The 112736-nt window shown below is 63.1% G+C and carries 101 protein-coding genes (2 of these 101 cut by a window edge); 52 read left to right on the plus strand and 49 right to left on the minus strand.

The window, feature by feature from the left end:
* Positions 1-742, plus strand: the 3' portion of a protein-coding gene (locus tag ACF8K2_RS25225) for an MFS transporter (RefSeq protein WP_392468544.1). The gene continues 458 nt to the left of window position 1, outside the view; only the last 742 of its 1200 coding nucleotides appear in the window; its start codon lies beyond the left edge, outside the window; its stop codon occupies positions 740-742.
* A 148-nt stretch (positions 743-890) separates the two neighbouring features.
* On the opposite strand, the gene ACF8K2_RS25230 is transcribed toward ACF8K2_RS25225, so the two are convergent.
* Positions 891-1715 carry a sugar phosphate isomerase/epimerase family protein gene (locus ACF8K2_RS25230; protein ID WP_392468547.1) on the minus strand — a complete coding sequence of 275 codons (825 nt, stop codon included), beginning with the start codon at positions 1713-1715 and terminating at the stop codon, positions 891-893.
* A 326-nt stretch (positions 1716-2041) separates the two neighbouring features.
* Between ACF8K2_RS25230 and ACF8K2_RS25235 the strand changes: the two genes are divergently transcribed.
* From ACF8K2_RS25235 to sodC, 6 genes are all read left to right on the plus strand, one after another.
* Positions 2042-2896, plus strand: a complete 855-nt coding sequence (locus tag ACF8K2_RS25235) for an IclR family transcriptional regulator (protein WP_392468549.1) — start codon at positions 2042-2044, stop codon at positions 2894-2896.
* A complete protein-coding gene (locus ACF8K2_RS25240; protein ID WP_392468552.1) occupies positions 2893-4596 on the plus strand; it encodes an FAD-dependent oxidoreductase in 1704 nt (567 codons plus the stop codon). Before ACF8K2_RS25235 ends, ACF8K2_RS25240 begins: the two co-directional genes overlap by 4 nt.
* Before the next feature lie 93 nt (positions 4597-4689).
* A complete protein-coding gene (locus ACF8K2_RS25245; RefSeq protein WP_368971259.1) occupies positions 4690-5205 on the plus strand; it encodes a sigma-70 family RNA polymerase sigma factor in 516 nt (171 codons plus the stop codon).
* Positions 5202-6149 carry a FecR domain-containing protein gene (locus tag ACF8K2_RS25250; protein ID WP_392468553.1) on the plus strand — a complete coding sequence of 316 codons (948 nt, stop codon included), beginning with the start codon at positions 5202-5204 and terminating at the stop codon, positions 6147-6149. The genes ACF8K2_RS25245 and ACF8K2_RS25250 overlap by 4 nt, the downstream gene beginning before the upstream one ends.
* Before the next feature lie 66 nt (positions 6150-6215).
* Positions 6216-8612 carry a TonB-dependent siderophore receptor gene (locus tag ACF8K2_RS25255; protein WP_392468555.1) on the plus strand — a complete coding sequence of 799 codons (2397 nt, stop codon included), beginning with the start codon at positions 6216-6218 and terminating at the stop codon, positions 8610-8612.
* A gap of 126 nt (positions 8613-8738) precedes the next feature.
* Entirely contained in the window at positions 8739-9254 is a 516-nt protein-coding gene (gene sodC, locus ACF8K2_RS25260) for a superoxide dismutase [Cu-Zn] SodC (RefSeq protein WP_392468557.1), read from the plus strand.
* Positions 9255-9287: 33 nt separating this feature from the next.
* Here the strand turns inward: sodC and ACF8K2_RS25265 are convergent, their stop codons facing one another.
* Together ACF8K2_RS25265 and ACF8K2_RS25270 are read right to left on the minus strand one after the other, a co-directional pair.
* The gene (locus tag ACF8K2_RS25265; RefSeq protein ID WP_392468560.1) at positions 9288-10877 is read right to left on the minus strand and encodes a rhodanese-related sulfurtransferase; all 1590 of its coding nucleotides are present in this window, start codon (positions 10875-10877) and stop codon (positions 9288-9290) included.
* Entirely contained in the window at positions 10874-11482 is a 609-nt protein-coding gene (locus ACF8K2_RS25270; RefSeq protein WP_392468562.1) for a cysteine dioxygenase, read from the minus strand. Before ACF8K2_RS25270 ends, ACF8K2_RS25265 begins: the two co-directional genes overlap by 4 nt.
* Before the next feature lie 259 nt (positions 11483-11741).
* Between ACF8K2_RS25270 and ACF8K2_RS25275 the strand changes: the two genes are divergently transcribed.
* The 6 genes from ACF8K2_RS25275 (at position 11742) to ACF8K2_RS25300 (ending at position 18277) form a co-directional block, all read left to right on the plus strand.
* Complete coding sequence (locus tag ACF8K2_RS25275; RefSeq protein WP_392468563.1) at positions 11742-12812, plus strand: LLM class flavin-dependent oxidoreductase; 1071 nt, start codon at positions 11742-11744, stop codon at positions 12810-12812.
* A gap of 81 nt (positions 12813-12893) precedes the next feature.
* Positions 12894-13850, plus strand: a complete 957-nt coding sequence (locus tag ACF8K2_RS25280) for an ABC transporter substrate-binding protein (RefSeq protein ID WP_392468565.1) — start codon at positions 12894-12896, stop codon at positions 13848-13850.
* On the plus strand, positions 13847-14314 hold the full coding sequence (locus tag ACF8K2_RS25285; protein ID WP_392468568.1) for a tripartite tricarboxylate transporter TctB family protein: 468 nt from the start codon (positions 13847-13849) through the stop codon (positions 14312-14314). The genes ACF8K2_RS25280 and ACF8K2_RS25285 overlap by 4 nt, the downstream gene beginning before the upstream one ends.
* Positions 14315-14323: 9 nt before the next feature.
* Complete coding sequence (locus tag ACF8K2_RS25290) at positions 14324-15826, plus strand: tripartite tricarboxylate transporter permease (RefSeq protein ID WP_392468571.1); 1503 nt, start codon at positions 14324-14326, stop codon at positions 15824-15826.
* 145 nt (positions 15827-15971) lie between these two features.
* Complete coding sequence (locus tag ACF8K2_RS25295) at positions 15972-16934, plus strand: Bug family tripartite tricarboxylate transporter substrate binding protein (protein WP_392468574.1); 963 nt, start codon at positions 15972-15974, stop codon at positions 16932-16934.
* 20 nt (positions 16935-16954) lie between these two features.
* Complete coding sequence (locus ACF8K2_RS25300; protein ID WP_392468576.1) at positions 16955-18277, plus strand: LLM class flavin-dependent oxidoreductase; 1323 nt, start codon at positions 16955-16957, stop codon at positions 18275-18277.
* Positions 18278-18301: 24 nt separating this feature from the next.
* Here ACF8K2_RS25300 and ACF8K2_RS25305 read toward each other — a convergent pair whose 3' ends face one another.
* Positions 18302-18895 (minus strand): DUF4157 domain-containing protein, encoded by a 594-nt coding sequence (locus ACF8K2_RS25305; protein ID WP_392468579.1) that lies wholly within the window; start codon positions 18893-18895, stop codon positions 18302-18304.
* Entirely contained in the window at positions 18882-19445 is a 564-nt protein-coding gene (locus tag ACF8K2_RS25310; RefSeq protein WP_392468584.1) for a TetR/AcrR family transcriptional regulator, read from the minus strand. The genes ACF8K2_RS25305 and ACF8K2_RS25310 overlap by 14 nt, the downstream gene beginning before the upstream one ends.
* An 89-nt stretch (positions 19446-19534) precedes the next feature.
* On the opposite strand from ACF8K2_RS25310, the gene ACF8K2_RS25315 reads away from it, so the two are divergent.
* Together ACF8K2_RS25315 and ACF8K2_RS25320 are read left to right on the plus strand one after the other, a co-directional pair.
* A complete protein-coding gene (locus ACF8K2_RS25315) occupies positions 19535-20266 on the plus strand; it encodes an SDR family oxidoreductase (RefSeq protein WP_186553469.1) in 732 nt (243 codons plus the stop codon).
* A gap of 27 nt (positions 20267-20293) precedes the next feature.
* Positions 20294-20884, plus strand: a complete 591-nt coding sequence (locus tag ACF8K2_RS25320) for a 2-hydroxychromene-2-carboxylate isomerase (RefSeq protein ID WP_392468587.1) — start codon at positions 20294-20296, stop codon at positions 20882-20884.
* 139 nt (positions 20885-21023) lie between these two features.
* Here ACF8K2_RS25320 and ACF8K2_RS25325 read toward each other — a convergent pair whose 3' ends face one another.
* From ACF8K2_RS25325 to ACF8K2_RS25350, 6 genes are all read right to left on the minus strand, one after another.
* On the minus strand, positions 21024-22256 hold the full coding sequence (locus ACF8K2_RS25325) for a DUF1835 domain-containing protein (protein ID WP_392468589.1): 1233 nt from the start codon (positions 22254-22256) through the stop codon (positions 21024-21026).
* Between the two features lie 145 nt (positions 22257-22401).
* Positions 22402-22695, minus strand: a complete 294-nt coding sequence (locus tag ACF8K2_RS25330; RefSeq protein ID WP_392468592.1) for a hypothetical protein — start codon at positions 22693-22695, stop codon at positions 22402-22404.
* 8 nt (positions 22696-22703) lie between these two features.
* The gene (locus ACF8K2_RS25335) at positions 22704-23249 is read right to left on the minus strand and encodes a cupin domain-containing protein (protein WP_186553465.1); all 546 of its coding nucleotides are present in this window, start codon (positions 23247-23249) and stop codon (positions 22704-22706) included.
* A 108-nt stretch (positions 23250-23357) separates the two neighbouring features.
* Positions 23358-24563: an MFS transporter gene (locus ACF8K2_RS25340; protein ID WP_392468594.1), complete on the minus strand. Its 1206-nt coding sequence runs from the start codon at positions 24561-24563 to the stop codon at positions 23358-23360.
* Positions 24564-24649: 86 nt separating this feature from the next.
* On the minus strand, positions 24650-25183 hold the full coding sequence (locus ACF8K2_RS25345; protein ID WP_392468597.1) for a cytochrome b: 534 nt from the start codon (positions 25181-25183) through the stop codon (positions 24650-24652).
* Positions 25180-26232, minus strand: coding sequence for a catalase family peroxidase (locus tag ACF8K2_RS25350; RefSeq protein ID WP_392468599.1), 1053 nt, complete (start codon positions 26230-26232; stop codon positions 25180-25182). The genes ACF8K2_RS25345 and ACF8K2_RS25350 overlap by 4 nt, the downstream gene beginning before the upstream one ends.
* Before the next feature lie 125 nt (positions 26233-26357).
* Between ACF8K2_RS25350 and ACF8K2_RS25355 the strand changes: the two genes are divergently transcribed.
* Both ACF8K2_RS25355 and ACF8K2_RS25360 read left to right on the plus strand, forming a co-directional pair.
* Positions 26358-26879, plus strand: coding sequence for a sigma-70 family RNA polymerase sigma factor (locus tag ACF8K2_RS25355; RefSeq protein WP_186553461.1), 522 nt, complete (start codon positions 26358-26360; stop codon positions 26877-26879).
* Positions 26876-27628, plus strand: a complete 753-nt coding sequence (locus tag ACF8K2_RS25360) for an anti-sigma factor (RefSeq protein WP_186553460.1) — start codon at positions 26876-26878, stop codon at positions 27626-27628. Before ACF8K2_RS25355 ends, ACF8K2_RS25360 begins: the two co-directional genes overlap by 4 nt.
* 1 nt (position 27629) lies before the next feature.
* Here ACF8K2_RS25360 and ACF8K2_RS25365 read toward each other — a convergent pair whose 3' ends face one another.
* Complete coding sequence (locus ACF8K2_RS25365) at positions 27630-28358, minus strand: thioredoxin family protein (RefSeq protein WP_186553459.1); 729 nt, start codon at positions 28356-28358, stop codon at positions 27630-27632.
* Positions 28359-28578: 220 nt separating this feature from the next.
* Entirely contained in the window at positions 28579-29238 is a 660-nt protein-coding gene (locus ACF8K2_RS25370; RefSeq protein ID WP_392468603.1) for an HAD family hydrolase, read from the minus strand.
* 93 nt (positions 29239-29331) lie between these two features.
* On the opposite strand from ACF8K2_RS25370, the gene lexA reads away from it, so the two are divergent.
* From lexA to ACF8K2_RS25390, 4 genes are read left to right on the plus strand one after another with little or no spacing between them, the layout of a single operon-like run.
* Positions 29332-29949 (plus strand): transcriptional repressor LexA, encoded by a 618-nt coding sequence (gene lexA, locus ACF8K2_RS25375; protein ID WP_186553457.1) that lies wholly within the window; start codon positions 29332-29334, stop codon positions 29947-29949.
* Positions 29949-30566, plus strand: a complete 618-nt coding sequence (gene imuA / locus ACF8K2_RS25380) for a translesion DNA synthesis-associated protein ImuA (RefSeq protein WP_186553456.1) — start codon at positions 29949-29951, stop codon at positions 30564-30566. Before lexA ends, imuA begins: the two co-directional genes overlap by 1 nt.
* A 9-nt stretch (positions 30567-30575) precedes the next feature.
* On the plus strand, positions 30576-31994 hold the full coding sequence (locus ACF8K2_RS25385) for a Y-family DNA polymerase (RefSeq protein ID WP_392468607.1): 1419 nt from the start codon (positions 30576-30578) through the stop codon (positions 31992-31994).
* Complete coding sequence (locus tag ACF8K2_RS25390; RefSeq protein WP_392468609.1) at positions 31991-35071, plus strand: error-prone DNA polymerase; 3081 nt, start codon at positions 31991-31993, stop codon at positions 35069-35071. The genes ACF8K2_RS25385 and ACF8K2_RS25390 overlap by 4 nt, the downstream gene beginning before the upstream one ends.
* A 93-nt stretch (positions 35072-35164) precedes the next feature.
* On the opposite strand, the gene ACF8K2_RS25395 is transcribed toward ACF8K2_RS25390, so the two are convergent.
* Positions 35165-35986, minus strand: coding sequence for an aldo/keto reductase (locus ACF8K2_RS25395; RefSeq protein WP_392468612.1), 822 nt, complete (start codon positions 35984-35986; stop codon positions 35165-35167).
* On the minus strand, positions 35974-36879 hold the full coding sequence (locus ACF8K2_RS25400) for a LysR family transcriptional regulator (RefSeq protein ID WP_186553452.1): 906 nt from the start codon (positions 36877-36879) through the stop codon (positions 35974-35976). Before ACF8K2_RS25400 ends, ACF8K2_RS25395 begins: the two co-directional genes overlap by 13 nt.
* Positions 36880-36998: 119 nt before the next feature.
* Between ACF8K2_RS25400 and ACF8K2_RS25405 the strand changes: the two genes are divergently transcribed.
* The 4 genes from ACF8K2_RS25405 (at position 36999) to ACF8K2_RS25420 (ending at position 42376) form a co-directional block, all read left to right on the plus strand.
* Positions 36999-37697 (plus strand): CoA transferase subunit A, encoded by a 699-nt coding sequence (locus ACF8K2_RS25405; RefSeq protein ID WP_312155145.1) that lies wholly within the window; start codon positions 36999-37001, stop codon positions 37695-37697.
* 34 nt (positions 37698-37731) lie between these two features.
* On the plus strand, positions 37732-38388 hold the full coding sequence (locus ACF8K2_RS25410) for a CoA transferase subunit B (protein ID WP_392468616.1): 657 nt from the start codon (positions 37732-37734) through the stop codon (positions 38386-38388).
* A 153-nt stretch (positions 38389-38541) separates the two neighbouring features.
* Complete coding sequence (locus ACF8K2_RS25415) at positions 38542-39960, plus strand: short-chain fatty acid transporter (protein WP_392468618.1); 1419 nt, start codon at positions 38542-38544, stop codon at positions 39958-39960.
* 190 nt (positions 39961-40150) lie between these two features.
* Positions 40151-42376 (plus strand): TonB-dependent siderophore receptor, encoded by a 2226-nt coding sequence (locus ACF8K2_RS25420; protein WP_392468622.1) that lies wholly within the window; start codon positions 40151-40153, stop codon positions 42374-42376.
* Positions 42377-42503: 127 nt separating this feature from the next.
* Here the strand turns inward: ACF8K2_RS25420 and ACF8K2_RS25425 are convergent, their stop codons facing one another.
* Both ACF8K2_RS25425 and ACF8K2_RS25430 read right to left on the minus strand, forming a co-directional pair.
* Positions 42504-43397 (minus strand): dihydrodipicolinate synthase family protein, encoded by an 894-nt coding sequence (locus ACF8K2_RS25425; protein WP_392468624.1) that lies wholly within the window; start codon positions 43395-43397, stop codon positions 42504-42506.
* 33 nt (positions 43398-43430) lie between these two features.
* Positions 43431-44213, minus strand: coding sequence for an aldolase (locus tag ACF8K2_RS25430; RefSeq protein ID WP_186553446.1), 783 nt, complete (start codon positions 44211-44213; stop codon positions 43431-43433).
* 154 nt (positions 44214-44367) lie between these two features.
* Between ACF8K2_RS25430 and ACF8K2_RS25435 the strand changes: the two genes are divergently transcribed.
* Both ACF8K2_RS25435 and ACF8K2_RS25440 read left to right on the plus strand, forming a co-directional pair.
* On the plus strand, positions 44368-44910 hold the full coding sequence (locus tag ACF8K2_RS25435; protein ID WP_186553445.1) for a helix-turn-helix domain-containing protein: 543 nt from the start codon (positions 44368-44370) through the stop codon (positions 44908-44910).
* A gap of 10 nt (positions 44911-44920) precedes the next feature.
* Positions 44921-45703 (plus strand): AraC family transcriptional regulator, encoded by a 783-nt coding sequence (locus ACF8K2_RS25440; protein ID WP_186553444.1) that lies wholly within the window; start codon positions 44921-44923, stop codon positions 45701-45703.
* A gap of 103 nt (positions 45704-45806) precedes the next feature.
* On the opposite strand, the gene ACF8K2_RS25445 is transcribed toward ACF8K2_RS25440, so the two are convergent.
* The gene (locus ACF8K2_RS25445) at positions 45807-46391 is read right to left on the minus strand and encodes a LysE family translocator (protein WP_392468632.1); all 585 of its coding nucleotides are present in this window, start codon (positions 46389-46391) and stop codon (positions 45807-45809) included.
* A 277-nt stretch (positions 46392-46668) separates the two neighbouring features.
* On the opposite strand from ACF8K2_RS25445, the gene ACF8K2_RS25450 reads away from it, so the two are divergent.
* Positions 46669-48240: a TerC family protein gene (locus tag ACF8K2_RS25450; protein ID WP_186553442.1), complete on the plus strand. Its 1572-nt coding sequence runs from the start codon at positions 46669-46671 to the stop codon at positions 48238-48240.
* On the opposite strand, the gene rarD is transcribed toward ACF8K2_RS25450, so the two are convergent.
* Positions 48203-49090: an EamA family transporter RarD gene (gene rarD / locus ACF8K2_RS25455; RefSeq protein WP_186553441.1), complete on the minus strand. Its 888-nt coding sequence runs from the start codon at positions 49088-49090 to the stop codon at positions 48203-48205. The genes ACF8K2_RS25450 and rarD overlap by 38 nt on opposite strands.
* A 33-nt stretch (positions 49091-49123) precedes the next feature.
* On the minus strand, positions 49124-50704 hold the full coding sequence (locus tag ACF8K2_RS25460) for an EAL domain-containing protein (RefSeq protein WP_392468635.1): 1581 nt from the start codon (positions 50702-50704) through the stop codon (positions 49124-49126).
* Between the two features lie 305 nt (positions 50705-51009).
* Here ACF8K2_RS25460 and hppD point away from each other — a divergent pair, with 305 nt between their 5' ends.
* Positions 51010-52086 carry a 4-hydroxyphenylpyruvate dioxygenase gene (gene hppD, locus ACF8K2_RS25465; RefSeq protein WP_186553439.1) on the plus strand — a complete coding sequence of 359 codons (1077 nt, stop codon included), beginning with the start codon at positions 51010-51012 and terminating at the stop codon, positions 52084-52086.
* Here hppD and ACF8K2_RS25470 read toward each other — a convergent pair.
* Both ACF8K2_RS25470 and ACF8K2_RS25475 read right to left on the minus strand, forming a co-directional pair.
* Complete coding sequence (locus tag ACF8K2_RS25470) at positions 52083-52910, minus strand: CSS-motif domain-containing protein (RefSeq protein ID WP_392468639.1); 828 nt, start codon at positions 52908-52910, stop codon at positions 52083-52085. The two genes, hppD and ACF8K2_RS25470, sit on opposite strands and share 4 nt — an antisense overlap.
* Before the next feature lie 132 nt (positions 52911-53042).
* Complete coding sequence (locus tag ACF8K2_RS25475) at positions 53043-53732, minus strand: type 1 glutamine amidotransferase domain-containing protein (RefSeq protein WP_392468642.1); 690 nt, start codon at positions 53730-53732, stop codon at positions 53043-53045.
* Positions 53733-53934: 202 nt separating this feature from the next.
* Here ACF8K2_RS25475 and ACF8K2_RS25480 point away from each other — a divergent pair, with 202 nt between their 5' ends.
* Positions 53935-56019, plus strand: coding sequence for an ATP-binding protein (locus tag ACF8K2_RS25480; protein WP_392468644.1), 2085 nt, complete (start codon positions 53935-53937; stop codon positions 56017-56019).
* 7 nt (positions 56020-56026) lie between these two features.
* Here the strand turns inward: ACF8K2_RS25480 and ACF8K2_RS25485 are convergent, their stop codons facing one another.
* Together ACF8K2_RS25485 and ACF8K2_RS25490 are read right to left on the minus strand one after the other, a co-directional pair.
* Positions 56027-57634, minus strand: coding sequence for an ATP-binding protein (locus ACF8K2_RS25485; protein ID WP_392468647.1), 1608 nt, complete (start codon positions 57632-57634; stop codon positions 56027-56029).
* A 99-nt stretch (positions 57635-57733) separates the two neighbouring features.
* Positions 57734-58789: a tetratricopeptide repeat protein gene (locus ACF8K2_RS25490; RefSeq protein ID WP_392468649.1), complete on the minus strand. Its 1056-nt coding sequence runs from the start codon at positions 58787-58789 to the stop codon at positions 57734-57736.
* A gap of 602 nt (positions 58790-59391) precedes the next feature.
* On the opposite strand from ACF8K2_RS25490, the gene ACF8K2_RS25495 reads away from it, so the two are divergent.
* Positions 59392-60780: a hypothetical protein gene (locus ACF8K2_RS25495; RefSeq protein ID WP_392468652.1), complete on the plus strand. Its 1389-nt coding sequence runs from the start codon at positions 59392-59394 to the stop codon at positions 60778-60780.
* The gene (locus ACF8K2_RS25500; RefSeq protein ID WP_392468654.1) at positions 60780-62153 is read left to right on the plus strand and encodes an aminotransferase class I/II-fold pyridoxal phosphate-dependent enzyme; all 1374 of its coding nucleotides are present in this window, start codon (positions 60780-60782) and stop codon (positions 62151-62153) included. The genes ACF8K2_RS25495 and ACF8K2_RS25500 overlap by 1 nt, the downstream gene beginning before the upstream one ends.
* A 100-nt stretch (positions 62154-62253) precedes the next feature.
* Here the strand turns inward: ACF8K2_RS25500 and ACF8K2_RS25505 are convergent, their stop codons facing one another.
* The 5 genes from ACF8K2_RS25505 to ACF8K2_RS25525 are packed head-to-tail and all read right to left on the minus strand — an operon-like array spanning position 62254 to position 68417.
* The gene (locus ACF8K2_RS25505) at positions 62254-63993 is read right to left on the minus strand and encodes an acetyl/propionyl/methylcrotonyl-CoA carboxylase subunit alpha (RefSeq protein WP_392468656.1); all 1740 of its coding nucleotides are present in this window, start codon (positions 63991-63993) and stop codon (positions 62254-62256) included.
* Positions 63990-65594: a 5-oxoprolinase/urea amidolyase family protein gene (locus tag ACF8K2_RS25510; RefSeq protein ID WP_392468658.1), complete on the minus strand. Its 1605-nt coding sequence runs from the start codon at positions 65592-65594 to the stop codon at positions 63990-63992. The genes ACF8K2_RS25505 and ACF8K2_RS25510 overlap by 4 nt, the downstream gene beginning before the upstream one ends.
* A gap of 9 nt (positions 65595-65603) precedes the next feature.
* The gene (locus ACF8K2_RS25515) at positions 65604-66398 is read right to left on the minus strand and encodes a putative hydro-lyase (RefSeq protein ID WP_392468660.1); all 795 of its coding nucleotides are present in this window, start codon (positions 66396-66398) and stop codon (positions 65604-65606) included.
* Between the two features lie 8 nt (positions 66399-66406).
* Positions 66407-67165 carry a LamB/YcsF family protein gene (locus ACF8K2_RS25520; protein ID WP_186553429.1) on the minus strand — a complete coding sequence of 253 codons (759 nt, stop codon included), beginning with the start codon at positions 67163-67165 and terminating at the stop codon, positions 66407-66409.
* A gap of 19 nt (positions 67166-67184) precedes the next feature.
* Complete coding sequence (locus ACF8K2_RS25525) at positions 67185-68417, minus strand: NRAMP family divalent metal transporter (RefSeq protein WP_264234464.1); 1233 nt, start codon at positions 68415-68417, stop codon at positions 67185-67187.
* Between the two features lie 250 nt (positions 68418-68667).
* Between ACF8K2_RS25525 and ACF8K2_RS25530 the strand changes: the two genes are divergently transcribed.
* From ACF8K2_RS25530 to pgm, 4 genes are all read left to right on the plus strand, one after another.
* Positions 68668-69333, plus strand: a complete 666-nt coding sequence (locus ACF8K2_RS25530) for a GntR family transcriptional regulator (protein WP_264234465.1) — start codon at positions 68668-68670, stop codon at positions 69331-69333.
* 193 nt (positions 69334-69526) lie between these two features.
* Positions 69527-71179: a VRR-NUC domain-containing protein gene (locus ACF8K2_RS25535; RefSeq protein WP_392468663.1), complete on the plus strand. Its 1653-nt coding sequence runs from the start codon at positions 69527-69529 to the stop codon at positions 71177-71179.
* Positions 71176-73434: an ATP-dependent DNA helicase gene (locus ACF8K2_RS25540; RefSeq protein WP_392468664.1), complete on the plus strand. Its 2259-nt coding sequence runs from the start codon at positions 71176-71178 to the stop codon at positions 73432-73434. The genes ACF8K2_RS25535 and ACF8K2_RS25540 overlap by 4 nt, the downstream gene beginning before the upstream one ends.
* Positions 73435-73523: 89 nt before the next feature.
* A complete protein-coding gene (gene pgm, locus ACF8K2_RS25545; protein WP_392468666.1) occupies positions 73524-75161 on the plus strand; it encodes a phosphoglucomutase (alpha-D-glucose-1,6-bisphosphate-dependent) in 1638 nt (545 codons plus the stop codon).
* Positions 75162-75227: 66 nt separating this feature from the next.
* Here the strand turns inward: pgm and ACF8K2_RS25550 are convergent, their stop codons facing one another.
* Both ACF8K2_RS25550 and ACF8K2_RS25555 read right to left on the minus strand, forming a co-directional pair.
* Positions 75228-76997 carry an acyl-CoA dehydrogenase C-terminal domain-containing protein gene (locus ACF8K2_RS25550; protein ID WP_392468668.1) on the minus strand — a complete coding sequence of 590 codons (1770 nt, stop codon included), beginning with the start codon at positions 76995-76997 and terminating at the stop codon, positions 75228-75230.
* Positions 76998-77013: 16 nt separating this feature from the next.
* Entirely contained in the window at positions 77014-78636 is a 1623-nt protein-coding gene (locus ACF8K2_RS25555; RefSeq protein WP_392468670.1) for an acyl-CoA synthetase, read from the minus strand.
* Positions 78637-78829: 193 nt separating this feature from the next.
* Here ACF8K2_RS25555 and ACF8K2_RS25560 point away from each other — a divergent pair, with 193 nt between their 5' ends.
* The 6 genes from ACF8K2_RS25560 to ACF8K2_RS25585 all read left to right on the plus strand — a co-directional run bounded on the left by ACF8K2_RS25560 (position 78830) and on the right by ACF8K2_RS25585 (position 85025).
* Positions 78830-80236: a sensor histidine kinase gene (locus ACF8K2_RS25560; RefSeq protein ID WP_392468673.1), complete on the plus strand. Its 1407-nt coding sequence runs from the start codon at positions 78830-78832 to the stop codon at positions 80234-80236.
* 14 nt (positions 80237-80250) lie between these two features.
* Positions 80251-80889, plus strand: coding sequence for a response regulator transcription factor (locus tag ACF8K2_RS25565; protein WP_392468675.1), 639 nt, complete (start codon positions 80251-80253; stop codon positions 80887-80889).
* Positions 80890-80990: 101 nt separating this feature from the next.
* Positions 80991-81464 carry a MarR family winged helix-turn-helix transcriptional regulator gene (locus tag ACF8K2_RS25570; protein ID WP_392468677.1) on the plus strand — a complete coding sequence of 158 codons (474 nt, stop codon included), beginning with the start codon at positions 80991-80993 and terminating at the stop codon, positions 81462-81464.
* A 30-nt stretch (positions 81465-81494) separates the two neighbouring features.
* The gene (locus ACF8K2_RS25575; protein ID WP_392468679.1) at positions 81495-82688 is read left to right on the plus strand and encodes an HlyD family efflux transporter periplasmic adaptor subunit; all 1194 of its coding nucleotides are present in this window, start codon (positions 81495-81497) and stop codon (positions 82686-82688) included.
* The gene (locus tag ACF8K2_RS25580) at positions 82685-84220 is read left to right on the plus strand and encodes a DHA2 family efflux MFS transporter permease subunit (RefSeq protein WP_392468682.1); all 1536 of its coding nucleotides are present in this window, start codon (positions 82685-82687) and stop codon (positions 84218-84220) included. Before ACF8K2_RS25575 ends, ACF8K2_RS25580 begins: the two co-directional genes overlap by 4 nt.
* Before the next feature lie 58 nt (positions 84221-84278).
* Positions 84279-85025 carry an SDR family oxidoreductase gene (locus ACF8K2_RS25585; RefSeq protein ID WP_186553417.1) on the plus strand — a complete coding sequence of 249 codons (747 nt, stop codon included), beginning with the start codon at positions 84279-84281 and terminating at the stop codon, positions 85023-85025.
* Positions 85026-85037: 12 nt separating this feature from the next.
* Here the strand turns inward: ACF8K2_RS25585 and ACF8K2_RS25590 are convergent, their stop codons facing one another.
* From ACF8K2_RS25590 to ACF8K2_RS25610, 5 genes are all read right to left on the minus strand, one after another.
* Entirely contained in the window at positions 85038-86750 is a 1713-nt protein-coding gene (locus ACF8K2_RS25590; protein WP_392468684.1) for an ATP-binding protein, read from the minus strand.
* Positions 86751-86793: 43 nt separating this feature from the next.
* A complete protein-coding gene (locus ACF8K2_RS25595; protein WP_392468687.1) occupies positions 86794-88857 on the minus strand; it encodes a PAS domain-containing protein in 2064 nt (687 codons plus the stop codon).
* Between the two features lie 57 nt (positions 88858-88914).
* Positions 88915-90324, minus strand: coding sequence for a GntR family transcriptional regulator MpaR (gene mapR / locus ACF8K2_RS25600; RefSeq protein WP_392468689.1), 1410 nt, complete (start codon positions 90322-90324; stop codon positions 88915-88917).
* Positions 90325-90363: 39 nt separating this feature from the next.
* Positions 90364-91773, minus strand: coding sequence for a cytochrome c oxidase accessory protein CcoG (gene ccoG / locus ACF8K2_RS25605; protein WP_392468690.1), 1410 nt, complete (start codon positions 91771-91773; stop codon positions 90364-90366).
* Between the two features lie 120 nt (positions 91774-91893).
* Positions 91894-92133, minus strand: coding sequence for a DUF3203 family protein (locus ACF8K2_RS25610; protein WP_264234481.1), 240 nt, complete (start codon positions 92131-92133; stop codon positions 91894-91896).
* A 141-nt stretch (positions 92134-92274) separates the two neighbouring features.
* Between ACF8K2_RS25610 and ACF8K2_RS25615 the strand changes: the two genes are divergently transcribed.
* Positions 92275-92805 (plus strand): MgtC/SapB family protein, encoded by a 531-nt coding sequence (locus tag ACF8K2_RS25615; protein WP_186553411.1) that lies wholly within the window; start codon positions 92275-92277, stop codon positions 92803-92805.
* Positions 92806-93339: 534 nt separating this feature from the next.
* Here the strand turns inward: ACF8K2_RS25615 and ACF8K2_RS25620 are convergent.
* The 3 genes from ACF8K2_RS25620 to ACF8K2_RS25630 form a co-directional block, all read right to left on the minus strand.
* Positions 93340-94239, minus strand: a complete 900-nt coding sequence (locus ACF8K2_RS25620) for a hydroxymethylglutaryl-CoA lyase (RefSeq protein ID WP_312154882.1) — start codon at positions 94237-94239, stop codon at positions 93340-93342.
* A 20-nt stretch (positions 94240-94259) separates the two neighbouring features.
* The gene (locus ACF8K2_RS25625; protein ID WP_392468693.1) at positions 94260-94664 is read right to left on the minus strand and encodes a MerR family DNA-binding transcriptional regulator; all 405 of its coding nucleotides are present in this window, start codon (positions 94662-94664) and stop codon (positions 94260-94262) included.
* A gap of 69 nt (positions 94665-94733) precedes the next feature.
* On the minus strand, positions 94734-95612 hold the full coding sequence (locus tag ACF8K2_RS25630; protein ID WP_392468694.1) for a helix-turn-helix domain-containing protein: 879 nt from the start codon (positions 95610-95612) through the stop codon (positions 94734-94736).
* A gap of 169 nt (positions 95613-95781) precedes the next feature.
* Between ACF8K2_RS25630 and pobA the strand changes: the two genes are divergently transcribed.
* Positions 95782-96969 carry a 4-hydroxybenzoate 3-monooxygenase gene (gene pobA, locus ACF8K2_RS25635; RefSeq protein WP_392468698.1) on the plus strand — a complete coding sequence of 396 codons (1188 nt, stop codon included), beginning with the start codon at positions 95782-95784 and terminating at the stop codon, positions 96967-96969.
* Positions 96970-97074: 105 nt separating this feature from the next.
* Here pobA and ACF8K2_RS25640 read toward each other — a convergent pair whose 3' ends face one another.
* Positions 97075-97725, minus strand: a complete 651-nt coding sequence (locus tag ACF8K2_RS25640; RefSeq protein ID WP_392468700.1) for an ankyrin repeat domain-containing protein — start codon at positions 97723-97725, stop codon at positions 97075-97077.
* A gap of 170 nt (positions 97726-97895) precedes the next feature.
* On the opposite strand from ACF8K2_RS25640, the gene ACF8K2_RS25645 reads away from it, so the two are divergent.
* The 4 genes from ACF8K2_RS25645 to ACF8K2_RS25660 all read left to right on the plus strand — a co-directional run bounded on the left by ACF8K2_RS25645 (position 97896) and on the right by ACF8K2_RS25660 (position 101150).
* Positions 97896-98777, plus strand: a complete 882-nt coding sequence (locus tag ACF8K2_RS25645) for a LysR substrate-binding domain-containing protein (protein ID WP_392468703.1) — start codon at positions 97896-97898, stop codon at positions 98775-98777.
* Between the two features lie 102 nt (positions 98778-98879).
* Entirely contained in the window at positions 98880-99767 is an 888-nt protein-coding gene (locus tag ACF8K2_RS25650; RefSeq protein WP_392468704.1) for a pirin family protein, read from the plus strand.
* A gap of 101 nt (positions 99768-99868) precedes the next feature.
* Complete coding sequence (locus tag ACF8K2_RS25655) at positions 99869-100708, plus strand: DNA-3-methyladenine glycosylase family protein (protein ID WP_392468756.1); 840 nt, start codon at positions 99869-99871, stop codon at positions 100706-100708.
* Positions 100709-100883: 175 nt separating this feature from the next.
* Positions 100884-101150: a DUF1652 domain-containing protein gene (locus ACF8K2_RS25660; RefSeq protein ID WP_186557041.1), complete on the plus strand. Its 267-nt coding sequence runs from the start codon at positions 100884-100886 to the stop codon at positions 101148-101150.
* Between the two features lie 19 nt (positions 101151-101169).
* On the opposite strand, the gene ACF8K2_RS25665 is transcribed toward ACF8K2_RS25660, so the two are convergent.
* The 6 genes from ACF8K2_RS25665 to ACF8K2_RS25690 form a co-directional block, all read right to left on the minus strand.
* Positions 101170-101784, minus strand: a complete 615-nt coding sequence (locus tag ACF8K2_RS25665; RefSeq protein ID WP_392468706.1) for a Yip1 family protein — start codon at positions 101782-101784, stop codon at positions 101170-101172.
* 102 nt (positions 101785-101886) lie between these two features.
* Entirely contained in the window at positions 101887-102174 is a 288-nt protein-coding gene (locus tag ACF8K2_RS25670; RefSeq protein ID WP_264232541.1) for a hypothetical protein, read from the minus strand.
* 126 nt (positions 102175-102300) lie between these two features.
* On the minus strand, positions 102301-102903 hold the full coding sequence (locus ACF8K2_RS25675; protein WP_392468708.1) for an START domain-containing protein: 603 nt from the start codon (positions 102901-102903) through the stop codon (positions 102301-102303).
* A gap of 106 nt (positions 102904-103009) precedes the next feature.
* Positions 103010-103846 carry a bifunctional allantoicase/(S)-ureidoglycine aminohydrolase gene (locus tag ACF8K2_RS25680; protein ID WP_186557047.1) on the minus strand — a complete coding sequence of 279 codons (837 nt, stop codon included), beginning with the start codon at positions 103844-103846 and terminating at the stop codon, positions 103010-103012.
* A 133-nt stretch (positions 103847-103979) separates the two neighbouring features.
* Positions 103980-105344: an LLM class flavin-dependent oxidoreductase gene (locus ACF8K2_RS25685; RefSeq protein ID WP_392468711.1), complete on the minus strand. Its 1365-nt coding sequence runs from the start codon at positions 105342-105344 to the stop codon at positions 103980-103982.
* Between the two features lie 16 nt (positions 105345-105360).
* A complete protein-coding gene (locus ACF8K2_RS25690) occupies positions 105361-106341 on the minus strand; it encodes an aliphatic sulfonate ABC transporter substrate-binding protein (protein WP_186557051.1) in 981 nt (326 codons plus the stop codon).
* Positions 106342-106615: 274 nt separating this feature from the next.
* Between ACF8K2_RS25690 and ACF8K2_RS25695 the strand changes: the two genes are divergently transcribed.
* Positions 106616-107521, plus strand: coding sequence for a hypothetical protein (locus tag ACF8K2_RS25695; protein ID WP_392468715.1), 906 nt, complete (start codon positions 106616-106618; stop codon positions 107519-107521).
* Positions 107522-107523: 2 nt separating this feature from the next.
* Here ACF8K2_RS25695 and ACF8K2_RS25700 read toward each other — a convergent pair whose 3' ends face one another.
* Positions 107524-108195 (minus strand): class I SAM-dependent methyltransferase, encoded by a 672-nt coding sequence (locus ACF8K2_RS25700; protein ID WP_392468716.1) that lies wholly within the window; start codon positions 108193-108195, stop codon positions 107524-107526.
* Positions 108196-108310: 115 nt separating this feature from the next.
* Here ACF8K2_RS25700 and ACF8K2_RS25705 point away from each other — a divergent pair, with 115 nt between their 5' ends.
* Entirely contained in the window at positions 108311-109525 is a 1215-nt protein-coding gene (locus ACF8K2_RS25705; RefSeq protein WP_392468717.1) for a YeeE/YedE family protein, read from the plus strand.
* A 6-nt stretch (positions 109526-109531) separates the two neighbouring features.
* On the opposite strand, the gene ACF8K2_RS25710 is transcribed toward ACF8K2_RS25705, so the two are convergent.
* On the minus strand, positions 109532-110413 hold the full coding sequence (locus tag ACF8K2_RS25710) for a DMT family transporter (protein ID WP_392468719.1): 882 nt from the start codon (positions 110411-110413) through the stop codon (positions 109532-109534).
* A gap of 212 nt (positions 110414-110625) precedes the next feature.
* Between ACF8K2_RS25710 and ACF8K2_RS25715 the strand changes: the two genes are divergently transcribed.
* The gene (locus tag ACF8K2_RS25715) at positions 110626-111600 is read left to right on the plus strand and encodes a quinone oxidoreductase family protein (RefSeq protein ID WP_392468721.1); all 975 of its coding nucleotides are present in this window, start codon (positions 110626-110628) and stop codon (positions 111598-111600) included.
* A gap of 21 nt (positions 111601-111621) precedes the next feature.
* Entirely contained in the window at positions 111622-112545 is a 924-nt protein-coding gene (locus ACF8K2_RS25720; RefSeq protein WP_264232554.1) for a LysR family transcriptional regulator, read from the plus strand.
* Between the two features lie 173 nt (positions 112546-112718).
* Here ACF8K2_RS25720 and ACF8K2_RS25725 read toward each other — a convergent pair whose 3' ends face one another.
* Positions 112719-112736, minus strand: the 3' portion of a protein-coding gene (locus tag ACF8K2_RS25725) for a hypothetical protein (protein ID WP_392468723.1). It continues 312 nt past the right edge of the window; 18 of the gene's 330 nt are visible here — the last part of the coding sequence; its start codon lies beyond the right edge, outside the window; it ends in the stop codon at positions 112719-112721.

Here is a 112736-nt window from a genome sequence, read left to right on the forward strand (position 1 = left end):
CATCGCCGGCCCGCCGTTGTCGGTCGGTTTCAGTGTGGTGCTGTTTGCCCAAGCAGGGCCGCTGGTTGCCGCCCTGTTGTTGGCCATCGGCGTGTTCGCGCTGGTAGCCCAGGTGGGTACTGAGCCAGCGCTACAGCCAAGGGCGGCGACAGCACAGCGGCAAGCCTCGGTCTTGCGTCTTGGCGGGGTGCAGCTGTTGGCGCTGTTGATGGTCGCCATGGGGGTGATCGTAGGTACTGTCGACATCGTCAGTGTGGCCTTCGCCGAGCAGCAGGGCAGACCGGCTGCGGCCAGCCTGATGTTGTCGTGTTACGCCATTGGCTCGTGCGCGGCTGGGCTGGTGTTCGGTGCACTCAAGCTGCAATCGCCATTGCCCAGAGTGCTTTTGCTCGGTGGGTTGGCCACGGCGGTGACCACCTTGCCATTGTTGTGGGCGGGGAACATCGCGGGCCTGGCCGTGGCTGTACTGGTTGCAGGGGTGTTTTTTGCACCGACCATGATCGTGGCGATGTCGCTGGTCGAACGCATCGTGCCTGACAGCCAACTGACCGAGGGTATGACCTGGTTGCTGGCAGGGCTGAATGTCGGCGTGGCGTTCGGCGCGGCGGGGGCGGGGCAGATGGTGGATCTGCAGGGTGCCAATGCCGGTTTTCAGCTGGCGTTGGTGGCTGGCGCAGCGGTTTTACTGGTGGCGCTTTTAGGCTATCGACAGATGCGAGGGCAGGTGGCGCGGTGCGCGTGACAGTGAGCGAAGGGGCGCAGTTATCTTTGGCAATGCCGGCCTAATCGCGGGCAAGCCCGCTCCTACAGGATCGTGTGCGCTACAACGGCTGTGATCGGCTCGGTAACTGTGGGAGCGGGCTTGCCTGCGAAGAAGCCAGCGCGGTGGCTCAGCGGCTTTGCAGCAGCGCGCAGGTTTTGTCGAGTGCCATCTTCGCCCGCTCGAAGGCGCTGACGCCTTGTTCGAGCAACTGCCGGGTGGGGATCTCAAGGCTCAGCGCGATGGCCTCAGGCAGGGCGCTCAACAACCCGTGCAGGTCGCAATCGCCGTCGCCGGGGAAGCGCCGTTCATTACGTGCCTGGCGCAGGATCTCATCCATGTCATCCGGGCGTGGGCCGGCCACATCGCACAACTGCGCATAGCGAAAGCGTTGCGGCTGTTGTGCTACGGCGCTTGCCAGCTGCGCCAGTGACGAGCCGGAGCGATCGAAGTGAAAGGCGTCGACCAGTACCCCGGCGTTGCTGCGCCCGGCGCATTCGACAATTCGCAAGGCCTGGGCCAGATCGCGGGCGTCGGTCCAGGGCATGAACTCCAGGTGCGGGTAAATGCCAAAGGGCTTGGCCAGATCGCACAGCGCGGCGAAGTTCTCCGTCAGCCGCTGTTCATTGGCATCGTTGCCCGCGACCAGCAGTTCGCTCGCGCCAAATTCGGCGCCGACTTCGAGCAGGGCGCGAAAATCTGCCACTTGCGTGTCTGCCTTCAAGCGCAGGATTTCCACGTCCAACACCTTCACTCCGGTGTCGCTCAGGCGCTGGTGGGTCTGGCGGCGTAAGCCGGCATCGGCCATCAACGGGAAGTGCTGCTCCTGCGCGGTTGCCGGCTCCAGGCGCAAGCCTACGTGACTGTACCCGGCGCGGGCGGCGACCTCGACCATGTCAGGTGGGGACAGCTCCAGGACGGTCAGGGCAGCCAGGGAAAATACGCGATCGCTCATGCTCGACTCTCGTTCTCGGTTCGCAGAAATGCGCTTCGCCCGGGCCCTGCCAGGAGGTGCCAGGAGCGGTTGTCTTTTTAGTTAGAACTGAGTTCCAGTTTCAAATCAAGGGAAAAATCCCGTCGCAGGGTAAACGCCGGTTTCGGCACTTTTTTGCGTTCGGTAACCGCACTCAACTGCACTTGGCGGATTGACTTGCAGCCGTTTCGCCCAGCAAAAACGGGCTAATTGACACTGCGAGTGAAACTGGAATAGTTTTCCAGTCGTATCGAAAAACCCTCTGCCAGTCAATCCGCGGCGCCCTCTGCGCCAAGCAGGAGACCGTTATGCCAAGCGCTGTGAATAACACCGAACCAACCTACGCAGGCTTGCTCGAGCGTGGCTTGGCAATCCTCGAAATGCTCGCCAGCAGCGCTCAAGGCATCGCCCTTAGCGACATCTCGGACACCCTGCATATTCCCCGCAGCGCCACCCACCGGCTGTTGAACACCCTGTGTGAAAACGGCTACGTGCGTCAGCAACAGGAGCGTGGCACCTATGTGCTGACTTGCAAGCTGCAGGTGCTGGCGTTCACTCACCTGGGCGCCGATGGCACGGTCGATGCGGTGCAGCCGGTGCTCAATCGCCTGGCCGCCGAGGTGGGCGAACTGGTGCGTCTGTCGGTGGTGGACGAGGACTGTTTGACCTGGGTGGCCCGCGCCCAAGGCGCCCGCGCCGGGCTGCGCTATGACCCTGATATGGGCATGGAGGCCAAGCTCTCCTGCTCGGCCAGTGGCTACGCGTGGCTGGCGACCCTGGATAACCAGCGCGCGTTGGCACTGGTCGAGCAGCAGGGTTTTGGTCGGGCAGAACACTACGGTCCTAACGCGCCCCAGAGCGTAGAAACGCTGCTGCCGCGAATCGAATCGGCGCGCAGCTTGGGCTATGCGCTGGCGATTCAGACTTTCGCCGATTGGATGGCGGCTATCGCCGTGCCGCTGTTGCATCCGCGCAGTGGCAAGGCGATTGGCGTGCTCAGCGTTGCCGGGCCGGTGTTTCGCCTTGGCGAAGCGCGCTTGCACCAGATCGCCCCGGCGTTGCTCGCGGCAGTCGCCGAAATCCAGCAGTTGATTCCTGGCTCGCCCGCCCTGATGAGCCCAGGGCTTGCGGCCATCAACGCCCAACAGGGGACTCAAGCGTGAAGCGTCTGGAGTGTGACTTGCTGGTGATCGGCTCGGGCGCCTCGGGCTTGGCCGCAGCGGTAACCGCTGCTCACCAGGGGCTAAAGGTCATCGTGGTGGAAAAGCACGCAACGTTCGGCGGCGCCAGCGCCTGGTCGGGTGGCTGGCTGTGGGTGCCTGGCAACCCGCTGGCCAAGCGCGCCGGCATCGATGAAGACCCGCAGCAGCCGCGCACTTACCTCAAGCATGAATTGGGCGCGCGCTACGATGCTGAGCGAATCGATGCCTTTCTCGACAATGCACCGCGCATGGTGGCGTTCTTCGAGCAGCACACCTGCGTGAAATGGCTCGATGGCAATGCCATTCCTGATATCCACGGCAACGTGCCGGGCGCAGCGCTGCAGGGCCATCAAGTGATCGCTGCGCCTTATGACGCCAGGCAGATGGGCACGCTGATCCGCCGTATGCGCAAGACCCTGCGCGAGACATCATTCCTGGGTATGCCGATCATGGCCGGTGCCGACCTGGCGGCGTTTCTGAGCATGACCCGTTCGTTCAAGGCGTTCCTGCACGTGAGCAAACGCTTGATCAGGCACCTGCGCGATCTGGTCGTGCATGGCCGCGCCATGCACCTGGTCAACGGCGTAGCGCTGGTGGGGCGCCTGGCCAAGTCAGCGGTCGACCTGGGCGTGGAACTGATCGAATCCGCGCCGGCGCGCCAACTGATTTTCGAACAAGGCCGGGTGCTGGGCGCGCTGGTCGACAGCCCGGACGGCCCACTTCACATCCATGCCAGCAAGGGTGTGGTGCTGGCGGCGGGCGGCTTTGCCAACGACAAGGCACGGCGCCAGGCCCTGTTCCCGCGCACCTTTGCAGCGAACGATCATCTTGCCTTACCGCCAGAAGAATGCTGCGGTGATGGCATCAGCCTGGGCGAGTCAGTCGGTGCGGTGCTAGAGCTCGACGTCGCCTCGCCAGCGGCGTGGGCGCCGGTTTCGCTGGTACGCCACGCCGATGGCAGCAGCGGACATTTCCCGCACATCATCGACCGGGCCAAACCCGGCCTGATCGGCGTGCTGTCCACCGGCAAGCGTTTCGTCAATGAGGCCGACGGCTACTACGACTACACCGCGGCCATGGTCGCCGCAGCACCGGCGGATGAAGAGGTGGCCTCGTGGCTGATCTGCGATCACCGCTTCCAGCGCCGCTTCGGCCTGGGCCATTCCCGCCCGTTCCCGCTGCCGGTTGGGCCGGCTGTGCGCAGCGGCTATTTGCAGCGCGCAGACAGCATCGAAGCCCTGGCCAAGGCCTGTGGCATCGATCCGCCAGGGTTGCTAGAAACCGTGCGCGACTTCAACACCCATGCGCGCAAAGGTGAAGACCCGCAATTTGGCCGCGGTTCGACGCCGTACAACCGCAAGCAGGGTGATCCGCTGGTTACCGAGGGCAACCCCTGTGTGGCGCCTATCGAGCACCCTCCGTTCTACGCGGTAAAAGTGCGGCCCGGCAGCTTTGGCACCTTCGCGGGTCTAAAAACCAACGGCCATGCGCAAGTGCTGGACCGCACCTCAGCGCCCATCGCCGGCCTCTATGCCGTGGGCACCGACATGGCCAGTGTCATGGGAGGCTTCTATCCCTCCGGCGGGATCAACCTGGGGCCGGCGATGACCTTCGGTTATATCGCCGGGCGGCATGCTGCGGGGGTGCACCACAGCCGGTAGTGGTCTCGCACGTGTGTGTAGGCTATTGGCGCTGGCGCGACAAGCAATTAGAATCACTCGCATTCATGTTTCCAGTCCCTAGTGTGCCAACGAATGCCTGACTCTGCCGCGGCACCCCAAGCGTCCCTCAGCACCCTCTATCGCGACCACCGCAGCTGGCTGGAAAGCTGGCTGCGCAGGCGCTTGGGCGACAGCTGGGAGGCTGCCGACCTGGCTCAGGACACCTTCGTCCGGGTGCTGGCCGCCCAGCACACGCAAACCCTGCCGAGTCTACGTGAGCCGCGGGCCTATCTGCTGACCGTGGGCAAGCGGCTACTGGTCAATCATTACCAGCGCCGTAGTCTTGAGCGAGCTTACCTGGAAGCGCTGGCCAACCTGCCGCAGGCGCTAGCGCCGTCGCCGGAACAGCGCTGGTTGCTGCTGGAGACCTTGCACGCGCTGGATGAACTGCTCGATGGCCTGCCACGCGCAGTGCGCCAGGCGTTTCTCTGGTCGCAACTCGAAGGTGTCGACTACAGCACCATCGGCGAGCGTCTGGGCGTCTCCGAGCGTACCGTCAAACGCTACATGGCCAAGGCCTACGAGCATTGCCTGCTGGTGGACCTGTGAGCGCCCAGGTCGATGCCCAGGCGCGCCAACTGGCTCGTGAAGCCGCGCATTGGCTGACCCTGTGCGATGCCGGCGAGCTGGACGCCGAGCGGGCTGCGGCGCTGGCGCAATGGCGTGGCCGCAGCACTGCACATGAGGCGCTTTGGCAAAAAGCCGAGGCGCTGCGCCAGCGCTTTGCCGCAGTGCCAGTGCCGCTGGCGGTGGCCTGCCTTGACCGCCCACAGCTGGATCGACGCAAATTGCTCGGCCAGGCGTTGGCCCTGGGCGCGCTGGCGCCGTTGGCCTGGCTCGGCTACCAGCAGCTGCCGATGCAGCGCTGGCGCGCCGACCTGCGCACCGCCACTGGCGAACGGCGCACCTTGCAGTTGGCCGATGGCAGTCGGCTGCAGCTCAATACCGCCAGTGCGGTCAACCTCGAGGTCGTCGAAGGGCTTGCCCGCGTGCAACTGCTGGAGGGCGAAATCGCCCTCGACAGCCTTGGCCCTGTGCAGGTGAGCCTGCCGCAAGGCTTGGCAGTGGCTACCCGCGCGAGCTTCTGTGTAAGGCTGCAAGCACACGGCTGCCTGGTTTCGGTTAGCCAGGGGCACGTCAGCTTGCAGCCGCTGCGCGGCGCGCCGGTGCAACTTCACAGCGGGCAGCAGGCGTTGTTGTCGAGCAGCGGGATAGGCCCGACGCGAGCTTTCGATGCGCTGTTGCCGGGTTGGCGCCAAGGCCTGTTGATCGTCGACAACCACCCATTAGGCGACTTTTTGCGGGAGCTGGACCGCTACCGACCCGGCCTGCTGCGGTGGGACCCGCTGCTCGAGCGCCTGGCGGTGACCGGCACCTTCCAACTGGACGACAGCGAACGCATCCTCGCCCTGCTGGCCGCCAGCCTGCCGCTCGAGGTGCATTACCGCAGCCGTTATTGGGTATCGCTGACGCCGCGCAAAAAAATTGCCTGACGCCTGTCCCCTTTTTCCGACTCGCTTGTCATCAGTGGCATCACTCCTCCAACAAGAGCGCTTCGGATGTCCCTCAAGCCCATGCTTCGCCCTTTGAACGCGCAACTGCTGCGCGCCGGTCTCGTGTTCGTCCTCGGCTTGCCTGGCGCAGGCTGGGCAGAGGATGCGCCGCGGCGTAGTTATCAGATTGCGGCGGGCAGCCTGAGCAATGCCTTGACCCGCTTTGCCGGCCAGGCCGGGGTCAGTTTGTCGGTGGACCCGGCGCTGGTAGCCGGGCGCAGCAGCGCCGGGTTGCAGGGCGAGTTTGCCGTGGAGGAGGGCTTCAATGCACTGCTGCGCGGCTCGGGCCTGATGCTGGTCGCGGCGGGTGCGGGCAGTTATACCCTGGCCCGCCAAGCGCTGCAGGATGACCCCGCGCATGTGCTGCCCAGCACCACCATCAATGGCCAGGGCCAGGGCGCTGGCGACGATGCCTACGCCGGCGGGCAGGTGTCACGGCGCGGCAAGCTGGGCATGTTGGGCGAGCGTGATTTCATGGAAACCCCGTTCAGCATGACTTCGTACACCAGCGAGGTGCTGCAGAACCAGCAGGCCAGGACCCTGGCCGACGCTGTGGCCAACGACCCCTCGGTGCGCACCACCAACCCCTCTGGCGGGCGCTTCGAGCAATTCTCGGTGCGTGGCTTCAGCCTGTACAACAGTGACGTCGCCTACGGTGGCCTGTATGGCGTGCTGCCGACCTATTCGATCGACATGGAGATGGTCGAGCGGGTCGATATTCTCAAAGGCCCCGGTGCCTTGCTCGGCGGCCTGGCGCCCAATGGCAGTGTCGGCGGTGGGGTTAACATCGAACCCAAGCGCGCCGGCGACGCGCCGCTGACCGAGTTCACTGCGCTGTACGCCTCGACTGGCCAAGGGGGCGGCCATATCGACATCGGCCGCCGCTTCGGCCCAGAGCAGCGCTTTGGCCTGCGTTTCAACGGCGTGCGCCAGTCGGGCGATACCGAGTGGGATCATCAATCCGTCGAGCGCGAGGCGTCGGTGCTCGGTTTCGATGTTCGCGGGGAGCGAGCCCGGCTGTCGCTGGATGTTGGCCATCAGCAGCGCGATGTCGACGGCACGATGGAACGCGTCAGCTTGAATGCAGGGGTGAAGGTGCCGGATGCCGAGGACGTTCACAGTAACTTCGCCCAGCCATGGACCTATTCGCGGGCCAAGGACACCTTCGGCGCCTTGCGGGGCGAGTTCGATGTCAACGACAACTTGATGCTCTACGGCGCGCTGGGTGCGCGCAAAGGCGACTATGACTTTTTGCGTCACGCTGTGCAGCTGGTCAACGATGCCGGGCGCTTTACCGTCAGCCCCAGGACCTTCCAGCGCGAAGAGGAGGTGGTCACTGGTACTGTCGGTGCGCGCAGCTGGTTCAACACGGGTGCCGTGGGCCATACCGTGAACCTCAGCCTCAATCGCTTCGACATGACCTTCGACAACAGCGGGGCTCGCTACCGCAATGGCGTGAGCAATCTGTTCGACCCGGTGACCCTGCCCGCGCCGGGCACGCCGACCCGCGCCGATAATCCGACACACACCGAGACTGTGCTTTCCAGCCTGGCCTTGGCCGATACCTTGAGCTTTGCCGATGATAGCGTGCTGCTAACCCTCGGCGCCCGCCTGCAACGGGTGGAGGTGAACAGCTCCGAGCCTGGCGAACAAGACCAGGTCTACGATGAGCGCGCCACCTCGCCGGCGCTGGGGTTGGTCTGGCGCACCAGCGAGCAACTGTCGCTGTACCTCAACTATATGGAAGGCCTGACCCAAGGCCAGCAGGCACCGGAGACGGCAGCCAACTACGGCAAGGTATTTGCGCCTTATCGCAGCAAGCAGGTCGAGCTCGGCGCCAAGTACGACCTGGGCAGCTTCGGCGCTACGCTCAGCCTGTTTCGCATCGACAAGCCGTCCTACTACACCGACAGCCAGAACAACCTGCGCGCCGACGGCGAGCAGCGCAACCAGGGCCTGGAGCTCAATGTGTTCGGTGAGCCGCTAGCCGGCGTGCGGCTGTTGGGCGGCGCGATGTTGCTCGACGCCAAACAGACCCGCACCGCTGAGGGCCGCTTCGACGGCAATCGCGCCATTGGTGCGCCCGTGGTCAATGCCAACCTGGGCGTTGAGTGGGATTTGCCCTACGTCCAAGGCCTGACCCTCAGTGCGCGGGCGATCCACACCAGCAGCCAGTACCTGGATGCGGCCAACCAGCAGAAAGCCGAGGCCTGGCAGCGCTACGACCTGGGCGCGCGCTATGCGCTCAAGTTGGGCGACAAGGATGTGACCCTGCGCGCCAGCGTCGAAAACGTGTTGGACAAGGCCTACTGGGCCTCGGCCAACGTTCCGGAGGGCACCGCCACCGGCCTGACCCTGTCCACGCCACGGACCTGGCTGGTATCGGCCACCGTTGGCTTCTGAGTCAGCCAGCGCATGGGTTAAGTGTTTCAGACTGTAGCTCGATGGAATCGCGGCACAGCGTTGCAGTCTCACTGCTAACGCTTGCGGCGATCATGCCCAACGCCATCCCAGCCATGGAGAAGACTGATGAAAACCCTGTTGATGACTGCATTGCTCGCCAGCGCAGGCCTGGCCCAGGCGGCGCAGACCGTAGAGCTCAAGCTCGCCGGAGCCGATGGCCCGGGTAAGTCGATTGGCACCGTGAGCATCGAGCAGAGCAAGTATGGCGCGGTGCTCACCCCCGACCTCAAGGACTTGCCGCCAGGCGTGCATGGCTTCCACCTGCATCAAAAGGCCTCCTGCGCGCCGGCAGAAGAAAACGGCAAGGCGGTTGCTGCAGGTGCAGCCGGTGGCCACTTGGATCCAGAGGCAACCAATGCGCACAAGGGGCCGTACGATGACAGCGGCCATCGCGGAGACCTACCGGCGCTGTATGTCGGCGCCGATGGCAAGGCCACCTACCCGGTACTGGCGCCGCGACTGAAGCTTGCCGATTTCAAGGGCCATGCGCTGATGGTGCATGCCGGCGGCGACAACCATAGCGACCATCCGGAAAAACTCGGTGGAGGGGGCGCGCGGGTTGCCTGCGGTGTCGTCGAGTAAGCGCAACGGGCCGCATTAGCGGCCCGTTCTTTTTCAGGCTTGCAGCACGCGGAAGCCGTGGGTGCCATCGCGCTCCAGTTGCGCGATCAGGCCGAACTCCCAATCCAGGTAGCCCTGCATGGCTTCACGCGGGTTATCGGTGCCTTCATAGGGGCGGCGATAGCGATCGGTGCGGGGCACGGCCAGATGGCTTTCGCCGCTTTCCAGCGCCAACCCTGCGCTGATCCAGCGGGCGGTGCCGCCTTCGAGCAGATAGACTGGCTTGCGCGTCAGTGCTTGCAGGTCGACCGCAGCGAAGCGCGCCAGCAGGCTGCTGCCGCAGGTCAGAACATAGCGCTCGGCGACCGGCAGTTGCTCCAGCGCTGCCGGCAGTTGGGCGCGGATGGCCCAATGGGCGCCGGGGATGTGCCGCTTGACGTAGTTGGCACTGGTGGTGAAGTCGAGCACCACGGTGCCTGCCTCTTCAAGCCAGCTGGCCAGCTGGTCGACGCCAATCTCGTTGACCTGGGGCAGGGCAGGCAAGGGCGCTTGCCAATCGCCGCGCTCGCTCAAATCGGCTGGGCGAAGGTCATCGAGCACGGCCACCTGCCAACCCAGCTGCGCCAGCCACGAGGCGCTCATGTTGGCGCGCACGCCGTCATCGTCGAGCAACACGATCCGCGCCCCACGCACGCTGGCGACATGATCGGTTTCCTGCACCAACTGGCCACCTGGCACCGAGCGGCTGCCGGGCAGGTGCCCCGCTGCATATTCCTCTGGGGTGCGCACGTCGAACAGGTAGGTGGTGCGCGCGGTTTCAGCCTGCCAGATGTGCAAGCCCTGCAGGTCGAGGCGCAGCACGCCCGCTTTGTCAGCCACCTGGCGCGCTCGCTGCGCTGCGTTGCGGCGGGTGCTGTCGCTCACTTCGCTGAACTGCCGCGCTTGGCCGTGGGCCAGCTGTTGCCCGGCCAGGGTCCAGCCGATGGTGCCATTGCGCAGGGCGGCTACCGGGTTGGGGATGCCAGCATTGAGCAGGGATTGGGTGCCAATGATGCTGCGTGTGCGCCCTGCGCAGTTGACGATGACCTGGGTGTTGGGATTGGGCGCCAGCTCAGCGACGCGCAACACCAGCTCTGCTCCCGGCACACTGATGCCACCAGGAATGCTCATGGTCTGGTACTCATCGAAGCGGCGGGCGTCGAGCACCACCACATCGGCCTTGGCATCGAGCAGTGCCTGGACCTGTTCGGCGGCCAGCGACGGCGTGTGCCGAACGCTCTCTAGCAGTTCGCCAAAGGCCTTGCTCGGCACGTTGACGTCACGAAACAGCTCACCACCCGCCTCGCGCCAGCCGGCCAGGCCGCCTTCGAGCAGGGCGACATCGCTGTAGCCGAGCGTCAGCAGGCGCTTTGCAGCGATGGCGGCCAGCCCTTCGCCGTCGTCGTAGAGGGTAATGGCGGTATCGCGGCGCGGCACGCGGGCGTAGATCTCCAGCTCCAGCTTCGACAGCGGGATGTTGGCGGCGAACAGCGGGTGGTGTTGGGCGAACGGATCCTCTTCGCGCACGTCGATCAGCGCCAGCTCTTCGAAGGCCAGCAACGCACGGCGGATGTCAGGGTAACTGCGGGTGGTGAGTGTGCTCATGGGGCGGAGTTCTCTTTGGACAGGTCCCAGATATTGGGCAGTTGGCTATTGCAATAGCCGGAAATGAAGGCTTTCTCGCTGCCGTCCACGGCGTACACCGCACGCTGTACCGCACCGATGTTGGCGCCGTAGACGTGGATGCTGATCGACACTTGGTCGGCGAAGGCATTGCTCACCTGGTGGATGTCGCCAATGCGCGGCGAGACCGCTTCTACCTGGCCAGGGTCCAGGCGTATCGGCGCACCCACAGCTACCAGGGGGCCCTGTTCGCTTTGGGCAAACCCCTGGGAGTACTCAGCGCCGCGCAGCATGCCGATCAGCCCCCACACCCGGTGGTCGTGGATCGGCGTGCGCTGCCCGGGGCCCCAGACGAAGCTGACTACCGAGAAGCGCTGGCGCGAATCGCAATGCAGCAAGTATTGCTGGTAACGGTCCGGGTCAGGCTGGGCCAGCGCCTCGGGCAGCCAGTCGTCGTGGGCGACCAGGCTGCGTAGCAAGGCTTGGCCCTGGTCGAGCAGGGTGGCTTCGTCGGGGTGTTGTTCGAGCAGCTCGGAGAGGGCGCCGATGAACTGACGCAGGCGCTCCAGGCGTAACGGTTGGCTCATGGTTCAGGCTCGCTCTGACGGTTGAAGGTAACCCTAGCAAACCCTCTTGATATTCTCAAAATGCAAAATGTGCATAAGCTAATATGCAAATACTGCATTTACAGCGAGGCGATTTTGTTCTGAAATCTACGCATGTCGAATGCATGAGGTTATGCCTAAAACGAATTTCACAAGGCAAGACCAAGTCGATAACTTATAAGCATTCGATTATTTAGATTTAAAAAGCATATCTCTCTTTCGCCAAGCTAAGGTCCTTCCCATGAGCGTTCAATTCATCGGCATGATTGGCCATCGGCTGTCCTCGGAGATCCTCGCCCCGCAAGGGCCGATCTTCGACAAGGCCTACATCACCCAGTCTGCGCGCATTCACGAGCAGGCCGGCTTTGACCGCATTCTGGTCGGCTACTGGTCGGATCAGCCGGACGGCTTTCTGGTCACCGCACTAGCCGGCCAGGCGACTTCGCGCATTCACTTCCTGTTGGCCCATCGCCCAGGGTTCGTCGCGCCGACCTTGGCCGCACGCAAGCTGGCGACGCTTGAGCATCTGCTCGATGGTCGCTTGGCGGTGCATGTGATCAGCGGTGGTAACGACGTCGAGCAGCGCAAGGACGGCGACTACCTGGAGCATGATCAGCGCTACGCGCGCACCGACGAGTTCCTCGATGTGGTGCGCAAGGTCTGGACCAGTGAAGCGCCGTTCGATCACGCCGGCACTCACTATCAGGCGCAAAACGCCTTCTCGGCGATCAAGCCGCTGCAACAGCCACACTTGCCGATCTACTTCGGCGGCTCGTCCCCCGCCGCCCTGGCGGTGGCCGGCAAGCACGCCGATGTGTTCGCCCTGTGGGGCGAGTCGCTGGAGCAGACCGCCGAGACCATCGCTGCGGTGCGCGAGCAGGCTGCGCAGCATGGCCGCGAGGTGCAGTTCAGCGTGTCGTTCCGGCCGATCATTGCCGCCACCGAAGAGGCCGCCTGGGCCAAGGCCGAAACCATCCTTGGCCAGGCGCGCCAGCGCATCGAGCAGGCCGGTCCGGTGATTGCCAACAAACCGCAGAGCGTCGGCGCCCAGCGCCTGCTCGAGACCGTGGCCAAGGGCGATCGGGTCGATGAGCGGCTGTGGACCGGCATCGCCGGATTGGTCGGCGGTGGGCACAACTCCACCGCGCTGGTCGGCACGCCGGAACAGGTGGCCGATGCCTTGCTCGCTTATTACGAGCTGGGCGTCAGCACCTTCCTGATCCGAGGGTTCGATCCGCTCGCCGATGCCGAGCAATACGGCCGCGAGCTGATTCCGCTGACCCGCGCCAAAGTCGCTGCACGCAACGCCTGAGCCCTTTTTCTAATCGATAGCGACGAGACCGCACGCGCGGATCGCCACCTGCTGTGTCGCAAGCGACACCTGGAGACGAACGTGCGTTACCTGAAAACCTGGGCCGCCGCTGTGCTGGCCACCACCCTGAGTGTCAGCGCCGCCGCGCAGACCCTGGTCGTCGGCGATCAGAGCTTCAATGCCCGCGCCGTGATGGAAGCGGCCGGGGTGCTCGACGACTTGCCGTATACCCTGGAATGGAAGCAGTTCACCGCAGGCTCGCCGGTGGCCGAGGCGCTCAACGTCGGCAGCCTCGATATCGGCCTGCTGGGCGATGCGCCGCCGCTGTTTCTCGGTGCTCTGGGCGCGCCGATCAAAGTGATTGCAGTGACCCGGCAGAACCTTGGCGGGGTGGCCATCCTGGCGCGCAAGGACTCCTCGATCCACAGCCTGCAAGACCTGCGCGGCAAACGTGCGGCGATCTGGAAAGGTTCATGGAGCCAGCAGCTATTGTTCAGCGCGCTGGACAAAGCCGGCGTCCCGCGTGACTCGCTGGAGCTGCGCTACCTCAGCGCGCTGGACGCCTCGCACGCGCTCGATGGCGGCTCGGTCGATGTGATTGCCACCTGGGAGCCCTATGTCACCCAGCAGGAGCGCCAGGGCGCGCGGGTGCTGGCGACCGCCGAAGGGCTGATCCCGGCGCAGAGCTTCGTGGTCGCCAATGCCAAGGCAGTCGACAGCAAGCGGGCGCAGATCAACGATTTTCTCCAACGGATGAAAAAGGCCCGTGACTGGACCTTGAAGGATCCGGCCAACACCGAAGCCTATGCCGATGCCTGGGCCAAGCGCACCCGCGCCGACCGCGATATTGCCCGGATCTGGTTCGCCCGTGCGCGTACTGAGCTAGCGCCACTTAGCCCGCAGGTGATCGTCGATGCGCAGAAGACCGTGGACTTCTTCGCAGGCCTTGGGCTGATCAAGGCCTATCCAGCGGCCGACCTGTTTGACAGCTCGTTTGCCGCCGCACTGCAACCGGCCACCGCGCAGGCCAAGCCATGAACAGCCTGCGCCTGGGGCTTGGCGACGCCCGTGAGGTGATCGCCGGTGGGCTGTTTTTGTCCTTCGCCACGCTCGGCGTGGTGCTGGCCAGCGATTATCCGCTGGGCTCGGCCATGCGCATGGGCGCAGGTTACTTTCCATTGCTGGTGTCGGCGGTCTTGGGCGTGCTGGGCGTAGCCCTGCTGCTGCGCGGGTTGACCGTGCGCGTCGAGGCGCAGGCAGGCGGCACGCTGTTCAGCTGGCGGCCGGGGCTGTTGGTCAGCGGCAGCATCCTGGCCTTTGCCTGGTTGCTGCCAAGCCTGGGCCTGGCCCTGGCAACGCTGCTGATGACCGTACTCAGCGGCCTGGCCCGACGCCAGGCGCGCGTCGGCGAGCTGGCGCTGCTGGGCCTGGCGCTGGGTGCGTTCAGCGTACTGGTGTTCGCCTACGGCCTGGGCTTGAACCTGCCCGTGCTGCCGACTTGAGAGACCGACATGGAACTGCTCAACCACCTCGGCCTGGGCTTTGAGGCCGCCTTTACCCTGAACAACCTGCTGTACTGCCTGATTGGCGTCACTCTTGGCACCCTGGTCGGTGTTCTGCCAGGCCTGGGGCCGGTGGCGACCATCGCCATGTTGCTGCCGATCACCTATGGCCTGAGCCCCGCAGCGGCGCTGATCATGCTGGCGGGGATTTATTACGGCGCCCAGTACGGCGGTTCGACCACGGCCATTCTGGTCAACCTGCCGGGCGAGTCCTCGTCGGTGGTGACCTGCCTGGACGGCCACGCGATGGCGCGCCAGGGCAGGGCGGGTGCGGCCTTGGCGATTGCCGCGATCGGCTCGTTCGTGGCCGGCAGCCTGGCGATCCTGTTGCTGGCGGCGGCGGCCACGCCGTTGGCCGCCTTCGCCTTGAAGTTCGGCCCAGCCGAGTACTTCTCGCTGATGCTACTGGGGTTGGTCGCAGCCATCGTGCTGGCCCAGGGTGATTTGCTCAAGGCCTTGGCCATGACCATCCTCGGCCTGCTGCTAGGGCTAGTGGGTAGCGACGTCAATTCGGGGATGGAGCGCTTCACCTTCGGCCTGCCGCAGTTGTCTGACGGCATCAGTTTCGTGGTGATCTCCATGGGCCTCTTCGGCATCGCCGAGATCATCGCCAACCTTGAGCGCGAACAGGCCGGCAGTAGCCAGGTAGCCCCGGTTGGCCGCCTGTTGCCGAGCCGCGACGACTATCGCCGCTCGTGGAAGCCGATCCTGCGTGGTACGGGCTTGGGCGCGCTGCTGGGGATCTTGCCTGGGGGGGGCGCCATGCTCGGCGCGTTCGCCGCCTACCTGGTGGAAAAGCGCCTGGCCAAGGATCCGTCGCGTTTCGGCCAAGGCGCCATCGAAGGCGTCGCCGCGCCAGAGTCGGCCAACAACGCCGGGGCACAGACCTCGTTCATTCCGATGCTGGTGATGGGCCTGCCCTCCAACGCGGTGATGGCGCTGATGGCGGGGGCGATGATGATCCACGGCATCGTTCCCGGCCCGCAGGTGATCGACGAGCGCCCAGAGCTGTTCTGGGGGCTGGTGGTGAGCATGTGGATCGGCAACCTGTTGCTGCTGGTACTCAACCTGCCGTTGGTGGGCATTTGGGTGCGGCTGCTGCGGGTGCCGTACCGGCTGCTGTATCCGGCGATTTTGCTGTTTTGCTGCATCGGCGTGTACAGCCTCAACAACAGCCTGTTCGACGTGGTGCTGAGCATGGCCTTTGGCCTGCTGGGGTATCTGTTCATCAAGCTGCGCTGCGAACCGGCGCCACTGTTGCTGGGCTACATCCTCGGGCCATTGCTGGAAGAGAACCTGCGCCGCGCGATGCTGCTTTCGCGCGGCGATGCGACGGTGTTTTTCACCCGCCCCTTGAGCCTGACCCTGCTGGTCATCACTGCGCTGATGGTGTTGCTGCTGCTGTCGCCGCGGCTGCGGGCCACGCGCAAGGTGGCTTTCAGTGAGGACTGAGGGGGCTGCTAGGGCGTCATCGTGGGGCAAGCCCGCTCCTACGCAAGCAGCGCGGTGTGGGCGCGGGCTTGCCCCGCGATAGCGCCAGAAGGGCTGTAACAGACCATCAAACCACATCAAAAAATGATCAAAAAATGAGCCAGCCATGAACCTAAAGAAACTCATCCTCGCCACCCTGGCCCTAAGCGCCGCCACCCTGGCCCAGGCCGACAACTGGCCCAGCCACCCACTCACCCTGATCGTGCCATTCCCCCCAGGCGGGGCCGCCGACACTGTTGGCCGCTACTACGCCGAACAGCTCTCGACTTCCCTTGGCCAACCGGTGGTAGTCGACAACAAGCCCGGCGCCGGCACCGCGATCGCCGCTGAAGCCGTCGCCAAAGCCAAGCCCGATGGCTACACCTTGTCACTGGCCACCGCTGGCCAGTTGGCGATCCTGCCCAACTTGCAGGCAGTGCGTTACGACCCGATCAAGGACTTCACCCCAGTGGCCGTGTTGGCCTCGGTGCCCAATGTGGTCGCGGTAGGGCCACAAACCAAGATCGACAGCCTGCAGGCGCTGATCGACCAGGCCAAGGCCAAGCCCGGCGCACTGAGCTATTCCTCCTGCGGCAATGGCACGCTCTGCCACCTGTCTGGCGAACTGCTGAAGAACCTGGCCGGGGTCGACCTGCTGCACGTGCCGTACAAAGGCAGTGCTCCGGCCGTGACCGGGTTGCTCGCTGGTGAGGTGGATGTCGCCGTCGACACCCTGACCGTGCTCGCCCCGCAGATCCAGGCCGGCAAGCTCAAGGGCCTGGTGCTGACGAGTGCCGAACGCTCACCGCTGCTGCCCTCGGTACCCAGTGCCAACGAAGTCGGCTTGCCTGGCTTCGTCGCTTCCGGCTGGTTCGGTATCGTCCTGCCCAAAGGCGCCGAGCCGGCACTGGTCGAACGCCTGAACAACGCCATCGAGGTGATTGCCGACAAGCCAGAAACCGCCGAGCGCTTCGGCCAGCAGGGCATCAGCGTCGAGCGCAGCAGCCCGGCCGGTTTTGCCCAGGTGATCGCCGCCGACAAGGCGCGCTGGGGCGAGGTGATCCGCACCGCCCAGGTTCATATCGAATAAGCCTCAGGAGCCGATCAGCCATGCGCAACCGACAGATCAAACTGGGCGCCCTGACCATGGGTTGTGGCGGCCCGGGCCGGCACAATCTATGGCTCGACCCTGAGCTGCCAGCCGATGCCAGCGTCAACATCGACTGGTACATCGACATTGCCCGTCAGGCCGAAGCGGCCTTGTTCGACCTGATGTTCATCGTCGACAGCCAGTACATCACCCCCGGCTCGCCGTCGCATTACCTCAATCGCCTGGAGCCGCTGACCCTGCTCTCGGCGCTGGCGGTCAGCACCCGTCACCTGGGCCTGGTCGGCACCCTGACCACCTCCTACAACGAGCCGTACAACGTCGCCCGGCGCTTGGCCTCGCTGGACCTGATCAGCAAGGGCCGCGCAGGCTGGAACGTGGTCACCAGTGGCGATGCCGGCACGGCAGGCAACTATGGCCGCGACGAGCACTATGACTACGACACCCGCTACGCGCGGGCGCAGGAGCATGTCGAGGTGGTGCAGGGGCTGTGGCGCTCCTACGAGGACGATGCGTTTCCCCGTGATCGGCGCACCGGCCGGTTTCTCGATCCGAGCAAGCTGCATGCCTTGAATCATAAGGGCACGCACTTTTCGGTAGTGGGGCCGCTGAACATCCAGCGCTCACCCCAGGGCCAGCCGGTGATTTTCCAGGCTGGCGACTCCGAGCAGGGGCGGGCGCTGGGCGCGGCCACGGCCGATGTCATCTTCACCCACGCCGCCAGCATCGAGCAGGGGCAGGCGTTCTATCGCGATGTCAAAGCCCGCGCCCAGCGCCTGGGGCGCGATCCGGAGCAACTGCTGGTGTTGCCCGGCGCGGAAATCTATGTCGGCGACACCGATGAACATGCCCGCGAAATCGAGCGGCATTACCATCAGCTCGATCACAGCTTCGAACTGGCGCTCAAGGAGTTCGGGCGCAATTTCGGCTGGCACGACTTCAGCCAGTACGAGCTGGATGCACCTTTCCCGCAACAGAGCCTGGAATACGCGCGCAGCAGCTTCTTCACCAATGCCAAGCGCATTGCCGAGCAGGCCCAGGACAAGGGCTTGAGCCTGCGCCAGGCGGTCGAGTTCGGTCGCCAGCTGCGCCCAGGGGCGTTCGTCGGTTCGGCGCAGAGCGTGGCGGCGAAGATGACCGAATGGTTCGAGGCGCGGGCGTTGGATGGCTTCAACATCTACATCGGCCATCCGGAGCAGTTGCGCCGCTTTACCCAGGAGGTGGTGCCATTGCTGCAAGAGCGTGGGGTGTACCGAACGGCCTATGAAGGAACGACCCTGCGCGAGAGCCTGGGGCTTGCGATTCCCCGTTTCAGCGCCAGCTGACGTCAGCCTGCGACGGGCTGGCGCTCAGCGCGCCTGCCCCGAACGGCGCTCGCGCAAGGCCTTGGCTACTTCGGCTTCGACTGTGTAGGCCGGCGCCTCCAGCTCGTCGTAGTTGCGCGTGTAGCGCCGGGCGAACTCTTCCACGCCCAATTGTTGATACTGCTGCACATGCTTGAGCTCGTGGGCCCACAGCGCGACATTGTCGTCGGCGTCCTGGGCATGGCGAAAAATGATGGTGTCGATCAGGGTCACCGCGTTGACATCAGGGTTTTGCAGCAGGGCATTGGCGGCGCTGATTTGCTGTTCATTGCCGACCCGAAAGCGCGCAGCATCGAGCACGGCGAAGTCGTACCAGCTTTCGAGCTGGGCACGGATATGCAGCGGGATTGGCTCGGTGCCCTGGGTGTTGGCTTCATCACGCGCCTGGCGCAGGGCGAAGACCAGGCTGGAGGAGGCCATCAGCTCGACATCCTTGAGGATCTGGCCGGCCTGCCCAGGGTCGATCGGCGCGCAGAAACAGCCCATCAGGCACACCTGGTACTGCCCTGGCGGGCACGCGTTATCGGCTGCGGCGGGCAACGCCAGGGTCAGGCCCAGCAGCAGGCTAGCGCGTTTCATTCAGCGCCCTGCCAACCAAGCTGCGGCTGGCCTCCAGGACCTGGCCTTGGACCTCTGCGCTGGCTAGCATGCGCCCGACCACCAGCGCACCGACGCATTGGCTGATCAGTGCCCAGGCCAGCTCGGGGTCTTCCAGGGTGGTACTCCAGGCGCTGTGCAGGGCCACCAGCCAATGCTCGGCTTGTTCGCGTACCGGCAGCTCGGCGCGGGCGATCTCCACGCCAAGCGGCGGCAATGGGCAGCCGCCCTCGGCATCGCGCAAGTGGGCCAGGCTCAGGTACTGCTCAAGGCAGCGGGCCAAACGCTGGCGGTCGGCGCCGCGCTCGGCCAGGCGGGCGAGAGGGCTGTTGCTCAGCTCGCGGCGCACCACTTCGGTGAACAGATCGTCCTTGGAGGCAAAGTGGTTGTAGAAGGCGCCGCCGGTCAGGCCGATGGCGTTCATCAGCCCGGCAACGCCCGTGGTGGCAAAGCCGCCGCGCTTGGCCAGCGCGCCGCTGCTGGCCAGCAACTTCTCGCGGGTCTGCTGCTTGTGTTCAGTGGAGTAGCGCATGTGAAAACCTCAGCGCGCGGGCTTGACGATGGGGGCGATCATAACATAGCGTTCGTTTACTAAATGATCGTTCATCAATGGAGGTGTGCGTGACAGAACAACAAAAAGTCGTGCTGGTGATTGGTGCCGGTGATGCCACGGGCGGCGAGATCGCCAAGCGTTTTGCCCGCGAGGGCTACATTGCCTGTGTCACCCGGCGCAGCGCCGACAAGCTGCAGCCCTTGGTGGACGAGATCCGCGCCAGCGGCGGTCAGGCGCATGGGTTTAGCTCTGATGCGCGCAACGAAGAACAGGTGGCGACGCTGATCGAAACCATCGAGCGCGATATCGGTGTCATCGAAGCGTTTGTCTTCAATATCGGCGCCAATGTGCCATGCAGCATTCTCGAAGAGACCCCGCGCAAGTTCTTCAAGATCTGGGAGATGGCCTGCTTTGCCGGATTTCTCACCGCCCAGGCGGTGGCCAAGCGGATGGTCAGCCGCGAGCGCGGCACTATCCTGTTTACCGGCGCCACCGCCGGCACCCGCGGCGCTGCAGGCTTTGCCGCCTTCGCGACGGCCAAGCACGGCTTGCGGGCGCTGGCCCAGAGCATGGCCAGGGAACTGGGGCCGCGCAATATCCATGTCGCCCACGTGGTGGTGGATGGTGCGATCGACACCGCGTTCATCCGCGACAACTTCCCTGAGCGCTACGCCCTTAAGGACCAGGACGGCATCCTCGATCCTGCCCATATCGCCGACAGCTACTGGTTCCTGCATGCCCAGCCGCGTGATGCCTGGACCTTCGAGCTCGACCTGCGCCCGTGGGTCGAGCGCTGGTAAACCCTTCTCACGAACAAGGACAGCAGCATGAGCAAACGTGTCGAGTTTTTCTTCGATTTGGGCAGCCCGGCCAGTTATCTGGCCTGGACCCAGCTGCCGGCACTTTGTGCGCGGCATGGCGCCGAGTTGGCGTATCGGCCAATGCTTCTGGGCGGGGTGTTCCAGGCAACCGGCAATGCCTCGCCGGTGATGGTGCCGGCCAAGGGTAAGTACATGTTCGTCGACCTGCAGCGTTATGCCGAACGCTATGGGGTGCCGTTTGGCCTGCCGCCGGGGTTCCCGATCAATACCCTGGGCTTGATGCGTGGGCTGGTTGCCACCCAGTTGCATGCACCTGAGCGATTCGAGGCGTTGCTGGCGGTACTGTTCAAGGCGCTCTGGGCACAGCGGCTCAATCTGGGTGATGCGCCGGTGCTCGATGCCACGTTGGACGCCGCTGGCTTCGATCCGCAGCAGTTCCGCGCGTTGGCCAGTCAGGTCGAGGTCAAACAGGCGCTCAAGCAGGTGACCGAAGAAGCGGTGGCGCGTGGCGTATTTGGCGCGCCGACCTGCTTTGTCGAGGGGCAGATGTTCTTTGGTCAGGACCGCTTGGATTTTGTCGAGCAAGCGCTGGTGTGAGCGGTCTGGGTTGATTCGTCAGTGGCGGCCTCTTCGCGGGCAAGCCCGCTCCCACAGGGCCCGCGCTGATCTGTAGGCTAGCGGGCTACCTGTAGGAGCGGGCTTGCCCACGAAGAGGTCGCTGCTGAATCAACTCAAATCAGCCGCGCCAAACCGGTTGCAGGGCTTCATCCAAAGCCCAGTGGCCCTCACCGGGCTGCAACCGCACACCGCCCACCCAGCGCTCGCAGCCGATCATGTCCAGGCCATAGGCTTGCCCGGCCAAGACCTGCTCACCCAGGGCTGTAAGGCTGATGGTGCGCTGCGGCCAGGCGAGCTGGGCATCGGCCTGGTCAATCAGCGGTCGAGGGCCGTCGATCAGTGGCCGCAGCAAGGCATAAAACATCATGTCACCGAGAAACGGCAGCGGCTCGCGCTCCATCATCAGTACCGCAAACACCTTGCCCATCGGCATCGGTCCTTGATCGCGCAGAATCTGCAGGGTCAGGCGCTCAGTCAACGACAGCCCGTCGTTGATCCCGGGCAACTCCTGCAATTGGCGCAGCAGCGCTGGGCCGAGCAGCGGCAGGGCGGCGTGGCGAGCATGGGCGAGTGCCGCCCACGCCTGTGGTGAGGGGGCGCGATACGCAGCCCATGCGTCACGGGCCAATATCAGCATGGCAGCGTCCACTGGCCTGCGCTGGGGCCACAGCCAAGCCAGCACTTCGGGCGCCAGTTGGCCAATGCCGATAAAACGCTGCACCCCGGGCACCTGGTCGATGGCGATCAGGCTGAGGTTCTCCGGCACCTGCTCAGGCTGGGCCAGCACCCGCAGCAAAAACAGCTGGTCATAGGCGTCGGCTTCACACCAGAGCACACCGGGCATGCGCTGACTCAAGCGGGCCAGGGCGGCGTACTCATTATCCTGGCGCTGGCGGGCTTGCTCAGGGGCAATATTGAACGCGTGGCTGATGAAATTTGCCCGTACGGCGCGGTAGCTGGGGCCATCGAGCTGTGGCACTGGGCCCATGCACAGCGGGTCGGCGTACATCTGCAACTGGCCTTTGAAACCGGCCACTCGCAGGCTGTGCTGGATGTCGTTGCCGCAGCGCCAATGGCAGGTGTCGGGCGTGTCGCTGGCGACGAAGTCAGGGTGCTTGAGGGCAAAGGCGAGGGCGTCGCAGTGGGCCTTGAGCTTGGGCCAGCTGGCAAAGCCCAGATCGCGCGCGATCAGGTATTGGGCATCGGCCAGGCGCGGCGGACGCTGCGGGTCGAGGCTGCGCAGACGCTCATCGGCCTGGCCACTGCGCAGGCGCTGCAGCAGTTCTTTGGCACGTTTGCGTTGTTGCTCGAGGTTGAGGCGGCCGTTGTCGGGCTGGGTAGTAACAGACATGCGAACTCCTTGGCGAGCCTTGTCCGCTGTCAGGCTGGAGTCGTCATGGGCGATGTTCCAAGCAGGTTCCTGGGCGCAGCCCTTTCCGCGGACGGGAGGCGTCGGAGTGCGCCGCTGGCGACTATAAGCGCCCGGCGCTGGCGGTTCAAGCCTGGGCTAACAGGCGCTCGATCTGGGTGCGCTCCCAGAGGCTCAGCAGGTCGACTGGATTGGTGCCGTAGCGCTGCCAGCGCTCGACCGACCCTTCAACCCCTTGCGGGCTGCGGCAATGCAGGCAATGGGCAAGCCCTTCGCCGTCGAGCACCAGGGTCAACTGCCAGCCGCCGCTCTCTATCTCGATTTGCCCGCTGGGGTGGCGGGCTCGGATGTCTACAGGCTGTACGCCAAGCGCAGCATCACGCAGGCATTGATAGACCTGGCGGCTGGTCGGCGCATCCATGGCTTGGGTCAGAAGTTGGCCGGGGTGTTGGCGCTGATGATCTCGGCCTCGTCCTGGCCGATGTTCTTGAAGCTGTGCGCCAAGGTGGTGGGGATGTAGTAGCCATCGCCAGAGTTGAGCACGCTGACCTGGCCATCGACCCACAGCTCGATGGTGCCACGGGTCACCAGGCCACATTCCTCGCCTTCGGCGTGAACGATCGGCTCGCCCGAGTCCGCACCTGGGGCATACAGCTCACGCAGCATGCGCATCTGCCGGCCCTCGACGCTGGCGCCGACCAGCAGCATGCGCAGGCCGTTGCGACCCAGGTCGGGCTGCTCGCCGCCACGGAACACGAAGCGCTCTTCGCGCACCGGCTCGTCGAAGCTGAAGAACTCGGCCAGGGACATGGGGATCCCTTCGAGCAGTTTTTTCAGGGAGCTGACCGAAGGGCTGACGCGGTTCTGCTCGATCTGCGAGATGGTCGAGTTGGTCAGGCCGCTGCGACGAGCCAGCTCCCGCTGGGAGAGGTTGTTGCGTTCACGCACCAGTTTGAGTCGTGTCCCCGTGTCCATAGCCGCCTTTTTTAACTGAAAGAGTGTGCAGGTGAAGTGTTTTCACAGGTGTAAAAAATAATAAGCGACGCATTAAAACACACTCTTGGCGGTCACGCGCAGTGCTTGTCAGCGGCGCGGCTCAGCGGGCATTGGCCACAGCCCGACCAGCAGCAACAACACCGCCACGGCGACGAACGGCAGGCGTGGATCAAGGGCGTAGACCAGGGTTCCGGCCAGCGGCCCGATCACCGCGCCCATGCCTTGGGCGGCGCCAATGGAGCCGGCAGTGGCGCCTTGTTCAGAGGCGTGCATGGCATTGGCGGCCAACGCCGAGAACGCCGGGAAGACAAAGCCCATGCCGGCGGCGGCGATGAAGAACGAGGCCCATAGCCACTCGGCACTGCCCGCCAGCGCCGCGGTCGCGAAGCCCAGGGCTGAGATGCTGGCGCCCACCCGGATCATCTTCAGCGGCGGCCACTCCAGCCGGCGCAGGAGGATCTGCGACAGCATCAGCGCCACGCCGACCGTGGTCAGGGCGATGCCAGCAGCCTGGGCGGCTTCGGTCGAGCCCAGTTGCAGGCGGTCGAGGGCAAAAAAGCCGACGGTGATCTGCGACACCGTCACGCTGAGCATGGCGCTGAATGCCACCAACAGTGGCCGGCGCAGGCGTGGGTCGGCCAGGCGCACCGGGTTTGGCGCATGGACCTGCGCCAACGGCTGGGGCTTGAGCTTGAACAGCAGCACCACGAACGCCGTCGCTGGTAGCAGCGACATGATCCAGAACGGCATGCTCAGGCTGTGCCGGGCCAGCAGCGCCGCCACGGCAGGGCCGAGCACCAGGCCGACGGCATTGGCCGCGCCCAGCGCAGCCATGGAGCGGGCGCGCTGCTGCGGTTCGACGTGGTCGGCAACCAGGGCGTTAGCCGCCACCGGTAAGGCCGCGTAGAAGGCGCCGATCATGCCGCGCGCCAGCATCAGGCCGAGAAACGCCAGTGACGCCCCCGGCAGCCAGCGCAGGGCGCCGTCGATGAACAGGCACAGCAGCCAATAGGCCAGGGTAAAACCAGCACTGCCCAGCAGCAGCACCCGGCGCCGGCCATAACGGTCGGCGGCGCGCCCCCAGGGACGGGCGAGCATCACCCAGACCACCCCGGCCACGGTCACCGCGGCGCCGGCTTGCCAGGTGGCCAGGCCGAGCAAGCGGGCGATCGGGCCGATCAGGGCGACGAAGGCCATCATCGACATGGTGCAGGCCATGTTGACCAGCAACAGTGGGCGCAAATCCAGGGTGCTGGCGGGTTTCAGAGAAGCAGGATCCTTTGCGGCATTCATGGGCAGTCCAGGGCGATACGACGAAATGAGCGTCGATGTTAGTAATAATTATTTACATATGTCGACCCTGGCCGCTCACTCAGCGCTCATTCGCTGCGACGTACAGGTCCTGGCCACATGCTACGCAACACGCCATCGCGGCGCACCAGGGCATGCACCAACGCCGCGCCCAGGTGCAGCACAATGGTGGCGAACAACAGATAGCCGGCCCAGCCGTGAGCAGTGCGCAAGATCGCATACAGCTGCAGGTCATGCGGGGCAATCGCTGGCAATTGCAACGGGCGTGGATAGCCGCCGGCCGAGAGCATCGCCCAGCCCAGCAGCGGCATCGCCAGCATCAGTGCATACAGCAGCAGATGCGAAGCGCCGGCTGCCAGGCGCTGGAGTGGCGGTATATCGCTGGGCAGTGGTGGATGCGGCAGGGTCAGGCGCAGGGCAATGCGCAGTAGCACCAAGGCCAGCAAGGCCAGGCCCGTGGCTTTGTGCAACTCGACCATCACCGGGTGGCGCAAGGACAGGTCGCCGACCATGCTCACGCCGATCAACAGCATGGCCACGATCAGTACGGCCATCAGCCAATGCAGCAGGCGGGCCAGGGGGTGGAAGGTGGTCGGTTTCATGGGCGGGCTCCGGTGTCGAGCGATTCGCGGCTGCGCCGATTGAAGGATTCTGAATACGCGGCAGAGCGAGCGGCCAGGATCGGATCGGCGGAAGGCTCGATGCCATGGGGCAGGATCAGCGGGTCGAAGTTCAGGTCGCGGCAGGCACCTTGTTCGGGGGCATCGACGGTTTCGATGACCAGGGTGCCGGCATCAATGCTGCGCCGTTCGGCAGGCCAAGGCCGGGCAGGGTCGTCCACCGCATCGCCAGGCTCGGCCAGCACCAGGCGCAAGGTCCAGCGCAGCGGGCCTTGCTTCAGGCGCTGGGCAAGGTCGTGCTGCAGGTAGCGGTTGTCCTCGACCTGGGCGGGCAGGGCGGCGAACGGCGTCTGCGCCTCGACCTGCCAGCGCACCGGCTGGGATGAGCCGTTCGCGTCGATCAGGCGAAAGGCATTGATGCTGTGATAGTGGGTGCTGGCGAAACTGTCGCTGGGCTTGTATCCAGCCGCCCACTGGCGAAACGCCGTGCTCTCGGGATGTGCGGCGAAGAACGCCTGCATCCGCGCAGGATTGGGCTTGCGCGTGGCAGGGTCGGGGGTCATGGCCAAGACCTGCTCATAAAAGGCTTCGGGAGTACTCACCGCCAACACTGGCGGATTGTTCATGCCGGTGCGCCACACCTGGCCATCATCGCTGGAAAACTGTAGCGCCAGACTACGCACCGGCACCCCGGTATCGGGGGTGGAGGGGTTGGCGCCGCCAATGGCAAAGCGGCCGATCACCGGCACTCGCGGCTGGGCGAATACCCGCGCGCTGGACAGGGATGCGGCCTGGCCGCTGCTCTGGAAATAGCCGCTGACGCATACGCCCTTGGCGTGGTTCTTGCGATAACCCGGATGATGTCCGGCCTGGGCTTCGAAGGTGTCGATGATGCGTTGCGGCGTTAGCGCGGGGCTACCGATCCAGCCAGCGGCATAGGCAAAGCCGGCGCTCACGGCCAGCAGGCCGGCGCCAATGCCGGCCAGGCGCCAGGCCTTGGCCGGGCCGCTCAGGGGTGTGTTCATGTGCAAGGTCCGGGTGGGTGAATGTGCCGGTACGACGTGGCAGGGGGAAATTTATTCCACCGGCTTGGGAATAGATTTCGTCGCAAGGCGTTTGCCCCTTACACTGACAGCCCATGGGCCGGGACCTCACCATGCACGATCTGGACGAACATCAGTGGCGCGAGCTGCTCCTGCGTCTGCGCCGCTTCGCCTTGTGGCTGACCCGCGAATCGGCCAGCGCCGACGACCTGGTCCAGGCTACGGTCGAGCGCGCCCTGAGCCGTGGCCGCCAGCAGCGCGAGGCCGACGCCCTGCGGCCCTGGCTGTTCACCATCCTGTACCGGCTGTTTCTCGATGGTAAACGCCGTGATCGCCTGCACGCCCGCTGGCTGGCGTGGTTCGGCCGGGCGCAGCAGGGCAGTGAGCCGCTGGGCGACAACACCGAAGACATCATCCTCGCCCAGGCCGATCTGCAGGCCTTCGGCCAATTGTCGGCCGAGCAGCGCGCCTTGCTGTTGCTGGTGAGCGTCGAGGGGCTGAGCTACAAAGAGGCCGCCGTGGCCTTGAACATTCCCATCGGTACGGTGATGTCGCGCTTGTCGCGCGCCCGCGCCGCGCTGCGTGACCTGACCGAGGGCAACCCGACGCCCCCGGCCTTGCGGAGACTCAAATGACACGCCTGATCCCCACCGAGGACGAGTTGCATGCCTACGTCGACGAGCGCCTGGAGCCTGCCCGTCGGGCGGCAGTGCAGGCGTGGCTGGCGGCCAATCCACACGAGGCTGCGCGGATCGAAGCCTGGCGCAGTGACGCCCGCCGCTTGCGGGCAGCCTTGGCGGGGATGGGCGAACTGGCGCCAGGGCCGCACCTGGATCTTGCTCAGGTACGCCGGCGTGTGCGTCAGCGCCGTCAACGCCGGCTGGCCAGTGCCGCGGTGCTGCTGCTGGCGCTCGGGGTAGGTGGGCTGGGGGGCTGGCAGGCGCGCCAGGCCACGTTGGTTGCCAGTGACCTGCCGATGGCCGATGCGGTCCAGGCCCACCGCTTGTTCGTCGGCACCAGCGCCTTGGACATCCAGGCCAGCGATCCGGCCCAGTTGCAGGCGTGGCTGGGCCGGCACTTCAACCGCGTCGGCCAGTTACCTGACTTGGCAGGCTATGGCTTCCAGCCGGTGGGCGCGCGGCTTTTGAGCAACGAGCAGGGCCCTGCGGCGCTATTGGTGTTCCAGGACCGCCAGGGCCAGCGCATCAGCCTGTTCCTGCGCTCGCCCGGCGAGCGTTTTGACAAGATGCCCAGCGGCCAACGCACCGATGGCCAGCTGGAGGCGCGCTATTGGTCGCATGGCGCCTATAACTTCGCCTTGGTCAGTGCGGCGGACGATCAGCGCAGCGAGTCGCTGCGCCAGGTGTTGGGTGTGAGTTTGTGAATCAGTCATGGCAGCAGTGCGGCTTACCCGGCTGCTGCTCATAGCGATCATGGTGACGCACCCAGTCCATCGTCCCGCCTTCATTGCGCCCTAGCGGGGCCAAGTCGAGGAAGTTGTACGCCCCGACCAGGATGTCCAGCCCACGGGCGTAGGTCGAGTAGGTGTGATACAGCTGGCCATCAGCCGCACGGTAGAACGCGCTCAGGCCAGGCAGCTCGCTCTCATCGCCCTGGTAGGGTTCATAGTTGTACTGCTCGCTGCCATCGGTGGCGACGCTGACCGCAAAGTCGCGATTGAAGCTGCTGCCGTGCGATGAATACCAGGGGAACTGCCAGCCCATGCGCCTGCGAAACGCCTGAAACTCGGGATAGGGCGCCTGAGACACGGCGACCAGCGCGACATCGTGGTGGGCCAGGTGCAGGTTGGCACCGTCGAAGTGATCGGCAAGGAATGAACAGCCAGGGCAGCCTTCGCTCCAGCCTTCGACGAACATGAAATGGTACAGCAGCAACTGGCTGCGCCCGCCGAACAGCGCGGCCAGATCGACTTCGCCCTCGGGGCCATGGAAGCGATAGTCGTGTTCGAGCTTGACCCAGGGCAGGGCTTGGCGGGCGGCACTGAGTTCATCGCGTTGGTGAGTGAAGGCCTTCTCATGCAGCCACAGTTGGCGGCGCGCGGCGAGCCATTGGCTGCGCGAGACCACCTCGTGCTTGGGATCTGAGTTGCTCATGGCGTGGGCTCCAGGCTGTGGGGTTCAGCACTGGTCGAGCGGCGAGCGGGGGATTCGACAGGTTGGGCTTGGGTAAGCGACGGACGGGTATTGGAGTGGCGGCGCCCGAAAACGCCGTCGAGATCGAGCGCCGCCGCCCCCCCCACATGGGCCTATGTGATTTGGCTGGGTAGCCCTGGCGCAGGGTGACAAATTGCAATCACGATTGTGAGTTCAATGTTCAAGGATGCATGGATTCAATCAACGCCCAAAGCCGCGGATCATTGAAATCGTCGATCACCAATTGCGCCCCAGCAGCCAGCAAGCGCTCTTGGGTCTGCGTGGTGGCAATGCCCACGGTAAAGATCCCGGCGCCGCTGGCAGCCTGTACGCCGGGCAGGGAATCTTCGAACGCCAACGCTTGGCTGGCACTGGTATTGAGCTGCTGCAGGCCAGTGAGGTAGGGCAGCGGATCAGGCTTGGGACGGGCCAGCTCCTCGGCCACCAGCACATGCTCGAAGCGCTCGCCCAAACCCATGGCATTGAGCATGTGCTCAGCGTTCAGGCGTGGCGCATTGGTTACCACGCACATGCCGATGTGCTGCGCCTGGGCATGTGCGAGCAGGCGCAACAGGCCTGGCAGCGGTTGCAACTGCGGCGACATCTCGCGAAACAAAGCTTCCTTGCGGTCGGCCAGTGCCTGGCACTGCTGGCTCGTGGCCTGTGGAAACAACGCCTTGAACAGCGCGCCATTGGCCCGTCCACTGACCTGGTCATCGAACTGGGTCTGGCTCAGCTGGCGGCCGTCGTACTCGTGCAACAGCTGGCGGAAGGCTTGCAGGTGCAAGGTGTCGGTATCGGTGAGGGTGCCATCGAGGTCGAACAGCAGGGCATTGAGCATGGGGCTTCCAAGGGCTTAAACGTTTAATCCTGAGCATCATAGCCAAAGCCGACGACGAAGGGGGCTGTTCAGTGTTCTCCAAAAAGAGTACAAATGTGCTCCATGGACACTATGACCCCCAAACGCCGCGCCATCCTGGCCTTCATCCGTGAGCGCATCACCGATCATGGCCAACCGCCGAGCCTGGCCGATATCGCCGAGCGCTTCGGTTTTGCCTCGCGCAGCGTGGCGCGCAAGCACATCACCGCCCTGTGCCAGGCTGGATACATCGACGTCACGCCCAACCAGGCGCGTGGCATTCGCCTGGCCGAGCCGTTGCGCCGCCCGGAAATCCTCGAACTGCCCGTGCTCGGGCAAGTGGCCGCCGGTGCGCCAATCGGCCCTGACCTGGACATCCACGAACAGCTGCTGCTCGACCCCAGCCTGTTCCGTCGCACCCCCGATTACCTGCTCAAGGTGCGCGGGGAGTCGATGATCGATGACGGCATCTTCGATGGCGACCTGGTCGGCATCCGCCAACAAGGCGAGGCCCGCGATGGGCAGATCGTCGTCGCCCGGCTGGACGGCGAGGTGACCATCAAGCGCCTGCAACGTACCCCCGGCGGCTATCGGTTGCTGCCGCGTAACCCGGCGTACGCTCCGATCGAGGTAGGGCCTGAGCGTGAGTTGGTTATCGAAGGTGTGTTCTGCGGCCTGTTGAGGCGTGACTGATGGGCGCGGTTGTCGATCTGGACGGCTTGCTCGATCAGCGGCGGATCTGGCGTGGTCGGCAAACCCAGGCACGCCCGCTCGGCCTGCAACCGACCGGGCATATGAGCCTGGACCAGCGGCTGCCGGAAGGCGGTTGGCCCGCTTCGGCGCTGAGTGAGTTGCTGCTGGCCAGCCCCGGTTGTGGTGAGCTGCAGTTGCTTTGGCCAAGCCTGGCGCGGTTGACTGCTGAAGGTGGCCGGGTGGTGCTGGTAGCGCCGCCGTTCATACCCTACGCACCTGCCTGGCAAGCGGCGGGGGTGGATTTGCGCTGGTTGGTGCAGATCGAGGCCGAGCCCGCAGACGCGTTGTGGGCTGCCGAGCAATGTTTGCGCTCCGGCAGTTGCGCAGCGGTGCTGTGCTGGCCCGAGCGTGCAGATGACCGGGCCTTGCGCCGTTTGCAGGTGGCAGCCGAAACCGGCCAGGCGCTGGCCTTTGCCTGCCGACCGCAGCAGGCTGCGCACAACCCTTCACCTGCGGCGCTGCGCCTGGCGATCGATACCCGTCCGGCCCAATGGCGGGTGCTCAAGTGCCGGGGTGGCATGCCGCCTGCTGCGCCCATCGCCAGCTCAGCTCACTGAGGGTGAAGTATGCTTTGGGCCTGCATTGTCTTTCCTCAGCTGGCGCTGGATACGGTATTGCGCGAGCGTGATGAGCCCGACTGCGCCTTGGTCTTGATGGGTGGCCCGAGCCAGCGCCGGGTGCTGCAATCGGTCAACTGCGCAGCAGCGAAGCTGGGCCTGCGCGCCGGGCAGACGCTGACCGCCGCACGGGCACTGGCCGATGGCTTTACTTGCGTTGAGGTCGATCCTGCGCGGGTTGATCAGGTCCAGCAACTGTTGGCCGCCTGGGCCTATCGCTTCAGCGCCCAGGTGAGCCTGCACTATCCACGCGCCTTGCTTCTGGAAGTGGGTTCGAGCTTGCAACTGTTTGGGCCGTGGCCGCTGTTCGAAGCGCGCCTGCGTCAGGAGCTGGAGGCGTTGGGCCTGCGTCACCGGATTGTCGTTGCCAGCAACCCGGTGGCGGCACGGATGCTCGCCAATGCCCATGATGGCTTGGCGGTGACCTGCGCCGAGCAGACCCGCGCCGCCTTGTTGCAGCTGCCTATTGGCAAGATCGGTCTTCCCGCTGATACCGCCCAGGCCTTCGCCCGCATGGGCTTGCGCCGCCTGGGCGAGGTCATGGCCTTGCCGCGTGAGGCGCTGGCTCGACGCTTCGCCGCTCAGGTGCAGTTGCATCTGGATCAATTGTTGGGCGTGCGCAGCGTGGGCCTGGATTTCTATCAACCACCGGATCGCTTCGAAACGCGGCTAGAGCTGAATTTCGACGTCGAATCCCATCAGGCCTTATTGTTCCCCTTGCGGCGGATGATCGGCGACCTGGCTGCGTTTCTGGCCGGCCGCGACTGCGGCGTGCAGCGTTTCGAGCTGCACCTGGAGCACGTCGAAGGGCCAGACACGCGGCTCATGGTTGGCCTGCTATCGGCCGAACGCGATGCAGCCATGCTCTTTGAGCTGGCGCGGGGTCGGCTGGAGCCGCTGCGCATCCCGGCACCGGTGCGTAACCTGCGCCTGCTGGCCGAAGACCTGCCAGCGTTCGTGCCTCAGCATCAGGCCCTGTTCGACCCCAGGGCGCAGCAGGCCCAAGCTTGGCCGCAACTGCGCGAGCGGTTGCGCGCACGTCTGGGCGACGAGGCGGTCAAGGGCCTGCGCGCCGAAGCCGATCATCGCCCGGAGTGCGCCTGGCAGTTGACCGACCAGGGAACGTGCGGGGCATTGCAAGTCACTCCAGGCAGTCGTCCGGGCTGGTTATTGGCGGCACCGCAGCGGCTGCCGGAGTCTGGCGTTCAATTGTTGGGGCAGGCCGAGCGCATCGAGTCGGGTTGGTGGGATGGTGGCGATGTGCGCCGAGACTACTACCGCATCGAAACCCGCGAAGGCTTGCGCGGCTGGGCTTATCAAGACCTCGCCGCCCCCGGCCCGCTGTGGCTGCAAGGCTGGTTCGCATGACAGCGCTGGCTTACGCCGAACTGCACTGCCTGTCCAACTTCAGTTTCCAGCGCGGTGCTTCCAGCGCCGATGAACTGTTTCGACGGGCCCGTGAGCAAGGTTATCAAGCCTTGGCCATTACCGACGAATGCACCTTGGCAGGTATCGTGCGCGCCTGGCAGGCGGCCAAGGCGCATCAACTGCGCTTGATCGTCGGCAGTGAAATGCGCGTGCAGGATGGCCCCAAGCTGGTGTTGCTGGTCGAGGATCTCAGTGGCTATCAAAGCCTGTGTGCGCTGATCACCCGCGCTCGTCGGCGCGCACAGAAAGGCGAGTATCAGGTACTGGCCGATGACCTTCAGGCCCACGCCAAGGGCTTGCTCGCGCTGTGGATCCCAGACGATCCAGATGAGCCTGCAGCGGGCCAATGGCTGCAGTCGTTGTTTGCCGAGCGCCTGTGGCTAGCGGTGCACCTGCATCGGGGCAGCGATGATGCCGGCCGGCTGGCGCGCCTGCGTGCACTGGCCGCTCGGCTAGGGATTGGCGCGGTGGCCTGCGGCGATGTGCACATGCATAGCCGCGGTCGGCGCGCCCTGCAAGACTGCATGACCGCCGTGCGCCAACATTGCAGCATGTCTGAGGCGGGCCGTTATCTGTTCGCCAATGGTGAACGCCACCTGCGTCCTTTGGCGCAATTGAGCGAGCTGTATCCGCCCGAGCTGCTCGCTGAAAGCCTGGTCATCGCCGAGCGCTGCCAGTTCGACCTGGGCCAGCTCAAGTACCAGTACCCCCGCGAGCTGGTACCAGCAGGGCAGAGCCCGGCCAGTTGGCTGCGTCACCTGTGCGAGCAGGGCTTACCCAAGCGTTGGCCGAATGGCCCAGGCGCCAAGGTGCTCGAGGCTTTGCAGCGAGAGTTGGCGCTCATCGAGGAGCTGGGTTACGAGAGCTATTTTCTTACCGTTCACGACATCGTCGATTTCGCCCGCAAACAGTCGATCCTCTGTCAGGGCCGCGGTTCGGCGGCCAACTCGGTCGTGTGTTTCGTGCTCGGTATCACCGAACTCGATCCGATGGAGCACCACTTGTTGTTCGAGCGTTTTCTGTCCCGCGAGCGCAACGAGCCGCCGGACATCGACGTCGACTTCGAGCACAACCGCCGCGAGGAAGTCATCCAGTACGTGTTCCGTCGTTATGGCCGGCACCGCGCCGCACTGACTGCGGTGGTCAGCACCTATCATGCTGCCGGTGCGGTGCGCGATGTGGCCCGAGTGCTAGGGCTGCCCGCCGATCAGGTCGACGCGCTGGCCAAGTGTTGTGGCCGCTGGAGTGATCGCATCCCCGATGCCGAGCGCCTGGCCGAGGCCGGCTTTGAGGCCCAGAGCCCGTCGCTGCGGCGCATTCTGGTGCTGGCCGGGGAGTTGATTGGTTTTCCCAGGCACCTGTCGCAGCACCCCGGTGGCTTCGTCATCTGCGAGCAACCGCTGGACCAGCTGGTGCCGGTGGAAAATGCCGCCATGCCCGAGCGCACGGTAATCCAGTGGGACAAGGACGATCTGGATCTGGTCGGGCTGCTCAAGGTCGATGTGCTCGCCTTGGGCATGCTCAGTGCCTTGCGTCGCTGTTTCGATCTGATCTCGCTGCATCGTGGTCGGCAGTTGAGTTTGGCCACCATTCCCAGCGAAGACCCCGCCACCTACGCCATGATCAGCCGCGCCGAGACCATGGGCGTGTTTCAGATCGAGTCGCGGGCACAGATGGCCATGCTGCCGCGTCTGAAACCAACCACGTTTTACGATCTGGTCATTGAAGTGGCCATCGTCCGCCCAGGGCCGATCCAGGGCGACATGGTCCACCCTTACTTGCGCAGACGTCTCAAGCAAGAGCCGATTACCTATCCCTCGCCAGCCTTGAAAGCGGTTTTCGAGCGCACCTTGGGCGTTCCGCTGTTTCAGGAACAGGTGATGGAGCTGGCCATGGTCGCCGCCGACTACAGCCCTGGCGAGGCCGATCAGCTACGCCGCAGCATGGCCGCCTGGAAGCGCCATGGCGGGCTGGAGCCGCACCGCGAGCGGCTGCTCAAGGGCATGCTGCGCAATGGTTACGAGCTGGCGTTCGCCGAGCGCATTTTCGAACAGATCAAAGGCTTCGGCAGTTATGGCTTTCCCGAGTCGCATGCGGCCAGTTTTGCCTTGCTCTGCTATGCCAGCAGCTGGTTGAAATGCCACGAACCGGCGATCTTCACTTGCGCCTTGGTCAACAGCTGGCCGATGGGCTTCTACAGCCCTGATCAGTTGCTGCAAGAAGCCCGTCGCCAGGGCATCGAGGTGCGTCCGGTGGATGTGTTTCACAGTGACTGGGATTGCACCTTGGAGCCGTTGGGGCAGGGCGCTTTGGCGATTCGCCTGGGGCTGCGGCAGATCCGTGGGTTTGCCGAAGTCGATGCCCGCAGGCTTGAGCAGGCCAGGGCGCAGCGGCCCTGGCGCGATGTCGAAGACTTGTGCCTGCGCGCTGAGCTCGACAGCCGGGCGCGCACCCGGCTGGCCGATGCCGGGGCATTGCGAGCGCTGGCCCAGGATCGCCATCAAGCCCGCTGGCAGGTGGCTGCGGTGCAGGCGCAATTACCCTTGTTCGCAGAGGTGCAGGCCAGCCCTGAGCGCGCGGTGGCGCTGCCCGCGCCGACAGTGGGCGAGGATCTGCTGGCGGACTACGACACCCTCGGCACCACACTTGGCCCCCATCCGTTGACTTTGCTCAGGCCACGCTTGCGGGCGTTAGGCTGTCGCAGTTCGAGTGAACTGGTCGATCTTGAGCATGGCGATCACGTTGCGGTGGCGGGGTTGGTGGTGGGCCGCCAGCGACCACAGACGGCCAGCGGGGTGACATTCGTCACCCTTGAAGATGAGTCGGGGATGGTCAATGTGGTGGTCTGGCGCGAGCTGGCCGAGCGCCAACGGCGGGCGCTGGTGGGCTCGCAGTTACTCAAGGTCAGCGGCAGGCTGGAGCAGGAGAATGGCGTCAGGCACCTGATTGCGCGCAAGCTGGAGGACGTCAGCCCGCTGTTGCTGGGGCTGGATGTGCGTAGCCGGGATTTTCATTGAGGTCTTGTGCTCTATAGTACCGCCCTCATCGCGGGGTTTTGTGGGAGCGGGCTTGCCCCGCGATGAGGCCGGCACTGACAAACAACTACTCGCTCAAACCATCGCCAACCGCTGCTTGCGTGTCGGCGCTGGAAACGCCTGGTCAATCGCCCGCAGATCCTCCTCGCTCAATTTCAATGAAGCCGCCCCCGCATTGAGCTGCACATGCCGCGGGTTGACCGCCTTGGGGATGGCAATCACCCCATCAGAGCGGGTCACCCAGGCCAAGCTGACTTGCGCAGGAGTTGCCCCAAGGCGCTCGGCAATTTCGGCCAAAAGCGGATGCTTGAGCAATCGCCCGGCCTGCGCCAGCGGGCAATAGGCCATGGTCGGCAAGCCATTGGCCTGGCTCCAGGGCAGCAGGTCGAATTCGATCCCGCGCTCAGCCGGGTTGTACAGCACCTGATTGGTGGCGCAGTCGCTATTAGCCAGTTCATGCAAATCGTCGAGGTCGAAGTTGGATACCCCCCAACGGCGAATCTTGCCTTGCTCGCGCAGACGCTCGAAGGCTTCCACGGTTTCTGCCAGCGGATACTGGCCGCGCCAGTGCAACAGGTACAGGTCGATGCAGTCGGTGCCCAAGCGCTTGAGGCTGCGCTCGCAGGCCAGCGGTAGAGCACGCTGGCTGGCGTTGTGCGGGTAGACCTTGCTGACCAGAAACACCTGCTCGCGACGGCCGAGCATGGCTTGGCCGACGACCTCCTCGGCGCCACCCTCGGCGTACATCTCTGCGGTGTCGATCAGGCTCAGCCCCAGCTCGATGCCTTGCTGCAGGGCGGCCACCTCGGCGCTGCGCCGAGCAGGATCTTCGCCCATGTACCAGGTGCCCTGGCCAATGGCCGGAACGCTTATGCCTGCAAGCTTTACTGAACGCATGTCACCTCCGGTAGATGGGTATTGCACAACACGACCTCGAGCAGCGCCTCGGCTGCGGTGGACAGCTTGTGGTCGCTTAGCGCCATGACGCCGATGCGCCGCTCAACGCTCGGCTCGACCAGGGCCACGCAGCGCGCACCGAGCTCTTGCATCTGGTTGATGCACAGCGCCGGCACCGCGCTGACCCCCAGGCCATTGGCAACCATGCGGCCGATGGTCGACAGTTGATGGCTCTCGAACGCCACTGTCAGCTTGCCGTGCCCGGCGGCAATGTTCTGCTCCAGCAGCAAGCGCACCGCCGACGGGCGTTGCAAGGCGATGAAATCTTCGGCCAGCAGTTGCTGCCAGGTGACTTGCGGCTGCCGGGCCAGCGGCGAGTCGCCAGGTACCACGGCGACGAAGCGATCCAGGTACAGCGGATGAAAGCGTAGCCCATCGAGGTTGTCCGGCTCGAAGCCAATGCCCAGTTCGACGCGCCGGTGGCGCACCAGTTCCAGCACCTGTTCGTTGATCACGTCATGGACGGTAACGTTCACCTTCGGATAGCGCTGGCGGAACACTTTCAGCGACTGTGGCAGCAGGTTGCCAGCAAAGGCTGGCATGGCCGCGACCGACACCCGGCCAAGCTGCAAGGTAAAGCGCTGGCGCAGCATTTCTTCAGTGTCGTCCCAATCGGCCAGCAGGCGCCGGGCCAGCGGCAGCAGCACCTCGCCTTCTGGGGTCAGGCTGACGCTGCGGGTGGTGCGGGTGAGCAGGGCGCCGCCGAGGTTGTCCTCCAGCGCCTTGATGGTCAGGCTCAACGCCGGTTGCGAGACGTGCAGGTGCTCGCCGGCCTGGGCGAAGCTTTGATACTTGGCCACGGTGATGAAGGCGCGTAGCTGCTTGACGTTCATGCGGGGGCTTGACCTTTGTTTTGGAAAAGTTATCAATCGATGACGAAAACAAAATTAACAAATCAGTCGCCAGCGGTGAAGATGGCTGTACGCACAAACAACTACAAAGGCGGATCAGCATGGCCGGACTGGACAAGCGCGTTGCAACCTACGAACAGGCCCTCGAAGGCCTGACCGACAACATGACGGTACTGGCCGGCGGCTTTGGCCTGTGCGGCATCCCCGAGAACCTGATCGCGCAAATCAAGCGTCTGGGCGTCAAGGGCCTGACCGTGGTTTCCAACAACTGCGGCGTCGATGGCTTTGGCCTGGGCGTGCTGCTCGAAGACCGGCAGATCCGCAAGATGATCGCCTCCTACGTCGGCGAGAACGCCGAGTTCGAACGCCAGCTGCTCAGCGGCGAGCTTGAGGTCGAGCTGACCCCACAAGGTACCCTGGCCGAGAAAATGCGCGCCGGTGGTGCTGGCATCCCGGCGTTCTATACCGCCACCGGCTACGGCACCCCGGTTGCCGAAGGCAAGGAAGTGCGCGAGTTCAACGGGCGCAAGTACATTCTCGAAGAAGCCATCACCGGCGACTTCGCCATCGTCAAAGGCTGGAAGGCCGATCACTACGGCAACGTGGTGTACCGCAACACTGCGCAAAACTTCAATCCACTGGCGGCCACCGCCGGCAAGATCACCGTGGTCGAAGTCGAGGAAATCGTCGAGCCTGGCGTGCTGTTGCCCAGCGAGATCCACACCCCGGGCATCTATGTCGACCGGGTCATCGTCGGCACCTTCGAGAAGCGCATCGAAAAGCGCACCGTCAAGGCCTGAGCGCCGTCCACAGAACAACAAAGAGATCCAGACCATGGCACTGACCCGCGAACAGATGGCTCAACGCGTTGCCCGTGAACTGAAGGACGGCTACTACGTCAACCTCGGCATCGGCATCCCGACCCTGGTGGCCAACTACGTACCCGCCGACATGGACGTGATGCTGCAATCGGAAAACGGCCTGCTCGGCATGGGCGAATTCCCCACTGAAAGCACACTCGACGCCGACATGATCAACGCCGGCAAACAAACCGTCACCGCCCGCCGCGGTGCCTCGATCTTCGATTCGGCGCAATCGTTCGCCATGATCCGTGGCGGCCACGTCGACCTCACCGTGCTGGGCGCGTTCGAAGTGGACGTGGAGGGCAACATCGCCTCCTGGATGATCCCTGGCAAGTTGGTCAAGGGCATGGGCGGGGCGATGGACCTGGTCGCCGGCGCCGACAACATCATCGTCACCATGACCCACGCCTCCAAGGATGGCGAGTCCAAGTTGCTGTCGCGCTGCAGCCTGCCGCTGACCGGTGCTGGTTGCATCCGCAAGGTGTTGACCGACCTGGCTTACCTTGAGATCGAAAACGGCGCGTTCATCCTGCGCGAGACGGCGCCTGGGGTGAGCGTCGAGGAAATCATCGAGAAGACCGCGGGCAAGCTGATCGTGGCCGATGATGTGCAGGAAATGACCTTCTGAAATCCGCTTGAGTACCGTGGGAGCGGGCTTGCCCCGCGATAGCGTTGATCGGGACAACTGGGTGTTGTCTGTCGGCACGCTATCGCGGGGCAAGCCCGCTTCCACGGTTTTTGCGTTTGTTACAGCCAATAAAATCAATAAAAGGAAAATCCCGTGGCCGCTGAAATCCAAGACAGCCGCTCCGCTCGTTTTGCCCTGCGTTGCTCGAACTGGGCTGAACGCTGGTTCCCCGATTCCTGGGTGTTCGCCGCCCTGGCGGTAGTGCTGGTGTGTATCGGCGCATTGGTGATGGGCGCCAAGCCGACCGACACCGCCAAGGCCTTTGGCGATGGTTTCTGGAGCCTGATCCCGTTCACCATGCAGATGGCTTTCGTGGTCATCGGCGGCTATGTGGTGGCCAGCTCGCCACCGGCGGCGCGGCTGATCGATCGCCTGGCGCGTATCCCCAAAAATGGCCGCTCGGCGGTGTGCTGGGTGGCGCTGATCTCGATGCTCGCCTCGTTGCTCAACTGGGGCTTGTCGCTGGTGTTTGGCGGTTTGCTGGTGCGCGCGTTGGCCCGTCGTACCGACCTGAAGATGGACTACCGCGCAGCAGGCGCAGCAGCCTACCTGGGCCTGGGGGCGGTGTGGGCGCTGGGCTTGTCGTCCTCGGCGGCGCAGCTGCAGGCCAACCCTGCCAGCCTGCCACCGTCGATCTTGTCCATTACCGGGGTGATCCCGTTCACCGAAACCATTTTCCTTTGGCAATCCGGCGTGTTGCTGGCGGCGCTGGTGATCGTCTCGCTGGTGGTCGCCTATGCCACCGCGCCTGGCCCGGGCAGCGCCCGCAGCGCCGAGGCGTGCGGCGTCGACCCAAGCTTCAGCGCGCCGCCACCGCCGCAGCGCACCCGTCCTGGCGAATGGCTGGAATACAGCCCGATCCTGATCCTGCTGTTGGTGGCGCTGGCCGCCGGTTGGCTGTACCAGGAGTTCGCGACCAAACCTGCGATCACCGCTATCTCCGGCCTGAACACCTACAACCTGCTGTTCATCATGCTCGGCGCCTTGCTGCACTGGCGTCCGCGCAGCTTTCTCGATGCGGTGACCCGCGCCGTGCCGACCACCACTGGGGTGCTGATCCAGTTCCCGCTGTATGGCTCGATCGCCGCCATCCTCACCCAGGTCAAGGGTGTGGATGAGCAGACCCTGGCCCACCACATCTCGACCTTCTTCGTGCAGATCGCCTCGCACGACACCTATGCCGTGCTCATGGGGGTGTACTCGGCAGTGCTGGGCTTCTTCATCCCGTCCGGTGGCGGCAAGTGGATCATCGAGGCGCCTTACGTGATGCTGGTGGCCAATGACCTGCACTATCACCTGGGCTGGGCCGTGCAGATCTACAACGCCGCCGAGGCGCTGCCGAACCTGATCAACCCGTTCTACATGCTGCCGCTGCTCGGGGTGCTGGGGCTCAAGGCGCGCGACCTGATCGGCTTCTCGTTCGTCCAGCTGTTGGTGCATGTGCCATTGGTCCTGGTCTTGCTTTGGGCGCTGGGCACGACGCTGCAGTATGTGCCGCCTGTGATGCCTTGATTTAACGCGCCGGCCTCCTTACAGGGGGCCGGACGCGATCGCAAGAGGAGGGGCGCAGAAGAAGTCCGCTCGTGTTCGAATTTTGTTGGTTTGTCGATAACTATTCCCAACCGAGAATCGTTATCACTGGAATGCCGGTCAACCCGGCAGTCAAGGACATTCATCAAATCGAACAAGGAGTATGGCAGCGATGGTCGCGCCCCTTAGCCGTTCCATGACCCTCACCCTGGGTCTATGTGCCACCGCCATCAGCCCGTTGTCACAGGCTGAGCAGACCGAGCCGAGGTCTGCGGACGGGGTGCTGGAGCTCGGCTCCACCGAGATTCTCGCCCAGGGCCTGGGCAGCACCACTGAGCACACCGGCTCCTACACCACCGGTAGCATGAGCGCTGCCACCCGTTTGAACCTGTCGATCAAGGAAACCCCACAGTCGGTTTCGGTGCTGACGCGCCAGCAGCTCGACGATTTCCAGCTCAGCACCCTGTCCGAAGCCATGGCCCACGTCACGGGCGTCACGGTGCAGCGCAACGACTCCGAGCGGCCGGCGTACTACGCGCGCGGCTACGCCATCAACAACTTCCAGATCGATGGGATGCTCAACACCTTCTCGGGCCTGAAGTCGGACTCGGACACCATCATCTATGACCGCATCGAGGTGGTGCGCGGGGCTACCGGCCTGACCACTGGCGCCGGGGATCCCTCCGGGACCATCGCCATGGTGCGCAAACGCCCGACCCATCAGCTGGCGGTCAAGAGCGGCGTCAGCGCTGGCAGTTTTGACAACTACTACAGCTACCTGGATGTCGGCGGGCCGCTGGGCTGGGATGGCCGCCTGCGCGGGCGGACGGTGCTGGCTTACCGGGATGCCAAGTCACATATGAACAACTACGCCACCCAGCGTGAAGTGGCGTACGGCATCCTTGAAGCGGACCTGACCGACAGCACCGTGTTGGCGGTGGGCTATGACTACCAGAACAAGCATGTCCAGGGCTCCTCCTGGGGGACGGTGCCTTACTGGAACGCCGATGGCAGCAAGGCCCATCTGCCGCGCTCGACCAACCTGGCCGCGCCTTGGTCGTCCTGGCCGCTGAAAGACCAGACGGCCTTCATCACCCTCGACCAGCAGCTGGCCAACGACTGGAAACTCAAGGCTGCCTACACCCATCGCCAGAGCGACACCGACGGCAAGGTGTACTACGGCGGCAATGGCTTTCCCGCAGCGGACCGCAGCGGCATGCGCGCCTGGTACTCGCACTTTGCCGGCGAGGAGAAAATGGACGCGCTGGACCTCAACCTGGCCGGCCCTTATCAACTGCTGGGGCGCAGCCACGACTTCATGGTCGGCTACGGCGTTTCGGAACGGCGCAACCGCTCACCGCACTTTGCCGGTAGTACTGTTCCACCCGGCTACGACGTGATCCCTGACTGGAAATACCTAGGCTCGGTGCCCAAGTTCAGCGACTACGACACCGGCCTGGACTCGTCGCGTTCGAGCACCAAGCAGAAAGCCGGTTACATCGCGACCCGGCTGAACCCGACTGACCGCCTGCATTTGGTGCTCGGTAGCCGCTATGGCAGTTGGCAGAGCGAGAGCAAGTCGTGGAAATACGACGCCGACCTCAATGTGACCCGTTCTACTCGCAGCCAACAAACCCAGAATGATCAATGGACGCCGTACGCCGGGGTGCTGTACGACCTGAGCGAGCAGTTCACCGCGTATGTCAGCTACACCGATATCTTCAATCCGCAGACGCTCAAGGATGTCAGCGACAAGTACCTGGAGCCTATCGTTGGCAAGGTCTATGAGGTGGGCCTGAAGGGCAGTGTGTTCGATGATCGCGCCAACGTGAGCACCGCCGTGTTTCGCAGCAAGCAAGACAACGTTCCCGAACTCGACGACTCGATTCCACGCGGGCCCAATGGCGAGCAGTACTACAAGTCTGGCGGCAAGGGGGTAGTCGTCGAGGGCTTCGAGGCAGAGATTTCCGGTGAGGTGATGCCGGACTGGCAACTGACGCTGGGCTACACCTACACCCACGCGGTCAATGGCGACAAGCAACGCAAGAACACCGAGCAGCCGTTGAACCTGGTGCGCTTTTCCAGCACTTACAAGGTACTGCCAAAGCTGACGTTGGGGGCCAGCCTGGACTGGCAGAGCGATACCTTTGGCGAGGGTTCACGGCCGGTGGGGCGCAATGCTGCGGGTGAGATCGTTACCGTCGACGACCGTATCACCCAGCAGGCATTCGCCGTGGTTGGGGTGATGGGGCGCTACCAGTTCGATGAGCATCTGTCTGCGTCGCTGAACGTCAAGAACCTCTTCGACCAGCACTACTTCAACAACGTCGGTTTCTATAACGGTGTGTACCACGGGGAGCCGCGGACCATGATGCTGAGCTTGGATTGGACCTTGTGAGTTAGATTCTGGGGCCGCGTTGCGGACCATCGCAGCGGTTGGGCGCCCCGTCAAGCCAGCTCCTCCAGAGCGCGGTCCCTGTAGGAGCTGGCTTGCCTGCGATGGGCCGCAAAGCGGCCCCAAAATCTCAAAGCGCTACGCCAAGCTCATCCAACATTCCGCGCAATGTCGCCCGCCCTTGCTCATCCAAGCCAAACACCGGCCGCCGCGGCTCGCCCACTGCCAGCCCCGTCAGCGCCAAACCGGCCTTGATAGTGGCCGGCAAACCGCCCTTGAGGATGAAATCGAGCATCGGCAATTGCTGGTAGAACAGCGCTTTGGCCTGCTCCAGTTCACCCGCTCGAATCGCCTGGTACAAGCCCAGGTTGAGCGCTGGTATCAGGTTGGGCGCCGCCGTGCACCAGCCTGTGGCGCCCGCCACGAACGCCTCCAGCGCCAGCGGGTTGCAGCCGTTATAAAACGGTACCTGGCCTTCGCCGCGCAGCTGCAACTGGTGCATGCGCTGAATGTCACCGGTGCTTTCCTTGACCATGGTGACGTTCTCCACCTCGCGCACGATGCGCAAGATCAACTCCACCGGCATGTCGGTGCCACTGGTGGCAGGGTTGTTGTAGAGCATGATCGGCAGGTCGACGGCAGCGCCAATCGCCCGGTAGTGCTGGAGGATTTCCGTGGCGCTGAGCTTCCAGTAGGCAGACGGCAAGACCATGACGGCATCGGCGCCATGGGCCTGGGCGAAGCGCGCGCGGCGAATGGCGCCGGCAGTGGTGAGGTCGGAGACGCTGACGATGCTCGGCAGCCGCTTGCCAATCTGCGCCAGGCTGTACTCGGCCACTTGCTGCCACTCAGTGTCACTGAGGTAGGCGCCTTCACCTGTGCTGCCCAACGGGGCGATAGCGTGCACACCAGAGGCGATCAGGCGCTCGATGGACTGGCCCAGTGCCGGCAGGTCGAGTTGTTCGCCGTCGTTGCTGAACGGGGTGATGGTGTAGCCGATGATGCCGTGAAATTCTGTAGTCATGGTTGTGGGCTCCGCAGGCAAGGCATTGAAAGGTCAGTTCAGGCAATCGGCATGGATACGCAAGGTTTGGCGCGCGTAGTAGTTGAACGCAGCGGCGTGACGCTTGGGTCGGTCGATCCAATCGTGAGCTTCGCGGCCCAGCGCCGGGGCGATGGGCTTGATGGTGCCAGCCGCCATCGCCAGCAGTTGCAGGCGTGCGGCGCGTTCGATCAATTGGGCGTACACGCAGGCTTGCTCGACGCTGCTGCCGGTCGACAGTTGGCCATGGTGCGAGAGCAGGATGGCGCGTTTGTCACCCAGCGCCTGGCTGATGATCTCACCTTCTTCATTGCCAACCGGCACGCCCGGCCAGGCCTCTAGAAACGCGCAGTCGTCATACAGTGGGCACAGGTCCATGTGCGAGACCTGCAACGGCACTTCCAGCATCGACAATGCGGCGACGTGAGTGGGGTGGGTGTGGATGATGCAATTGACGTCTGGGCGGGCGCGGTAGACCCAGCTGTGGAAGCGGTTGGCCGGGTTGGGCATGCCCTGGCCTTCGAGCACTTGCAGGTCTTCGTTGACCAGCAGCAGGTTGCTGGCGGTGATTTCGTCGAAACCCAGGCCCAACTGCTGGGTGTAGAAGGTGCCTGGCTGCGGGCCGCGGGCGCTGATCTGTCCGGCAAGGCCCGAGTCATGGCCATGCTCGAACAGAATTCGGCAGGTCAGGGCCAGCTTTTCCCGTACAGTCCACGTATTATCGGCGAGCGAGCCTTGCATCTGCGTCAGGGCCTGGCGCACCAGTTGGTCTTTGCTGTGAGTCAGGGTCGTTGCCATGGGGGAGGTCCTCGGTGGCGTGATGGTAGAGGTCACTGCTTGCCCGCCTAACTGCTTTGGTCGGTGGAAGGGCGGTCAATCATATGACACAAATGATCTTATATGACACAAAGTGTCATGCGCAACTGCGTTTTGCCTGGGAAAGCTGCGTCACATGTCTATCCGACTGAAACTGCTGAGAAAAAAACTGGGGATTACCCTGGAGGTGCTGGCTGACAAGGCCGGCATGACCAAGAGCTACCTGTCCAAGGTCGAGCGGGGGCTCAATACCCCTTCCATCGCCACGGCGCTCAAGCTTGCCCGGGCGTTGAACGTCAATGTCGAAGAGCTGTTCGCCGATGATCCCTCAGGCGAGGCGCGTTACAGCCTGGTGCGCGGCACTGAGCGCCAGGCCCTGGTGGGCAGCGGTGAGGGGCCGGGCTACGCGGTGTTGACCTCGCAGGTCGGCCTGCGCAGTTTGTTGCCGTTCATGATCCAGCCGCCGAGCGAATTCAGCGACCCGACCTTCAAGGCGCATGAGGGTGAAGAGTTTCTGTTCGTCCACCAAGGCCAGGTCGAGGTGGATTTCATGACCGAGCGGCTGCTGCTGGAGCAGGGCGATGCCTTGCACTTCAATGCCCAGACGCCGCACCGCCTGCGTTCGGTCGGGCCACAGCAGGCGCAGTTGCTGGTGGTGGTGCAAGGCAGCGGCGAGTGAGGGCAGGGCGATGATCGAGGTGTCGCGGTTCTGGCGTGATCCGGCTTTGCCATTCGTCGAAGCGCGGCGTGTCGGTGATGGGCGCCAGGTCTGCTATGGCGCACATTCTCATGAGAGTTTTTCCATGGGTGTGATCACCGGCGGGCGCAGTACCTATGTGACCGGCGACAGCTGTCATGAAGTCGCAGCAGGGGCGACGGTGCTGATGAAGCCGGGCGTGGTGCACGCCTGCAATCCGATCGAGGGCCAGCCTTGGTCGTATGTGATGTTGTTCGTCGATGTGCCGTGGTTGCAGGCCCAGGGGATCAATCTGCCGGATGCAACGCTGAGCACCTCGCCAGCCCTGTACAGCCACTTGTTGCAAGTGCTGGCGGGGTTGTTCGATGGCGACACGCCAGGTCGTGAGGCGCTGTTAGCGGGTTTCTTTCAGGTATTGCCGGGCTATCTGGATCGCCCCTCGGTCACTCGATCTGTGCAGCATCCGCGCCTTGAGGCCGCAGCTGCGTTCATCCGCGCACATCGACTGGATCCGTTGAGCCTTGAAGAAATCTGCGCTGCAGCCGGACTGTCGCGTGCTTACTTGATCCGTGCGTTCCGCCAGCGTTTTGGCCTCACTCCGCATGGTTATCTGTTGGATCAGCGCGTGCAGCATGCGCGTGCTCAACTGCGTGTGGGCCGGCCGATTGCCGAGGTGGCGCTGGAGGCGGGGTTTGCTGACCAGGCGCATTTGCAGCGGGCGTTCAAGCAGCACCTGGCGGCAACGCCTGGGCATTATCGGCAGGCTGTCAGGTAAGGTCGCCTGTTCGCAGTTGAACCGATCCCACAACTACCGCTACAGCGCGATCCATGTAGGAGCGGGCTTGCCCGCGAAGAGGCCGGTACAGACAATACGTTCATCATTCCATAACCAGATACAGGGCACTGGCAACCAGTAGCGCGGCCAGCGTACGATTGAACACCCTCATGTACCTTGGATTGCCCAGATACTGGCCAATCACACTCCCAGCCCAGGCCCAGCTGGCGATCGACACGAAGCAGATCGGCCCATAGATCCAGATAAACAGCCACAACAGCTGCTGTTCACCGCCGGTATAGGCACCCACCCCAGCCAGCGCCGCCAGCCAGGCTTTCGGGTTGAGCCATTGCATCGCCGCACCGTGCCAGGCCGACGGTGCGCGCAACTCCCCCTGGTTGCCGAGCCCACCCTTGTCACTTGCCAGTCGCCACGCCAGGTACAGCAAGAACAGCACTCCACCCCAGTGCAGTCCCAGACCGATCAGGGGCCAGCGTACTAACAGTTCATGCAGGCCCAGGCCAACCACGATCAACAGCAGGCAAAAGCCCAAGCTGGCTCCGACCACATGCCTGAGACTGGCGCGCAGGCCATGCCGTGCCCCGCTGCCAAGCGCGACGATATTGACCGGCCCCGGTGAAATCGAAGCCGCCAGGACGAAGGCGGCCATGGACAATGACAGGCTCATGGATGACATCTCGTGTTGGAAGATGTCCGCTATCCTGATCAGCAAGCGCGGCGGAGTATTGAATAAAAGTGCCCTGATAGGGTTGCTGCATGCGCAGCTGTTACAGGTTTTGTAATAGTTTCGCGCTGTGAAAAAAAGCGTCTGTGATTGTAGGATCTCCATCCGTATTTTCTATCAAGGTATGTATGAGCACCTTCTCGGAGCCTCCCAGTTTCAGGCCATCCTGGCCTTCCTTCTCCCTCCGTCCTCGTGACGCTTGCTTCGTGAGTACCCGCTAATGGAATGGCTAGCCGACCCCACGGCCTGGCTGGGCCTGCTGACGCTTATCGTCCTCGAGCTGGTACTGGGCATCGACAACCTGGTATTCATCGCCATTCTGGCTGACAAGCTGCCCCCGCATCAGCGCGACCGCGCGCGGGTGATCGGCTTGACCTTGGCGCTGGTCATGCGCCTGGGCTTGCTGGCGAGCATCTCGTGGATGGTCACCCTCACCGCGCCGCTGTTCGAGATCTTCGACAAGAGCTTCTCGGGTCGCGACCTGATCATGCTGTTTGGTGGTGTGTTCCTGTTGTTCAAGGCGACCATGGAGCTGCACGAACGGCTTGAGGGCCATGTCACCCAATCCAGTGGCGCCCTGCGTCATGCCGCGTTCTGGCCCATCGTGGCGCAGATCGTGGTGCTCGATGCGGTGTTCTCGCTCGATGCGGTAATCACTGCGGTAGGTATGGTCGAGCATTTGTCGGTGATGATGATTGCGGTGATCTTCTCGATCGGCATCATGATTGTCGCCAGTAAACCGCTGACCCGCTTCGTCAACGCCCACCCCACCGTGATCATGCTGTGTCTGGGCTTCTTGATGATGATCGGCTTCAGCCTGACCGCCGAAGGCCTGGGCTTCCACATCCCGAAAGGCTACCTGTATGCGGCAATTGGCTTCTCGATCCTGATCGAGCTGTTCAACCAGTTGGCCCGTGCCCGCCGCAAGCGCAGCTTGCAGCAGCATCGGCCGCTGCGTGAGCGGACCGCCCATGCGGTACTGCGCCTGATGGGCGGTCGCCGGGTCGAGGCCGACGAGGTCGGTGAAGAGATCGCCGATCTGGTCGAGGGTGGCGAAGAGCAGGTGCTGTTCGATCGCCGCGAACGGGTGATGATCAGCGGCGTGCTGAACCTGGCCGAGCGGCCGATTCGCACGGTGATGACGGTGCGTGCCGAAGTCGATGCGATCGACCTGGCGCAAGCGCCCGAAGCCATCACCCAGGCCCTGGCCAACTCGCCGTACTCGCGCCTGCCGTTGATTCGCAATGGACGTATCGAGGAACCGTTGGGCTTTGTGCACAAGAAGGAGTTGCTCAAGGAGCTGCTCGACGGCAATCAGCCGGACCTGGAACGCATGGCCCGCGCGCCGCTGAACCTGCTCGAAAGCTTCACCCTGCTCAACGCTTTGGAGCAGATGCGCAACCAGTCGACGCACATTGCTTTCGTGGTTAACGAGTTCGGTGATTTCACCGGCGTGCTGACCATGACCGACATCCTTGAGTCGATTGCGGGCGAGCTACCCGACGCCAGCGAGGTCGAGGGGCCGGCGATCATCGAGGAGGAGGGTGGCTTCGTCGTCAGTGGCGCCTTGAACCTCAGCCAGGTGCAGGCGCGCATTGGCTTCAGCGCGCGTGCCACTGAGGACTACCAGACCCTGGCGGGCCTGGTGATGAGTCTGCTGGATCGGCTGCCGGTGGTCGGCGACCGCCTGGCCTGGAACGGCTGGAGCATGACCGTGGTGGCGGTGGAGGAGCGCCGCGTGCGTCAGGTGCGCCTTACACCGAACGCCGACGTTGACGCAGCAGGTGCTTGAAGCCTTCAAGCACCAGCACCAGGACTGCGGCCCAGATCGGCAGGTAGGTCAGCCACTGGTCGGGGCCGATGGTCTCGCCCAGTAGCAGGGCCACGCCCACCAGCAACACCGGCTCTACATAGCTGAGCAGCCCGAACAGGCTGAACGGCAACAGCCGACTGGCCAGCACGTAGGCGATCAGGGCGCAGGCACTGATCGCCCCGAGCAGCGGGATCAAGCCGTACAAGCCTGGGTGTTCGACCAGGTCAGCCGCCGACAGCGGCCCCTGGATCACGAAGTACAGCGCCCAGGGCAGCAACAGGCACATGTCGCACCACAGCCCGCCCAGGTGATCGGTGCGGCAGCGTCGGCGCAGCACGAAGTAGATCGGGTAGCCGATCATCACCAGCAGGGTTTCCCAAGCGAAACTGCCATTCTGATACAGCTCATGGCCCACCCCCAGGGCTGCGCAGCTCACCGCCACTTTCTGCAAGCGAGACAGACGCTCGCCGTACACCAGTCGCCCGGTCATGACCATGGCCAGCGGCAACAGGAAGTAGCCCATCGACACCTCAAGGCTACGCCCATGCAGCGGCGCCCAGAGGAACAGCCACAGCTGCACGCCCATCAACCACGAGGTGCCGACCATGCCGAGCAGCAGCATCGGCGTTTGTCGCACCCTGGCCAAAAGCTCGCCGACCCGTTTGAAGTCTTTGCTGACCAGCATGAACAAGGTCAGGCAAGGCAGGGTCAGCAGGGTCCGCCAGCCAAAGATCTCCTCACCGTCCAGCGGTGCCAACAAGGAGGTGTAGAAATACATCACGGCGAACAAACACGACGCCATGACCGACGAAAGAATGCCTTTTGACACGAATGCCTCGGTTACAGGAGATGAGCGGGTGGATCAGCCGCGCATGATCTCAGGGCGCGCTGGTTGCGGCAACCGCGAGCTTTGTGCGGCCAAGGCACGCAGGAACTCATCCAGCGGCATCGGCCGGGCAAACAGGAAGCCTTGCTGGAAATCTACCTGGCGCTGTTCGAGGTAGTCGCGTTGGGTCTGGGTTTCCACCCCTTCGGCGACAATGCCCAGGCCTAGCTTGGTCGACAGCTCGATGATGCTGTCCAAGATGTGCTGGGACAGCGCATCGCCGCCGATCATGGCGACGAAACTTTGGTCGATCTTCAGGTAGTCGACGTTGAACTGGCGCAGATAATTCAAGCTGGACTGGCCGGTGCCGAAGTCATCCAGGGCAATCATCACGCCCATTTCGTGGAGTTTTTCAAACAACTCCAGGGTCACTGGCGTGGCTTCGATCAACTTGCGCTCGGTCAGCTCCAGGGTCAGCTTCACCCGGCCTGGCTCGAAGTGCTGCAGGAAGGTCCGGCAGTCATCGAGCAGGCGCAGGTCGCGGCAATGATCGGCAGTGATATTGATGCCAATATGGAAACCGTCTTCGAGCAGCGCTGCGTACGGCGCCAAGCCTTGGGCGGTATGCAGCATCAGTGCGCGGGTCATGGCGACGATCTGGCCACTGTGCTCGGCATACGGGATGAACAAATCAGGGCGCACCAGGCCTTCGCGCGGGTGATTCCAGCGCATCAGCACTTCGGCGCCGGCCCAGCGATAGTCGCCTTTGCGTACTACGGGCTGGAAATAGGGCAGGAATTCATCTGCTTCCAGGGCGCGATCCAACTCGCTGCGCGGCGACGAGGCGCGGCGGATCTGCCAGCGCACGACACTCCCGGCCACTACCCCAAGCAGCAGCAACAGACTGAGCAGCGCAGGATAATGATCGCGCATCAGTTCAGCTTGTTTATGCGCGCCATAGCCGCCATGCACACTGAACGGGTAGCGCGCCGAGGCTTGCAGCACTGCTGCGGTCGCGGCCGTCGGCGGGGCACCGTGACGAACCACGCCGTCCTTGCCCATCCAATTATTGCCCACCTGGATCTGCAGGTCCTCGTCCCTGCCGAGCATGCGCAGTACCGTGAGCAGGTGATCGCCGTCCACCGTGGTGATGGCGCCGCGCGCGCCTTCACTGGCGCGATAGACCAGCAGCGGGTGGCCAGGTGTTACCGAGTTGCCATCCATCAACCACAACCGGCCTTCGGTGTAGTCAGCCGCGTTGACGGGTTCGTCAAATTCGCCAAACAGCGAGTTGCAGTAGAGCGTGTTGCGTTCGAATAGGTTGGTCGAGCGCACGAAGGCATTGCGCGTCACCTGGCTGCGCAAGGCCACCTCGACTTCAGCGCAGGGCTTGCCGACCAGGGGAAACAGCGACCTGGCAGAGGCCGACAAACTGTCCAGGATCTGCTCGATGTGCTGCACCACCTGCTCGGTGGTGGCCTGGCTGCTCTCGCGCAACTCTCGCTGCGCCTGCCAGTTCATCACCGCCGCCCCACACACCAGGGGCAGTGCGCCGACCACCCAGGGCAGCAGGGCGCGCCAGCTCCAGCGGGCGGGACGTTTAACGGAAAGGGGCATGCTGGCCTAATCTTGAGGAAGGAATACGCACAGGATAGCCGTTTGTCGGTTAGCTTGACGCACTTAAAACGCGACAAACCTATTTACGCCAGATAGAATCGGTTTACGAATACAACAATAAGGTTCTCCCTCCCGGAGGATCAAGCCCGCCGAGAATGGGTCCATATGACATATCATGGGTTCACGTTGATCATAGGTGGCTTCCTCGCCCGCAGCGTGCGGGGCATCCCCTGCTCACCACCACGTCTGTCCGACATCCCAAGCACCTGACCAACCGTTAATGCGCTGTAGATGAGGACACGAACATGGCTGATATCTTTGACAATCCAATGGGTCTGATGGGTTTTGAGTTCATCGAGCTCGCCTCGCCGACCCCGGGTGTGCTGGAGCCTGTATTCCAGATCATGGGCTTTACCAAGGTGGCGTCGCACCGTTCCAAGGACGTGCACCTGTACCGCCAGGGCGGTATCAACCTGATTCTGAACAACGAACCCAAGAGCATCGCTTCCTACTTTGCCGCCGAGCATGGCCCGTCGGTCTGCGGCATGGCATTTCGCGTGCGCAATGCCCATGAAGCCTATGCCCGCGCCCTGGAACTGGGCGCCCAGCCGGTCGAGATCGAAACCGGCCCGATGGAGCTGCGCCTGCCCGCGATCAAGGGCATTGGCGGCGCGCCGCTGTACCTGATCGACCGCCATGAAGAAGGCAGCTCGATCTATGACATCGACTTCAAGTTCATCGACGGGGTCGATCGCAATCCGGTCGGCGCAGGCCTCAAGCTCATCGATCACCTGACCCATAACGTCTATCGTGGGCGCATGGCGTACTGGGCAGGCTTCTACGAGAAACTGTTCAACTTCCGCGAGATCCGCTATTTCGACATCAAGGGCGAATACACCGGCCTGACCTCCAAGGCCATGACCGCGCCCGATGGCATGATTCGTATCCCGCTCAACGAGGAGTCGTCCAAGGGCGCGGGGCAGATCGAAGAGTTCCTGATGCAGTTCAACGGCGAGGGCATCCAGCATGTCGCCTTCCTCACCGATGACCTGATCAAGACCTGGGACGCCCTCAAGGGTTTGGGCATGCGCTTCATGACCGCCCCGCCGCAAACCTACTACGAGATGCTCGAAGAGCGTCTGCCTGGTCATGGTGAGCCGGTCGATCAACTACAGGCCCGCGGTATCCTGCTCGATGGTGCCTCCGAGGCCGATGACAAGCGACTGCTGCTGCAGATCTTCTCGGAAACCTTGCTGGGGCCCGTGTTCTTCGAGTTCATCCAGCGCAAGGGCGATGATGGCTTTGGCGAGGGTAACTTCAAAGCCCTGTTCGAATCGATCGAGCGCGATCAGGTGCGTCGCGGTGTGCTCAGCACCGATTAACTACTGGCACGCCCCCGTCTTGTATTCAGGGCGGGGGTTGCCCTGGTTTTATGCCTTTTCCTGTGAATTCCCCAATAGGCCATCGCAGCGGTCAGCACGCCAACCAGCGCCAGTGAGGGGAGAGTTCCCAGTAGGGAATGGTGTATCTCCTGAGCAGTGTGACCGGTGGGATAGCCTGCTTTAAGCGTGTAGCCGTGTTTGACTGATCGCGCACTCTGGAAGAACTCCGATTGCGATGGCCGCGTCGGCTCCCGACTGTCTCCTCGGGCCCAGATGTACTTGTCATCGAATTCCAGCAGCATGATCAAATCTTCCTGGAAGCCATACAGCGCGCTGCGCAATTCAAGGCCGTAGGCTGTGGCGACAACTCCCGAGCTGCCGTCCTCCAGCCGATACTCCACAACGACACCGTTTGGCGTGCTAGGCGAGGTGAAATTGAGCCTTACATTAGGATCTGGGACGGTTGCTGGTTGCAGGGTGGGATAGGGGGGCGGCAACGTACTGCAGTAACCCTTGTTATTACGCGTGAGCATCAGTGAACTGATGCGTGAGTCGTTGGTTGTGCGGGCCTTCATTGCATCGATCACGCTGGCGCAGGGTTTACCGGCATGGATCAAGGTGTCGCTGGCAGCGTTGAGCAGGTTGTCCAACACCCGATCGATGACAAAAACAGCTTCGCGGGCCGATACGCTAGCGTTCTCGTTAAGCTTATGTTCCAGCTGATAGACCATCACCGCCAGTCCCGAGGCCACCGGCACCAGCCCAACCCCGAGAGTCAGCAAAAGCTCCAACAGGCTTCGTGCTGCATACTTGAGTTTCGACATCGGCTTCCAACTCTCCTTGTCCAGTCCTGTCCATGGTTGGACAGATGCTGGGGAGGGTACGGGGGATGGCCTCTCTGAGCTGTAGGCTTGAGCCGGTTTACCTCAGGTAAAGATGGTCGTGTGCTGTGGGAGTCAGCCTTTCTTGCCGAGCGTTTCTAGAACTTTTTTGGCCACCAATGCGCTAGACGCGGGGTTCTGTCCGGTAATCAAGCGGCCATCGCATACGACAAATTCAGCCCACGGCTCATCGTGCTTGGCGTATTTACCGCCTCGAGCGCCCAGCTCGTTCTCAGTCAAATAGGGAACAACCTTATCCAGCTCAGCGAGCTGCTCTTCAATATTGGAAAAACCGGTGACGTTACGGTCTTTGACCAACAGCGTGTTGTCGCTGAGTTTGATGTTCAGCAAGCCGACTGCTCCATGGCACACTGCGGCGACGACGCCGCCTTTTTCATAGATGCGCCGGGCCAGATCTTGCAGTGCCGTATCATCCGGGAAGTCATAGATAACCCCGTGACCTCCGGTGTAGTAAATGGCGCTGTAATCATCAGGTTTGACCTGGCCTGGGCTGAGGGTAGTGCCCAGGCGGTTCATGAACTGCTTGTCGTTGTACCACTGCCAATCCAGATCCGGCGCCATCTGCAAGCTGTGTGGGTCAATGGGAACATACCCGCCATTGGGACTGACATAGTCCACGGTGAAGCCCTGCTTCTGCACCTCGGCAACAAAGTGCACTGCCTCGCCAAGCCATAGGCCAGTGGCTCGTTTGATCGTCGGATACTTGGCAGTGTTGGTCAGCACGACTAGGATTTTATTGCTCATGACCTCGCTCCATCGACAGGAAAAGGGCCCGGCAAAACCGGGGATGCAGCGCAAAGCTTAATCAGCATAGCTGGCGATCGGCGCACTGCCATGTAGCGATTAGTGGCCATCTGCTATCCTCGCTTCATAGCAATAACTAACCAAATGTTGCAGTACAAGTTATCCAGGCAGAAGATGCGAGCATCCAGTCATACTTCAGGGAATGAACAAATTGGTCGCGAAGGGGCATTCAGACGATCCTGGAATACAGGTGATTCACCTTACGCCAGCCGCGCCAATCGCTGATGGCGTGAGCACGGCGATCAGTCAGTACGACTGGAGCATGACACCCTTGGGTGCCTTGCCCCAGTGGCCGCCGGCGTTGCGCATTGCCGTTGACATGATGCAGCTGTCGCCATTTCCCTGCGCACTGGCGTGGGGGGCGGAGCTGACCGTCATCCATAACGACGGCTATCAGGGGCTGCTGCCAGCCAAGCAGCCAACCTTGGGAAGCAGCTTCGATGCATTGTGGAGCGACGAACACTGGAAGGTGATCGGCCCTTGTGTGTTCAAGGCGCTGCAAGGGCAAGCCAGTTTCGTCGAAGACATGCCCATTCGTATCGGCCCCGACAGTCGTGCCGGGCAAGCCTGGTATGCCTTCAGCTATACGCCAATTCGCAATGACCAAGGGGCGGTGGCGGGCGTTCTGCACACGGTCATCGACACCACCGCCAGCATGGAAACCATTGGTCAATGGCGCGAGCTGGCGCAGACTTTCGAGAAGCAGATCGCCCGTTACATGGCTGATCGCGATCACATCTGGCAGCTTTCTCGTGAAGCGATGATCATGCTCAAACGGGATATGCGTCTGCATGCTGCCAACCCAGCCTGGCACCAGATATTGGGCTGGAGTGAGGAGGAAGTGGCGGGCATGCCGATACTGGAGCTGGTTCATCCCGCCGATCGACCTGAAATTCGTAGCGCAGTGCTGGATGTTCTGCAGGGCAAAGCGGTGCAGCGGATCGAGACCCGGTTACGCCATCGCGAGGGGCATTATCGCTGGTTCAGCTGGAGCGGCAGGCTGGAAGGCGAAGTGTTGACGGCCGTGGGGCGAGATATCAGCCAAGAGCGCGAAGACGCCATTCGTCAGAGCGAGACGCTGCTGCGCAACAGCCAGCGGATGCAAGCGGTAGGGCAGCTGGCGGGCGGCATGGGCCATGAGTTGAACAACCTGCTGTCCGGTATAGGCGGCAGTCTTGAGCTGCTGCAACGACGCTTGGCCCAAGGACGGCTGGAGCGAATCGACAATTACGTGTTGTTGGCGCGCGAGTCGGTCCAGCGTGCGATGACACTCACCCATCGACTGCTGGCGTTTTCCAGCAATCAACCGCTATCACCGCGCCACTTGGACATCAATCGTTTGCTTGAAACCGCCGAGCCGCTGCTGCTGCAGGCTCTAGGGCCAGAGATGCGTTTGCAGTGGCAATTGGATACGGCGTCATGGCCGGTCTATCTCGACCCCGCGCAGTTGGAAAACGCTTTGATCAACCTTTGCGCCAATGCCCGCGACGCCTGCCGGGATCGCGGCGAGCTTACGATCCGGAGTGTCAACCAGCGCCTGACCAGCTCCGAGCCCAGTCAGAGCGGCTTGCCCAACGGCGATTATGTCGTCATCCATGTCGAGGACAATGGTCATGGCATGTCGGCAGAGGACGTGGCACGGGCGTTCGAACCGTTTTTCACTACCAAACCGGCGGGCAGGGGGGCGGGACTTGGGCTGCCGATGGTTTACGGTTTTGTCCGCCAATCGGGTGGGCACGCCTGGATTGAGTCAACCTTGGGTACAGGCAGTCGGGTGTGCATGATATTTCCTCGTGGCCAGGAGCTAGTGCTTGAAGAGGAGATGCCTGCTGTGCCTGCGCAGGTACTCGAGCGCGGGCGCGGCGAGCGTTTGCTACTGATCGACGATGAGATCAATTTGCGCAACCTGATGAAAGAGGCGCTGGTGGATTTTGGTTTCCATGTCAGTGACGCTAACGACGCCAATTCAGCTCTGGGGCAGTATCGGCATGCCAAGCCGTTCGATCTGGTGATCACTGACATTGGCTTACCCGGTGGCTTCAGCGGGCGTCAGGTTGCCAAAGCGATGCGCCTGCTCAAGCCTGAGCAGAAGATCTTGTTCATTACCGGCTATACCGACGAGCCGGTGGAGCAACAGCTGCTCGATGAGCCTGGCACCGCACTGATGCTCAAGCCCTTCACCTTGGTCAGCCTGGTGGAGCAGGTTCAACGTATGCTCACCCGTTGAGTCCAGCTCAGCCCTTGCCAAGCATCCGCGCAACCCGCTGTTGCAGATGGCTGAGCTCGAACGGTTTGCAGATCAATTGCATGCCGGGTGCAAGAAAATCCTCCCTTGCCATGGCGGTTTCCGCATAGCCAGTGATAAATAGCACAGGGAGATCAGGGCGCAATTGGCGGGCAATTTCTGCCAGCTGCCTGCCGTTCATTCCGGGCAAACCGACATCACTGATCAGCAAGGCCAGCGGGCGCGGGGAGTGCAACACCCGCAGCGCCTCGTTGGCGTTGCTCGCCACCTGGCAGTCCAGGCCGTCTTCGGCAAGCGCCTGGGAGACCAGCGAGCGCACATGCTCGTCGTCCTCCACTATCAGCACATGTTGCTCGGTCAGTACATTCGGTTCGAATGGGTAGTTGCTCTTGAGTTGTGGTTGCACGTTGCCTGGGTCTCGCGGCAGATACAGGTCCACTCTGCTGCCACGGCCGATTTCGCTGTGCAGCACTAAATGGCCATGCGATTGCTTACTGAAGCCGTACACCATCGACAGGCCCAAGCCGATGCCCTGACCGACCGGTTTGGTACTGAAAAACGGCTCGAACGCCCGCTCCAGGGTGCTGTGCGACATACCCTGGCCGGTATCGCTGATACTGATGCGCAGGTAATCACCGCTGGCCAAGCCTTCGTGGGCCAAGCGCATCTTGTCAATGCGCAGGTTGCTCGCCTCGATGGTTATCTCGCCACCACTGGGCATCGCTTCGCTGGCATTGACCAGTAGGTTGTCCAATGCTTCGCGTAGCTGCTGATCATCCGCCTGGACCCGCCAGAGGTTTTCAGGCAGGCGTATATGCACGTTGATTGCACCGCAAGAGTCGGCCAGTGGCATTGACTCAAACAAGGCGTGTAGGTCGACGCTGCGGCTTTCCAGCGATTGCCGGGAGGAGAATGCCAAGAGCCGATGTGTCAGTCGAGCGGCACGGGCAACCGCTTCCTGGCCCATGCGTAACACACCGCTTAGCTTATCGGTACGTCCTTGCTGCAAATGCCGGTCAATTAGCTCCAAGCTACCGCCAATGCTGGTCAACAGGTTATTGAAGTCGTGTGCGACACCGCCGGCCAATTGGCCAATGGCCTCCATCTTGCGCGCCTGATGCAGTGCCTGAACTTCATTTTGCCTTTGCAGGGCCTGCTCTTGTAATTGCTCCTGCAGCTCATGCAGCTGATCGCGAGCAATGTATTGACGACGACGCGCCCGTAAAGCCGATTGGCTCAGGTTCAACAGTTGGCAATCACTGAAGGGTAGCGGCAGCAATAGCAGGTTGCCTAGGCGTTCGCGGGGTGGGCCGGTGGCAGAGGCTTGGATATTGGCCAGCAGAACGATCGGTAAGTCGGACCATTCAGGTTGGCCATCGATAAATTGGTGCAGGGGCGACCTATGGTCGTCGGTGAGACTCTCTTCAGCCACGATCGCTAAGCCAACACCCTCGGCCAACCAGCCACACAGGCGGGAGATATCAGTGGTGCGTTGACAACCGATACCTGCGGCCGCAAGCATCCTGCTGGCCTGCGCACCCAGGCGTGCGGGAGCCAGGATCAGTGCACGCTCGTCCAGTGACAACGAAGCGGCCAAGGCAACTCTCCAGAAACCGTTGGCGGGTCAGGAATTGACCTGCCGTTAACCACTGGACCATAGGGCCTGTAAAGGGGTTCAAACTGTTTCAGGATTTATCTAAAGGCCTTGTTGAAGTACCGGATCATCTGGATTTTGCCGCTCAAGTTCGGCCAGTAGCACCTGAACGTTTTGCAACTGCCCGGTTTCTTTCCAGTACTGGATTAGCAGTACCCGTGCTTTGCGGTTGGCCGGTTGCCGACTGATTACAGCCTCCAGTTGCTTTTGCGCAGCTTCAACCTGTTCCAGTTGGTGAAGGGTGACCGCTAGCACATAGCGATAGTCGGGATTATCAGGTTCGAGCTCAACGGCGCGGGAGAATGCCAATAAGGCATACTCCTGCTGGTTGTGGCGCGTCAGCCAAAGGCCCAGTTCGTGCTGCAGAAATGCCGAGTCCGGCTGCAAGGCCAGGGCCTTGCCCAATACCTCCCGAGAGGCATCGTGCTGGCCTTGGCGTTCCAGTAGCCGCACCTGAGTGGCTAATGCCTCCAGGCTGTCAGGCGACGCCTGCAAACTACGTTGCAGTGCTGCGCCGGCGCGGTCGTAGTCATGTTCATGCAGGTATAGACGCGCCAGGTGAATTTGCGCAGCAGGGTCATCTGGCTGTGCTTCAAGTGCCTGCTGATAATGATCGAGAGCGCGTTGCAGCGGGCCGAAGTACAGGCCTACGGCATCCGGATCCAGGCCCAGTAAAGCGTCTACTGCGGCAAAGCGCACGCTCTGCTCGTCGTCATCGAGCATTGGCCCTAGCACCAGGCTTCGCTGGGCTGCAGGAAGTAGCTGGCGGACACTGGCGATTGCCGCCCGACGCACCAGGGGTTCATCGTTGTGCAGGTCAAGCTTGGCCAATTCGAGTGCCTTGGGGGAAGGGTAGTTGGCCAACTCGGCGTAGAGCGCAGCGCGACGAATGGGCGCCAGGTCATCCCGCTGCAACTGCTGATAGAGCACCCGGGCGGCACCCGGTTGGCCGTGATGGGCCATGCGCAGGGCTTTAGCGTAGCTGAGCGGGGGCAGGGAGGGCGCGGTTGGCGGGTCGCTGCGCGACAGGTAGCCGATCACGACCGATACCAGGATCAGCAGCAGCACGGCGATCAGGTAGCGGCGGTGTATGGGCATCGGCTGGTCCGTTGAGGCAGAGGGGCTGAGCTTGGGGGAGCTTGAGGCGAATTGCAATGTTGGCGCTGGGCGTGGGTCAGAGTTGAGTGTCGAAGGTTGCCGATATCGGGCTGAGATATGCCCAGCTGGCAAATACTTCAAGAATAAAAAAGCATAGCTCTATGTTGGTTTTTCAGACTATTCCTACGCAATTTAACGCTGTTGCTTACGGTTTTCTATGGTTTCTTAAGTTGCTAGTGGCCTTTTTATAATTGTTCGCCTGCTTTGTTCGGTGGGCGCTATGGGTAATATCTCGCTTGATCTTTGCTGAATGGTTTTTTTACCGAGATCTGTATCTTTTATTCGCCGATCAAGGATCGATAATGGCCCAGTGAGAGTCAGCCTGAGGAACGCTGGATGAGCATACGCGGGGTTTTGGCAGCGCGGTGGAGGGCTTTGTGGGTTGCGTGGTCGGGAGGGTTCGTTTCAATGGCTTGGCGGCAGTAAATTGTCACTTTTCTGCTTCCTAAATAGATGTAAGAACCGTCCTATAGGCAAGAAGCTAACTTGATTTTGCGCGCTATTTAGTGGTGAGCAGAAGTCCTCAAGATTAAGGGGTGCCCATGAGTGATATTCATGACCAAGCCATGCAGTACATTTATCAACAAGTGTTGGAGCGTTTGTTGAAGCATATGTCCCAAGCCCAGCGCGCATCGATGCAGTTATTGATCCAGCGATTGTTGGTGGCGGCTGGGGGCGTTGAATACATCGGCCAACTGCAGTTGTTGGTGGTGCATGGACAAGACCGGCGAAGCGCACATTTGTTAGCCTGCTTGCGTGCCGCCCAATTGACCATTGCCCTGCGTGCGCCCGCCACCTTCCGTCTACGCGTGGTGGTCGCGGCGCTGCCAGCCATTAGCCAGAAGACGCTGATCAATCACGAACGTAGCTTCGGCAAACTGTTTTTACAGGACGATACACGGGTGGAATTGCTGATGGTCGAAGGGCAAACGGTAGTGCCTTTTCGCGTTCGGCCAACCCTGTCGAGCGAGCCTTGGGCGCAATCGCGCCAAGCCCTGTTGTTGTTTGGGCACCTGACCGCAGGCCAGCCCGAAGCCATGTTTGGTAGCCGCTTGCACCTGCAGTTGGCCAATGCTTTTTGCTTGGTGCTGGACAAAAGCCAAGGCACCAGTGCCCTGATCACACTCATTCCCGAGCGCCAGCGACTGCTCTATCTGGCTTGGGGGCGGCGTTGTCTACGCTTGGCGGGGGAGTCTGGCTTGCATAACACTTACTTGAATCTGGCCACCCTGGCCGAGGCGCTGGGTTGGCTGCAAGGTTTGGCAGACGCCCCGCTGGATGCGCCTGACTCGCCCGCCGCGACGGCAAATCCAGACAGCCCGCTGAGGGTGATCGCGGTGGACGACCTGCTGCAGGAGAAGGTAGACGACAGTCAGTTGGAGCAAATGCTCGGGCTAAACCTTGAGCCATCCGCGAGCCAAGCGCCGCTGTCAGCCTATTTCGATCATGACGCGCTGCTGCACTTACGCCAATTGCGAGGTCGCCAGCAGCGCAAGGAGCCGGGCAAAGAGGGCCGCTTGGGGCTGGCGCTGCGCGAGCGAAATCACTCGGCGAAGGCGTACGATCCGGCCCATGGGCGCTTTCTGCACTTGGCGGGTTTGACGGAGCAGCAGTTGGTTTGCCTGATTCATGCACCGTTTGCCGATCATGGGTTGGGGCTTGAGCGTTTCGTCGAGTGTTGTCATCCCGGCATGCGGGTCGCCTTGCCCTACCTGCACCGAGCCTTGCAGGGCAAACCCTGCCCTGAGCCGGTGCAGCAGTGGTTAATGGATGTCAGTGGACTGAGTCTGGCCCAACTCAAGGCGATCTACGCCCGGCGCATGGGCCAGCCTGCCAGACGCTTAGTGGCGAATCTGGCCCGGCGTGACCTGGCCCTGCGTCTGCACTCGAGCCAGGCGAGCGCGAGAGCGGTGCCCCAGGCCGCGAATTGATGAGCCGTTCGACACGGGGCGAGTTCGCCTACCAGACCGTTTACCGCTACCTGCAGCGCTTGATCGGCGAAGCAGACCCCAACGGTGAGGGGCGCCTGCCTTCGCTGCGCGATCTGGCACGTCGCCTGCGGGTGTCTTTGGCGACAGTTCAAAGCGCTTACAGCCTGCTGGAGCATGAGGGGCGAGTGCGTTCGGTACCCAAGTCGGGTTACTTCGTACGCGCCTGCCTCAAGGGCGAAGGGCAAGGGGCGAGCACACATTCACAGGCGTTGTCGGCATTGGAGCTGCCGCTGTCTTCGTCAATGGCGCTGGAGCGTGCGTTGCTGGTCCAGGAGCGGCGCTTGTCGCGCCAAAGCGAGCGCCACAGCGAGCCGCGCCGGGCTGTCGGCGGCGCGCTTTTGCGCAACGCGCTGGCAGTTCGCTATACCCGCTCATCCCAGCATTGCTGGAGCGCCGAGGATGTGCATCTGGCAACTGACGTTCAGTCACTGCTCGAAACCCTGCTGGGCGCCTTGCATTTGCGCGGTGCCACGGCGCTGGTTGCCACGCCTTGTTGCTGGCGCCTGCTGCGCGGGCTGCAACAGGCCGGCCTGCGCGTGCTGGAGGTTCCACTGGATGCTGAGTGCGGGCTGGATCTAGACATATTCGCACGCCTGCTGGCACGCGAACCGGTACGCCTGGTGGTAATGCCGGCGTGCCTGAGCTTGCCAACCGGGCGTCTGCTGTCTGAACTAGAGCAACGCAAGATTGCCGCGCTTCTGGCTGAGCACCCGGCCTGGTTGCTGGAGAACGACCTGGACACTGAGTTGTGCTTCGCCGCGCCCGCGAACCGGCGCCTGCGCGATTGGCTAGACCCTAAGGGCGTGCTGGTGCTGGGGTCGTTGGCGGCAGCGGTGGGGGCCGAAGCGCCCTATGCCTTTGTGCTGTGCCGTCATGCAGGCGTTGCTGAAAAATTTTCCCAGCGAGGTTTTTTGTTGCCACCACTTCGCCAGCAGGCGCTGGCACAGTTATACATAAAAGGTGAGGTGGATGCCCATCTGGAGCCCTTGCGCCTGGAGCGCGAGGCACGTATGCAGTTGCTTTGTCAGCAGGCCCAGCTGCATCTGGGTAAACGGGTTGTTTTCTGTATGCCGCAGGGAGGGCAAGCGCTCTGGGTACGTTTGCACCAGCCATTGGCTGGCAATCGCGCTATAGAGGTGCTGGCGGGCAGCGATTTACTGGTAGTTCCAGGTGATCGCTTCAGTCTGCAGGGGCGCTTTCATCAGTATTTGTTGCTGATCTGGCAGGGCACCGAGGTAAAAAGCCTGCCACATGCGTTACACTTGCTTGGCTGCGCGCTGCAAGAGCAAGCGTACTCACAAGATCAGGCGTGAGCGTATCGCTGGGAGGCAATGCCCTCGCTTACTTGACAGTGCGCGGCAAAAGGGGCTGATACCCAGTTACCGCGCAACTCAGGCAAAAATCACCCTAAGTTCAATCCGCCACTTCGATACGGCCGATCACTGATCTGGCTTCAAAGTAGCTTCCTGGCTGTTGGGCAATCTGCAACTGACCTGCACAGGGTGCGAGAATCGACGTTTCCATTTTCATCGCTTCCATCACCGCTACCACTTGCCCGGCCTGCACGGTCTCTGCGTTGGCGACGACCCAGGTATGCAAGTTACCCGCAACTGGAGTGACAATCGCCTGTGGGTCTACAGCTTCCACCTGCGTTTGACCCGCTGTGCTCTGGGGCGCCGAGCTCAGGCTTACACCGGCTAGAAGCGCCGCTGGCAAGCCCAGTTGATGGCGCTTGCCGTCAATCTCGACAAAGCTGCGCAGCACGCCAGGGTCGGCAGCATTGGCACTGCGCGGGGCGATTGCTAGCTGTTCGGCGAAGTCGGTCTCGATCCAACGGGTGTGCACCGCGAAGGTATCGGCGGCGGTGAAATCGGCATGCGCCATCACCGCCTGATGGAACGGCAGCACGGTGGCGACGCCCTCCACCTCGAACTCGGCCAAGGCGCGCCGGGCACGGGCAATGGCTTGCTCGCGGGTCGCGCCAGTTACGATCAGCTTGGCGATCATCGAATCGAAATTGGGCGAAACCCGTGAGCCCTCGACCACCCCGCTATCCACACGCACGCCAGGTCCAGAGGGTGGCTGGAAGCGGGTGATGGCGCCGGGTGTTGGCAAAAAGCCGTTGCCGGCATCTTCGGCGTTGATGCGAAACTCAAAGCTGTGGCCGCGCGGAACTGGCGTATCGCTGAACGACAGCGCCAGCCCTTGGGCAACGCGTAGCTGCTCGATGACCAGGTCGATACCACTGGTTTCTTCGCTGACCGGGTGCTCCACCTGCAAACGCGTGTTGACCTCCAGGAATGACAGCGTGCCATCGCCGCTGAGCAGGAATTCCACCGTACCGGCGCCGACATAACCGGCCTCGGCGCAGATGTCGCGCGCCGAGGCATGGATGCGCTGGCGCAGCTCATCTGTCAGATACGGCGCAGGCGCCTCTTCGATCAGTTTTTGGTTGCGCCGCTGCAGCGAGCAGTCCCGGGTGCCGACCACCACCACCCGGCCGTGGCGATCGGCGATGATCTGCGCCTCGATGTGCCGAGGGCGATCGAGGAAACGCTCGACGAAGCACTCGCCACGACCGAAGGCGGCAACCGCTTCGCGCACCGCCGACTCATACAGCTCGCTGACTTCTTCGAGCTTCCAAGCCACCTTGAGGCCACGCCCACCACCGCCGAACGCGGCCTTGATGGCAATCGGCAGGCCGTGCTGCTGGGCGAACGCGACAACTTCGCTGGCATCCTTGACCGGGTCTTCAGTGCCGGCCACCAGGGGCGCGCCGACTTTCAGGGCAATGCGCCGAGCCTGCACCTTGTCGCCCAGTGCATCGATGGTGCTGGGGTCTGGGCCGATCCAAGTCAGGCCCGCGGCGATCACCGCACGGGCGAAGTCGGCGCGTTCAGAGAGAAACCCATAACCGGGATGCACGGCGTCGACGCCGGCACGTGCCGCCACCGCCAGCAGCTTGTCGATGTTCAGGTAGCTGTCGGCGGGCCGTTGGCCCTCCAGCGCATAAGCCTCGTCGGCCTGACGGACATGCAGCGCATCGATATCGGCATCGGCGTACACCGCCACCGATGCCACCCCATAGTCGCGGCAAGCGCGGGCGATACGGACGGCGATTTCGCCGCGGTTGGCAATCAGAACCTTTTTCATCGCTGTTGGATCTCGTCAGAAAGGGCAGGGCACACGGGCTCGAATGCGCCCAGCGGGTTGAAGCGAATACGTGCGTTGACTGGAATTTGCCCGGCCAGGTCCAGGTGATAGGGCGCAACCACGCCGATTACCGGGTAGCCGCCGGTCAACGGATGGTCAGCCAAGAACAGCACCGGCTGGCCACTGGGCGGCACCTGGATGGCGCCGACGCAGGTGCCTTCGCTGGGCAGCTCGCCATCGACGGCGCGCGCCAAGGGCTGCGCGCCGGCCAAGCGGATACCGATCCGGTTCGATTGCGGCGTGACCTGCCACAGCTGTTCGGCCAGCAGCGTCTGCGCGTGGGGCGTGAACCAATCGCTGCGCGGGCCCATCAGCACATCCAGGGTGATGACCTGGTCGGCGCGCGGCATGGCGAACGCTGCTTGCTCGCTGAGCGACACTGCGGCGCCGCCACTGCGGTGCTGGAAGCCCAGGCGAGTCCCCGCCGCCAGGGGCGCGGGGCCAACCTGGGCGAGGGTGTCGGTCGACAGGCTGCCCAGCACTGGCGCGTGATCGAAACCGCCGCGAATGGCCAGGTAATTGCGCAGGCCCGCCGTAGGCGCGTCGATGCTCAGTTGATCGCCATCGTGCAAGGCAAAGGGCATGTACAGCTGCGGTTGCAGCAGTTGGCCGTCAGCTGTGCGCACTTGCAGCGCCGCTGTGGCGCCGGTAACTGCGACCACTGCCTGGCCATGGCAAATGAGCTTCAGGCCGCCCATGAGGATTTCCAGGCAGGCGCTTGCCGCAGCGTTGCCCACGGCCTGGTTGGCGGCGCGTAAGGCGCCCCTGTCCATCGCCCCCGAAGCCGATACGCCTTGTCCGGCCAGGCCTGGGCGGCCAAGGTCTTGCAGCAGCGTTTGCAGCCCAGGCGAGACAATCTCCAAGGCCTGGCCAACGGCGGGCGCTGTCGCTTGAGGGGTGGCTACGGCAACCGAGACCCGCGCTGCTGGTAGCGGTCCGGCATCGTGAAAGCGCACGCGATAGCCCGGCTGGAGCAAGGCCGGTTGCTCGCGCTGCAAGTCCCACATCTTCTGCTCGGTGATGCCGATGATCTGCCAGCCACCGGGGCTGGCTTGCGGATAAACACCACTGAAACCGCCGGCCAGGGCTACGGCTCCGGCAGGAATGCGGGTACGAGGGGTGCTGCGCCGCGGCACGACGAATTCGGCGCCGCCGCTGAGGTAGGCAAAGCCTGGAGCGAAGCCGCAGAAGGCGACGTTGTAATCGCTGCCGGTATGGCGGCGTATTACCTCCTCGACGCTGATATCCAGCGCCCGCGCCACCTCTTCGAGGTCTTCGCCATTGTAGTGCACGGCAATCTCGACCAGCTTGCCGGCCGCGCGCGTTTGGCCGTGCAACTGGCGCGAGGCAATTCGTGCGGCCAGCGCCTCGCGGCTGAGGGTCAAGGGGCAAAAGTGCACGAGCAGCGTGCGCGCTGCCGGAATGATCTCGCTCACGCCGACGATGGGCTCATGCTGGAGCGAGTCGAACAAGACCAGGGTCTCGTCCAGGTTCGCCAATTCAACCAGGAGCGCGTCCAGGCTGACCGGATAGAAACGCATGCTCCACTCCTATACGTGGTAGTAGCTGTCGGCAATGTCGGTAATGAACATGTGCCCGGGTGCATGGGAGATGGCAAACGGCACCTTGGAGGCCATCACCACCGCCTGCGGTGTTACCCCACATGCCCAGAACACCGGGATCTCGCCGGGTTTGAGGGTGACCGCGTCGCCAAAGTCGGGACGCGTCAGATCGTCGATGCCGAGCAGAGCCGGTTCGCCCACATGCACCGGTGCGCCATGCACGCCTGGGTAACGCGCGGTGATCCTGGCCGCATCCGCCACGCGTTCGGCAGCGATCGGGCGCATCGACACCACCATTTCGCCATGCAGGCGCCCGGCGGGGCGGCACAGCTTGTTGGTGCGGTACATCGGCACGTTGCAGCCTTGGCTGATGTGGCGCACGTCGATGCCGGCGTTGATCAGGTCGGCCTCGAAGGTGAAGCTGCAACCGATCAGGAAGCTGACCAGATCGTCGTGTTGCGCCCACTGCTCGCGGACATCGCTGACTTCCTCGGCCAGTTGGCCGTCGCGCCAGACCCGGTAGGCGGGCAGGTCGGTCCGCAGGTCGGCGCCCTCGGCCAGAAACGTGCTGTAGCTGCCGGGCTCGGTGACGTCGAGCACCGGACAGGCCTGTGGGTTGCGTTGGGCAAACAGAAGAAAATCGTAGGCCCATTCGCGGGGCAGGGTAATCATGTTGGCCTGGGTCAAACCAGGCGCCTGGCCGGCGCTCGGTGCTACCAGCCCTGCGCGATAACGGGCGCGGGCGTCGACGGCGGCTTGGCGGGCCTGCTGCAATGGCGTCATGGTCAACCTCAGGAAAATGCGCGGAGTGTGACGCCTGCTTCGAGCAGGCGGGTTTTCAGGTCGCGGGCGATGTTCACCGCATCGGGGCTGTCGCCATGCACACAGATCGACTCGGCTTGCAGGCTGATCACCTGGCCGTCCTCGGCTTCGATCACACCTTCACGCACCAGGCGCAGCATGCGCTGGGCGATTAGCTCAGGGTCGTGCAGCACAGCGCCCGGTCGCGAGCGCGATACCAGCGTGCCCTGGGCGGTGTAGGCGCGGTCGGCGAAGGCCTCGGCGACACACGCAAGGCCCGCCTCGCCGGCCCAGTCCAGTAGCGGCGAGTTGGCCAGGCACACCAGTTTCAGTTGCGGATCGATCCGCAGTACGGCCTGGATCACCGCGTCTGCCTGGGTGCGGTCATGGGCGATGGTGTTGTACAGCGCACCATGCGGTTTGACATAGCTGACCCGGGTGCCGGCGCTGCGCGCCAGACCCATGAGCGCGCCTATCTGGTAGATGACATCGGCGCGCAGTTGCTCGGCAGGGATATCCATGTTGCGCCGGCCAAAACCGACCAGGTCCGGGTAGGCCACGTGGGCGCCAATGGCTACGCCTCGCGCCGCGGCGGTCTCCAGCGTGTGCAGGATGCCCAGCGGGTCGCCAGCATGAAAGCCACAGGCGACGTTGGCGCTGCTGACCACTTCGAGGATCGCCGCATCGTCGCCCATGCTCCAGGCGCCGAAGCTCTCCCCCAAGTCGCTGTTCAGATCAATGGAACGCATGTTGAAGTCTCCGCGGTAATCAGGCTGCGTTGATAAAGGCAAAGATGGCACCTGCCGACTTGAATGCCATGAACCACGACAACAGGCAGGTCACCACGCCCAGCACCAGCAGCCAGCGAGGGTAGTGATAGCCTTCCATCAGGTCGGCGCGACGCCAGCCAACGTACATGAAAATGCTCAGGCCCAGCGGCAGGATCAAGCCATTGAAGCCGCCGGCGAACACCAGCAGCGCCGCAGGTGGCTTGCCCAGCATCATGTACAGGACCAAGGCGATCAGGATGAACACCACCGTGCTCAGGTTGCGTACGCGTTCATCGATACGCTTGGAGAACACCGTGATGAACGACATCGAGGTGTATGAGGCGCCGATCACGCTGCTGATCCCGGCCGCCCACAGCACCAAGCCGAAGGCCATCATGCCGATGTCGCCGGCAGCGGCTTTGAACGCTTGCGCAGCCGGGTTGGCGCCTTGGCCGGAAACGTCGATGACCACGCCGCTGGCGACCACCCCAAGCACGGCCAAGAACAGTACGTAACGGGCAATGCCGGTGACCAGAATGCCGGTCAGCGCAGCCTTGGACACCACCTCAATGTTCTTTACCCCGACCACGCCGCGATCGAGCAGGCGGTGTGCACCGGCATAGGTGATGTAGCCACCGACGGTGCCACCGACGATGGTGGTGATCGAGGCGAAGTCGATGAAGTCAGGCCAGACCGCCTGGCGCAGGGCCTCGCCCAACGGCGGGTGGGTGGCGAAGGCGGCGAACACGATCAGGCCGACTTTCAGCGTGCCGAGCACCATCATGATGCGGTCCATGGCAACCCCTGCGCGGTGCGAGGAGAAGATCGCAATGGCCACCAGCGCGCTGAACGCGCCGCCCCATTTGGGATCGAGGCCGGTCAGGGCGTTCAGGCCCAGGCCGGCGCCGGCGATGTTGCCCAGGCTGAACACCAGGCCACCGAACACCACCAGTACCGTGAGCAGATAACCGCTGCCGGGAATGGCGGTATTGGCCAGTTCCGCGGCGCGCATGCGGGTCAGGGTAACGATGCGCCAGACGTTCAGCTGCACGACGAAATCGATCAGGATCGAGGCCAGGATACCAAAGGCAAACGCAGCACCCAGGGTGGCGGTAAAGGTGGTGGTCTGGGTGAGGAAGCCTGGCCCGATGGCGGAAGTCGCCATCATGAAGATCGCGGCAATCAGCGAAGACCGTCGCGCCTTGGTGAAGTCATGAGCGAGCTGTGTCACGGCATCATTCCTACAATGAGAGGTGCTTGGGTAGAGCAATGTGCATGCCAAGCTCAAATAAAATGGCTGAAATGTAGGTATATCGGCACCGGATTGTTCAACAATGTATTAATGATGGATGATCAATGTGCACCAGATTGTAACAATAGTCGGTAGCGGTGTTACCTAATGGAGCAGCCGTGACGCTGCGTCTTGCCAAGCACAAGGTGCTGATGGAACATCTGCACGGTTATCTCCTTCTGGATTGCTTATGAACGACGCTGCTTGTTCCCTGCCACGCACGCTGGGCGAGTCCATCACCCAGGAAGTCCGCAGAATGCTGGTGGAAGGCGAGCTGGTACCCGGCCAGCGCCTGTCCGAAGCAGCGCTGGCCGAGAGCCTGCAGATTTCCCGCAATACCTTGCGTGAGGCCTTCCGGGTGCTGACCCGCGAGGGCCTGCTCAAGCACGAGCCCAACCGTGGCGTAACCGTGGCAGAGCCAGACATGGCGTCGATCATCGACATCTATCGGGTGCGCCGTTTCATCGAGTGCAAGGCCATTGCCCAGGGCTTTCCCATGCACCCAGGCACCCTGCAGATGCGCGAGGCGGTCGAGGCGGGCATGCGTGCACGCGAGGCCAAGGACTGGGTGGCCGTCGGCACCGCCAACATGATGTTCCACAAGGGCATCGTCGAGCTGGCTGACAGCCCGCGGATGGTGGTGTTCTACGGGCAGATCGCGGCTGAGTTGCGCCTGGCCTTCGGCGTGCTCAACGATCCGGAGTTTCTCCACCTGCCTTACGTCGATATGAATGCGTCGATCTTGCGTTGTGTCGAGGAAGGGCGGCCCGATGAGGCCACGGCAATGCTCGATGCCTACCTGGTGCAGTCGGAACGCATCGTGCTGGCGGCTTACGAGCGCAGTCGAAATCGCTAGCCCCTGGCCCGGATAATCTGCGCCACTCGTCGGCTGTTGCCAGTGCCAGTCGACGAGTAGCAAAGGCATGCAGCACAGGCAGGGCGGGCCTTTGCCGCTGCTCCCTGGCGTTAGGTGGCCGGGCGCAGCGCTTGCCAGACACGGATATCTGTATGTATAACCAGTGTTCGTTGCCGCTGCCCGACCTCGTACCGTGATCGCTCATTCTGTCGATGACCCCCTCTATTATCTGCATAACTTCCGTCAGGTCCTGGCGTGGGTAGCTTTGCGCTATGCCGATCTGCTCGACGACCACGAGCAGGCGTTCATCAGCGCGTTCGAGCAGTTGCAGCAGCCTGCCCAGGCGCTGTTGGTGCGCATGGTCATGCGCAAGGGCGAGCTGTTTCGCAGCGACAAACTCAACTATGTCGAGATCGGTGACAGTCACTGCGCCTTGCAGCCGTTGACGGCGTTGGGCTGGGTCAGCACGCAGGCGCCCTTGTCGCTGGAGCAACTGTTCAGCGTGCTGCGCAAGGAGGAGCTGGTGCAGTGCTTCGCTGGGCAACTGAGCCGCCCGCGTGCGGCCAAGCCGGATCTGCTGGCGCAGTTGCAGGCCTTGTCATTACCCGCCAGGCCTTTCGCGCAGTGGTTTGCCGACAGCCCCGTGCAGATTATTCACTGGCGCCTGCAACCCTTGTGCGACCGCTTGCGCTTGTTGTTCTTCGGCAATCTCTACCAGGACTGGTCGGATTTCGTCCTGGCCGACCTGGGCATGCTGCGTTTTGAAAAGGTCCCGTTCAGCGATGACAGCCGAGCGCTGCGCCAACGCGCCGAGATCGACCTGGCCATGGCCTTGCACCAGTGTGCCGAGCGGTTGGAGCAGGGCGAGGCGCCCGCTCTGCTGCTGGCCACGCTTGAGGGCCTGCACAGCGACAACCCCTGGCTGGCGCGGCGCCGCTCGCGGGTGCTGTTCAGCATCGGCCAGCAGTGCGAACGCCTGGCCGAGTGGGACTTGGCGCTGAAGGTCTATGGCCAAAGCCGCCACCCTGAGGCGCGGATTCGCCAGGTGCGGGTATTGGAGCGCAGCGAACAGTGGGCGCAGGCCAAGAGACTGGCCGAGCAGATGGCCGCAGCGCCCGACAACGCCCATGAGGTGCAGGCGCTGGCGCGCATGCTGCCGCGCCTGACGCGCAAGCTGGGCGGGCCACCCGCCGCCAGGCGCCGCGCGTCCGTGGTCACGCCGATCGAGCTGCAACTACCCGTAGAGATGGCCGAACTTGGGGTCGAAGAGGCCGTGCGCGTGCATTTGGCGCAGCAAGGTGGACAGGTTCATTACGTGGAGAACACCCTGCTCAACAGCTTGTTCGGCCTGCTCTGCTGGGAGGCGATCTTCGCCCCGGTGCCAGGGGCATTCTTTCACCCGTTTCAAATGGCCCCTCAGGACCTGCACGACGAAGATTTTCAGCAGCGGCGCAGTGCCCTGTTCGAGGCCTGCCTGGCGCGCCTGGATGATGGCAGCCATGCCCAGGCCATCCTGGCCTGCTTTGCCGCCAAGCAGGGGCTGCAGTCACCGTTCGTGTTCTGGCAGATGCTCACCCCGCAGTTGCTGGAACAGGCGCTGGCCTGTGTGCCTGCCGCGCACCTCAAGCAGTGCTTCATGCGCTTGTTGCAGGATATTCGCAGCAATCGCGCCGGCATGCCGGATCTGATTCAGTTCTGGCCTGAGCAGGGGCGTTACCTGATGGTCGAGGTCAAGGGGCCGGGGGATCGCTTGCAGGACAACCAGCTGCGCTGGCTTGAGTTCTGTCGTGAGCACGGTCTGCCGGTCGCCGTCTGCCACGTGCGTTGGCGTGAGGCGCTGGCATGAGCTACAGCGTGGCGGTGCGTGCGTTGTGCGAGTTCAGCGCCAAGGTCGGTGATCTGGACTTGCGCTTCACCCCGTCGCCCACCGCCCAGGAAGGCATCGCCGGGCATCGGCGAGTGGTGGCGCGGCGTGCTGGCGATTACCAGGCCGAAGTCGCCCTTGAAGGGCACTATGAATGCTTGCGCGTGCGCGGGCGTGCCGATGGCTATGACCCGCAGCTCAATCGCCTGGAAGAGATCAAGACCCACCGCGGTGACCTGGCCCGGCAACCCGACAACCACCGCCAACTGCACTGGGCCCAGGCCAAGGTCTATGCCTGGCTGCTGTGTCAGGCGCGGCAACTCGCAGAGGTCGAGGTAGCGCTGGTCTACCTGGATGTCGACAGCGATCGGCAAACCGTGATCAGCGAGCAGCACACAGCGGCAGAGTTGCAGCGCTTCTTTGCGCTTCAGTGCCAACGTTTTCTGGCCTGGGCGCAGATGCAGGAACAGCGCCTCGCCGAGCGTGACCAGGGCTTGCAGGCGCTGAGCTTCCCCTATCCGCAGTTCCGCCAGGGCCAACGCCAATTGGCCGAGACCCTGTACAAGGCGGTGAGTACCGGCCGCTGCCTGATGGCCCAGGCCAGTACCGGCATCGGCAAGACCCTGGGCACGCTGTTCCCGCTCCTCAAGGCGATGGCGCCGCAGCGCCTCGACAAGCTGTATTTCCTGACGGCCAAGACGCCCGGCCGGGCACTGGCACTCGATGCCTTGCGCCAGATCGACCAGGCCACGCCCCAGCCAGCCTTGCGTACGCTGGAGCTGATCGCCCGCGACAAGGCCTGCGAACACCCCGGCAGCGCCTGCCATGGCGAATCTTGCCCGTTGGCCAAGGGTTTCTACGACCGCCTGCCTGCGGCGCGCGAGGCAGCAGGCGCGCGGCCATTGCTCGATCGCCAGGCGCTGCGTGAGGTGGCCCTGGAACATCACGTGTGCCCTTACTACCTGGGCCAGGAGATGGCGCGCTGGGCTGATGTGCTGATTGCCGACTACAACTACTATTTCGATGCGCACGCCTTGCTGTTTGGCCTGGCCCAAGCCAACCAGTGGCGGGTATCGGTGCTGGTGGACGAGGCGCATAACCTGGTCGAGCGGGGGCGAGGCATGTACAGCGCCAGCCTGGATCAAGGCCAACTGCAGGCGTTGCGCCAGAGCAAGCCCGAAGGGTTGGTCAGTGCGCTGGATCGGCTGAACCGCCAATGGAACGCCCTGTACAAGGACCAGCATGCGCAGTACCAGGCCAGCGAGCGATTGCCCGACGGCTTGCTCAGCGCGTTGCAGCAGTGCATTGGCTTGATTCAAGAGCGCCTGAACCAGGCGCCTGCGCAAGTCGACCCGCTGCTCTTGCAGTTCTTCTATCAGGCCTTGCAGTTCAGCCGGGTGGCGGAGCTGTTCGATGAGCATTTCATCTTCGACATCAGCCTGCGCAATGGTCTGCGCAAGCGGCGCCTGGCCACCTTGTGCCTGCGCAATGTGGTGCCGGCACGCTTGCTTGGCCCGCGCATGAGTGCCGCGCGCAGTGTCACGTTGTTTTCCGCCACCCTCAGCCCACGGCATTTCTATGCCGACCTGCTGGGCATGCCCGGCGACACTGCTTGGCTTGAGGTCGCGGCGCCGTTCAAGGCAGAGCAACTGGATGTGCGCATTGTCAGCCAGGTGTCGACCCGCTATCAGCACAGGCAGGCTTCGCTGGCACCGATCGTCGAATTGATCGCCGAGCAGTATCGCAACCGGCCGGGTAACTACCTGGCATTTTTCAGCAGCTTTGAATACCTGCAGCAGGTCGCCGGGCTGCTGGCCGAACGTTACCCTGAGCTGCCACGCTGGGAGCAGGCTGCGGGTATGGATGAAGCAGCCCGCGAGGCGTTTCTTGCGCGCTTTGTGCCAGACGGGCAGGGCATCGGCTTTGCCGTCCTGGGCGGGGCATTCGGCGAAGGGGTGGATTTGCCGGGTACGCGCCTGATCGGCGCCTTTGTCGCTACCCTCGGCCTACCTCAGGTCAACCCGATCAATGAGCAGTTCAAACAGCGCCTGGGTCGCCAGTTTGGCGCGGGGTTCGACTATGCCTACCTGTACCCCGGCGTGCGCAAGGTAATCCAGGCCGCCGGGCGGGTTATCCGCGGTGATGACGACCGTGGCGTGCTGCTGCTGATCGACGAGCGCTTCGCCGAGCCACGGGTGCAGCAGATGTTTCCCGCTTGGTGGCAGACGGCCAGTTAATAATCCCCGCTCGCCCCATCGCACGGCATTGCAACTCCCAGTACACTGCGCGTTCCAACACCTACATTCGTTGAACTCGAGGTTCTTGCATGACGCTCAGTCCTTTGGCAGGCAAGCTGGCTCCGGCCAGCGTACTGGTTGATATTCCCCGCCTGCTGACCGCCTACTACACCGGCCGCCCTGATGCGTCCGTGGTTGCCCAGCGGGTTGCCTTCGGCACCTCCGGGCACCGGGGGACTTCCCTGGAGCTGAGCTTCAACGAGGACCACGTGCTGGCCATCACCCAGGCGATCTGCCTGTATCGCCAGGCCCAGGGCATTGATGGCCCGCTGTTCATCGGCGCCGACACCCATGCACTGTCCGCACCGGCTGCGGCCAGTGCCCTGCAAGTGCTGGCGGCCAATGGTGTGCAGGTGATGCTGTCCAAGGACGACGAGTACACCCCGACCCCGGCGGTGTCCCACGCCATTCTCTGCTACAACCGTGGCCGCCAGGCTGGCCTGGCCGACGGCATCGTCATCACCCCATCGCACAACCCGCCACAAAGCGGCGGCTTCAAGTACAACCCGCCCAACGGCGGCCCTGCGGACAGCGACGTGACCAAGTGGGTCGAGGCCAAGGCCAACGAACTGCTGGCCGCAGGCCTGGCCGGGGTCAAGCGCATGGACTACGCCCAGGCCCTCAAGGCGCCGACCACCCAGCGTCATGACTATGTCGGCAGCTATGTCGCGGACCTGGCCAACGTCATCGACTTCGACGTCATCCGCGCCGCCAACCTGCGCCTGGGCGTCGACCCGCTGGGCGGTGCCGGGGTGCGTTACTGGCAGGCGATCGCCGAGCACTACCAGTTGAACCTGGAAGTGGTCAACACCGAGGTCGATCCGACCTTCCGCTTCATGACCGTCGACTGGGACGGGCAGATTCGCATGGACCCATCCTCGCCTTACGCCATGCAGGGTTTGATCGGCCTGCGTGAGCGCTTCGACGTGGCCTTCGCCTGTGACCCGGACCACGATCGCCATGGCATCGTCACCGCCGATGGCTTGTTGGCGCCGAACAACTACCTGGCGGTGACCATCGACTACCTGTTCCGCAACCGCCCGCAGTGGCGCAGTGATGCGGCAGTGGGCAAGACCGTGGTCAGCAGCGGCTTGATCGACCGCGTCACCGCGCGGCTGGGGCGCACCCTGTACGAAGTGCCAGTGGGCTTCAAGTATTTCGCCCAGGGGCTGTTCGACGGCTCGCTGGGCTTCGGCGGCGAGGAGAGTGCCGGCGCGTCGTTCTTGCGTCGGGATGGCTCGGTGTGGGCTACCGACAAGGACGGGCTGATCCCTGCGTTGCTGGCGGCGGAGATGACCGCGCGCACTGGGCGTAACCCGAGCCAGGCCTACGCTGATCTGACCGAGGCACTGGGCAAGCCCTTTGCCACGCGGGTCGAGGCCAAGGCCGATGCGCGGCAGAAAGCCCTGCTGAGCAAGTTGGCGCCGGAGCAGGTCAAGTCGACCGAGCTTGCCGGTGAGCCGATCGAGCAGGTCTTGAGCCATGCGCCGGGCAATGGCCAGGCCATCGGTGGGCTGAAGGTGATGACCCGCAATGGCTGGTTTGCGGCGCGGCCATCGGGCACCGAGGACATCTACAAGATCTACGCCGAGAGTTTTGTCGACGAGGCGCACCTGCAGCGGCTGGTTGAAGAAGCTCAGGCGTTGGTGGATGCGGCCATTGCCTGATTGAGCGGTTTGTCGATTCCGGCCCTATCGCTGCGACGTGTCACGCGATAAGGCCGGATGATCAACCTAGAACTGGCCTGCCTCCATCCCATACAAACTCGAACTCCCCGCCCGCACACTGGCCTCCAGCGCCAACCCCCGCGGCAAGATTCGTTCGAAGAAGAACGCTGCACAGGCAAGCTTGGCCCCGCAGAACTCGGCATCTTCCGCCAATTTTGCCTGGGCTACCGCGGCCATCCGCGCCCACATGTAGGCATAGGCCGTCAGCCCAAACAGATGCAGGTATTCCACTGCCGTGGCACTGATCAGGTTGGCGTCGCTGGCCACCCCGGCCAGCAACCAGCGGGTGGTGTTTTCCAGTCGCACCAAGGCCTCGAGCAGCGCTTCGCGATGCACGGGCGCATCGACCGCGAACGCGCGAATTTCGGCGGCAAAGGCTGCTAGCCCCTGGCCGCCATCGGCCACCACCTTGCGCCCCAGCAGATCCAGCGCCTGGATACCATTGGTGCCTTCATAGATCTGGGCAATGCGTACATCGCGCACCAACTGCTCCTGACCCCACTCGCGAATGTAGCCATGGCCGCCGAACACCTGCTGGCCGAGCACGCAGCTCTCCAGGCCGTTGTCGGTGAAGAAGGCCTTGGCCACTGGCGTCAGCAGGGCGACCAGGCGCTGGGCATGCTCACGCTCACCGGCATCCTCGGCATAACGCGCCAGGTCCAGCTGCTGGCCCACGTAAGTGGCAAAAGCGCGACCGCCTTCGGTGAGGCTGCGCATGGTCAACAGCATGCGCCGCACATCGCCATGGGCGATGATCGGGTCGGCGATCCGCTGCTGGGCTTGCGCGCCGCTGGCAGCACGGCTTTGCAGGCGCTCGTTGGCGTAGCGTGCGGCGTTCTGGTAGGACGCCTCGGCGCAGCCAATGCCCTGGATGCCAATCGACAGGCGCTCGTAGTTCATCATGGTGAACATCGCCGCCAGGCCCTTGTTCGGCTCGCCTACCAGAAAGCCGGTGGCGGCATCGAAGTTCATCACGCAGGTGGCCGACGCCTTGATGCCCATCTTGTGCTCGATCGAGCCGCAGTGAGCGCCATTGCGTGCGCCTAGGCTGCCATCGGCCTCGGGCAAGAACTTGGGCACCAGAAACAGTGAAATACCTTTGGCGCCTGCGGGGGCGTCGGGCAATTTCCCCAGGACCAGGTGGACGATGTTCTCGGTCAGGTCCTGCTCGCCGCCGGTGATGAAGATCTTGCTGCCGCTGATCTGGTAGCTGCCATCGGCCTGCGGTTCGGCGCGGGTGCGGATCAGCCCCAGGTCGGTGCCGGCGTGGGGTTCGGTCAGGCACATGGTGCCGGCCCATTGGCCGCTGTACAGCTTTGGCAGGTAAGCGGCCTTGAGTGCTTCGCTGGCATGCGCATCGATCGCCAGGCAGCTCCCGGCACTCAAGGCCGAATACAGGCTGAAGCTGCTGTCGGCGGCGTACATCATCTCTTCGAACAGCACCCCGAGCATCTTCGGCATGCCCATGCCGTCATAGTCAGGATTACCGCCCAAGCCGACCCAGCCGCCTTCGCGGTAGGTGTGCCAACTCTCGCGAAAGCCGTCTGGGGTGCTGACCTGGCCCGCATCGAAGCGCACCCCTTGCTCATCGCCGTTGCGGCTGAGCGGGGCGATCAGTTGGCCGGTGATCTTCGCCGCCTCTTCGAGGATGGCGTCGGCGGTGTCGGCATCGACCCGCTCGGCCAGGGCCGGCAGGCGCGCCCACAGGGCAGGGCCTTGGAACACGTCATGAAGCACGAAGCGCATGTCGCGCAGTGGAGCGTTGTAGTCGGTCATATCGAAGCTCGTCGGTTCAGAGGGCCTTGGCCCGGTCGCGCAGCAGGTATTTCTGGATTTTGCCGGTGGAGGTCTTCGGCAGCTCGCCGAACAGCACGGTCTTGGGCACCTTGAAGGCCGCCAGGTGCTCGCGGCACCAGGCGATGATCTCTGCTTCGCGGGTCGCGCCATGGCCTTGCTTGAGGGCGACGAAGGCGCACGGGGTCTCGCCCCATTTCTCATCCGGGCGGGCGACCACTGCGGCTTCGAGCACGGCGGGGTGCCTGTACAGGGTGTCTTCGACTTCGATGGTGGAGATGTTCTCGCCACCGGAGATGATGATGTCCTTGAGGCGGTCTTTGATCTCGACGTAACCGTCGGCATGCCACACCGCCAGGTCGCCGGTGTGGAACCAGCCGCCGCGGAAGGCTTCGGCGGTGGCTTCGGGGTTTTTCAGGTAGCCCTTCATCACCGTGTTGCCGCGCATGAAGATCTCGCCCAGGGTGTTGCCGTCGCGCGGTACTGGCTGCAGGGTCTGCGAGTCAGCCACCATCAAGCCTTCCAGGGTTGGGTAACGCACGCCCTGGCGCGACTTGATGCGTGCACGCTCCGCCAGCGGCTGCTGGTCCCATTCGGCGTGCCAGGCGCACACCGTGACCGGGCCATAGACCTCGGTCAGGCCGTAGACGTGGGTGACCGCGATGCCCATTTCCTCGACCGCGCCGATCACCTTGGCTGGTGGTGCAGCGCCGGCCACCATCGCCTGCACCGGGTGCTCGATGGCGGCCTTGGCGGAATCCGGCATGTTCACCAGCGCGTTGAGCACGATCGGCGCACCGCACAGGTGGCTGACGCGGTGTTCGCGGATCAGGGTGAGGATCTTTTGCGGATCGACCCGACGCAGGAACACATGGGTGCCGGCCAAGGCAGTGACGGTCCACGGGTAGCACCAGCCGTTGCAGTGGAACATCGGCAAGGTCCACAGGTACACCGGATGGTTGCCCATCGCCCAGGTCATCTGGTTGCCGATGGCGTTGAGGTAGGCGCCGCGGTGGTGGTAGACCACGCCTTTGGGGTTGCCGGTGGTACCGGAGGTGTAGTTCAGCGAAATGGCCTGCCATTCGTCTTCAGGCCACTGCCAGGCAAATTCAGGGTCACCCTCGGCCAGCAGCGCTTCATAGTCCAGGTCACTGACCGGCTGGCCTTCGCCGTATTCCGGATCGTCGACGTCGACCACCAGGGGTGGCTGGGCCAGCAGCGCCAGGGCGCCGTGGATCACCGCGTGAAACTCGCGGTCAGCGATCAGCACCTTGGCTTCGCCATGTTCCAGCATGAAGGCAATGGCTTCGGCGTCCAGGCGCACGTTGAGGGTGTTGAGCACCGCGCCGAGCATGGGCACGGCAAAATGCGCTTCAAGCATCGCCGGGATGTTCGGCAGCATCACCGCAACGGTGTCGCCCTGGCCGATGCCGCGCTCGGCCAGGGCGCTGGCCAGGCGTCGGCAGCGCTGATAGGTCTGCTGCCAGTTGCGCCGGATAGCGCCGTGGATCACGGCCGGGTATTGGCCGTAGACCGAGGCGGTGCGCTCGATGAAGCTCAGCGGGGTGAGGGGAACATGATTGACAGCAGCGGGCATCAGGCCCTGGGAGAATATCGACATGCGGTGGTCCTGTGTGGGAGGCAGGCGCAACCTGTGCGCTGGGCTCCCGGTGGCTGATTGTTAGCTCTGATCAGGGAAGGGGCAGCGAAAAATGGCTCGCTTGCCCTGTCGCATTTTTACGCGAACCGCTATGTTAGCTGGAAGATCGACTATAGCAATATGGTATAAATACTATAAAAAGCGAGCTCAAGCCGTGGACCACACCTCATCACCGTTGCTGGCCAAAGACCCGCAGCCCAGCGCGCTGCTAGCGGCCAACGCTCAATTGATCAGTGCCAATCGCGCCTTGCAGGCGATGATTGCCCAAGGGCCGGCGCTGGCGCAGTGGCTGCCGGCCAATTGTGCAGCGCTGGTTCGCGCTTGCCTGCGCCAAGACCGGGCGATTGCCGAGGTCCAGGCGCAGGTTGGCCAGCGGATCTTGCTCTGGACCTTCATCCCCGATGCCCGTGGCCAGCAGGTCTTGGCCCGCTGCCGCGATGCAAGCGAGGAGCGCCACGCCGCGCGCGAAGCCAATCAATCGCGCCGGCTGTACCGCCTGATTACCGAGAACACCACCGACCTGATCTCCCGGCACAGCCCGGACGGGCGCTTTCTCGATGCCACGCCAGCGGGCTTTCGCCTGCTTGGGGTGTGGCCAGAGCAGTTGCGCGGCACCCCGGTGCGCAACCTGCTGCACCCGCACGAGCGCCGCCAGGCGCTGCGTCAGGCGGCTGCGGCGTTGGATGCAGACGGTTATCACCTCATGACCTGCCGCGTGCGTCACGCCGATGGCGGCTATCGCTGGTTCGAGATCGCCAGCCGGGCGATTCGCGAAACCTATACCGGGGCGGTGGTGGAGATCGTCAGTGTCTCTCGCGACATCAGCCTGCGCATCGAGGCCCAGCAGAACCTGGCGCACAGTGCCCGGCTGGCGACCCTGGGCGAGCTGGCCTCAGGCATCGCCCACGAAATCAATCAGCCGCTCGCCGCAGTGGTCAATTACGCCAACGCCAGCCAGCGTTACCTGCACGCGGTGGAGCATGACCCACAGGCGCGGGATCGGGTCGGCCAGGGCTTGCAACGCATCGTTGCGCAGGCGACCCACGCCGCCGAGGTGATCCGCCGCTTGCGCGCTTTTCTGCGCAAGGGGCCACGTCGCCTGCAGGCGCTGGCTATCGCCGATATCGCCGGCGAAGCGGTGCGTCTATGCGCGTGGGAGGCGGACCGCGATCAGGTCGAGATCGAGCTGCGCCTGCCCAGCACCTTGCCCCAGGTATACGCCGACCGGGTGCTGCTGGAGCAGGTACTGCTCAACCTGCTGCGCAACGCCATCGACGCCAACCGTGAGCAGCACAGGGGCCAGCCGTCGCGTATTGTCCTGGCGGCGCGCCGCGAGGGCGACTGGCTGCAGATCGAGGTCAGCGATCAAGGGCCGGGCGTGGCCTGTGAGCGCCTGGATGATATTTTTACCCCGTTCACCACCAGCAAGGCAGACGGTCTGGGCCTGGGCCTGAGTATGAGCCGCAGCCTTATTGAAGGCTTCGGCGGCAGCCTGCAGGCGCGCTTGGGGGCGGCGGGTGGCTTGGTGCTGTGCTGCCGCTTGGCGGCGATCAAACTATGAAGGACAGGGCAGTGATGCAGGCGAAGGTTTATGTGGTCGATGATGACCAGGGCATGCTCGATTCGACCGTCTGGTTGCTCGAGTCGGTGGGGTTGCAAGCGTTGCCATTCAGCAGTGGCCAGGCCTTTTTGGATGCTTGCGCAGGTGATGAGCCGGCCTGCGTCCTGCTCGATGTGCGAATGCCGGGCCTGGGCGGCCTGGCGGTCCAGCAGGCGTTGCGTGATCGCGGGGTGCTGATGCCGGTGATCTTTGTCAGCGGCCATGCTGATGTACCGATCGTGGTACGGGGGTTCAAGGCTGGCGCCTGCGATTTCATCGAAAAGCCCTACAACGAGCAGCTATTGCTCGACAGCGTCCAGGCGGCATTGAGCCAGGCGCGTCAGCTGCAGCAGGGCAGTCTTGAGTTGGCCGCCGTTCAGGCGCGTATCGACGGCATGACGCCACGTGAGCGCGACGTGTTCATCCCGCTGGTGCAAGGCCTGAGCAATCGGCAAGTCGCAGAGCAGCTGGGGGTTAGCGTGAAAACCGTCGATCTGTATCGAGGGCGGGTGATGAAGCGCATGCAGGCCAGCAGTCTGGCGCAGTTGGTGGGGATGGCGATTGCCTGTGGCCAGGTGCAGGCGCTGGGGCTGGGCGCAATTGAAGTGAACTAACTGGCAGTCATGAAGGCTAATTTACATAGCCCGCTAATCAAGGCTTTGACATTCACTGCCTAGGCAGTAATATTTTCACACAATTGTCCGAGCGGCTGCCGATGTCTCATTTCAACCCGGAGAACTTCCAGACCTGCGCCATCGGCATGCTGCTGGGCCGCGCCGCGATCCTCAAGGACCGCATCCTCGACTGGCACCTGGAGAGCGAGGGGGTTACCGCCGCGCAATTCAAGGTGCTGATCATCGTCACCCAGTATCAGGTCGACACCCCAGCCGAGCTGTGTCGCTACCTTGGCCTGGATAGCGGTTCGATGACGCGCATGCTTGATCGCCTCGAACACAAAGGCCTGATCCTGCGCAACCGCTGCCCAGATGATCGGCGCCAAGTGCGCCTGGGCTTGACCGCTGATGGTCAACGGTTGGCCGACCGCCTGCCGGAGATCGGCGCGGCGGCGATGAACGAGCTGGTCGGTGTGCTGCAGCCCGAAGAGCTCAAGACCCTCGAAGGCCTGCTGGCGAAGGTGCTGCTCAGCGCTGGCGACCCCCTGACGATCCGCCGCTTTGGCGATCGTTGATCCCTGTTACGCATTATCCAAGGTATTGTCATGGCCACTCCCACGGACACCTCCCCATCCACCTCGCCAGCCCAGGGCTCAGGCAAGCGCAAGGCGTGGCTGCTCGCTTTGCTGCTGTTGGTGATCCTTGCCGGTGCTGGCACCTGGGCCTGGTACAGCCTGGTCGGCCGCTGGCACGAAAGCACCGACGACGCCTATGTCAACGGCAACGTGGTGGAAATCACCCCACTGGTCACCGGCACGGTGACCAGCATCGGCGCCGATGACGGCGACCTGGTGCATGCCGGCCAGGTACTGCTGCAGTTCGACCCAGCCGACAGTGAGGTGGCCTTGCAGGCCGCTGAAGCCAAACTGGCGCGCACCGTGCGCGAGGTGCGTGGGCTGTACAGCAATGTCGATGCGCTCAAGGCCCAGTTGCAGAGCCGTACGGCCGAGCTGAAAAAGGCCCGTGACAATTACAATCGACGCAAGGTGCTGGCCGATAGCGGGGCGATAGCCGCCGAAGAAATCTCCCATGCCCACGATGACCTGACCTCGGCGCAAAGCGCGCTGGACAACGCCCGTCAGCAGCTCAATACCAGCACTGCGCTGATCGACGACACGGTGGTTTCCTCGCACCCAGAGGTGATGGCGGCAGCGGCTGACCTGCGTCAGGCCTATCTGGACCACGCCCGCACCACCCTGGTGGCGCCGGTCACCGGCTACGTGGCCAAGCGCACCGTGCAATTGGGCCAGCGCCTGCAACCGGGCACGGCGACCATGGCCGTGATTCCGCTGGATCAGGTGTGGATCGATGCCAACTTCAAGGAAACCCAACTGCGCCAGATGCGCATTGGCCAACCCGTGGAAATCAGCGCCGACTTGTACGGCAGCGAGGTCAAGTACACCGGCACCATCGACAGTCTCGGCGCTGGCACCGGCAGTGCCTTTGCCTTGTTGCCGGCGCAGAACGCCACCGGCAACTGGATCAAGATCGTCCAGCGGGTGCCGGTGCGTATTCACCTCAATCCCGAGCAGCTCAAGCAGCATCCGCTGCGTATCGGCCTGTCCACCCTGGTCGAGGTCGACCTGCACGACCAGAGCGGCCCGGCCCTGGCCCAGCAGCCACCGCAGCAGGCCAGCTACACCACCCAGGTGTACGACCGCCAGCTGGTCGAGGCCGACCACCTGATCGCCCGGCTGATCCATGACAATAGCGCCAGCGGCAAGACGGCCCAGCGATGAGCAACCCAGCGCCCGCGCAGTTCACCCCGCCGAGCCTGCTGTTGACCACCATCGGCCTGTCGCTGGCGACCTTCATGCAGGTGCTCGACACCACCATCGCCAACGTTGCCTTGCCGACCATCTCGGGCAACCTGGGGGTCAGTTACGAGCAGGGCACCTGGGTCATCACCTCGTTTGCCGTGAGCAACGCCATCGCCTTGCCGCTGACCGGCTGGCTGAGCCGGCGTTTCGGTGAAGTGAAGCTGTTCATCTGGGCCACGCTGCTGTTCGTGGTGGCTTCGTTCCTGTGTGGCATTGCCCAGTCGATGCCGGAGTTGGTGGGCTTTCGCGTGCTCCAGGGGGTGGTCGCCGGCCCCCTGTACCCGATGACCCAGACCCTGCTGATTGCGGTTTATCCGCCTGCCAAACGGGGGATGGCCTTGGCGTTATTGGCCATGGTCACGGTGGTCGCGCCGATTGCCGGGCCGATTCTCGGCGGCTGGATCACCGACAGTTACAGCTGGCCGTGGATCTTCTTCATCAATGTGCCGATCGGCCTGTTCGCCGCCGCCGTGGTGCGCCAGCAGATGCGCAGCCGGCCCGTGGTGACCAGCCGCCAGCCAATGGACTACATCGGCCTGATCACCTTGATCATCGGCGTCGGTGCATTGCAGGTGGTGCTGGACAAGGGCAACGACCTGGACTGGTTCGAGTCGTCGTTCATCATCGTCGGCAGCCTGATTTCGCTGGTGTTCCTGGCGATCTTCGTCATCTGGGAGCTGACCGACCGCCATCCGGTGGTCAACCTGCGGTTGTTCGCGCACCGCAATTTCCGCATCGGCACCCTGGTGCTGGTCGGCGGTTATGCAGGCTTTTTCGGCATCAACCTGATCTTGCCGCAGTGGCTACAGACGCAGATGGGTTACACCGCCACCTGGGCCGGGCTGGCCGTGGCGCCGATTGGCTTGTTGCCGGTGGTGATGTCGCCCTTTGTCGGCAAGTACGCGCACCGCTTCGACTTGCGCGTGCTGGCTGGCCTGGCGTTTTTGGCAATCGGCACCAGCTGCTACATGCGCGCAGGCTTCACCAATGAGGTGGACTTCCAGCATATCGCCCTGGTGCAGCTGTTCATGGGTATTGGTGTGGCGCTGTTCTTCATGCCGACCTTGAGCATCCTGTTGTCGGACCTGCCGCCCCATCAAATTGCCGATGGTTCGGGCCTGGCCACCTTCCTGCGGACCTTGGGCGGTAGCTTTGCCGCGTCCTTGACCACCTGGATCTGGATTCGCCGCGCCGATCAGCACCATGCCTACTTGAGCGAGCACATCAGCCAGTACGACCCGGCCACCCGGCACACCCTGGAACAGCTGGGCGGCGCCAGCCCGCAGAGCTATGCGCAGCTTGAGCAGATCCTCAATGGCCAGGCCTACATGATGTCGACGGTCGACTACTTCACCCTGATGACTTGGATATTTGCCGGGTTGATCCTGCTGGTGTGGTTCGCCAAACCGCCGTTCACTGCCAAGGCGGCGCCGGCTTCGGCAGGGCACTAGTTGTCAATCTAGTGAGGCAGGCGTTAGCCTTGTGCCATCAATTTCCAAGGGGGAATGGATGGACAAGGTAATCGTCATCACCGGTGCCAGCCGTGGCATCGGTGCCGCCACCGCACTGCTGGCTGCGCAACAGGGCTATCGCATCTGCATCAACTACCATGCTGACGACCAGGCTGCCGAGCGCATATTGGCCCAGGTCCGCGAGCTGGGCGCCGAGGCGATTGCCGTGCGCGCCGATGCCAGCGTCGAGGACGAGGTAGTGCAGCTGTTCCACCGCGTCGATCAGGAGCTGGGGCCAGTCAGCGCATTGGTCAACAATGCCGGCACTATCGGTCAGCAGAGCCGGGTCGAGGAAATGTCCGAGTTTCGTCTGCTCAAAGTAATGAAGACCAACGTAGTCGGGCCGATACTGTGCACCAAGCATGCGCTGCTGCGCATGGCCCGCCGGCATGGCGGTCAGGGTGGGGCGATCGTCAATGTGTCATCGATGGCCGCGCGCCTGGGCTCGCCTAACGAGTACGTTGACTACGCCGCCTCCAAGGGCGCCTTGGACAGTTTCACCATTGGCCTGGCCAAGGAAGTGGCGGGCGAGGGCGTGCGGGTCAATGGCGTGCGCCCGGGCTACATCCATACCGGCTTTCATGCCCTGAGCGGCGATCCTGAACGGGTCAGCAAGCTCGAACCTGGGCTGCCGATGGGCCGCGGTGGCCAACCGCAAGAGGTGGCTGAGGCGATCCTTTGGCTGCTGTCGGACAAAGCTTCCTATTCCACTGGCAGCTTCATCGACCTCAGCGGCGGCCGCTGAGCGCACGCTATCTCACTGATCGAGCATCTGGCCGACCCGTTCGGCCAGGGCTTGGAGGGTAAATGGCTTGGTCAGTACGCTCATGCCTGGCTCCAGCTCGCCATTGCTCAACACGGCGGTTTCGTCGTAGCCGGTGACGAACAGCACTTTCAGCCCTGGATAGCGCGCCCGCAGTGCGTCAGCTACCTGGCGGCCGTTGAGCCCACCCGGCAGGCCAACGTCAGTGACCAACAGATCAGGGCGCGATGCGTCTTGCAGGCCACTGAGTGCAATTGGCCCATCCTCGAACATCTCAACTTGATGCCCCAGGTCTTCCAGCACTTCGGCCATGACCAGGCGCATCGCCGCTTCGTCCTCTACCACAACCACCCGGCAACCTGCGGCAGGTGGCTTTGTCGTGCACAAGACAAGCTCAGGCTGCACTGCAAGCGACCCTACCGTCGGTACATGACGCGGTATGAACAGCTTCACCACGGTACCCTGGCCAAGCGTGGAGTCGATGTGCAATTGACCGCCTGATTGACGTACGAAGCCATACACCATCGATAAGCCCAGCCCGGTTCCGCGCCCCAGCGGCTTGGTGGTGAAAAAGGGTTCGACAGCGCGGGCCACGACCTGAGCCGACATCCCTCGGCCGCTGTCTTCCACGCTTAGGCAAAGATAAGCCCCGGCAGCTAGATCGAGTGATTTGGCCTGGGCCTCGAGCAGCTCGACATTGTTGCAGCGAATGACGATGTCGCCGCCATCGGGCATGGCATCGCGGGCATTGATACAGAGGTTGAGCAGGGCGCTTTCCAGTTGCGGTGGATCGATGCGTACCGGCCAGAGGTCAGCGCCGCAGCAGTTTTGCAGACGGATGTGCGGGCCCACGCTACGGCCAATCAGCTCGTGCATGCCGGCGACCAATTCAGCGACGCACGTCAGGCTCGGTAGCAGCGTCTGCCGTCGGGAGAATGCCAACAGCCGATGGACCAGGGCGGCTGCACGATGGGCCGCACCGTGGGCGCTGTGCAGCAGCTCAGGCAGGGCATCAGGGCGCTCGTCCGCCAGCCGCGCTTGGGCCAGCTCCAGTGCGCCGAGGATGCCGCCAAGCAGGTTGTTGAAGTCATGGGCGACGCCTCCAGTGAGTTGGCCGACAGCCTCCATTTTTTGTGCCTGGCGTAAGGCCTCTTCAGCTTTTATGCGTTCGGCCATCGCTTGGTTGACGCGTTGCTCAAGCTGCTCGTTGAGCTTCTGCAGGGCGTTTTCGGCACGTTTACGCGCAGTCGCGTCGCGAAAGATCACTGCAACCAGCCGTTGCTCGGCGGGCTCCAGGCGCAGCGCGCTGAGGGCCAGGCAGCGATCAGTGGCGTACAGGTCATGCTCGAAGTAGACCGGCTCACCGGTACGCGCTACATCTCCGAAGTGCTTCAGCCAAACCTCGGCTTCGTCCGGGATAACCTGGCGCAAGGTTCGCCCCACCACATCAGGCAGGCCGGCGTGACGCGAATAGGCCGGGTTGGCCATCAGGTGCACATAGTCGCTCATCGGCCCATTGGGACCGTCGATGAACTGGATGACGCAAAAGCCTTCTTCCATGGTCTCGAACAGGAAGCGGTATCGTTCGGCTTCCTGCATGCGCTCGCGGAACAACCCAGCTTCGCGGGTGAGGCGGGCATTGTCGCGCTGCAAGGTCATCAGCTGTTGGCGCAGGTGGTTCAGTTCGCTAGACGTCTGTGTCGACATCCGTGTCTCCATCCCTATGTTGGTCGAGCTGGGCAGATCTGAATCAGCCCTGCAACAGTTGGCTTACCCGTTCGGCTAGTGCGGCAAGCTCGAAAGGTTTGAGCAGCATTTGCGCGTCAGCTGGCGGCTTGCCGCCGGTCAATGTGCTCGGCTCATACCCTGTGATGAACAGGATCGCGGTATCCGGGCACGTGACCCTGCAGGCGTTTGCCACCTGGTAACCGCTGATTCCACCGGGCAGGCCTATGTCACTGATCAGCAGATCTGGGCGGATACCGTGGGCAAGTGCTTCGATAGCGGCCGTGCCTGACTCGAACACATGCACATGATGACCAAGTTCCTCAAGCACATCGCACAGCACCATGCGCATGGTGGCCTGGTCTTCGACCAGCATGATCTGCTGCCCAACCTGCGCCGGGGCAGGGCGTGCGCCACTGCTGACGGTCGAGGGCAAGGGGGGGATCTCGGCAACATGTCGGGGCAGGAACAGGCGTATACAGGTGCCTTGCTCAGCCTGCGAGTTGATCCGCAACTGGCCACCCGATTGGCGCACGAAACCGTAAACCATCGACAGCCCCAGGCCCGACCCCTGGCCCAGCGGTTTGGTGGTGAAAAACGGGTCAATGGCCCGCTGCGCTACTTCGGCTGACATGCCGTGGCCGTTGTCTTCGACTGCCAGGCACAGATAATCACCAGCGTTCAGATCAAGTTGGCGTGCTCGATCATGATCAAGCGCGATGTTCTCACCTCGCACAGTGATCAGGCCACCCATGGGCAGCGCGTCGCGGGCATTGATGCAGAGATTGAGCAAGGCGCTTTCCAGCTGTGGCGGATCAATGAAGGTTGGCCACAGCTCTTGACTGAAACAGCTGCGCAATTCGATGCCCGGACCGATGCTGCGACGCAGTAATTCCTCGATGCCATCGATCAACCGGCCCACCTCGGTAGGCTGAGGTTGCAAGGTTTGCTTGCGTGAGAAGGCCAGCAGGCGATGGACCAGGGCACATGCGCGGTGGGCAGAGCCGTTGGCGGTCTCCAGCAAACGGGTCAAATCATCGTAGCTGCCCTTTTCAAGGCGTTGTTGAATCAGTTCGTGAGCGCCGAGTATGCCTCCCAGCAGATTGTTGAAGTCATGGGCAATACCGCCACTGAGTTGGCCCACAGCTTCCATCTTTTGCGCTTGGCGCAGGGCTTGCTCGGCCTGCAGCAAGCGTTGCTGGTCTTCCATGCGTTCAGTGATGTCGTAGGCAAACAGATAGGCACCTTGCACAGCGCCGGCCTGATCGCGCAGGGCATGGAAATGCAGTTCGAAATGGCGTCGGTGCGCTCCCTCGCCGAAGGCCTCGATCGCAGTGAAGCGCTCACCCGACAAGGCACGTTGCCACATGGGTAGGATCAATTGACTATCGATGGCGTGCTCGCGCATGACATCCGGCATGTAGTCGCCAACCTGAGGAACGCGACCGTACAGCTGGAGAATCTCGAGCCTGGCTGTTCGGTTGATGGCCAGCCAGCGTAGGCCCATATCGATCACATGCACATTGGCGATACTGTGATCGACCAGCTCGGCGAATAGCCGCCGTTCGGCCAGTGCTGTGCTGGAGCGATGCTCAAGCTGTGCATTCAATGCTTGCAGCGCGTGTTCGGCGCGGTGGCGCTCGGTAATATCCTTGAACAGCACGGCCACTTGGCGCTTTTGCGCAGGCTCGATACGAAACGTGGTAATCGACAGCACCCGCCCGGTGGCGATCAACTCCTGTTCGAAGTGCAGCTGTTCTCCGCTGTAGAGCACTGGCCGATAGCGGGCAATCCAGTCGTCAGCCTCATCAGGCACCATTTCACGCAACTTCTGCCCCACCACGTTGGCAATCCCGGCATGCTTGGCATAGGCGGCGTTAGCCATGATGTGCACGTAGTCGCTCAATGGCCCGTGGGGGCCATCGAAGAACTCGATGATGCAAAAGCCTTCGTCCATGGTGTCGAACAAAAAGCGGTACAGGCCGTCGTCGAGGTTCTGGCTGAGCGCCAGTTGTGCTTCGAGTTCGCTGTTGCGGCGTTCAAGCGCTTGTAGCTGCTGACGCAAGGCGTGCAGTTCGGCGTCGGGCATGCGGGCATCCTGCGCAAGGCATCACGGCGCAACTGTAGCCTGCTCGACCCCCTTAAGCTAGAACGACCTTACGATACGCCCGAGGGTTTCCATGGCCTGTTCCGAGCTGTCCGCCCATGGGCTGCCATAGTTCAGGCGGATGCAGTTGGCGAAGCGCCCGGTTGGCGAGAAGATCGGCCCGGGGGCGATGCTGATGCCTTGGGCCAGGGCCAGGTGGAACAGTTTGAGCGCGTCCATCTGTTCGGGCAGTTCCAGCCATAAGAAATAACCCCCTGACGGCTGACTGACGCGCGTCTGCGCCGGAAAGTGCCGGGCGATTGCCGCCAGCATGCTGGCCTGCTGGCCTTCCAGGGCGTAGCGCAGTTTGCGCAGATGGCGATCATAGCCGCCATGTTGCAAGTAGTCGGCAATGGCCGCCTGGGCCGGCATCGAGGCGCACAGCGACGTCATCAGCTTGAGCCGTTCGATCTTCTGCGCAAAGCGCCCGGCCGCGACCCAGCCGATGCGGTAGCCCGGGGCCAGGCTTTTGGCGAACGAGCCGCAGTGCATCACCAGCCCCTCGGTGTCGTAGGCCTTGGCCGGCTTCGGCGCTTGTTGCGCGTAATACAGCTCGGCGTAGACGTCGTCCTCGATCAGCGGCACCTGGTGGCGGCGCAGCAGTTCGACCATCTCCTGTTTCTTGGCATCAGGCATGCTCGCGCCCACCGGGTTCTGGAAGTTGGTCATGCACCACACGGCCTTGACCGGGTGCTTGTCCAAGGTTTGCGCCAGCACGCCCAGGTCCATGCCTTCGCGTGGGTGTACCGGGATCTCCACCGCCTTGAGCTTGAGCCGTTCCAGCACCTGCAAGCAGGCATAGAACGCTGGCGCCTCGATTGCCACCAGGTCGCCGGGTTCGGTCACCGCCTGCAAGCACAAGTTCAGCGCCTCCAGGGCACCATTGGTGATCAGCAGCTCTTCCATCGGCAGCATCAGGCCGCCGACCATGTAGCGCAGGGCAATCTGTCGGCGCAGCTGCGGGTTGCCCGGCGACAGGTCGGTGACCACCATGCGTGGGTCCATGGCGCGGCTGGCACTGGCCAGCGAGCGCGCCAGGCGTTGTAGCGGAAACAGGGTGGGGCTGGGGAAAGCCGAGCCGAACGGGATGGTGTGCGGATCCTTGATCGAATCGAGAATGGAAAACACCAGGCCGCTGACGTCGACATCAGTCGATTCGCTGACCGGCTGCAACGCTTGCGGCTCGCTGAACTGGCGTGGGGCATGGGCGTTGACGAAATACCCTGAGCGCGGCCGGGCGCGGATCAGCCCGCGGCGCTCCAGCAGGTAGTAGGCCTGGAACACCGTGGAGGGGCTGACGCCGTGGGTCTGGCTGGCGTAGCGCACCGAGGGTACCCGTTGGCCGGGGCCGAGCACCCCGGAGCGGATCAGTTCGGCAATGTCATCGGCGAATCGTTCGTAACGTTTCATTATGTTTTGGCAGGCAAGGTAATGGGTCAGTGTAAGGGATCAGCGGTTCAACGGCGCGACGAAACGGCTACGCGCAGTGCTGCTGACCTCGGCTTGGTCGCTGTCCTGGACCTGGAATACCAGGTCTTGTGAGCTGCTGGTCGGGCGCTCGGCAAGCATGGCCACCGACACTGGCATCTCACTCATTTCGCCGGCGGCGATGGTGAACTCGGTCTTGCCGTGCAGCTCGAAGCCGTCGGCATCCACCAGGCGCAGGTGGAAGCGTTGGGCTTGTTGGGTCTTGTTGATGACCTTGAGCAGGTAGATGTTCTCGATCTGCCCCTGGGCGTTTTCGCGGAACAGGCCGCGGTCCTTGATCACGTCCAACGAGACCATCGGTCGCCACTGCAAGGCCAGTACCAGCGCGCCGATCATCACCACCAGCGCGCAGGCATAGCCGAGCAGGCGCGGGCGCAGCCAATGGGTGACACCCCCTTGCAGGGTGTGCTCGGACTTGTAGCCGATCAGTCCGCGGGCGTAGCCCATCTTGTCCATCACCTCGTCACAGGCATCAATGCAGGCGGCGCAGCCAATGCAGGCCATCTGCAGGCCTTCGCGGATATCGATGCCGGTAGGGCAGACTTGCACGCACAGGGTGCAGTCGATGCAGTCACCGAGGTTCTGTGCGCGAGGGTCGCTGCCTTTCTTGCGCGGGCCGCGCGACTCGCCCCGGGCCGGATCGTAGGCTACGGCCAAGGTGTCTTTATCGAACATCACCGCCTGGAAGCGGGCGTACGGGCACATGTGCATGCACACCGCTTCGCGCAGAAAACCTGCGTTGAGGTAGGTAGCCCCGGTGAAAAACAGCACCCAGAACAGCGCGACGCCGCCCAACTGCAAGGTGAACAGCTCTGCGGCCAATGGCCGGATCGGTGTGAAGTAGCCGACGAAGGTCAACCCGGTCATCACCGCAATAGCCAGCCACAGCGTGTGTTTGAGCGTGCGTCGGCCGATTTTCTCCACGCTCCACGGCGCGGCCGCCAACTTGATCCGTTGGTTGCGATCGCCCTCGCTGATTTTTTCACACCACATGTACAGCCAGGTCCAGGTGCTTTGCGGGCAGCTGTAGCCGCACCAAACGCGCCCGGCGAACACGGTGATGGCGAACAGGCCAAAGGCGCAGATGATCAGCAGCGCCGACAGCAGGATGAAGTCCTGCGGCCAGAAGGTGGTGCCAAAGATGTGGAACTTGCTTTCAGCCAAGTCCCACAGCACCGCCTGACGACCGTTCCAGTTCAGCCAGGCTGTGCCGAAGAACAGGGCGAACAGCAAGCCGGCAAAACCGATGCGCAGGTTGCGGTACAGGCCGGTGAAGCTGCGGGTATGGATAGCGCCGTCGCTGTGGCTTTTGCTCTTGTTGACGGCGGGCGGGGTCACTTCGATAACTCGGTAGGCAATTTTCTCGCTCATGTCGCGTTGCTCATCAGGCTTCATCGGACCCGGGCACTATGGCCCTCGGTCTGTTTTCAGCACAGACTCAGCTAGCGTGATAAAAACCGTATCAGATTATCGGCAGTGGCCCTCCAGCCCTCAGATTACCGAGCCTGGCTCGCTGGCTTTCAGATGCCTGCGGCTATCCACCGCACCTACCACCGTCAACGCATCGGCCTCCGCTTCGGTGATAGGCACGCGCTCTCCGGCGAGCACCGCGACCGACATGCGCAATTGCTCATCGGTGAAGATCTCGACTTCGGGCCCTGTGCCCTCAATGCGCACATGATCGCCAATCAGGGTGCAATGGCCGGTACTTTCGTTCACTTCGACAGGCATGATGAGTTCCTCCAGGTGGTGTCATTGGTTGTGACCTCAGCGGCGCGCCGGTTGCTGCATCGTTCCGTCCAGCGGAGCGCATTGCACTTAGTCAGGTGCGCGCAGGTCAATCTTCTAGTGGATTGGCAGCGGAGAGTCTCGATGGACAGTGGCTGGGAAAAGATCTGGCAAACCGTGCAGGCCGAGTTCGCCGATGTCACCAACGAAGAAGAAGTGACGCGGATCCTCCTGCGCTTGCTGATGGCAGCGATGCTCGGCGCGGTGCTGGGTTTCGAGCGCGAGCACAAGGGCAAGTCGGCAGGGGTGCGTACGCACATGCTGGTGTCGATGGGCGCGGCGTTGTTCGTGCTGGCACCGAGCATGGCCGGGGCTGATGAGCAGGCCTTGAGCCGGGTGATTCAGGGTATCGTTGCGGGGATCGGTTTTCTTGGCGCGGGGACTATTCTCAAGGGCAATGGCAAGGACACCAGCCATGTCAAAGGGCTGACCACCGCAGCGGGTTTATGGATGACCGCAGCGATTGGCACGGCGGCCGGGATGGGACGTGAAGCGACGGCGCTGATTAGCACGGTGCTGGCGCTGCTGGTGTTGGCGACGATGCCGATGTTGGTAGACAAGGTCGAGGGCGAGAATGACGAGAAACAGCAGGAGGAGGGCAGTGAGAAGCACTGAGGGGAGCCGAAGCTCCCCTCAAATCGTTGCTGCCTGCTCTTTTTTTATTATTGAAGACTGGCTTTTTGTTGTTTTTGTAAGCCTGTCTTGGTGTTGCGAGCCGACCCCCATCCGGAGTCAAGAGCAAACGTATTTTTTTGAGCGCTGACCTGCTTTCATCATGACTGATCCGATCCTGACCGTTGCTACCTGAAGGTAGTTTTATTGTTCTGTGTCAGGCCGCGGGGCAACCCCCCTGGAAGGCACGTCTACTCCAAAAAAATCTGCTTGCTACGCCTCTGCCGTGTTGTTCTTGTTATGTCAGAGCCGTTACCTGTTGTTTTTATTGGGTGTCACGTTTTTGTTCTTGTTATGCCAGAGATAAAGCAGGTGCCGTGCCAACTTTGTAAAACCCTTTAAAATCAATGACTTGATGTTTTGGGGATGAGCGGCGCTCGAGAAAATCTGTCGAAATGTTTCCCTGTTACCCGATTTATTGCTGGCAAGTGTGGGGGCGGTAACACCAGGCCCACACATTGATGACATTAGTGTGACTCATTGTGCGCTGCGTGCCCGGGCCACCCGCGAGCCGTTGGCACGGCCCAGCACCTGGCTGATGCGTTGACCGGCGGCGATCAGCTTGTCCAGGTCGATACCGGTTTCGATGCCCAGGCCCTGCAACAGGTACAACACGTCTTCAGTGGCGATGTTGCCGGTCGCGCCCTTGGCATAAGGGCAGCCGCCAAGGCCGGCCACGGAGCTGTCGAACACCTGGATGCCTTCGAGCAGGCTGGCGTAGACGTTGGCCAGGGCTTGGCCGTAGGTGTCATGGAAGTGTCCGGCCAGTTGCTCACGCGGCACCTGGGCGGCGACCACTTCGAACAGACGCCGAGTGTCACCGGCGGTGCCGGTGCCGATGGTGTCCCCCAGCGACACCTCATAGCAGCCCATGTCATGCAGCGCCTTGGCCACCGGCGCGACCTGTTCGGCGCTGACCTTGCCTTCATAAGGGCAGCCAAGTACGCAGGAAACATAGCCGCGCACGCGCACGCCGTGGCTGCGCGCCGCGTCCATGATGGGTTCGAAACGCTGCAGGCTTGCGCTGATCGAGCAGTTGATATTGCGTTGGGAGAAGGCCTCGGAAGCAGCAGCAAACACCGCTACCTCTTTTACCCCAGCTGCCAGCGCATCTTCAAAACCGCGCAAGTTCGGCGCCAGGGCCGCGTAGGTAACACCTGGATGCTGGCGGATGGCGGCGAACACCTCGGCCGAGCCTGCCATTTGCGGCACCCATTTGGGCGAGACGAAACTGCCGACTTCAATGTAGCGAAGGCCAGCCTCGGTCAAGTCATCGACCAGGCGCACCTTGTCGGCGACGCTGATCGGCTGGGCTTCGTTTTGCAGGCCGTCACGCGGGCCGACTTCGACCAGACGGACGTTCTTGGGCAATGACATGGCAAGGTTCCTGTGGCGGATCAACGGTTGGCGTTGTTCGGGGTATTGAGCGTGGCGGCCAGGGCCTGTTCGCAGCGCTCTTGAGCGGTGTCCAGCTCCAGGTGCATCTGCTGGATGTCGAGCATCTGCTGCTCAAGCTGGGCGCGTCGTTCGGCGATCTTGGCGAGCATGCTGTTGAGCTGTTTGAAGTTGCCGCCACTGGGGTCGTACAGCTCGATCAGTTCGCGACACTCGGCCAGGGAGAAGCCGATGCGCTTGCCGCGCAGGATGAGCTTGAGGGTGACCTTGTCGCGCGCCGTGTAGATGCGCTCTAGGCCACGACGCTCGGGGCTGAGCAAACCCTGCTCCTCGTAGAAGCGGATGGCGCGGGTGGTGATGTCCAGCTCGCGGGACAGGTCGGAGATGCTGTAGGTCTGGCTGCTCATGCTCGGGCTCGGAAGATGAATAGCAGTAAGCTAAAGGCAGGTTGACGTTTACGTCAAGCCATCACCCATTCAGTGGCCCTGCAGCGAGCGCCTGTAGCCATTGGGCGTTTCCCCACTCAAGCGCTTGAAGAACCGCGCAAAGTAGGTCGGATCACTGAACCCCAGGCTGTCCGACAGCTGGCCAATGCTCATGCGCGTGTACACCAGGCTGCGCCGCGCCTCGAGCAGCAGGCGTTGATGAATCACTTGCAAGGCGCTCTGGCCAGTAAGCTCGCGACACAGCTGATTGAGCTGCAGGCTGGTAATGCCCAAGCGCGTGGCAAACGTCTCTACCGACAAATGCTCGCGATAATGCGCCTCGACCAAGCGCAGATACTGGCCGAGCAACTGCTGATCACGCTCGTCACGATTGCGTGGTGCCTGGCCCAGTTGCTGGCGGCGGCTGATCCACACCATCAGCGCGGTGACCAGCGCCTGCAACATCGCCCCACGGGCCGGCGCATTGCCCTGGTACTCCTGTTGCAGCGTGGCGATCAGTGCGTGCACGTGGTGACGGTCCCTGCCCAGCGGGTAGCACCCGGCCGCAGTCAGCACAGCCAGTGGCGCCCCCAGGCGCTGTTCCACATCTGCCACCAGGGCCGGGCCAAAGGTCAGCACGTGGCCTTGGATGTCGGCACTGAAGCGAAAGCCATGCACGGTTAGTGGCGGCACCACTTGCAGCGCCGCCTCGCTGATCTGGCGGCGCTGGCCTTCGATCTCGACCTGCGCCTGACCGCGCTGGACATACAGCAACTGGAACAGGTCGGCATGCTGGTGTGGCTTGATTTCCCAGTGGTGCAAGCGGCTACGCGCGGGAATCGACTCGCAGTGCAACAGGTCGGTGCCGGGCCAGGCCTGGTTTTCGCCATAAAGCTGAAACAGCGGCACGCCGCCAAGGCTGGTTCTCATCGAAACACCTGTCCGTTAATCGAACGAATTTTGTAAAAGTGCAGGTTATCCATTGGATAGCACAGTTTTTACCGGTTTCTAGCGAGTAAAAATGCAGGGGCATACCCTAACAGCAGATGCGCGATCCCTGCCACTAGCGGGTCGGCATCGATATCACGAGATAAAAACAATGAAAACTCAGGTTGCAATCATCGGCGCAGGTCCGTCTGGCTTGCTGCTCGGTCAGTTGCTGCACAACGCCGGCATCGACACCCTGATCGTCGAGCGCCAAACCCCGCAATACGTGCTCGGCCGGATTCGCGCCGGCGTGCTCGAACAGGGCACCGTCGACTTGCTACGCGAGGCCGGTGTCGCCGAGCGCATGGATCGCGAGGGGCTGGTGCACGATGGCGTCGAACTGCTGGTGGGCGGTCGCCGCCAGCGCCTGGACCTCAAGGCGCTGACCGGCGGCAAGACGGTCATGGTCTATGGCCAGACCGAAGTCACCCGTGACCTGATGCAAGCGCGGCAAGACTGCGGCGCGCCGATCATCTATTGCGCCAACAATGTGCAACCCCATGAGCTCAAGGGCGAAAAGCCTTACCTGACATTCGAGAAGGATGGCCAGGTGCAGCGCATCGACTGCGACTACATTGCCGGGTGCGACGGCTTTCACGGCGTCTCGCGCCAGAGCATTCCGCAGGAGGTCATCAAACAGTACGAGCGGGTCTATCCGTTCGGCTGGTTGGGGCTGTTGTCAGATACCCCGCCGGTCAATCATGAACTGATCTACGCCCACCACGAACGGGGCTTCGCCTTGTGCAGCCAGCGCTCGGCAACCCGCAGCCGCTATTACCTGCAAGTGCCGCTGGATGAGCGTGTCGAAGCGTGGAGCGATGAGCGCTTCTGGAGCGAGCTCAAGGCGCGCCTGCCGCAGGAGGTGGCAGATCGGCTAGTCACTGGGCCTGCCCTGGAAAAAAGCATCGCACCGCTGCGCAGCCTGGTGGTTGAGCCCATGCAGTATGGGCACTTGTTCCTGGTCGGCGATGCCGCGCACATCGTCCCGCCGACTGGCGCCAAAGGCCTCAACCTGGCCGCCTCGGACGTCAATTACCTGTACCGGATTCTGCTCAAGGTCTACCGCGAGGGGCGTACCGATCTGCTGGAGCAATACTCGCCGCTGGCCTTGCGCCGGGTATGGAAGGGCGAGCGCTTCAGCTGGTTCATGACCCAACTGCTGCATGATTTTGGCGAGCACAAGGATGACTGGGACCGCAAGATGCAGGAGGCGGATCGCGAGTACTTCCTCAATTCGCCGGCGGGGCTGGTGAATATTGCCGAGAACTATGTGGGGTTGCCGTATGAGACGGTGGAGTGAGGTTGCTCGGACCTCATCTCCGGGCGAGCCCGTTCCTGCAGGCACAGGGTTATCCCTTTAGGATTGGGCTTGCCCGGCAGAGGGTCTGCAGAGCTGGCGCAGCGCTTATTTCGAGAGCAGCTGGACCATGTCCTGATAACCGCGCTGGCGCGCATGCTCCAGGGCGCTAACGCCGTCCTTGTCAGCAATCGTCGGATCAGCACCGGCTTGTAGCAGCCGCCGTACGATCTCCACATGGCGCGGCCCGCCATCGCCGAGGATTACCGCCTCCAGCAGGGCGGTCCAGTGCAGGCGATTGAGGTGATTCACATCCACCCCGGCATCGATCAGCATCTGCACGGTTTCAACATGGCCGCGCTCAGCCGCAGGGATCAAGGCGGTACCGTCATAGCGGTTGGTGCTCTTGAGGTCGGCGCCATGTTCGAGGGTCAGGCGCAGGATGTCGTTGAGCCCACGCGCCCCGGCGTACAGGTAGGGGGTGTCGTGGATATTGTCTTTGGCATTCACATCGGCGCCGGCCGCGATCAGTACCTGCGCCGCTTGCAGTTGATTGGCCTGGGTCGCGACCAGCAGCGCAGTGCGGCCCTGCGCGTCCCTGGCCTCCAACGGCGCACCCTGATCCAGCAGGCGCTGCACGGTTAGCCCATCGCCCCGGTGGGCAGCGTCGATCAAAGAGTCGGTCATCGTAGTCTCGGCATTAGCGGTTAAGTTGCAGCAGCTAAGCAGCATCAGCAGTGCAGCGCAGGGTAGACGCATGCGGCGGCTCCTGTTCAATGAATGTCCATCGTAGAAAAACCGCGTCAGGGGTTGAAGTGATTTATCTGGATGGCATGCAGTGCCATTGTGAATAGGGCGCTGATTGCGCTGGTCGGCAGCGGGTGAGCGTGTTAGAACTCACGCTTGTCATTTACAAGTTGAATAGCGCGATGCCTGTTAGCGTTAAATCGAATAGAGCCCTGTTCGACCTCGACCTGCTGCGGGCCATTGTCGTGGTGGCCGATTGCGGCAGCTTCACCACGGCAGCGGCAAGGCTGCACTCGACCCAGTCGACCATCAGCCAAAAAGTACGCCGGTTGGAAGAGATGGTCGGCCATCGTCTGCTGGTACGCGGCAACCGTGACGTACTGCCCACCGACGCCGGTCAGACCCTGCTTGGCTACGCCCGGCACATGCTGGCGTTGAACGATCAGATGCTCGAGGCCCTGGCCGGCGCCATGGTCGGTATGACTGTGCGCCTGGGGGTTCCGGAAGACTTCGTCGGCGGCCGCACCACCAACGCCTTGTCGGCCTTCAGCCGCCAGCATCCGCAGGTCAAGCTGGAAGTCACCAGCGGGCTGTGTCGCGACCTCAGCCAGGCCTACGACAATGGTGAGCTCGACCTGGTGCTGCTCAAGCAGCGACGCAACAGTCGTGAAGGCGTGGCGTGCTGGCCGGAGCGTTTGCAGTGGATCGACAGTGCGCGCCTGCCTGCCTTCGATCTGGATCCCATACCGTTGGTGACCTTCCCACCCCGTGGCCTGTACCGCGACGATATGATCAGCGCCATCGAGGGCATCGGCCGGCGCTGGCGCATCAGCTTTACCAGCTCCAGCCTCAGCGGCATTCAGGCGGCGGTGGCCGATGGCATGGGCGTCAGCCTGCTACCGCCGCGCGCGGCCACTGCTGGACATCGGGTGCTCGGCGCGGTGCAGGGGTTGCCTGAGGTCGACAGCTACGAGATCGTCATCGTGCACCGGCCCACGGCGGACGTGATGGTCAAGGCCCTGGCCGAGGTGCTTACGGAGTTACTGGCAATGCAGGCAATCTGAAGTTGGCGTTCTATTGATAGGACGAACAGTGCTGTATTGGCCATCTACCGCTCTATTAGCACTATAGGTAAGGTTATACCCAGCCGAGAGAGGAGACATCTCATGAAAAAGATTCTGGGTATCCACCAAAACCCCAATGCCCACTGGGTAGGCGACGGTTTCCCGGTGCGCAGCCTGTTCACCTACGACCACCTGGCCAGCAAGATCAGCCCGTTCCTGCTGCTCGACTACGCCGGGCCCCATGACTTCACCCCGACCAACGCCCGTCGCGGGGTTGGCCAGCACCCGCATCGGGGCTTCGAGACGGTGACTATCGTCTATCAAGGCGAATTGGAGCACCGCGACTCCACCGGCGCCGGTGGCCTGATCGGGCCGGGCGATGTGCAGTGGATGACCGCCGCCAACGGCATCATCCATGAGGAGTTCCATTCTCCGGCCTTTGCTCGCAGCGGCGGCGCCCTGGAAATGGTGCAGTTGTGGGTCAACCTGCCAGCCAAGGACAAACGTGCCGCGGCGGGCTACCAGACCCTGCTGTCGACGGATATCCCGGTGGTCGCGCTGGCCAACGATGGCGGTACTTTGCGTGTGATTGCCGGTCATTACCAAGGCCATGCAGGCCCGGCGCGGACCTTTACCGCGATGGACGTCTGGGACATGCAGCTCAAGGCAGGTGCCGAACTGCAATTGCCCGTGGCAGAGGGCCGTAACGCCGCATTGGTAGTGCTGCGCGGCAGTGTCCGGGTCAATGACGAGCGCGATGCAGGCCCTGCCAGCCTGGTGTTGCTGGATCGCTCGGGTGAACAGGTGCACGTGCAAGCGCTGGACGACGCCGTGGTGCTGCTGCTCAGCGGCGAGCCGATCGATGAGCCAATTGTCGGATACGGCCCGTTCGTGATGAACAGCCAGGCAGAAATCGCCGAGTCATTCGATGATTTCCATGCAGGGCGTTTCGGCCTGATGGCCGATGCAGGAGAGGGGGCGCCGCATTGATCACCCGCTTGTCCCGCTTGCAGGCCGTGCGCCGTAGCGTACGGCCCAAGGGCGGGGCTTGCCTGTGGCTGCGTTACCGCGCCCCTTACGACTGGCCGGCAATGTTGGCCTTCTTGGCTGCGCGTTGCATTCCCGGGATCGAGCGCTGCCAAGGTGAGGTGTACCGGCGCAGCTTCGAGTGGTGCGGGCGCCCGGGGACAGTGCAGGTGTCGCCGGCGAACGGCGCGCAGCTGCGGGTGGAATTGTCCGGTGTTGCCCCTGGCGCTGTAGCTGCGCTGGTCGCGCGCCTGCGCCGGGTGTTCGATCTGGACGCAGAGCCTGCGCGAATCCAGGCCGAACTGGGGCGCGATGCGCTGATGGCCCAATTGTTGGCCCGCCGCCCTGGCCTGCGCGTCGCGCAGGGTTGGGACGGATTCGAACAAGCCATGCGCACGGTACTGGGTCAGCAAGTCACGGTCGCCGCCGCCATGACCCTGGCCGGTCGCCTGGTACAGCGCCATGGTCAACCGCTGGCGTTGGCGGCAGCCGGGCTGAGCCATGTCTTCCCTCGTGCAAGCGCAATCGCTGGCCAGACGCTGGAGGGCCTGGGCATGCCGCGTGCTCGCGCAGTCACACTGACCACCTTGGCCAACGCCTTGTTGGCCATCCCTGATTTACTCGATCCTGGCCAGGCATCACATACCGCGCTTGAGCGCCTGCTCAAGCTCAAAGGTATCGGCCCATGGAGCGCGCAGTACCTTGCGCTGCGCCAACTGGGTGACGCCGATGCGTTACCGCTGGGTGATGTGGCGTTGATCAAGGCGTTGCAGGTGTTGGAAGGCGTGGAGGCAGATTTGGCCCACCGCGCTCAGGCCTGGCGACCGTGGCGAGCCTATGCGGCGCAGCATTTGTGGACTTCATTAAGTGATCTGCGACCGCCCGTCGCGTCACAGGCGCAGTAGAACGAACGGTCGCCGCCGGGTGGAGATCTTCCACTAAGGTGCTAGAGGATTGCTTGCGCTGGGATTGTTCTGGCAAATGGACGGCCGCTTGAACATGCGCACTATCAATTGGCGTCTCGCCCGCTGACGGCGTAATTAAACATAACAGGCCATCCGATGAAGAGAGGGTCGTACCATGTCGTTGATTGGTGTTTCGATGCTGGAAATGCGTCAGATCATTGAGCAAGCCTGCCTGCCAGACCGTTGTGAAGTCAGTTGCCCCGATGGCGCCCACCTGACCATTCGGCTCGGTGACGGGCAGAGTCTTGAGGATTGCGTGACCCTCACCGATGTGCCGGTCGCAAACCTCAATAGTTGTCGTGATCTGGTAGGGCTAGTGGCACAGCTTCGCGCTGAGCAGCGCCTGGCCCATCATGTCACAGCGGCCAGGGCCATCGCCTGAGCGCTGTCGGTTGCCCCGGTCAGCCAAGGCTGGCCGGGCGCACATATTCAGGCATCAAGGTGTTGAACCAGAACAGGATCATCGACACCAGGATGGTCACCATCAGCAATAGGCCCACTCCCCACACGCAGGTGGCGAACAGCATGGCTTGCTCCTTGCGCAAGCGCAGAAACGTCTGCAGCCCCCCATACAGCAATACGGTGGCGTAGGCCGATGCCGCTGCCAGCGCGGCGACAGCCAGCCAGCGCATGGGGACCAAGCCCACCACACCGGCAACAAACCATGGCGTGGCGCAATACGCAGCAAAGCCGATGCACTGATTGAGCGTTGGCTGGGCATCGAAGCCGCGTGACATCCAGCGGATCATTACGCCCATGATCATCACGCCGACCACGGTGGTGGCATAAAGCAAACCGCTCAGCTGAGCGGCACTGGCCATGCTCAAGCGCACCCGCTCTTCACTGGCCAGGCTCCAGCCGAACTGGGTGGTGCCGACGAACAGGCATAACGCGGGGATCAGCGCCATCGCCAACAGGCGAGGCAGGTATTGCTGCGGATGGGCTTCCTCGGCATGGCGGATATCCAGCCAGGCGTCAGCGGGGTGAATGAAGAGCTTGAGCAACGGACTGTTCATGGCGATCTCCTCAAGGCTTTCGCGCTAGGACAAGCGGATCCTCTTTCAATGGAGAAGCGCGGTGGCGGCTGGGTTCAGCTTAATTGCCTGCCACTGATCGCCTTATTGCAGTTCAAGCAGCAGGTTCAACCCGCCATCGCCACAACGGCCATGATCGCGTACCACGCCACGGTAGCTGCGACCATCCCAGGTGAATGCCACGCTGTGGGCGCGGTCGAGCTTGGCGGGTAACGGCGGTGACACATGCAAGCGCAACGCTGGGCAGCCTTGCAGGTTGATGGCGGCCAACTGCACATGGCATTCGACACGTTGGGCCACCGGGCCGAACAGGGTGTCGCGGACAAAGTCCAGCTCAAGGCATGCACTGGAAGCGCGATAGGTACTCTTCATAGCGCTTCGAGAGATAGAAAAGTCATAAAGAGGCTCCTGGCGAAAGATGACGAGCATCAATCTTTTGAAGCCACGCCGGTAAAGTCGTTCCAAACATTTCACCAACGGTCATCCAAGCGTTCGCGCTCAGGGTTGGCGCTCGGCGACGGCGCGCAGGGTGCGCAAGGTCACCAGTGGCGCATCGACCACGAACCGATTGGCCAGCCAGCCCGGCACATCGCCGGCGGGGTCGGCCTGCAACTGATAGGTGACCTCGGTCTCGCGCTCGCCCAGTGGACGCATGATCCATTCACCCTGCAGCCGGCGCACGCGGATCAAGCCTTGCACCGGGGGCAGCTTGCTCGGCTCTGCGCTTAAATGGCGCACCAGCGTGCCGTCGTCCAGGCGCTCGCTGCGCACCTTGAGGACGATGTCGCGGGGTTGCGCTGGCCAGGGCAGGTCGGTCGTGAGGTAGACCCAGGTGCTGTCGCCGTCGACTTGCAACAGGCGCATCTGGGCGCAGGCATACAACCATTTGCAGGCTACCCGCAGGTTTTCCTGCAGATCTACCAGCGTACGCACGCTGGCCTTGATTCGGGTGACGCCGCGAAACTGTTGATAGGCGGAACTGGGCACGGCGCTCAGGTAGACATCGATGCCGTCTTGTTGGTGCGCCAGGCGCCAATCATCGGCATGAACGTTGAGCGGGAGCAGGAATAACAAAGCGACCAGCAGGCGGGGGCGGGGCATGGTCGTGGGCCGCTGTTGAGGGTATCGATTTCAAGTATGGCCAAAAACTTCGAAGGGGTGACAGATATTGGGGCCGCAGCGCAGCCCCAATATTCTCAGCCTGAACTCAACGCTTTGGGTTGAGGGTCAGGTGCACGTGACGGTTAACGTCCTTGTACAGCAGGTAGCTGAACGGACCTGGACCGCCGGAGTAGCACGCTTGCGGGCAGAAGGCGCGCAGCCACATGAAGTCACCGGCTTCAACCTCGACCCAGTCCTGGTTCAGGCGATACACCGCCTTGCCTTCCAGTACGTACAGGCCGTGTTCCATGACGTGGGTCTCAGCGAACGGAATCACACCGCCTGGCTGGAAGGTCACGATGTTGACGTGCATGTCGTGGCGCATGTCGGCCATGTCGACGAAGCGGGTGGTTTTCCACGCGCCTTCGGTGCCCGGCATCTCGATCACCTGGGCCTTGTCGCGGTGGGTGACGAAGGATTCTGGCAGGTCCAGGCCTTCGACCTTCTGGTAGTGCTTGCGCAGCCAGTGGAAGGTCACATTGGCCTTGCTGTGGTTGCGCAGACTCCACTCGGCGCCCGGGGCGATGAACGCATAGCCGCCTGGGGCCAGGGTGTGGGGCTTGCCTTCCAGGGTGATGTCGATCTCACCCTCGACCACGAACAGTACCGCTTCGGCGTTCGGGTCCAGCTCTGGGCGCTCGCTGCCGCCTTCTGGCGCGACTTCGACGATGTACTGCGAGAAGGTCTCGGCAAAACCGGTCAGCGGACGGGCGATGACCCACATGCGCATCTTGTCCCAGAACGGCAGGTGGCTGGTGACGATGTCACGCATCACGCCCTTGGGGATGACGGCATAGGCTTCGGTGAACATGGCACGGTCAGTCAGCAGCTCGGTTTGAGCGGGGTGCCCACCGTGAGGGGCGAAGTAGGAGTGATTCGACATGGACAGTCTCGACTTGTTGTTCTCTCCCCGTGCCGGAAACCGCACCGGCCGGTGCGCCGCAGGGGATGCACGGACAGGATAGGGTCCGTGCACTGCCATCCACAAATTAAATGTTGAAATACCCGGTATTTGATTACTGAATGCTGACGTTGCGCCCCGCATGCTGCTCCGGCAGGCGGTCGCCCTGGCCGAACAGCTTGTGGCGCAAGCTGCCGTCTTGATAGGCAAGAGGATAGCGACCACGGCGCTGCAACTCGGGCACCAGCAGCTCGACCACGTTGTGCAGATCGTCCGGTTGCACCGCGTAGGTCAGGTTGAAGCCGTCGATGCCAGTCTCATCCAGCCACACCTCGAGTTGATCGGCAACTTCGCTGGCACTGCCCACTAACACCGGGCCGCGTCCGCCCAAGCCAATGAACTCAGCAGCCTCGCGCACCGTCCAGCGGCGGTTCGGGTCGGCTGCGGTGAAGGCGGCCAGGGCCGCCAGGCCGGCATCATTTTCGACGTACTCGATCAGTGCATCCGGGTCGAGCCCGGCGAAGTCGATGCCGGTCCAGCCAGACAGCAGGGCCAGCGCGGCGTCGAGGTCGACATAGCGCCGGTACTCGGCAAAACGTGCCTGGGCCTGTTCGCGGCTGTGGCCGACGATCAGCAGCGCTTGGGCGTAGATCAATACCTCGTCGCGACCACGGCCAGCCGCGGCGCTGGCTTGGCGCACGCCGTCGGCGTAGCGGCGCAGCACCGTCGGCGACGGGCCGCTGATGAACACGCACTCGGCATGTTGCGCGGCAAACGCCTGACCGCGTGCCGAGGCGCCGGCCTGGAACAGCACCGGGGTGCGCTGTGGTGAGGGCTGGCACAGGTGCATGCCGGGGACCTGAAAGTGCTGGCCATGATGGCCGATGGGGTGTACGCGGGACGGATCGATGTAGCGCCCGCTGTCCCGCTCAAGCAGTACCGCGTCGTCGTCCCAGCTTTTCTCCCACAGTTTGTACAGCACTTGCAGGTACTCATCGGCCAGGTCGTAACGCTGGTCGTGGCCCAGCTGGCGGTCCAACCCCAGGTTGCGCGCGGCGCTGTCCAGGTAGCCGGTGACGATGTTCCAACCGACTCGGCCGTTGCTCAGATGATCGAGGGTCGACATGCGCCGGGCGAAGGGGTAGGGGTGTTCGTAGGTCAGCGAGAATGTCACGCCAAAGCCCAAGTGCTCGGTGACCCCGGCCATGGCCGGGACCAGCAGCAGCGGATCATTCACCGGCACCTGCACGCCACCGCGCAGGGCCGCCTCTGGACCGCCCTGATAGACGTCGTAGATACCCAGTACGTCAGCGATGAACAGCGCATCGAACAGGCCGCGCTCCAGCAGGCGAGCAAGGTCGGTCCAGTAGTCCAGGCGATTGAACTGCACGCTGGTATTGCGTGGGTGGCGCCACAAGCCTGGCGACTGGTGGCTGGCGGCGTTCATGCTGAAGGCGTTGAAACGGATCGGGCGTGACATCCAGGTCTCCTTGGCGTCAGGGCAGCACGGCGGTTGGATAGACCGCGTCAGCCACGCTGAGCTTGTGCGGGATCAGGCCCAGGCCCTGGAAGGTGTCGGCCAGCTTTTGCTGCTCGGCGACGATCTGCGGGGTGATCGCTACCGCGTTGTAGTTGCGCCGTTCGCTGGCCACTTCCAGCACGTTGGCGCTGATGCCCAGTTGCGGTGCCAGCAGGCTAGCCACCTCGGCAGGCTTGGCATTGGCCCACTGGCTGACTTTGGCCAGCTCGCTGAAGAAGGTCTTGAGCAGCTCGCGGTGTTGGTCAGCAAAAGCTGCTGTGGAGAGATAGAAGGTGCGGTTGTTGCTCAGGCCACTGCCATCACGCAGGTTCTTCAGGCCCGGTTGCTGCTCGGCGGCGGCCAGGAACGGATCCCACAGGGTCGAGGCTTGTACGCTGCCCGACTGCAGGGCGGCGACGGCGTCGGCGGCATTGTTGACGTAGGCTGGGGTGATGTCCTGGTAGCTCAGGCCGGCTTGCTGCAGGGCCACGGCCAGCAGGTATTGGGCGTTCCAGCCACGACCGGTGGCGACGCGCTTACCTTTGAGGTCTTGCACGCTGGCGATGTGGTCCTGCTCGCGCACCACCAAGCCGATGCCGCGCGGGTAGGGTTGTTCGGCGGCCAGGTAGACCACCGGCTTGCCTGCGGCCTGGGCGAACACCGAGGGTGCATCGGCCGCGTGGCCAAGGTCGATGGCGCCGGTACTCAGCGCTTCGAGCAGTTGCGGGCCGGCGGCAAATTCATGCCAGCTGACCTTGACGCCTTGCGGCGCGAGGGCCTTTTCCAGGGCACCGCTGCCCTTGAGGATATTGATGCTGTTGAATTTCTGGTAGCCGATGCGCAGGGTCTTGGCGTCGTCGGCAACCGCACTGGACCAGGGCAGCAGGGCGCTGGCAACGCTGGCCAGCAGGCCGCCGAGCAACAGGCGGCGCAGGGGGGAGAAGGCACGGGTAGGCACGGGATGGGCTCCTGATCAGGCGCTGGAAAGATGACCTGAGAGTAAGGAGCAGGCTTGAGGCTTTCAATTTTTTAATTCCATTTGGTTAGAATGTTTTGTTCTTTTTATATCCTTTTGTGGTATGGCCAGGAGTGGTCTGGCCAGGCCATTGCGTGAACGCCGCTCGGGCGGCGCTAGATTGGCACAACACTGGAGAACGCAGCCGGCAACGCTTTCACGACATTTTTTTCACATCCCCTTGCTAGCATCGCCTGCTCTCAGAGGAGTCGACTGGATGTTGCAGGTGTTGCGCAAGCGCGGTGTACGAATCACCTTGGGTGCCACGGCTGCGGTCGTGGTCAGCGCGCTGGGCTTTTTCGCCTGGCAGGGTTTCTACCCGGTGCAAGCGACCACGGGCTGGCAGGTGAGCGTGCTGCACACCTCGGTGGCCAAGGCCGCCTCACTGCTACCGCAAGCCGATGGCAGCCTGCTGGTCAGTCGCGAGCTCGACGATGGGCGCGGCAGCATCCTCAAGATCACCGCCCAGGGTGACCGGGTGGTGGTGGTCGACGGCCTGTCCAAGCCCGATGGCATGGTGGCCGTCGAAGGCGGCTGGGTATTCAGCCAGGAAGGTGGCAAGGCGCCGGTCAGCCTGCAGCGTGACGGCAAGATCACCCCGTTGTTCGAAGGCGAGAGCGTGCAGGGCTTGTGGAACGATGGCGATTACCTCTACGCCATCGAGGACCGTCGCGGCAATGGCCGGCTGATGCGCTACGACTGGCACAGCGGCCAGCTCGATGTGCTGCGCTCAGGCCTGACCGAGACCGAGGGTCTGACCCGTTGCCATGATGGTCGGCTGCTCTACACCCAGAAGGGTGAGGGCAAGGTTCGCGCACTCAGTGATGACGGCAACGACCCGGTCGTGGTGCAAGGCCTGCGCAATCCGACCTTTCTCATGTGCGACCAGCGCGGCCTGTGGATCAGCGAAGACTCCACCCACCGCGCCCGCTTGCTGCTGATCGATGCCCAAGGCCAGCGCCAGACCATGCTGTCGTTCCTCAAGGCGCCGCAGGCGATCGTCGCCGACGGCAAGGGCGGTTATCTGCTGGCCGAAGGCGGGCGTAATCGCGTGTTGCACCTGCTGCCGCCTGCTGAGCAGACGCTTGCTCAAGTCACAGGCAAACAGCCGGCTGCCGACTGACATCAGTCCATTGGCCCAGCTACCATCAGCAGCGACTGTGGCACGGCGCTCTGTGGATGCTGCGGCTCGTCCAGACTGACCAGCCTCAACCCCGCCATTTCCAAAGCCCGCAACCAACTCGATAACGTGCGAAAGTACCAGGGCATCGGCTGCCACTGCCCTTGGAATCCGGCAAATGACTCTTCCCGCCAGCCGTCCTGGTAATCGCCATTGGCGACCGCCCAAGGATGCAAGGTCTGGATCACTAGCACCCCGCCAGGCCTGAGCAGAGTGCTGACGGCTGTCAGCAGGGGAATGATGTCCTGCTGCAGTAGGGCAAAGTTGGCGCAGATCAAGTCGTACGCTGTGCCGACATCCACCTGGGCCTCGGCCAACTGCTCGTAACTGCCCAGGTGCACGTGCGTCGAGCCCGCCGCCCTAGCGGCCTGCACCAGCGTTGTATCACCATCCACGCCAACGGCGGCAATGCCGCGCTCAGCCAGGGCGCGCAACAACCAGCCTTCGCCGCAGCCCAAGTCCAGCACCCGCTCAGGTTGCTGGCCAAGCACGGCGAGCAGGATCGCCTGGTCGGTGACCTGGCGGCGGCTTTCGATCGCACCGCTGCGAATGGCCTCGATCCAGGCTTGGGCATTATGCTGCCAGCTTTGCAGCAGCGCGTCGTCGGCTGAGGGCATCTGCAGCTCCGCAGTTGAGGGGTAACGGCAAGCATAGGCGTTTGCCTGGCGGCGAGCACTGGCAGGCGCACGGCGGTATACTCGCGCCCCGTTTCACTGTTATCCGAGTATGCCGATGGGTCTTTCTGCAACTGCCTCACCTGTACCGCGCCGCCTAGGCGCCCCCTTGGTCGCCCTGGCTTTGCTAGTGGCCGGTGCCTGGTTCGTCAATCTCAACGCCGGCTTCAAGCAGGTGTTGCTGCTGATCGTTGGCGCTGCACTGGGGCTGACGCTCTATCACGCCGCTTTTGGTTTCACCTCAGCCTGGCGGGTGTTCATCAACGAACGTCGTGGGGCAGGCCTGCGCGCGCAGATGATCATGCTGGCTTTGGCCGTGCTGCTGTTCTTCCCGGCACTGTCGGCTGGCAGCCTGTTCGGCAGTCCGGTCACGGGCCTGGTCGCCCCGGCAGGCGTGTCGGTGGTGTTCGGTGCGTTCATCTTCGGCATTGGCATGCAGCTTGGCGGTGGTTGTGCCTCCGGGACGCTGTTCACGGTCGGCGGCGGTAACGCGCGGATGCTGGTGACACTGCTGTTCTTCATCATCGGCTCGGTCACTGCAACCCATCATGCCGACTGGTGGTTTGCCTTGCCGTCATTCCCGGCGACCTCGATTGTCCAGGCCTGGGGCGTGACCCCGGCGCTGCTGGCGAGCCTGGCAGTATTTGCCCTGATTGCCTGGGTCACTGTGCTGCTGGAAAAACGCCGCCATGGCCAGCTTGAAGCGCCAGTTGCCAGTGCGCATCAGGGCCTGGGGCGCTTTGTGCGCGGGCCTTGGCCTTTGCTCTGGGGCGCTGTCGCCCTGGCGCTGCTGAACTACGCCACCTTGGCCCTGGCGGGTCGTCCATGGGGTATCACTTCGGCCTTCGCACTGTGGGGCGCCAAGACCCTCAGCGGCCTGGGTGTGGATGTCGGCAGTTGGGTGTTCTGGCAGGCGCCGGCCAATGCCAAGGCGCTGGCAGCGCCCTTGTGGCAGGACATCACCACGGTGATGGATATCGGCATCGTGCTCGGCGCGCTGCTGGCGGCGGGTCTGGCCGGTCGTTTTGCGCCAAGCTTGAAGATCCCGCTGCCTTCGCTGATTGCGGCGGTGATCGGCGGCCTGCTGCTGGGCTATGGTTCGCGCCTGGCCTACGGCTGCAACATTGGCGCCTATTTCAGTGGTATCGCCTCGGGCAGCGTACATGGCTGGTTGTGGTTGGTTGCGGCGTACGCGGGCAACCTGATCGGCGTGCGCCTGCGGCCGATGTTCTTTGCTGGCGAACGCCGCGCCCCCGCCTTGAGCGGCTGCTAAGGCGCATCACTCCCGGCGCGCTGGCTTCAACGCCAGCGCCACGCCGCCGAGCACCACCAGTGAGGTCAGGCTCAAGCGCCAGGACAACGGCTCGCCCAGCAGCATGACCCCACCCAGCGCCGCAATGACCGGCACGCTCAGTTGCAGCGTCGCGGCTTGCTGGGCGCTGAGGTATTTCACCACCCCATACCACAAGCTATAGCCAGCACCGGATGCCAGTACCCCGGAGCCGAGCGCGTAGAGCACGCCTTCGCTGCTCAGCTGTGCTCGTGCGCCGCTGAAGATTAGGCCCAGCCCCAGCGCCAGCAGCAGTGGCAAGCTGCGCAGGAAGTTACCGGCAGTATCTGCCAGCGGGTCAGCCGATCCCTTGCCCATCACTGAATAAGCGCCCCACGCCACACCCGCCACCAGCATGATCAGGGCGCTAGCCAGTGGCGGCGCATCGGCGCCGGGTAGCAGCAGGGCAATCAGCCCAGTAAAGGCGATCAGCATGCCCAGCAGCACCCGCCGCTGCAGCGACTCACCCCTGACCAGGCCATAGGCGAACATGCTCACCTGCACCGCGCCGAACAGGATCAACGCCCCGACCCCTGCGCCCAATTGCAGGTAGGCGAGGGAAAACAGCCAAGCGTAGGCGAACAACGCCAGGCTCGCCGCCCAACTGCCGCGCGGCGCCCGTCTACCCTGGCTGAACCACAGCACACCGGCGAGAAAGACCGCACCGCTACCCAGTCGTAGCGCGGTAAAGCTATTGGCATCTATCGAGCCATCGCGCAGGGCCAGGCGGCAAAACAAGGAGTTGGCAGCGAACGCCAGCAGGCTGAGCACGGTGGGCAGCAACAGCGAATGGCCAGGCAAGCGGGCGCTACAGGCTTTGTTGGTATTCATGGTCACCTGGAGAGGGGCCTGAAGGCTCGCTGCGCGAGCCTGTCGTCAGGTTGGTCGTAGGCGCAGTTTCGACAGGTTGCAGGTTTGCTGCAACGCTACTTTCGGCCCAGATTGCTGCGCTGGGTGCAGAAATCATCTGCGCTGGGCATGATTGTTCGATGTACAGAAGGTAATTAGCCTGGATGGGTCTTTTACTTGTTCAGGAATGGATCATGGCCACACGCATCGTACTCAGCGAAACCGGCAGCGCTCAGGTAATGCAGCTGGAGACTGTTCAGGCACTGCCCCCAGGGCTTGGGCAGGTCTGGTTGGAGCAGACGGCCATTGGCGTAAACCCACTCGACGTGCTGCAGCGCAAGGGCGGCGCACCACTGCCTTTGCCCAGCGGATTGGGGTTGGAGGGTGCCGGGCGGGTGACGGCAGTCGGTGAGGGGGTCGACAGCGTGCAAGTGGGCGATCGAGTGGCCTACGCCACCGGTCCTGTCGGCGGCTATGCCAGCGGCCGGTTGTATCCCGCCGAGCGCCTGATCAAGCTGCCGCCTGCGGTGAGCGACGAGGACGCAGCGGCGCTGCTGTTCAAAGGCATAACCGCGCAGTACCTGCTCAAGACTACCTATCCGGTCGGTCCTGGCAGTAACGTCTTGATCTACGGCGCTGGCGGCGGCGTCGGCCAGATCATGGTGTCTTGGGCCAAGCATTTGGGGGCTTTGGTGATTGGCGTGGTGTCCAAGGCGCAGAGCGTCGAGCGCGCCCGCGCGGCGGGCTGTGATCATGTACTGGTCTTCGATGCCGCAACGTTGGCCACGCAGGTCAAAGAGCTCACCAACGGGCTAGGTGTCGATGTGGTCTACGACGGTGTCGGCAAGGTGTCGCTGCAAGCTTCTCTGGACAGTCTGCGCGTGCGCGGTTTGTTGGTGTCTTTCGGCGCCACCTCTGGGGCACCTGCAGCCATCGACGTCGCCACCCTCAATGGCAAAGGCTCACTGTACCTGACCCGGCCGTCGCTGGCCGCGCACACCCGCAGCACCGAGGAGTACCAGCAGCGCGCTGGCGATGTGCTGGCCGCGCTTGCCAGCGGTATCATTCAGCCGCGGATCTGGCGCCGTTATCCGCTGGCCGATGTTGCCAGCGCCCATGCCGACCTGGAACAGGGTCGCGCGCAGGGAGCGCTGATCCTGACCCCTTGATAGCTGCCAACGAGCCTTGCCATGGATCCATTCGACAGTCGCCGCGCCGATGAGCTTGCCACCTTGCTGGCCTTGCATGAGCAGGGATCGTTCGCCGCCGCAGGCCGGCAACTGCAACGCCACCCCTCGGTGCTGTCACGCCGCCTGGGCGCCTTGGAGCAGCGCCTGGGGATCCGTCTGGTCGAGCGCACCACGCGGCAGTTGCGCTTCACCGATGAGGGCGAGCGGCTGGTTGAGCGCTTGCGCCTGGCCGGTCGCCTGATCGACGAAGCCGAACAGCAGGCCTCGCAAGGGGCAGCTATTGTGCGCGGGCGTCTGCGTCTGGCGTTGCCCGCCGCGATGGGGCGGCGTTGGTTGAGTGGGTTAATGGCGGAGTTTGTCCTGGCCCATCCGCAGGTCACCCTGGAGATAGAGTATGCCGACCGCTTCGTCGATCTGGTCGCCGAGGGGTTCGATGGGGCCATTCGCATTGGTGAGCTGGCTGACAATCGACTGGTCGCCAACAAGCTGTGCGATCACCTGCGTATCCTGTGTGCTGCACCCGCTTATCTGGCCAAGCATCCACAGCCGCAACAACCGGCTGATTTGAGCGCGCACAATTGTCTGGGTTTCAGTGGCTTGCGCTCGTTTCCTGAATGGCATCTGACGGCCGGTGTGCGGCAGGAGAGTGTCAAGATCAGCGGCTCGCTGCGCGGTAACGACAACGAGGCCCTACTGGAGGCGGCACGGCGCGGTGTAGGCATCATCGCTGGGGGCGACTGGTTAATGGTCGAGGATCTGGCAGCTGGCAGGTTGGTCAGGGTATTGCCGCAGTGGCAGTTGGATGTCGCTGCCGGGATTTACTTCGTGCGGCCCTCGGCGCGCTTGAATAGCGCTGCCCTCGGCGCGTTCAAGGATTGGCTGCAGACGTGTTTCAAGCATGGGCCGCCCTGGCAGCAAGCCTGAGTTAACAAAATAGATTAGAAATAATCTGTATCAGTATGAAAGATATAGATATTTTACTTAGCATTCAGTGCGGGATCTCTTCGCGGTCGGAGATAACCGCCGCGAAGAAAGCGATACTGAATTATCTTCCAATCGATATTAGAAAGATTGGTTAACTGGCTGATATTTATAGACTAACGTCTCGCAACAGC

This window comes from Pseudomonas sp. xss_2 (assembly GCF_043104195.1).
GTDB classification, from domain to species: domain Bacteria; phylum Pseudomonadota; class Gammaproteobacteria; order Pseudomonadales; family Pseudomonadaceae; genus Aquipseudomonas; species Aquipseudomonas urmiensis.

Bases quoted from the DNA above. Each gene is read 5' to 3' on its own strand.
- ACF8K2_RS25230 (WP_392468547.1), bottom strand. From the start codon at position 1,715: ATGAGCGATCGCGTATTTTCCCTGGCTGCCCTGACCGTCCTGGAGCTG.
- ACF8K2_RS25235 (WP_392468549.1), top strand. From the start codon at position 2,042: ATGCCAAGCGCTGTGAATAACACCGAACCAACCTACGCAGGCTTGCTC.
- ACF8K2_RS25245 (WP_368971259.1), top strand. From the start codon at position 4,690: ATGCCTGACTCTGCCGCGGCACCCCAAGCGTCCCTCAGCACCCTCTAT.
- ACF8K2_RS25255 (WP_392468555.1), top strand. From the start codon at position 6,216: ATGTCCCTCAAGCCCATGCTTCGCCCTTTGAACGCGCAACTGCTGCGC.
- sodC (WP_392468557.1), top strand. From the start codon at position 8,739: ATGAAAACCCTGTTGATGACTGCATTGCTCGCCAGCGCAGGCCTGGCC.
- ACF8K2_RS25265 (WP_392468560.1), bottom strand. From the start codon at position 10,877: ATGAGCACACTCACCACCCGCAGTTACCCTGACATCCGCCGTGCGTTG.
- ACF8K2_RS25270 (WP_392468562.1), bottom strand. From the start codon at position 11,482: ATGAGCCAACCGTTACGCCTGGAGCGCCTGCGTCAGTTCATCGGCGCC.
- ACF8K2_RS25275 (WP_392468563.1), top strand. From the start codon at position 11,742: ATGAGCGTTCAATTCATCGGCATGATTGGCCATCGGCTGTCCTCGGAG.
- ACF8K2_RS25285 (WP_392468568.1), top strand. From the start codon at position 13,847: ATGAACAGCCTGCGCCTGGGGCTTGGCGACGCCCGTGAGGTGATCGCC.
- ACF8K2_RS25290 (WP_392468571.1), top strand. From the start codon at position 14,324: ATGGAACTGCTCAACCACCTCGGCCTGGGCTTTGAGGCCGCCTTTACC.
- ACF8K2_RS25295 (WP_392468574.1), top strand. From the start codon at position 15,972: ATGAACCTAAAGAAACTCATCCTCGCCACCCTGGCCCTAAGCGCCGCC.
- ACF8K2_RS25300 (WP_392468576.1), top strand. From the start codon at position 16,955: ATGCGCAACCGACAGATCAAACTGGGCGCCCTGACCATGGGTTGTGGC.
- ACF8K2_RS25305 (WP_392468579.1), bottom strand. From the start codon at position 18,895: ATGAAACGCGCTAGCCTGCTGCTGGGCCTGACCCTGGCGTTGCCCGCC.
- ACF8K2_RS25310 (WP_392468584.1), bottom strand. From the start codon at position 19,445: ATGCGCTACTCCACTGAACACAAGCAGCAGACCCGCGAGAAGTTGCTG.
- ACF8K2_RS25320 (WP_392468587.1), top strand. From the start codon at position 20,294: ATGAGCAAACGTGTCGAGTTTTTCTTCGATTTGGGCAGCCCGGCCAGT.
- ACF8K2_RS25325 (WP_392468589.1), bottom strand. From the start codon at position 22,256: ATGTCTGTTACTACCCAGCCCGACAACGGCCGCCTCAACCTCGAGCAA.
- ACF8K2_RS25330 (WP_392468592.1), bottom strand. From the start codon at position 22,695: ATGGATGCGCCGACCAGCCGCCAGGTCTATCAATGCCTGCGTGATGCT.
- ACF8K2_RS25335 (WP_186553465.1), bottom strand. From the start codon at position 23,249: ATGGACACGGGGACACGACTCAAACTGGTGCGTGAACGCAACAACCTC.
- ACF8K2_RS25340 (WP_392468594.1), bottom strand. From the start codon at position 24,563: ATGAATGCCGCAAAGGATCCTGCTTCTCTGAAACCCGCCAGCACCCTG.
- ACF8K2_RS25345 (WP_392468597.1), bottom strand. From the start codon at position 25,183: ATGAAACCGACCACCTTCCACCCCCTGGCCCGCCTGCTGCATTGGCTG.
- ACF8K2_RS25355 (WP_186553461.1), top strand. From the start codon at position 26,358: ATGCACGATCTGGACGAACATCAGTGGCGCGAGCTGCTCCTGCGTCTG.
- ACF8K2_RS25360 (WP_186553460.1), top strand. From the start codon at position 26,876: ATGACACGCCTGATCCCCACCGAGGACGAGTTGCATGCCTACGTCGAC.
- ACF8K2_RS25365 (WP_186553459.1), bottom strand. From the start codon at position 28,358: ATGAGCAACTCAGATCCCAAGCACGAGGTGGTCTCGCGCAGCCAATGG.
- ACF8K2_RS25370 (WP_392468603.1), bottom strand. From the start codon at position 29,238: ATGCTCAATGCCCTGCTGTTCGACCTCGATGGCACCCTCACCGATACC.
- lexA (WP_186553457.1), top strand. From the start codon at position 29,332: ATGTGCTCCATGGACACTATGACCCCCAAACGCCGCGCCATCCTGGCC.
- imuA (WP_186553456.1), top strand. From the start codon at position 29,949: ATGGGCGCGGTTGTCGATCTGGACGGCTTGCTCGATCAGCGGCGGATC.
- ACF8K2_RS25385 (WP_392468607.1), top strand. From the start codon at position 30,576: ATGCTTTGGGCCTGCATTGTCTTTCCTCAGCTGGCGCTGGATACGGTA.
- ACF8K2_RS25390 (WP_392468609.1), top strand. From the start codon at position 31,991: ATGACAGCGCTGGCTTACGCCGAACTGCACTGCCTGTCCAACTTCAGT.
- ACF8K2_RS25395 (WP_392468612.1), bottom strand. From the start codon at position 35,986: ATGCGTTCAGTAAAGCTTGCAGGCATAAGCGTTCCGGCCATTGGCCAG.
- ACF8K2_RS25400 (WP_186553452.1), bottom strand. From the start codon at position 36,879: ATGAACGTCAAGCAGCTACGCGCCTTCATCACCGTGGCCAAGTATCAA.
- ACF8K2_RS25405 (WP_312155145.1), top strand. From the start codon at position 36,999: ATGGCCGGACTGGACAAGCGCGTTGCAACCTACGAACAGGCCCTCGAA.
- ACF8K2_RS25410 (WP_392468616.1), top strand. From the start codon at position 37,732: ATGGCACTGACCCGCGAACAGATGGCTCAACGCGTTGCCCGTGAACTG.
- ACF8K2_RS25420 (WP_392468622.1), top strand. From the start codon at position 40,151: ATGGTCGCGCCCCTTAGCCGTTCCATGACCCTCACCCTGGGTCTATGT.
- ACF8K2_RS25425 (WP_392468624.1), bottom strand. From the start codon at position 43,397: ATGACTACAGAATTTCACGGCATCATCGGCTACACCATCACCCCGTTC.
- ACF8K2_RS25430 (WP_186553446.1), bottom strand. From the start codon at position 44,213: ATGGCAACGACCCTGACTCACAGCAAAGACCAACTGGTGCGCCAGGCC.
- ACF8K2_RS25435 (WP_186553445.1), top strand. From the start codon at position 44,368: ATGTCTATCCGACTGAAACTGCTGAGAAAAAAACTGGGGATTACCCTG.
- ACF8K2_RS25440 (WP_186553444.1), top strand. From the start codon at position 44,921: ATGATCGAGGTGTCGCGGTTCTGGCGTGATCCGGCTTTGCCATTCGTC.
- ACF8K2_RS25445 (WP_392468632.1), bottom strand. From the start codon at position 46,391: ATGAGCCTGTCATTGTCCATGGCCGCCTTCGTCCTGGCGGCTTCGATT.
- ACF8K2_RS25450 (WP_186553442.1), top strand. From the start codon at position 46,669: ATGGAATGGCTAGCCGACCCCACGGCCTGGCTGGGCCTGCTGACGCTT.
- ACF8K2_RS25460 (WP_392468635.1), bottom strand. From the start codon at position 50,704: ATGCCCCTTTCCGTTAAACGTCCCGCCCGCTGGAGCTGGCGCGCCCTG.
- hppD (WP_186553439.1), top strand. From the start codon at position 51,010: ATGGCTGATATCTTTGACAATCCAATGGGTCTGATGGGTTTTGAGTTC.
- ACF8K2_RS25470 (WP_392468639.1), bottom strand. From the start codon at position 52,910: ATGTCGAAACTCAAGTATGCAGCACGAAGCCTGTTGGAGCTTTTGCTG.
- ACF8K2_RS25475 (WP_392468642.1), bottom strand. From the start codon at position 53,732: ATGAGCAATAAAATCCTAGTCGTGCTGACCAACACTGCCAAGTATCCG.
- ACF8K2_RS25480 (WP_392468644.1), top strand. From the start codon at position 53,935: ATGAACAAATTGGTCGCGAAGGGGCATTCAGACGATCCTGGAATACAG.
- ACF8K2_RS25490 (WP_392468649.1), bottom strand. From the start codon at position 58,789: ATGCCCATACACCGCCGCTACCTGATCGCCGTGCTGCTGCTGATCCTG.
- ACF8K2_RS25495 (WP_392468652.1), top strand. From the start codon at position 59,392: ATGAGTGATATTCATGACCAAGCCATGCAGTACATTTATCAACAAGTG.
- ACF8K2_RS25500 (WP_392468654.1), top strand. From the start codon at position 60,780: ATGAGCCGTTCGACACGGGGCGAGTTCGCCTACCAGACCGTTTACCGC.
- ACF8K2_RS25505 (WP_392468656.1), bottom strand. From the start codon at position 63,993: ATGAAAAAGGTTCTGATTGCCAACCGCGGCGAAATCGCCGTCCGTATC.
- ACF8K2_RS25510 (WP_392468658.1), bottom strand. From the start codon at position 65,594: ATGCGTTTCTATCCGGTCAGCCTGGACGCGCTCCTGGTTGAATTGGCG.
- ACF8K2_RS25515 (WP_392468660.1), bottom strand. From the start codon at position 66,398: ATGACGCCATTGCAGCAGGCCCGCCAAGCCGCCGTCGACGCCCGCGCC.
- ACF8K2_RS25520 (WP_186553429.1), bottom strand. From the start codon at position 67,165: ATGCGTTCCATTGATCTGAACAGCGACTTGGGGGAGAGCTTCGGCGCC.
- ACF8K2_RS25530 (WP_264234465.1), top strand. From the start codon at position 68,668: ATGAACGACGCTGCTTGTTCCCTGCCACGCACGCTGGGCGAGTCCATC.
- ACF8K2_RS25540 (WP_392468664.1), top strand. From the start codon at position 71,176: ATGAGCTACAGCGTGGCGGTGCGTGCGTTGTGCGAGTTCAGCGCCAAG.
- pgm (WP_392468666.1), top strand. From the start codon at position 73,524: ATGACGCTCAGTCCTTTGGCAGGCAAGCTGGCTCCGGCCAGCGTACTG.
- ACF8K2_RS25550 (WP_392468668.1), bottom strand. From the start codon at position 76,997: ATGACCGACTACAACGCTCCACTGCGCGACATGCGCTTCGTGCTTCAT.
- ACF8K2_RS25555 (WP_392468670.1), bottom strand. From the start codon at position 78,636: ATGTCGATATTCTCCCAGGGCCTGATGCCCGCTGCTGTCAATCATGTT.
- ACF8K2_RS25565 (WP_392468675.1), top strand. From the start codon at position 80,251: ATGCAGGCGAAGGTTTATGTGGTCGATGATGACCAGGGCATGCTCGAT.
- ACF8K2_RS25570 (WP_392468677.1), top strand. From the start codon at position 80,991: ATGTCTCATTTCAACCCGGAGAACTTCCAGACCTGCGCCATCGGCATG.
- ACF8K2_RS25575 (WP_392468679.1), top strand. From the start codon at position 81,495: ATGGCCACTCCCACGGACACCTCCCCATCCACCTCGCCAGCCCAGGGC.
- ACF8K2_RS25580 (WP_392468682.1), top strand. From the start codon at position 82,685: ATGAGCAACCCAGCGCCCGCGCAGTTCACCCCGCCGAGCCTGCTGTTG.
- ACF8K2_RS25585 (WP_186553417.1), top strand. From the start codon at position 84,279: ATGGACAAGGTAATCGTCATCACCGGTGCCAGCCGTGGCATCGGTGCC.
- ACF8K2_RS25590 (WP_392468684.1), bottom strand. From the start codon at position 86,750: ATGTCGACACAGACGTCTAGCGAACTGAACCACCTGCGCCAACAGCTG.
- ACF8K2_RS25595 (WP_392468687.1), bottom strand. From the start codon at position 88,857: ATGCCCGACGCCGAACTGCACGCCTTGCGTCAGCAGCTACAAGCGCTT.
- mapR (WP_392468689.1), bottom strand. From the start codon at position 90,324: ATGAAACGTTACGAACGATTCGCCGATGACATTGCCGAACTGATCCGC.
- ccoG (WP_392468690.1), bottom strand. From the start codon at position 91,773: ATGAGCGAGAAAATTGCCTACCGAGTTATCGAAGTGACCCCGCCCGCC.
- ACF8K2_RS25610 (WP_264234481.1), bottom strand. From the start codon at position 92,133: ATGCCTGTCGAAGTGAACGAAAGTACCGGCCATTGCACCCTGATTGGC.
- ACF8K2_RS25615 (WP_186553411.1), top strand. From the start codon at position 92,275: ATGGACAGTGGCTGGGAAAAGATCTGGCAAACCGTGCAGGCCGAGTTC.
- ACF8K2_RS25620 (WP_312154882.1), bottom strand. From the start codon at position 94,239: ATGTCATTGCCCAAGAACGTCCGTCTGGTCGAAGTCGGCCCGCGTGAC.
- ACF8K2_RS25625 (WP_392468693.1), bottom strand. From the start codon at position 94,664: ATGAGCAGCCAGACCTACAGCATCTCCGACCTGTCCCGCGAGCTGGAC.
- ACF8K2_RS25630 (WP_392468694.1), bottom strand. From the start codon at position 95,612: ATGAGAACCAGCCTTGGCGGCGTGCCGCTGTTTCAGCTTTATGGCGAA.
- pobA (WP_392468698.1), top strand. From the start codon at position 95,782: ATGAAAACTCAGGTTGCAATCATCGGCGCAGGTCCGTCTGGCTTGCTG.
- ACF8K2_RS25640 (WP_392468700.1), bottom strand. From the start codon at position 97,725: ATGCGTCTACCCTGCGCTGCACTGCTGATGCTGCTTAGCTGCTGCAAC.
- ACF8K2_RS25645 (WP_392468703.1), top strand. From the start codon at position 97,896: ATGCCTGTTAGCGTTAAATCGAATAGAGCCCTGTTCGACCTCGACCTG.
- ACF8K2_RS25650 (WP_392468704.1), top strand. From the start codon at position 98,880: ATGAAAAAGATTCTGGGTATCCACCAAAACCCCAATGCCCACTGGGTA.
- ACF8K2_RS25655 (WP_392468756.1), top strand. From the start codon at position 99,869: ATGTTGGCCTTCTTGGCTGCGCGTTGCATTCCCGGGATCGAGCGCTGC.
- ACF8K2_RS25660 (WP_186557041.1), top strand. From the start codon at position 100,884: ATGTCGTTGATTGGTGTTTCGATGCTGGAAATGCGTCAGATCATTGAG.
- ACF8K2_RS25665 (WP_392468706.1), bottom strand. From the start codon at position 101,784: ATGAACAGTCCGTTGCTCAAGCTCTTCATTCACCCCGCTGACGCCTGG.
- ACF8K2_RS25670 (WP_264232541.1), bottom strand. From the start codon at position 102,174: ATGAAGAGTACCTATCGCGCTTCCAGTGCATGCCTTGAGCTGGACTTT.
- ACF8K2_RS25675 (WP_392468708.1), bottom strand. From the start codon at position 102,903: ATGCCCCGCCCCCGCCTGCTGGTCGCTTTGTTATTCCTGCTCCCGCTC.
- ACF8K2_RS25680 (WP_186557047.1), bottom strand. From the start codon at position 103,846: ATGTCGAATCACTCCTACTTCGCCCCTCACGGTGGGCACCCCGCTCAA.
- ACF8K2_RS25685 (WP_392468711.1), bottom strand. From the start codon at position 105,344: ATGTCACGCCCGATCCGTTTCAACGCCTTCAGCATGAACGCCGCCAGC.
- ACF8K2_RS25695 (WP_392468715.1), top strand. From the start codon at position 106,616: ATGTTGCAGGTGTTGCGCAAGCGCGGTGTACGAATCACCTTGGGTGCC.
- ACF8K2_RS25700 (WP_392468716.1), bottom strand. From the start codon at position 108,195: ATGCCCTCAGCCGACGACGCGCTGCTGCAAAGCTGGCAGCATAATGCC.
- ACF8K2_RS25705 (WP_392468717.1), top strand. From the start codon at position 108,311: ATGGGTCTTTCTGCAACTGCCTCACCTGTACCGCGCCGCCTAGGCGCC.
- ACF8K2_RS25710 (WP_392468719.1), bottom strand. From the start codon at position 110,413: ATGAATACCAACAAAGCCTGTAGCGCCCGCTTGCCTGGCCATTCGCTG.
- ACF8K2_RS25715 (WP_392468721.1), top strand. From the start codon at position 110,626: ATGGCCACACGCATCGTACTCAGCGAAACCGGCAGCGCTCAGGTAATG.
- ACF8K2_RS25720 (WP_264232554.1), top strand. From the start codon at position 111,622: ATGGATCCATTCGACAGTCGCCGCGCCGATGAGCTTGCCACCTTGCTG.